The sequence below is a fragment of the Stenotrophomonas sp. HMSC10F06 genome (assembly GCF_001807865.1).
GTDB classification, from domain to species: Bacteria; Pseudomonadota; Gammaproteobacteria; order Xanthomonadales; family Xanthomonadaceae; genus Stenotrophomonas; species Stenotrophomonas bentonitica_A.
The window spans coordinates 1-115,343 of sequence record NZ_KV791255.1 but is presented as its reverse complement, the minus strand read 5'-3'; the positions used below and the strand labels follow the sequence as shown (position 1 = coordinate 115,343).

Genomic DNA, 115,343 nt, shown 5'->3' with positions numbered 1-115,343 from the left:
GGCAGCTTCATCCGCGCTGGGGCGTGGTTCGTCGCAGCGCGCTTGTCGCGTTCCCCGGCGCGGGGCAACGTGGCCCGGTGGGCGACGTTGCCCCGAGTCGAAGGAGACCGACGATGAAGACCCTGTTCGCGCTGGGCATGTGGTGCCTGCTGTTCGTGCTGTGCTGGCCGCTGGCGCTCCTGGCCCTGGTGGCGTGGCCGTTGGTGTGGCTGGTCAGCCTGCCGTTCCGCCTGGTCGGCATCACGTTCTCGGCGCTGTTTGCCTTCCTGCGTGCGCTGTTGATGCTTCCGGCGCGGCTGCTGGGTGGCGGGCGCGTCGCAACGGCCTGAACAGGAACGGGATCGGGTAGTGCCGGCCGCTGGCCGGCGGCTCTTGCTGTCGGGTTGACGAGGAGCGGGCCAGCGGCCGGCACTACCCATGGCGAGGAGCCGGCCAGCGGCCGGCACTACCTCTCGCCCACAAAAAACCCCGCCGAAGCGGGGTTTTTCGTTACGCCACCAACGCTGGCTCAGTTGGCCTTGTGGATCGCGCGCTTGCTCACGGCCATGGCGGCGTCATGCACCACTTCCGACAGCGACGGGTGGGCGTGGCAGATGCGCGCCAGGTCGTCGGCCGAACCGCTGAACTCCATGGTCAGCACGCCTTCGTGCACCAGCTCGGAGACGTTCGCGCCGACCAGGTGCATGCCCAGGATGCGGTCGGTCTCGGCGTGTGCCAGGACCTTCACGAAGCCCGACGGCTCGATCATCGCCACGGCACGGCCGTTGGCGGCGAACGGGAAGCTGCCGGCCTTGTACGGGATGCCTTCGTCCTTGAGCTGCTGCTCGGTCTTGCCGACCCAGGCCAGCTCCGGCTCGGTGTAGATCACCCACGGGATGGTGTCGAAGTTGACGTGGCCCGGCAGGCCCGCGATCAGCTCGGCCACGGCGATGCCTTCCTCGAAGCCCTTGTGCGCCAGCATCGGGCCGCGCACGCAGTCACCGACCGCCCAGACGCCATCGACGCCGGTGTGGCAGTGTGCGTCCACTTCGATCTGGCCACGCTCGTTGATCTTGACGCCGGTGCCTTCGGCCAGCAGGCCCTTGGTGGCGGCGCGACGGCCGACGGCCACCAGCAGCTTGTCCACGACCAGGCTCTTTTCGCCTTCAGCATCGGCGTAGGTCAGGGCGACTTCCTTCTTCTTGCCCTTGCCGGTCACGTCGGCCTTGGAGACCTTGGCGCCCAAGCGGATGTCCAGGCCCTGCTTCTTGAATTCCTTCAAGGCGGTCTTGGCCACTTCGGCATCGGCCGCGGCCAGGAAGTCCGGCAGCGCTTCCAGGATGGTCACTTCCGAACCCAGGCGCTTCCAGACGCTGCCCAGTTCCAGGCCGATCACGCCGGCACCGATCACGGCCAGGCGAGCCGGCACTTCGGTGAAATCCAGGCCGCCGACGTTGTCGACGATGGTTTCGCCATCGAACTTGGCGAACGGCAGTTCGATCGAGTCCGAACCGGCGGCGATGATGACGTTGGTGCCCTTCAGCTCGACTTCCGAACCGTCGTGCTGCTTGACCTTGACGATGTTGCCCGGCTGCAGCTCACCGAAACCGTAGTACGCGGTGACCTTGTTCGCCTTGAACAGCATGGCGATGCCGCCGGTGAACTGCTTGACGATCTTGTCCTTGCGGCCAACCATCGCCTCGACGTCCATCTTGGCATCCTTGAAGCTGATGCCGTGGTCGCCAAAGATGTGGCCCATGTTCCAGAACTGGCGCGAGGAATCGAGCAGCGCCTTGGACGGGATGCAGCCCACGCGCAGGCAGGTGCCACCCAGGGCCGGCTTGCCGTCCTTGCCCAGCGCAGCGTCGATGCAGGCGGTCTTCAGACCCAGCTGCGCGGCGCGGATGGCGGCATGGTAGCCGGCCGGACCGGCACCGATGACGACGACGTCGAATTGTTCAGCCATTGATAGTTCCTTGTTGCATTCCCGAGCTTCGCTTGAAGCCGGTGGCGCGCAGGCGCCGGGGGAGAGAGCAGGGCAGTGCGGTGCAGTGCCGTAAAACCAGAACCCCTCCGCGCGGGCGCGGAGGGGTGGGAGGTCTTACAGGCCGAACAGCATGCGGCCCGGGTTTTCCAGCTGGTTCTTGATGTCCACCAGGAACTGGACCGAGTCCTTGCCGTCGATGATGCGGTGATCGTAGGACAGCGCCAGGTACATCATCGGCGCGATCACGACCTGGCCGTTCTGCGCGATCGGACGCTCCTTGATGGCGTGCATGCCCAGGATGGCGCTCTGCGGCGGGTTGATGATCGGGGTCGACAGCAGCGAACCGAAGGTGCCGCCGTTGGTCACGGTGAAGGTGCCGCCCTGCAGTTCTTCCAGGCTCAGCTTGCCGTCACGGGCCTTCTTGGCGTAGTCGGCGATGGTCTTTTCGATATCGGCGAAGGACATGCGCTCGACGTTGCGCAGCACCGGGGTCACCAGACCCTTCTCGGTCGACACGGCGATCGAGATGTCCGAGTAGCCGTGATAGATGATGTCGTCACCATCGATCGAGGCATTGACCAGCGGGAAGCGCTGCAGTGCGTTGGCGGCGGCCTTCACGAAGAAGCTCATGAAGCCCAGCTTGATGCCGTGCGCCTTGACGAACTCGTCCTGCAGATCCTTGCGCGCGGCCGAGACCTTGGACAGGTCGACCTCGTTGAAGGTGGTCAGCATCGCGGTGCCGTTCTTGGACTGCATCAGGCGCTCGGCGATGCGCTTGCGGATGCGGGTCATCGGCACGCGTTCTTCCGGACGTGCGCCACCGGACTTGCCGGCGCCGCCGTTGCGGGCGAAGTTGACGATGTCTTCCTTGGTCACCGCGCCGCGGCGGCCGGTGCCGTCCACGTCGGCCGGGTTCACGCCTTCGGTGATGGCGGTGAAGCGGGCACCCGGGGGCAGCGAATCGGCAGCGGACTTGGTGGCCGGGGCCGGCGCTGCGGCAGCGGCCGGAGCGGCAGCGGCCGGTGCCGGAGCAGCGGCCGGGGCGTCGGCCTTCTTCTCTTCGGCCGGCGCAGCAGCAGCGGTCGCACCTTCTTCGATGATGGCCACGACCTGGCTGGAGGTCACGGTGGCGCCCACCTCGAACTTGATCTCCTTCAGCACGCCATCGACCGGCGACGGCACTTCCAGGACGACCTTGTCGGTTTCCAGATCAAGCAGGTTTTCATCGCGCTTGACGGCATCGCCGACCTTCTTGTGCCAGGTGGCGATGGTGCCGTCGGCGACGGATTCGGGCAGTACCGGGGCTTTGACTTCGGTGGCCATGCGGGAGCTTCCTGGTTTGTCTTTTCTAGAATGAGGGGGAGAGTTATTCAGCGACCGAGTCGTTGAACGGGTTGACCAGGGCATCGGCGATCAGCTTCTGCTGCTCGATGATGTGGTCAGCCATGTGTCCAGCGGCCGGCGATGCCGAACGGGCGCGACCTGCGTAATGGATGCTCTGGCCATCGGCCAGGCACGCCTGCAGGTGGTGACGGATCTGGTACCAGGCACCCTGGTTCTGCGGTTCTTCCTGACACCACACCACATCGGCCGCCTTGCCGTACTTCTTCAGCTCTGCTGCCAGTGCCACGCGCGGGAACGGATACAGCTGCTCCACGCGGATGATGGCGACATCGTCCTGGCCACGCTTGGTCTGGTCTTCCAGCAGGTCGTAGTAGACCTTGCCCGAGCACAGCACCACGCGCTTGACCTTCCTGGCGTCTGCGTTGGCATCGCCGATCAGGTGCTGGAACTCGCCGTTGGCCAGTTCGTCCAGGGTCGACACGGCCAGCTTGTGGCGCAGCAGCGACTTGGGCGACATCACGATCAGCGGCTTGCGGGTGGTCATGCGCATCTGGCGACGCAGCATGTGGTACGCCTGCGCCGGGGTCGACGGCACGCACACCAGCATGTTCTCCAGCGCGCACAGCTGCAGGAAACGCTCCAGGCGTGCGGAGCTGTGCTCCGGGCCCTGGCCTTCATAACCGTGCGGCAGCAGCAGGGTCAGTCCGGTGATGCGGCCCCACTTGGCTTCGCCGGCGGCGATGAACTGATCGATCACGACCTGGGCGCCGTTGGCGAAGTCGCCGAACTGGCCTTCCCAGATGCACAGGGTGTTCGGATCGGTGGTGGAGAAGCCGTACTCATAGGCCATCACGGCTTCTTCGCTGAGCAGCGAATCGATGATGGTGGCCTGTTCCGGCGACTCGACCAGTTGGCGCAGCGGCAGGTAGTAGTTGTCGGTCTTCTGGTCGTGCAGGATCGCGTGGCGGTGCGTGAACGTACCGCGGCCGACGTCCTGGCCGACCAGGCGCAGGTTGTTGCCTTCGTCGAGGATGGTGGCGTAGGCCAGGTTCTCGGCGAAGCCCCAGTCGCCCGGGATCTCGCCTGCGGCCATCTTGCGGCGGTCGTCATAGACCTTGGCCACGCGCGAGTGCAGTTCCACGCCTTCGGGCACGGTGTTGATCATCTGCGCCAGCTGCTTGACCTTCTCCATGCCCACGGCGGTGGAGACGGCGTCGGACAGCTTGCCGTTGAGCAGCTTGGGCCAGTCCACGTACATCTTGCTGGTGGCCGGCGTCTTCTCGACCTGGGCCAGCTCGGTGGTGACTTCGCCGGCATCGAGCTTGTTGCGGTACGCATCGACCAGGGCCTTGCCGCCACCGGCTTCGATCACGCCGGCGGCTTCCAGCGTCGCGGCGTACAGCTCGCGGGTGGTCTGGTGCTTGCGGATGACCTGGTACATCAGCGGCTGGGTGATCGCCGGTTCATCGGCTTCGTTGTGGCCCCAGCGGCGGTAGCACATCAGGTCGATGACCACGTCCTTGCTGAACTTCTGGCGGAACTCGAAGGCCAGCTTGGCGGCGAACACGACCGCTTCGGGATCGTCGCCGTTCACGTGCAGCACGGGCGCGGCGATCATCTTGGCCACGTCCGTGCAGTACAGCGTGGAGCGCGAATCTTCCGGATTGGAGGTGGTGAAGCCGACCTGGTTGTTGACCACGATGTGCACCGTGCCACCAACGGCGAAGCCGCGGGCCTGGGACATCTGGAACAGCTCCATCACCACGCCCTGACCGGCGAAGGCCGCATCACCGTGGATCAGGATCGGCATCACCTGCTTGCGGGCGGTATCGCCACGGCGTTCCTGGCGCGAACGGACGCTGCCGGCCACGACCGGATCGGCGATTTCCAGGTGCGACGGGTTGAACGCCAGCGCCAGGTGGACCGCGCCGCCGGCGGTGGCGACGTCGGCCGAGAAGCCCATGTGGTACTTCACATCGCCGGCGGAGGCGTGGTCGTCGTGCTCGAACTTGCCTTCGAACTCGTCGAACAGCTTGCGCGGGCTCTTGCCGAGGGTGTTGACCAGCACGTTCAGGCGGCCGCGGTGGGCCATGCCGATCACCACGTCCTTGACGCCATCCTTGCCGGCGTCACGGATGATGGTGTCCATCATCGGGATCAGCGAATCGCCGCCTTCCAGCGAGAAGCGCTTCTGGCCCACGTACTTGGTGTGCAGGTAGCGCTCCAGACCCTCGGCAGCCGTCAGGCGCTCCAGGGTACGGCGCTGGGTGTCTGCGTCCAGGTTGTAGTTGCCACCGGCCATTTCCAGGCGCTGGTACAGCCACTGGCGCTGCTCGACCTCGGAGATGTGCATGAATTCCGCACCGATCGAGCCGGTGTAGGTCTTCTTCAGGCGCTCCAGCAGGTCACGCAGTTTCATGCGCGGCTGGCCGGCGACGCCGCCGGTGCTGAACTCACTGCCCAGGTCGCTTTCCGACAGGCTGTGGAACGGCAGGCCCAGGTCCGGCGGATTGGTCGGCGCGGTCAGGCTCAGCGGATCCAGGCGGGCACCGAGGTGGCCACGCGACCGGTAAGCGGTGATCAGGCGGCCGACATTGCGCTCGCGCTCGTCGCCGGCACCATCGGCGGTGCCGCTCTTGATGGCGTTTTTGGCGGCGTCGGCAATGTGGGCGATGACGGCCGAATGCGGAATATCACCGGCTTCGCGGCCCTGGAAGCCGTCGAAGTAGGTCTTCCATTTGGGATCGACACTGTCCGGAGAAACGAGGTACTGCTCGTACAGATCCTCGATATAGGAGGCGTTGCCGCCGGCGAGCTGCGAAGATTGCGCAAACTGCTTCAGTTGATTGTCCACGATGGAGAGTCGGATTCGCTTGTGGGGTAAGGCTTCGATGATCCGGCAGGGAAAAGTGAATAGCCTGCGCGGGCGGTATCTAACGCCCCAAATTGTACCCCCAACGCGACAGGAAGGGGCACCGTACGGTCCAGTGCGGGAACCGCGGTGTCATTCCCAGACAGGTTCGGGGCCGTGCGGTGGGCTACAGGCCGAGTGCCCGCAGTTCGCTGCAATCACGCGAACGTTCCCATACGCGCTGCAAACCTTCCTGCAACGGTCGTGAACGTGCCGGTTGGGCCAGCCCGGCCTCGCCATCGAAGCGGTGGCCGCTCAGACGAAAGTAGTAGTCGCCCGTATCGTTGAGCAGGCAGGCAGATGGCGTCGCGCGGTCGATCGGATCGCTCACCTCGCGCACCCGGAAGACGCTCGGCAGCCGCTGGAGCAGGCTCAGCACGGGTGAGCCGGCCCGACGGATGGCGGCGCTGTCGTGGACGATCAGCCAGGCCTGTTTGTCGTGGCGGGCGGTGGCGTAGCGGCGCAACGCTTCCAGCACCGGCGGTGCATCGAGCAGGCCGGGGTCGAGCTGGCGGCTGTGGATCCACAGCTGGCGACGGGCGCGGTGGATCAACGCGGTGGTGATCGCCACGGCCTCTTCGGCGCGCTCGATTGCGACTGCACCGGACAGGGCCAGGCGCATGTGCTGGTGGGCGATGCCGGCCTCTTCGAAGATCTCGCCTTCCGGCAGAAAGCCCTGCCGGGTATAGAACACGCGGGCCGGCAGCTGCGCATGCAGCCCGACCTCGCGCCAGCCCCGGGCCCGGGCCTGGTCGACCAGGACCAGCAGCAGGGCTTCGCCGACGCCTTTGCCACGCCAGGCCGCCAGTACCGCCATGCGGCCGATCCGGCCGTCCGGGGTGAGCCGTCCGGCCCCGATCGGGGTGCCGGCGGTGTCGCAGGCCAGGACATGCACGCTCAGGGGGTCGAGCGCGTCGATCTCCAGTTCGGCGGGGACCTGCTGCTCGTCGACGAACACGGTGAACCGGACCCGGTGCAGCGCGGCGTGCTGCGCCGGGTAGTCGACCACATCAACGTGGAAGCCTGGGCCGTTCATGGCGGGCGCGATCAGCCGCGCTGGGGCTCGTCCTTGCCGTCAGTCTCGTCGCTGTCGTCGAAATCGACGATCACCTCGATGCCGTCGTCATGGATGGTGACCTCGTGCACGTCGGCCTCGATGGCCTCGTCATCGATGACCTCGACCGCGTCGGTGCCGTCGACGATGTCGTACTCGGCGACGTAGTCGTCTTCATCCTCCAGGCCGGCATCGTCCACCAGCTGGTAGAAGCCGCCGGCGACCAGCGCCTGCACGGCATCACGGCCCTTGGCCGAGAGCTTCTGGTACAGCGCCGCGCCGATCTGTTCGGTGCCGGCCAGTACCTGGGCATCCTTGACCGGCAGGGCGAAGTCCAGGCCGCTGCAGTACAGGCTGGCGCCACGCTTGGCACGGCGCCAGGCCAGGCGCGCCCACGGGTGGCGCTGCAATTCCACGCCCGCGCCCAGCGCGGCTTCGATCTCCTCGCGCGGCAGCGGTTCGCCGTGCGCCATCACTTCCCCGGCGGCGCGGTAGGTGGTGATGAAGCGGCCGAACCAGTCGCCGAGCTTGTCCGGGTCGTTCATGCGGATCGCATTGAGCGCTTCGACCACGCGGTTCATCGAGACCACGTCGATCTCGTTCGGATCCTCCGGCACCTTCAGGTCCGGATCCTGGTAACGGATGGACTCGTCGGCGCCCTCGATCAGGGTATCGAGGTAGTCGCTGATCAGTTCGGCCGAGGCCGGGGCGCGCATGCCGAAGGAGAACGTCAGGCAGGGGTCTTCGGCAACGCCGTTGTGCGGCACGTTCGGCGGCAGGTAGAGCATGTCGCCCGGGGCCAGCACCCAGTCGTGGGTCGGCTTGAAGCGGCGCAGCAGCTTGAGTTCGACGTCGTCGCGGAAGTCCAGCGGCGGGCGCTTGCCCTTGATGGATTCGCTGGCGTCGATCTGCCAGCGGCGGTGGCCATAAGCCTGCAGCAGGAAGACGTCGTACTGGTCCACATGGGCGCCGACCGAGCCGCCGGTGGCGGCGAAGCTGATCATCACATCGTCCATGCGCCAGCGCGGCAGGAAATCGAAGTGGCTGATCAGGGCGCGCACGTCGGCGTCCCACTTGTCCACGTCCTGGACCAGCAGGGTCCAGTCGTGGTCCGGCATGCCGGGGAATTCTTCTTCCTGGAACGGGCCGGTACGCACGGTCCAGCCATCGGTGGCGCGGTCGTGGGTGATCAGCCGCGACAGCGCGCCTTCTTCACAGGCCAGACCGGCGAGGTCTTCGGGCTGCACCGGGGTCTCGAAATCGGGGAAGGCGCCGCGGATGAGCAGCGGGCGCTTCTGCCAGTAATCGCGCAGGAAGGTAGCGGCGGGCATGCCCAGCGGCAGGCCGGGGCGGGCCTGGATGTCGATGACGGGGGTTTTGATCTTGCGTGCGGCCATGGGGGAGATCCTTGGAGCGTGTAGACGGTAGTTCGGGGGCGCAGCAGGGCGGCGCCCATGCCTTCAGATCGCCTTGGCCAGATCCGCTGCCAGGCCGATGTAGCCGCCCGGGGTCAGGGCGCGCAGGCTCTGCTTGGCGTCGCCGGGCAGGTCCAGCGATTCAACGAAGGCCTGCATCGATTCGGTGGTGATGCCCTGGCCGCGGGTGAGCGCCTTGAGCTGTTCGTAGGGGTTGGGCAGGCCATGGCGGCGCATGACGGTCTGCACCGCTTCGGCCAGCACCTCCCATGCGGCGTCCAGGTCGGCATCCAGGCGTTCCGGATTGACGGTCAGCTTGCCCAGGCCCTTGGCCAGCGAGTCCAGGGCGACCTGGGTATGGCCGAAGGCGGTGCCGACCGCGCGCAGCACGGTGGAGTCGGTCAGGTCGCGCTGCCAGCGGCTGATCGGCAGCTTGGCGCTGAAATGCTCGAACAGGGCGTTGGCGATGCCGAAGTTGCCTTCGGCGTTTTCGAAGTCGATCGGGTTGACTTTGTGCGGCATGGTCGAGGAGCCGACTTCGCCTTCCTTGAGCTTCTGCTTGAAGTAGCCCAGCGAAATGTAGCCCCAGACGTCGCGGGCCAGGTCGATCAGGATGATGTTGGCGCGGCGCGCGGCATCGCCGATCTCGGCGACGTTGTCGTGCGGCTCGATCTGGGTGGTGTACGGGTTGAACACCAGGCCGAGGCTTTCCACGAAGCGCTGGGCGAAGGCCGGCCAGTCCACGTCCGGGTAGGCGATGACGTGCGCGTTGTAGTTGCCCACCGCGCCATTGATCTTGCCGGTCAGTTCGACGGCGGCGATCTGGCGGCGCTGGCGCTCCAGGCGGGCCACGACGTTGGCCACTTCCTTGCCCAGGGTGGTCGGCGAGGCGGTCTGGCCATGGGTGCGCGAGAGCATTGGCTGGGCAGCCTGGGCATGGGCGAGGGCACGCAGCACGCCGGCGATGTTGTCCAGCGAGGGCAGCAGCACTTCGCGGCGGGCCTGCTCGAACATCAGCCCGTAGCTGAGGTTGTTGATGTCTTCACTGGTGCAGGCGAAATGCACGAACTCCAGCGCGGGGCCCAGCTCCGCATCGGCGGTGAGCTGCTCCTTGATGAAGTACTCCACGGCCTTGACGTCGTGGTTGGTGGTGCGCTCGATCTCCTTCACCCGCGCGGCATGGGACGGGGCGAAATCGTCGGCCAGGGCGCGCAGGCGTGCAGTGGCGGCAGCCGAGAACGGCGCCAGTTCGACGATGCCCGGCTCATTGGCCAGTGCCAGCAGCCATTCCACTTCCACCTTCACGCGGGCCTTGATCAGGCCGTATTCGGAGAAGATCGGGCGCAGGGCGTCGACCTTGCCGGCGTAGCGGCCATCGAGCGGGGACAGGGCGAGCAGGGCGAATTCGGACATGGCAGGGCGCAGATCGGTGGCAGCGGGGGCCGCCATTCTACGCTGCCCCGGCGTCCTCGGCCTGTGCCATGCGCACCGTCACGGCCTGGATCCGGTGCCCAGCCATGCGCTTAATCGTGAACTGGTGCCCGTCGATCTCCAGCTGCTCGCCTTCCTCGGGCAGCCGCTGGAGCTGGTGCACGATCAGCCCGCCGACCGAATTGAGGTGGTCCGGCGCGCTCAGGTCGTGTCCCAGCAGCCGCTCCAGCCGGAAGATCGAGGTCGAGCCGGCCACCAGCAGGGTGCCGTCGGCGCCACGGGTGGGGGCATCCTTGACGATATGCGGGTGTTCGTCCTCGATATCCCCGACCACCACTTCCAGCAGGTCTTCCAGGGTGAAGTAGCCCAGGATGCGGCCGTGCTCTTCCACGCACAGCGCCAGGTGGGTGGTGCCGGTGCGGAAGCGCTCCAGCACCAGCGGTACCGGGGTTTCCAGCGCGATCAGGTTGGCCGGGCGCAGCAGCGGGCGCAGGTCGTCGGTGGGATTGCCTCGAGCGATCTCGACCAGCAGGTCCTTCATGTGCAGGATGCCCAGCACTTCCTCGCCATCGCGGTCGAACCACGGGTAGCGGCTGTAGCGGCTTTCGGCGAACTCGGCCATGACGTCGGCCAGGCGCATGCCTTCGCGGAACGAGCGCATGTGGTCGCGGGAGCGCATCAGGTCGCCGGCCACCAGCTCGGGCAGCTCCAGCGCGTGGCTCATCAAGGTGAGGTCCTGGTCCGGCGCACTGCCGAGCGGTTGCTGGCGACCCACGATCAGCTTGAGCTCCTCGCGCGAATAGCGGTGCGAGGTGTGCTCCACATCGCCCCAGCCGGCCAGGCGCAGCAGCGCATTGGCGCTGTTGTTGAGCAGCCAGATGGCCGGGTACATGGCCCAATAGAACAGGTACAGCGGCGCGGCCGTCCACAGCGACATCGCCTCGGGGCGACGGATCGCCATCGATTTCGGCGCCAGTTCGCCCAACACGATGTGCAGGAACGAGATCAGGCTGAAGGCAATGATGAAGGACGTCAGGCGCGAGGCTTCCGGGGTCAGCCCCAAGGTGTCGAACAACGGCTGCAGCAGGTGTGCGAAGGCCGGCTCACCGACCCAGCCCAGGCCCAGCGAGGACAGCGTGATGCCCAGCTGGCAGGCCGACAGGTACGCATCCAGGTGCGAGTGCACGTTGAGCAGCAGCCGTCCCCGCCAGCCATGGTTCTCGGCCAGGCCGACGGCCTGGGTGTGGCGCAGCTTCACCAAGGCGAACTCGGCGGCCACGAAGAAGCCGTTGAGCACCACCAGCAGCAGGGCCAGCAGCAGAAGCAGGAGGTTGCCGATCATCCGGGGCCCCGCAGCGCTGCTGCCTGGAGCGGAACGGCACCCGCGGTCGCCAGGGCGGCGAGGGCGGTCATCGGTGCGTGCGCGCTCGCACGCCCGGTACTACTGTCGGGATCGTCACCCATGGGGGCGGCAGTCTGTCTGAATGAAAACGAATCCCGAGTCTAGCCGATCCACCGCGTGGTTGGGTTTCAACGGTGCTTGGGAGTATCGTGATCAGAGCCGCCAGCCAGGGAATCAGGCCCGTTGCCAGCCGCAGGTTCCCTTTCATCCACGAAAGATGTGCGGAGTTGAAGCAATGAGCAAGGGTTTCAGGATTGAACACGACAGCATGGGCGAGCTGCAGGTGCCCGCCGATGCGTTGTGGGGCGCGCAGACCCAGCGCGCCGTCGATAATTTCCCGGTGTCGGGCCAGCGCATGCCGCGCGGTTTCATCCGCGCGCTCGGCCTGGTCAAGGGGGCTGCGGCCAACGTCAACGTCGAGCTGGGCCATCTGCCGCGCAACATCGGCAAGGCCATCGAAGCGGCCGCTGCCGAAGTCGCCGACGGGCGCCATGACGCGCACTTCCCGATCGACGTGTACCAGACCGGTTCGGGCACCTCCTCGAACATGAATGCCAACGAGGTCATCGCTACGCTGGCCAATCGTGCCGGCAAGGCGGGCAAGACCGCGGTGCATCCCAACGATCACGTCAACCAGGGGCAGAGCTCCAACGACGTGATCCCGACCGCGCTGCGCGTTTCGGCGCTGCTGGGCGTGCATGAGCAGCTGCTGCCTTCGCTGGTGCACCTGCGCAAGACCATCGACAAGCGTGGCCGCGCGCTGCGCAAGGTGGTCAAGACCGGCCGCACCCATCTGATGGATGCGATGCCGCTGACCTTCGAACAGGAATTCGGTGCGTGGTCGGCGCAGTTGTCCTCTGCCCAGGAGCGTATCGAAGACAGCCTCAAGCGCCTGCGCCGGCTGCCACTGGGTGGCACGGCCATCGGCACCGGCATCAATGCCGACCCGCGTTTCGGCGCGCAGGTGGCCAGGCAGCTCAAGCAGCAGACCGGCATCAAGTTCGACAGCGCCGAGAACAAGTTCGAAGGCTTGGCCGCGCAGGACGATGCGGTTGAACTGTCCGGTCAGCTCAACGCGTTGGCGGTGGCACTGATCAAGATCGCCAACGACCTGCGCTGGATGAATGCCGGTCCGCTGGCCGGTCTGGGCGAGATCGAACTGCCGGCGCTGCAGCCGGGCAGCTCGATCATGCCGGGCAAGGTCAACCCGGTGATTCCCGAAGCCACCGTGATGGTGTGCGCCCAGGTGATCGGCCACCACACCGCGATCACCGTGGCCGGCCAGACCGGCAACTTCCAGTTGAACGTGACGCTGCCGTTGATTGCCGCGAACCTGTTGGATGGCATCAATCTGCTGGCCAACATCACCCGCCTGCTGGCCGATACCGCGATCGCCGGGTTGAAGGTGCGCGAGGATCGCGTCCGCGAGGCACTGGATCGCAATCCGATCCTGGTGACCGCGCTGAACCCGATCATCGGCTATGAGAAAGCCGCCGCGATCGCCAAGCGTGCCTACAAGGAACAGCGCCCGGTGCTGGAGGTGGCCAAGGAAGACAGCGGTCTGTCCGAGGCCGAGCTGCGCAAGCTGCTCGATCCGGCCGCGTTGACCGCCGGCGGCATCCACGCCGGCGGCGGCGGGGGCGGTTGAGCGCGCGTACTACCTGAAACGAAAAACGGGCCGAATGGCCCGTTTTTTTCTGCGTGAGCCCCGTAGCGGCCGTCGGCCCCAGGGCAAAATCAAGGAGGAGGTCGTCGCTGCCAGGCGGCGGACGGGGGACATTTGCCCAGGGGCCTGCCGGCCGCTGCGGGGCTCAGTCAGTGGCGGTCGGCCTGCAGATTGCCGAAGGTCTCGGTGTAATCCTTGAATTCGGGAATCTTCGTGGTCAGGTCCGGCGGGATCGGCTGCATGCCATCGGGCACCTGGATCTTCACCGAGCGCTTGGCCGGGTCCGGCGGAGCATCGGTCAAGGTGTTCTGGCGCAGCACCTGCAACTGGCCGAACATGCCCTGCAGCATCGCCTGCTGCTCTTCGTTGAGCGGGATCTCGATCTCGTCGATCTTCATGTGCCCGTTGGGCAGGATGATGATGTTCGGCGCAGGTGCGCGGCGCACGGTGACCATGCCGTCGCTGACGGTGATCTTCGGCTTGCTGCGCTCGGCGCGGTGATTGCGGTACTCCTGGTCGCAACCGGTGGCGACGAGGCAGAACAGGGCGAACAGCAACAGACTCAGCTTCTTCATGAGCAGGCAACAACGCGTGCGGCGGGAACGCAGATTGTAGTCCCCTGGCGCCGGGAAGGGCCTGCCTGCGACGCATCGTCGCAGGCAGGGGCCGCTTACCTGCCGCAGTCGTCGATGTCTTTCTGGTCCATGGTCGCGTAGGGCTGGAAGGCCGGCAGCGCGGCCGCCAGCGCCTGCTGCCTGGCCATCATCCCGGGCAGCAGGCCGCACAGCTTCTGGGCCTGCCCTTCGATCTTCCTGGCCTCCTCGTTCACCCGCGCTTCGATGCCCTGGGTGTCACCGGAGAACATGCCCTTGATCGCCTCACCGGCCGCCTTCACGCCGAGATTGGCGCCGGCCACGCCGATCTCCATGCCCGCACTGGCCAGCGACTCGACCTGCTTGCGGTAGTCCTGCAGCAGCGCACGCTGGTGGGCATCCACCGGCACCGCCTTGCCATCGATCAGCAGGTCGCCCTGGGGGCTGATCTCGGCCTTGGGAGATTTGCCATTGGAGATGGAGATGTTGCCCTGGGCAATTTCCCGGCGGGCCTTGTCGGTGGCCTCCTGCACGGTCTTGCCGATGCTGTCGGTATCCAGCGCGCTGGTGGCCGGGGCGGCGGCGCTCTGGTCGGCGGGGGCTTTGCCTTTTCCGCTGTCCGGGGCGGTACAGGCGGCGATGGGCAGGCACAACAGCAGGGCAGGCAGCAGCAGTCGAGTTGTCATGGTCCGTATCCGTTGAGGGTAAAGAGGCTTACTTGCCGCGCGGCAGTTCAACCCGGCCGCGTACATTGCTGTGGCGGATATCGCCGCTGCCACTGTTGGCCACGCGCAGGTCGCCACCGACATCACGGGCCGTCACATCGCCGGAGCCATGGCGTTCCACGGTGACGCTGCCGCCGATGTCGCGCAGCTCGGTATCGCCGGAGCCGACGGTGCCGATCCGCACGTTGCCCTTGGCCTGGCGCACGTCGGTGTCGCCGGAGCCGACCACGCCGATCTCGACATTGCCGCCGACGGTATCCAGCTCGAAGTCGCCCGAGCCGATGGTACCGACCTTGGCGTCGCCGCGTACGTTGCGGGCCTTGAAATCACCCGAGCCGACCGAGAGCAGGTTCAGTGCACCGGCCCCATCGAGGATGACATCGCCCGAGCCGACTGCCGCGGTCACCAGCCCTTTGATGTTCTCCAGCTTGATATCCCCGGAGCCGACATCGGCGCTGAGCGAATGCGCACCGCTGACGCTGGCATCGCCGGAGCCGACCTTCATCTGGACCAGGAGCGTGTCCGGCACCGTGCCGCGCAGGTCCAGGTAGGCATAGCTGCTGCCGCTCATGGTGAGGCTGCGCCCTTCGCGCTGCAGGCGGACGACGAGCTTGTCGCCGACCTTCTGCTGGGTGACCGTGAGTTGGCGCAGCCAGTCCGCGTTGGAGGCGCAGGCGCGCCCGCCGAGCTGGGCCGCACCGGGGCCGGCCTGCAGCACCAGGTCATGCTGGTTCACTTCGAACACCACGGCCTTGGCACCGGCCAGGTCGAGCTTGAGGTCGCGCGGTTCGTTGAACTTGCACTGCGGTTCATTGGCGAGCGCGGTCAGCGGCAGCAGCAACAGGGAAGCAACAGCGAGCTTGCGGATCATGGGTGGCTCCTCGAAGAAGGGCGGGGGATCAGATTTCGCCAGCGCGGCGGCGCAGGCGGATGGCCAGGAACAGGAACACCACGCCGGCGGCAGCCCCGATCCACAGTTCCGGCATGGCCAGGGCGGCCAGCTGGTGGCTTGGGCCCAGTTCGTTGACCAGGTTGTCCATGTTGCCGTTGCCACTGAACATGGACTCACCGCGGTAGAACTGGTCGCTGGCCGGGACCGCGCTGAGCAGCAGGCGGCCGACGATATGCTTCCAGAACCAGCCGCCGGTCAGGTCGAACAGGGTCATCACCTTGGTGGTGCTGACGATGATGCCGGCGAACAGCGGAAGCATCACCGCCCACAGGAACGGCTTGGTCTTGGCCCAGGCCGAGCACAGCAGCAGCCAGCCAACGGTCGGCAGCGCCCAGAGCAGGTAGACCGGAATCCAGGACAGGTGGCCGGCGATGATGGTCAGCGGGCTGGCAGGGCCCCAGATCAGCATCATCGGATCACCGCCGTGGGCGATCACCACGATCGAGATCATCACCAGGAAGCCGAGCATGGTCAGGGCCGAGGCGATCACCGCGATGATCGGAGCGATCAGCAGCGCACTCACGGCCTTGGACAGCACCGTGGCGGTATCCGACAGCGGCAGCGATTTCCAGAACAGGATGCTGCGGTCGCGGCGGTCGTCGTACAGGGCGCCCAGGCAGTAGAAGAACACCACGAAGGCGAGCACGATCAGCGGCCAGCCCGAGCTCAGGATCAGGGTCAGGTCCAGGCCATTGGCCAGGTCGTGCAGGTCCTTGGCATCGAGCTTGCTGGTCAGCAGGCTCAGGTCCAGGCCGTTGATGTTGACGCTTTCGTTGTCGATGTGGATGCCGCCGCTCTTGACCGCACGGTGCATGGCGACCAGGCCGAACACGATGCCGAGCAGGCTCATCACCAGTGAGATGCCGCCGGCGATCACCGGCGCATACAGGAAGCCGCCGCGGTTTTCCCAGTACTCACGCTTGAGCAGCCACTTGAACGCACTGGCCTTGCTGATGGGATGGTTGACGGTGTTCATGCGTAGGTTCCCTTCATGATGGCCACGAACAGATCCGCCAGCCCCGGGCTGCGGATTTCGCCCAGGGGCGTGAGCTGGGCGCGTGGCACCCCGTCGAACAGCAGCACGGTCTTGCCGAAGGGCAGGGCACGTTCGTCGATCGGCTTGAGCGCGCGTGCGGCCTCCACGGCATCGGCGGACACCAGTACTTCGGTATAGCGTTCGCCGATGTCTTCCATGTCGGTGGTCAACACGATGCGGCCATCGCGGATGAACATCACATCGGTGAGGATGTGCTCGATCTCTTCCACCTGGTGGGTGGTGACGATGATGGTCTTCTGCTCGTCGAAGTAGTCCTCCAGCAGGCGCTGGTAGAACTCCTTGCGGTACAGGATGTCCAGGCCCAGGGTCGGTTCGTCCAGCACCAGGACCTTGGCATCGATGGCCATCACCAGCGCCAGGTGCAGCTGCACGATCATGCCCTTGGACAGTTCGCGCACGCGCTGCTTGGGATGCAGTTTGGTGGAGGCCAGGAAGCGTTCGCAGCGCGCCCGGTCGAAACGCGGGTGGGTGCCGGCGACGAAATCGATGGCCTCGCGCACCTTCATCCAGCGCGGCAGCACCGCCACGTCGGCGACGAAGCACACATCGTTCATCAGGGCGTTGCGCTGTACGGTCGGGTCCAGCCCGAGCACGCGCAGCTCGCCTTCCACCGCAGTCAGGCCCAGCAGCGCCTTGAGCAGGGTGGTCTTGCCGGCGCCGTTGGGGCCGATCAGGCCGGTGATGCGGCCGGGCGCGATCGTGAAACTGGTGTTGTCCAGTGCCACGGTCTGTTTATAGGCCTTGCGCAGGCCTCGAGCGGAAATGACGACATCACTTGCAACGGCATTCATGAGGATTTCCCCTGGGGCAGCAATTCGTCGAGGTTCAGGCCCAGGCGCTGGATGCGTTCCAGGACCAGCGGCCATTCTTCATTGAGGAACCGGTCGCGCTCGCTGCTGCGCAGCTGCGTGGCCGCTTCTTCGGTCATGAACATGCCCAGGCCGCGGCGCTTCTCGACCAGGCCTTCATCAGCCAGTTCCTGGTAGGCGCGCGAAACGGTGATGGGATTGAGCTGGTACTCGGCGGCAACCTGCCGGACCGAAGGCAGGGCGTCGCCCGGCTTGATGATGCCGTCAAGCATCATGGCGATCACGCGCTCTTTCAGCTGGCGGTAGATCGGAGCACCATCGCTCCATTGAATATCGCTCATGGTCAGCTCCGTGGGTTCAGCGACTGCGCGAATGAGAAGTAAGGCATGGACAGGGAGCTGTGCAGCCGGCGGGGGGGCGTGGGGGCGCCGTCGGCGGTCCCTGCCTCGATGACGCCTGCGTCCTGCGGGCCTTCAAACACATTGGCGCTGGCAGGGCTGCCAGCGTCACCGGAGGGGATGCCGAACCAGCCCAGCAGCAGCAACGCCGAGGCGGCGGTGACGGCTTTGGCGGCGTGGTGGTGGCGCATGCGGTTCATGGGCTTCCCCTGTCTAGGTGACTGGTGTTGTATGCAACTATAACACCGGCACGCCGAAGATCAACAGGGCGAGCAACCCAACTGATGGCAGGGGGCGTGTGACAGCCTCCATGGTTTCCCAAGTTATTGAATATAAAGACGTATGTCTGCACGTGGGCTGCCGATGCGGGCAAGCGCACATTCATTGATGTCAATGGTATGGCAAGTGGGTGCCGTATTCAGGTGATCGAATCGGTGAGCTTGGCCTGTCGGTCCACACCGCCAGACGCGGCAAAACGGCGCTGAATGCGGCGGGCAGCATCGACAGGGCCATGACCGGCCACGGCGCATTGCGGCGAGACGTCCTGCCGGCGGACCAACGGCGTCCGGCGGCAAAAACACCGGTGATATAGTGCCCGCCGCCGTCCTTGCCGCCCTCGCCGGGCGCATTCAGGCCTTCGTTCTTCCCCACTCTGGAGTGTCGCGATGCATCACGTGTCTTTGTTGTCGCCCATCCGCTGCGGCCGCATTCCGCGCCGGGCGCGGTGGTCCGTGTTGTTGCTGGCGGCCGGCCTGCTGGTGGGCGCCTCGGCCCAGGCGGCCGATCTGCTGGATGTGAGCTATCGCCCGCTGGCCGGCAAGGGCGAGGTCAATCTGGCCAAGCAGTACGGCGGCAAGGTGCTGCTGGTGGTCAACACCGCCAGCAAGTGCGGATTCACCCCGCAGTACGAAGGCCTGGAAGCGCTGCAGCGAAAGTACGCCGCGCGTGGTTTCTCGGTGCTGGGCTTCCCGTCCAATGACTTCAAGGGCCAGGAGCCGGGTGACGAAGCCCAGATCCAGGAGTTCTGCACGCTGACCTATGGCGTCAAGTTCCCGATGTTCCAGAAGGTGGTCGTCACCGGGCCGGAGGCGACGCCGTTGTATCGCAGCCTGGCCACGGCCACGGGCGTGTCGCCCGGCTGGAACTTCCACAAGTATCTGATCAGCCGGGATGGCCGGGTGGTGGCGCAGTTCCCGAGCAAGGTGACGCCGGACGACCCGAAACTGGTCGCGGCGATCGAACGTGAACTGTCTGTCACGGCCAACAAGCACTGACGATATCGACATCTCGGACGCGCGTGCGACAATGGTTGCTTTCGCGCCGACGTCGGCGTCCAGTCACTTCCAGGAATGCAGCGAATGAAGATGGGAATGCGCGGCGCCGCGGCGTCGGTTCTGATTCTGGCGATGGGTGCCACCGGTACCGCGATGTCGCAACAACCAGCCGCCCGCGCGGCTGTCAAGGAGACTTCCACTTTGAATACCCAACGCGAAAAGCTTGGCTACGCCATCGGTATCGATGTCGCCAATTCGTTCGGTCCGATCTCCAGCGAGATCGACCTGGCCGCCCTGCGCCGCGGCGTGACGAATGCCTTTGAAGGCAAGCAGCCGCTGATCAGCCAGGAAGAGGCGCAGAAGACCGACGCCGCCCTGCGCCAGGCCGTGATGGCCAAGAGCGGCCAGCCGGTTCCGGGCGTTGCCCCGGGCACCGCGCCGCCGAAGGTGGACCGCGAGAAGGTCGGCCTGATGCTGGGCAGCTTCGCCGTGGGCCCGTCGCTGGCGCCGCTGAAGGACGATCTGGACCTGGACGCGCTGTTCGATGCGGTCAGCACCACCTTCAACAACGGCACCCCGAAGATGACCGCCGAGCAGGCCAAGGCCACGCTGGAAGGCTTCATGAAGGGCAAGCAGGCCGAGATGGACGCCAAGTCCGCCGCCCAGGCCGGTACCAACCGCGTGGAAGGCAACAACTTCCTGGCCAAGAACAAGACCGTGCCGGGCGTGGTGACCACCGCCTCGGGCCTGCAGTACCAGGTGCTGCGTCCGGGTTCGGGCGAGCGTCCGATGCCGACCAGCAAGGTGCGCGTGAACTACGAAGGCAAGCTGCTCGACGGCACCGTGTTCGACAGCAGCTACCAGCGCGGCCAGCCGATCGAGTTCGGCCTCGACCAGGTGATCAAGGGCTGGTCCGAAGGCGTGTCGCTGATGCCGACCGGCTCCAAGTACCGCTTCTGGATTCCGGGCGAGCTGGCCTATGGCGAGCAGGGCACCCCGGGTGGTCCGATCGGTCCGAACGCGACGCTGACGTTCGACGTCGAGCTGCTGAACGTTCTGCCGTAACGGATCTGGAGCCCCACCGCCCATGCGCGTTGCGATATTCGGTACCGGCTATGTCGGTCTTGTCACGGGTACCTGCCTGGCCGAGGTTGGCCATCAGGTGATCTGTGTCGACATCGACCAGGCCAAGGTCGACGGGCTCAACAACGGGATCATCCCGATCTATGAGCCCGGCCTGGAGCCGATGGTCAAGGCCAACCACGCTGCGTCGCGGTTGGTCTTCACCTCCGACGCCGCCACCGCGATCGCGCATGGCCAGGTGATCTTCATTGCCGTGGGCACGCCACCGGACGAGGACGGCAGTGCCGACCTGCAGTACGTGCTGGCCGTGGCCCGCACCATCGGCCGGCACATTACCGCGCCGGTGGTGGTGGTGAACAAATCGACCGTGCCGGTAGGCACGGCCGACAACGTCCGTGAGGCCATCGCCCAGGCGCTGGCCGAGCGCGGCGTGGAGATCGCGTTCGACGTGGTCTCCAATCCCGAATTCCTCAAGGAAGGTGACGCGGTCGCCGACTGCATGCGGCCGGACCGCATCGTGGTGGGCGCGTCCAATCCCGACTCGGTCGCGCTGATGCGCCGCCTGTATGCGCCGTTCAACCGCAACCACGACCGCGTGGTGGAGATGGACGTGCGCTCGGCCGAGCTCACCAAGTACGCGGCCAATGCGATGCTGGCGACCAAGATTTCGTTCATGAACGAAATCGCCAACATCGCCGAGAAGGTCGGTGCCGACATCGAGCAGGTCCGACAGGGCATCGGCTCGGATCCGCGCATCGGCTGGCACTTCATCTATCCCGGCGCCGGTTACGGCGGCTCGTGCTTCCCCAAGGATGTGCAGGCCCTGGCCCGGACCGCCCAGCAGTACGGCCATGAGCCCAAGCTGTTGAACGCGGTGGAAGCCGTCAACGAACATCAGAAGGGCCATCTGTACGCGCTGATCCAGCGCCACTACGACCGTGGCGAGGATGAAGGCGTGCGCGGCAAGACCTTCGCGGTGTGGGGCCTGGCCTTCAAGCCGAACACCGATGACATGCGCGAAGCCTCCAGCCGCCGCCTGCTGGCGCAGCTGTGGGAAGCCGGTGCACGGGTGCGCGCTTACGATCCGGAAGCGACCGACGAAGCGCGCCGCATCTTCGGTGAGCGCGATGACCTGGTGTTCTGCGATGATGCCTATGACGCCCTCGACGGCGCCGATGCGCTGGTCGTGGTCACCGAATGGAAGCAGTTCCGCAGCCCGGATTTCATCCGCCTGCGTGAGATGCTCAGCGATGCGGTCGTGTTCGACGGCCGCAATCTGTACGACCCGCAGGAAATCGAAGCCGCGGGCCTGGCTTACTACGGCATTGGCCGGGGACGTTCGTTGAATGCATGAGTCCACACCCTCCGAGCGCGAACAGGCACTGGAAGCACGCCTGATCGAGTTGGAAATGCGCGTCTCCTTCCAGGAGCAGGCGCTGGCCGAACTGAGCGAGGCCCTGGCCGATGCGCGCATGGAAGGCAATCGCAATGCCGACCTGACCCGCATCCTGCTTGAAGACCTCGGCAAGGTCCGCACCGCGCTGTATTCCGATTCGGCCGAAGAGCCGCCGCCTCCGCATTACTGATCTGACGTCATGAGCGATACTCTCCGCGACCAGCTGCTGGGCCTTGGCTTCAAAGCCGCGCCCAAACCCGAACGAACCAACGACCGCAAGCCGGACCGTCGGCCCGATGCGCGCCGCGATGGCCGACCGGCCGGCAAGCCGCAGGGCGCACGCCCGGCCGGCAAGCCCGGCGAGGGCCAGCGGCCCGCGCGTGACGGTGATCGCCGTCCACCGGGCAAGGGCCGTCCTGCCGGCGCCCGCCCGCCGCAGGGCGCGCCTGGCAAGCCGCGCTCGCGCGAGGATATCGATCTCGCCAAGGCGTATGCGATCCGTGCGCAGAAGGAAAAGGACGACCGCATCGAGGCCGAGCGCCTGAAGCAGGAAGAGGCGCGTATCCGCCGCGAGGCCAAGGCCAAGCTGGAGGTCCTGCTGGAAGGCAAGTCCCTCAACGCCGAAGCAGCCGACATCGCGCGCCACTTCCCGTACGGGGGCAAGATCAAGCGTATCTACGTCACCGCCGATCAGCTCAAGGCGCTCAATGCCGGTGAGCTCGGTGTGCTGCAGCAGAACGGCCGGTACGTGCTGGTCACTGCCGCCGTGCTGGCCGAGGCCGAAGCGGTGTTCGCACCGTCGGTGGCGCTGAAGGTCGATCCGGATGCACCGGCTGGCGAAGATCCGTACGCCGATCCGCAGTACCAGGTGCCGGACGACCTGGTCTGGTAAGCCGACGCCACCATTGTTGAATGCACTGGGCGCCGGCAGGCGCCCGTTGCATGTCAGGAGCAGGGCCATGCAGGAACGCAGTCCCGGGTATTTCCCGCACATCGATGGCCTGCGTGCGATCGCAGTGCTGGCGGTCATCCTCTACCACCTCAAGGCCAGCTGGTTGCCCGGCGGCTTCACCGGCGTGGACGTGTTTTTCGTCATCTCCGGCTTCGTGGTCAGTGCCTCGGTGGATCGCCTGCCGGCGGTGGGCGGCTGGGCCGGGCTGGCCCGTTTCTATGCGCGCCGCATGCGCCGCATCGCCCCGGCGCTGGTGGTCTGCCTGCTGTTCACCGCGATGCTCAGTGCGCTGCTGATTCCCGAATCGTGGCTCAGCGAAACCAGCGACAAGACCGGGCGCATGGCCTTCGTCGGGCTGAGCAACTGGGTGCTGGCCAGTACCGGCAACGATTACTTCTCACCGCGCACCGAATTCAACCCGTACACGCACACCTGGTCGTTGGGCGTGGAAGAGCAGTTCTACCTGCTGTTCCCGCTGTTGTTCCTGGCCTGGGCCAAAGGCCCACGCGGGCGCTGGGTATCGCTGGGGCTGTTCGGCGTGGCGGTCGCGGCATCGCTGGGGTATGCGGTGTTCCGTGCGCGCCAGGGCGGCCATGAGATCGATGCGTTCTATCTGACCACCACGCGGTTCTGGCAGCTGGGCGCTGGCGTGCTGCTGTTCCAGGTGTTGTCGCTCAGCGGCCGGTTCACGCCGCTGACGGCATCGCCGCGCGGCATCAGCTGGCGCTCGCCGCTGTTGCTGCTCAGCGTTGGCGCACTGGGGTATGGGCTGTGGTCCGCGCGTCCGGGCCATTCGCCCTGGATCGACGGGCTTTGGCCGGTGCTGGGCACGCTGGGCCTGCTTGGTCTGCTGCAGCGCGCGCCAGGGGGCTGGATCGGCCGCGCGCTGGCGACCACGCCGATGGTGACGATCGGCCGCCTGTCCTATTCGCTGTACCTGTGGCACTGGCCGGTCTTCGTGCTGTTCCGCTGGACGGTGGGCCTTGAGACCGTGGCCACCGGCACGGCCGCGCTGCTGTGCGTGGCGCTGCTGTCCTGGCTGTCCTGGCGCTGGGTGGAACAGCCCCTGCGGCATGGCGGACGCTGGCGCATCAGCAATGCACGCTGGGTCGCGGTCGGGGTGGCCGTGCTGGTGCTTGGCGCCGGGCTGCAGACGGCACTGGTCAAGACCCAGCAGTACACCTCGCTCAGCGTGGTCAGCCGCGCTCCGCTGGACTGGTATCCCTATGCCAAGGGGCTCAAGAAGGAAATCCCGGACTGCCGCGTGCGGGTCAGCAACGTGCCGGTGCAGGGCGGGCAGGCACGCCTGTACGAGCGCGGCCAGTGCCCGGGACGCGCCGCCTCCACGCGCCAGCTGTTCGTGGCCGGTGATTCGCATGCGCTGGCCTACCACGAGATGTTGCAGCGCCTGGCCGTGCTGGATGGCGCAACGATCCGGCTGTACGGCAGCGGTGGCTGCGCGCTGGTCGGGTTGCGTGCCTGGCAGGGCCCCAATCCGGCGTGTGATGCGTATGTGCGCAACGTGCTGGAGGATATCCAGGCCCGTGCGCAGCCGGGCGATGCGGTGTTGCTGGCCGGGCTGAGGCTGCCGCGTCTGTCCGAGCAGTACACCGTGTTCGATATCGCGCAGGTGCGTGCCGAACATCTGAGCGAGGCGGCCGATGCCGGTCGCCGGGCCGAGGTCGCGTCCTGGATTGCTCAGCTCACCCCGCTGGCCGAGCGCGGCGTGTACATCGTGCTGGAAGCGCCCAAGCCGGTACTGCCCGCGCCGCCGTACCGCTGCTCGGATGTGTTCAACCGGCACAACCCGATCTGCGTCAATGGCATGACTTTGCCGCGCAGCGAGATCGAGCAGCTGCGTGCGCCGGTGCTGGCCGGCCTGCAGCAGGTGGCGGATGCGCTGCCGGGGGCGTCGATCTGGGATCCGATGCCGCTGCTGTGCCCCGGCGAGCAGTGCCTGCCGACCCGCGAGGGCAAGCCGCTGTTCTTCGATGGCGATCATCTCAGCGGCTATGGCAATCGTCTGCTGCTGCCTGATTTCCAGGCCCAGCTGAAGCGCCTGGAGGCGACGGCGCCGGCCGCCGCCCCCTGAATCCCATCGCCCGCGATCAGTCGCGGGCAGCCGTGCCTGCTTCGGCCTCGATCGGGCCGGCGACCTGCTGGCCCGCCTGCCAGACCGCATCGATCCGGCGGCTGTTGCGGATGTCCTGAAGCGGGTTGGCCCCCAGAACCAGCAGATCCGCACGGCGACCGACCGCGATCCGACCGCGATCGTCCAGGCCAAGCAGGCGTGCGGCGTCGGCGGTGGCTACCTGCAACGCCTGCGCCGGGGTGAAACCGGCCTGCGTCATCAGCTCCAGCTCGCGATGCTCGGCGACGCCGATCACGCGCTGCGGCATCGCGCCGGCATCGGTACCGAAGCCGATGTTCACGCCGGCCTCGTGCAGCGTTCTCAGGTTACGCAGGTTCATGGCCACCGCTGCGCGTGCCTTGGGGATGCCATCGCCCGCCAGCTGCGCCTTCTGCCACTGTGGTTGCTGCCAGCGCTCACGCACGGCTGCCGGCAGGGCGTTGGCCACGAACGGCTGCTGCAGCCACTGCGGGTTCTCCGCGTACAGATAATTCGCCTCGTCGATGTTGACCGTCGGGATGTACCACACGCCCTTGTCGCGCATCGCGCTGACCAGCGCCGGGGCGACCGGCGTATCGCGGATGCCGTGCGCGATGATGTCCACGCCGGCCTCGACCAGATCCGCTGCCGGCGCCTGGTCGTGGATGTGGGCGGCCACCTTGAGCTGGTGCTGGTGCGCCTCATCGATCGCCGCGCGGTAGATCGGCGGCGCCATCATCGGGAAGCGGCCACCGAGGTCGTCCACCCACAGCTTGATCACGTCCACCCCGGCCTGCTGCTGCGCGCGGACCGCGGCGCGGGCCTGATCGGGCGTGGTCGGGCGTGCCACGGGGTCGTGCTCGAGCCCCATCGTTTTGGCCGGCGGGGCGCCTGCGGCCGCGCCGATGCCGCCACCGGCGCCGTATAGCTGCGCACCGAGCGTGGGTTGGTCACGGACTTCGGCGCGGATCGTGGTGAACGCAGCGCCGTTCATGCCCAGCGCGGTCACCGTGGTGATGCCGTAGCGCTGGAACTGCTGCAGGTCGCGGAGCACGTGATCGCGGGTGTAGAAGCGGTCGCCATGCTCCAGGCCGTCGGTATTGCCGACGTGGATGTGGTTGCTGACCAGGCCGGGCAGGATCACCTTGCCCTGGTAGTCGATGCGCTTGGCACCCTTGGCCAGTGCGGGCGGTGGTGGGCCGATGTGCGCGATGCGCTCATCGCGCAGGGTCAGCGTGGTGATGCCCAGGTCGCGTTCGCCGTCGAACACGCGGGCGTTGTCGAGAATGATCGGGGGGGCTGCGTTCGCGGTGGCACAGGCCGCCACGAGGGCGGTGAACAGGGTCGGCAGGCGAAGGGAACGTCGCATGGGGACTCCGGGGTTGGGGAATCCCGAGCGTACCGGCACCAACGTGACGGCAGGGCCACGCACGGCGTGGCGCTACACGGCCCCGGGCTTCCGGCGGGCGGCCCGCAACAGCGGCAGGCTGATCGCGAAGAAGCACAGCAGGGCGCCGGCCAGCGCGAATCCGCTGGCCGCCAGAAATGCGGTGCGGCCCTGATCGATCGGCCACAGCTGGCCCGCGATCAACGCACCGAGCACACCGCCCACACCCGAGGAGAAGCCGTACAACACGCCCTGGCCGTGCCCATTGAGGCGGCCGGGGAAGTAGGTGGCCAGCATCTGCATCGCAGCGGCGAAGAAGGCCGCAAAGCCCAGTGCATGCGCGGTCTGGGCGACCAGCATCACCGGCAGGTTCTGCGGGAACAGTGCGGTGATCGCCCAGCGCACGGTGGAGCTGAGCAGGGCGATCAGCAGCATCCAGCTGGCGTCATAGCGGCGGAAGAAGCGGCCGATGGTGAAGAACACGCCGACTTCAAACACCACCCCGACCGTCCACAACACGCCCAGCGTGGACGTCGCGTAGCCGTGGTGGTCCATGTAGACCGAGAAGAACGTGTAGTACGGGCCGAACGACAGCTGCTCCATGAAGGCGGCCAGGAAGAACGCCAGTACCTGCGGCTTGCGCACGATCTGCCAGAAACCAGTGGCATCGCCGTCGCTGCGCTGCAGGTTGCGCGCATAGCGGTTGGCGAAGCCCGAGGCCGTAAGCAGGCCGAACAGCGGCAGCATCAGCCACGGCAGCAGGTGTGCATTGCCGGCGCCGCCGTCACCTTCGATGATCCAGCCAAACAGCATCACCACCACGATGAAACCCAGCGAGCCCCACACCCGGATCAGTCCGTAGCGGTGGCTGTCGCTGCCCAGGTGGGTCAGCGTGATCGATTCGAACTGCGGCATCACTGCGTTGTAGAAGAAGCAGAACGCGATCATCGCCGGGTACAGCCAGGGCTGCGGCAACGGCAGCAGGAAGGCGCAGAACGTCAGCAGCGTGAGCACACAGCCCAGCCGCAGCCAGAAGATCGGGCGCGGCGAGGCGGCGGCAATGGAGGTCCACGTGGTCGGCGCGACGATACGGGTGGCATACCACAGCCCCATCATCACGCTGATCGCGGTGACGCTCATGCCGCGCGAGGTCAGGAACAGCGACCAGTAGGGCGTGAACGCGCCGAGGGCGGCGTAGTAGAACAGGTAGAACGACGAGAGGCGGACGGCCGGGACGGCGTCGCGGGGGAGGGCGGTCATGCAGGGTCTCGGAGGGCGCGCACCCGCCAACAGTGGGTGCCTACCCGTGCATTATGCCGGTAGCACCCGACCGTGGGTCGGGTGACGCGGTCATTCCGGATCGTAATCCAGGTTGGAGGCCAGCCAGCGTTCGGCCTGCACGCGGTCCACGCCCTTGCGCTTGGCATAGTCCACCACCTGCTCGCGCGAGACCCGGCCGACCACGAAATACTGGCTCTGCGGGTGGCTGAAGTAGTAGCCCGATACCGCCGCGGTGGGCAGCATCGCAAAGCTCTCGGTCAGCTGCATGTCCGCAGTGCGCTCGGCATCGAGCAAGTGGAACAGCGTGGCCTTCTCGCTGTGCTCCGGGCAGGCCGGATAGCCCGGGGCAGGGCGGATGCCGGTGTACTTCTCGGCGATCAGCGACTCATTGTCCAGCTGCTCATCGGGCTGGTAGCCCCAGTAATCCATGCGTACGTGCTGGTGCAGGCGCTCGGCCAACGCTTCGGCCAGGCGGTCGGCCAGCGCCTTGAGCAGGATCGCGTTGTAATCGTCGTGATCGGCCTCGAAGCGGGCCACGTGCGGGTCGATGCCGATGCCGGCGGTGACCGCGAACGCGCCGATCCAATCCTGCTTGCCGCTGTCGGCCGGGGCGATGAAATCGGCCAGGCAGAAATCCGGGCGTTCGACCGGCTTGTCCACCTGCTGGCGCAGGAAGTGCAGCACCGCCGGGCCGTTGTCCGTGCGCAGGTGCACGTCATCGCCGACGCTGTTGGCTGGCCACAGGCCAAACACGGCCTTGGCGGTCAGCCACTTTTCCTCGACGATGCGGGTGAGCATCGCGCGGGCGTCCTGGTACAGATCGGTGGCCTGCGGGCCGACGATCTCATCGGTCAGGATCGCCGGGAACTTGCCGGCCAGTTCCCAGGCCTGGAAGAACGGGGTCCAGTCGATCACCTCGACCAGGTCGGCCAGTGGGTAATCGTCGAGCACATGCAGGCCCGGCCTGCGCGGCGTCGGCGGCGTGTAGTTCGCCCAGTCGCCCACGAAGCGCTGGGCGCGTGCCTTGGCCAGGGGCACCAGGCGCTTGGCATCGCCACGGTTGCGGTGGCGCTGGCGGATGTCGGCGTAGTCGGCCTCATTGGCGGCCACGAAGGCATCGCGCAGCTCGCGCGAGATCAGCGACTGCGCGACGCCCACCGCGCGCGAGGCATCCTTCACCCACACCGTGGGCGCCTTGTAATGCGGGTCGATCTTCAGCGCCGTGTGCGCACGCGAGGTGGTGGCGCCGCCGATCATCAGCGGCATCGTGAAGCCCTGCCGCTCCATCTCGCGGGCGACGTGGCTCATCTCTTCCAGCGAGGGGGTGATCAGCCCGGACAGGCCGATGATGTCCGCGTTTTCAGCACGCGCGGCGTCGAGGATCTTCTGCGCCGCCACCATCACGCCCAGATCGACCACATCGAAGTTGTTGCAGGCCAGGACCACGCCAACGATGTTCTTGCCGATGTCGTGCACGTCGCCCTTGACCGTGGCCATGATGATCTTGCCGTTGCTCTTGGCGGTGTCGCCACTGCGCGCCTTCTCGGCCTCGATGTAGGGCAGCAGGTAGGCCACCGCCTTTTTCATCACGCGTGCGGACTTGACCACCTGCGGCAGGAACATCTTGCCGGCGCCGAACAGGTCACCGACGATGTTCATGCCGTCCATCAGCGGCCCCTCGATCACATCCAGCGGCCGCGTCGAGCGCGCACGCGCTTCTTCGGTGTCCTGCTCGACCCAGGCGTCCATGCCGTGTACGAGCGCATGCGCAAGGCGGTCGTTGACCGGCTTCTCGCGCCAGGCCAGATCTTCGCCGCGCACTTCGCCTTTCTTGCCCTTGTAGCGCTCGGCGATCTCCAGCAAGCGCTCGGTGCCGTCGCGACGGCGGTTGAGGATCACATCCTCCACGCGCTCGCGCAGTTCCGGGTCCAGGTCATCGTAGATCGGCATCGCGCCGGCATTGACGATGCCCATGTCCATGCCCGCGCCAATGGCATGGAACAGGAACACGGAGTGGATCGCCTGGCGTACGGTTTCATTGCCGCGGAAGGAGAAGGACACATTGGAGACACCGCCGGAGACATGGCAGTGCGGCAGGGTGCGCTTGATGATGCGGGTGGCTTCGATGAAGTCGACCGCGTAGTTGTCGTGTTCCTCGATACCGGTGGCAACGGCGAAGATGTTCGGGTCGAAGATGATGTCCTGCGGCGGGAAGCCGACCTGTTCGGTCAGGATCCGGTAGGCGCGGGTGCAGATCTCGACCTTGCGCGCGCAGGTATCGGCCTGGCCGTCCTCATCGAAGGCCATCACCACCGCGGCCGCGCCGTAGCGCAGTACCTTGCGCGCCTGCTCGATGAACTGCGCTTCGCCTTCCTTGAGCGAGATCGAGTTGACCACGCTCTTGCCCTGCAGGCACTTCAGCCCGGCCTCGATCACGCTCCACTTGGACGAATCGACCATCACCGGAATGCGCGCGATGTCCGGCTCGGACATGATCAGATTCAGATAGCGCGTCATCGCCTTTTCGGAATCGATCAGGCCCTCGTCCATGTTCACATCGAGGATCTGCGCGCCATTGGCGACCTGCTGGCGCGCCACTTCCACCGCCTCCTCGTAACGCTCTTCCTTCACCAGCTTGCGGAACTGCGCACTGCCGGTGACGTTGGTGCGCTCGCCGATGTTGACGAACAGCAGGTCCGGGGTGATGACCAGCGGCTCGAGACCGGACAGGCGGGTGTGGCGGGAAGACGTCATGGGCAGGCTGGCACGGGCTGGCGGAGGAAGGTCAACGACAACGGGAACGGGGAGCAGGTGCGGTCATGCCGCGTCTTCCAGCGGTGGTGCGGGCAGGCGGCGCGGCGGCAGATCGGCTACCGCCTCGGCGATGGCACGGATGTGCGCCGGGGTAGTGCCGCAGCAGCCGCCCACCAGGTTGAGCAGACCGGCGCTGGCGAATTCGCGCAGCGTGGTCGCCATTTCTTCCGGCGTTTCGTCGTACTCGCCGAAGGCATTGGGCAGGCCCGCATTCGGGTGTGCACTGACCAGGCACTCGGCCACGGTGGACAGGGTTTCCACGTGGGGCCGCATGTCGCTGGCACCGAGCGCGCAGTTCAGCCCGATCGACAGCGGCCGGCCGTGCGCGACCGAGGCGTAGAACGCCTCTGCCGTCTGCCCGGACAACGTGCGCCCGGACGCATCGGTGATGGTGCCGGAGATCATCACCGGCAGCCGACCACCGCGGGCGTCGAACACTTCTTCGATGGCGAACAGCGCGGCCTTGGCGTTGAGCGTATCGAAGATGGTTTCCACCATCAGGGTGTCGGCACCGCCGTCGATCAGCCCATCGATGGCCTCGCGGTAGGTCTCGCGCAGCGCATCGAAGCTGGTATTGCGGAAACCCGGATCGTTCACGTCCGGGCTGATCGACGCGGTGCGGCTGGTGGGGCCGAGCACCCCGATCACGAAGCGCGGCTTGCCCGGCGTGGTCGCCGCGACCGCATCGCAGCAGGCGCGCGCTACTGCGGCACCGGCTTTGTTGAGCTCGTAGACCAGGTGTTCAAGGTGATAGTCGGCCTGGCTGACCGAGGTCGCGTTGAACGTATTGGTCTCGACCAGATCGGCGCCGGCTTCCAGGTACGCGGTATGGATGCCGCCGATCACCTCCGGGCGGGTCAACAGCAGCAGGTCGTTGTTGCCCTTGAGGTCATGCCGCTGCGGCGCGTCGCCGGGCGCGGCATGGTCGCAGCCGGGCCCGTGCTGGTGGTCGTAACCGCCGGCGAAACGCGCGCCGCGGTAATCGTCCTCCTCCAGCCCATGCCGCTGGATCATCGTGCCCATGGCGCCATCGATGATCAGGATGCGCTGGGCCAGCGCCGTTTCCAGCGCATGCACGCGGTCGGGGTGGAGCCAGGGCAGGGATGACATGGGCAGACCTCAGGGCTTGCTGGCGATCAGCGAAATGACTTCGAAATGCGGCGGGCGCTTCTCGCGGGTCACGGTTTCTAGGCTGGAGACGACCAGGCCGGCCTTCTCCACGAACTTGCGCAGTTCCTTGTCGCTGAAACCAAGGTTGACGTGGCCATACGCGTCCACGGCCGCACGGTGTTCGTGACGGGCCAGGCTGCACAGCAGCAGGCGACCGCCCGGGCGCAGCACGCGCGCGCCCTCGGCGACGGCCTGGGCCGGCTTGGCCGCGTAGGTCAGTGCGTGCATCAGCACCACCAGATCGAAGCTCTGGTCGGGGAAGGGCAGGGCGTGCATGTCGCCTTCGCGCACTTCCACGTTGGCCAGCCGGCGCAGGCGCTCGCTGGCGGCGGCGACCACGCGCGCGCTGGTGTCGATGCAGACATAGCGCTTGGCATGCGGGGCGACCAGTTCGGCCAATACGCCGTCACCGGAGGCGATATCAAGCACGTCACCGGTTTCCAGCAGCGGCAGCGCGGTGCGCGCCAGCGCCTCCCAGGTGCGGCCGGGGGAGTAATGGCGTTCCATGTCGCCGGCGACGCTGTCGGCCCAGTTCTGGTCGGCGGCGCGGCTGGCCATCACCGCGGCGACGCGTTCAGCATCCTGGCGCAGCAGCGGATCGTCGCTGCCGGTGCTCAGGGCATGCCACAATGCGCGCTGCGCCGGATCCAGCGCGGCGTCATCGAAGCGGTAATACGCCGAGACGCCCGAGCGACGGTCGCGGACCAGGCCGGCTTCCTTGAGCCGGGCCAGATGGGTGGACACCCGCGGCTGGGCCAGCGTGGTGATGGCCGACAGCTCGGCCACGGTGAGTTCTTCCTGTTCCAGCAGCGCCAGCAGGCGCACCCGGGTGGCGTCGGCGAACACTTTCAGCCGGACGGACCAGTCCTCGAGATCCATAAATATCTACCTATCGCGATATAGAGATATTTTCGTCCTTTGGCGGCGGTGCGGTCAAGTCAGGCGTCCTCTCCCCGCCCCCCGGTACAATCGACCGACCGGGCCGCGCGCACTGCGGCCCCTTTCACTCTGTACCCGGGAGGGTGTTGTGGATTTCAGCTTTACCGAAGAGCAGTTGATGCTGCAGGACGTTGCGCGCCGTATCGCGCAGGAAAAAATCGCGCCCAGCGCCGAACACCACGATCGTACCGGCGAGTTCCCGCTGGAGAACATCCGCCTGCTGGGCGAGAACGGTCTGATGGGCATCGAAGTGCCTGAAGAATACGGCGGTGCGGGCATGGACCCGATCGCCTACGTCCTGGCGATGGTGGAGGTCGCCGCCGGAGACGCTGCGCATTCGACGATCATGTCGGTCAACAATTCGCTGTTCTGCAACGGCATCCTGACCCATGGCAGTGAAGCGCAGAAGCAGAAGTACGTGCGCGCCATCGCCGAGGGCGAGGCCATCGGCGCGTTCGCGCTGACCGAGCCGCAGTCCGGGTCGGATGCGACGGCGATGCGCTGCCGGGCGGTCAAGCAGGCCGACGGCACTTACGTGATCAACGGCAAGAAAAGCTGGATCACCTCCGGCCCGGTCGCCAAGTACATCGTGCTGTTTGCGATGACCGATCCGGACCAGGGCGCGCGTGGCATCACCGCGTTCATGATCGACACCGACAAGGCCGGCTTCCACCGCGGCAAGACCGAGCCGAAGCTGGGCATCCGTGCCTCGGCCACCTGCGAAATCGAGTTCCAGGATTACGTGGCGGCCGCCGAGGATGTCGTCGGCAAGGAAGGCGAGGGCTTCAAGATCGCCATGGGCGTGCTCGACGCCGGCCGTATCGGCATCGCCTCGCAGGCGATCGGCATCGCGCGTGCCGCGTATGAGGCGACGATCGAATACGTGAAGGACCGCAAGGCCTTCGGCGCGGCGATCGGCACCTTCCAGATGACCCAGGCCAAGATTGCCGACATGAAATGCAAGCTGGACGCAGCCCTGCTGCTGACGCTGCGTGCGGCATGGGTGAAGGGCCAGGGCAAGCGTTTCAGCAATGAAGCGGCGATCGCCAAGCTGACCGCCTCCGAAGCGGCCATGTGGATCACCCACCAGGCGGTGCAGATCCACGGCGGCATGGGCTACTCCAAGGAAATGCCGCTGGAGCGTTACTTCCGTGATGCCAAGATCACCGAGATCTACGAGGGCACCTCGGAGATCCAGCGGTTGGTGATTGCGCGCAACGAGACGGGATTGCGTTGATGTAGCGCGGCCACGACCCATGGTCGTGGCCCGCTGGCGGCCGCCTTCGCCTCGCGGCCGCCAGCCGGGCAGGTGCCGGCCGTGGGTTGGCACGCGGTAGTGCAGAATGTGCGGTTCCGTTCTGCAGGAGATTCCATGGTGATCTATCGAGGCGCAGGGTTCCTGACGCTGCTCACGCCCATCGCGGCCCTGCTGCTGTTGATGTGGCTGTGGCCGGATCCGAGCGTCGACCACGGCAATACGTCGCTGCGGCAGCTGTTGTTCGGTTTCGCCATCGGGGCGTTCATCAATGTGCTGCTGGGGACATTTCTCAATCACGGTGCGCGTGCGCGCGGCGAGCCTGCCCGTCACCATTTCTTCTACATGCCGATGCAGTGGCCGTCGCTGGCGATCGTGGTCGTCTGCGCGGTATGGGGCGCCATCCGCGTGAATTGATCGCCGGCAGCTGCTCGCCAGGTAGTGCCGGCCGCTGGCCGGCAACCAGGCGGCCCTTCCCGGGCAACCGGAGGAGCCGGCCAGCGGCCGGCACTACCGGGATCGCTTCCGGTCAGCCACACATGGTGTGACCCGTCATGCATCGCACACAAAAAAGCCCCGGCTCGCGCCGGGGCTTTTTCGTTTCAGCGTGACCACCCACGGTGGTCACCTGCGGTGGGGCAACCGTGGCTGCCCCTGTCCCTTAACGATCCGGACGGTGCGCCGTGTTGGCTTCGCCCTGGCGTTCCAGGAACTCCTTGGACGGTTCGTCCAGCTTGTCGCCCAGCATGCGGCGGACCACCACGAAGAACACCGGGATCATCAGCAGACCCAGGAAGGTGGCGAACACCATGCCGCCGATCACGCCGGTACCGATCGCGTGACGTGCGTTGGCGCCGGCACCGGTGGAGATGGCCATCGGCACCACGCCCATGATGAAGGCGAAGGAGGTCATCAGGATCGGGCGGAAACGCAGGCGGGAGGCTTCGATGGTCGCCTCGCGCAGGTTCTTGCCTGCGGCCCGCTGTTCCACCGCGAACTCCACGATCAGGATCGCGTTCTTCGCGGCCAGGCCGATCACGGTGATCAGGCCGATCTTGAAGTACAGATCGTTCGGCAGGCCACGTGCGAGCGAGAAGGCCAGCGCGCCCAGGACACCCAGCGGCACCACCAGCAGCACCGCCACCGGAATCGACCAGCTTTCATACAGCGCGGCCAGGCAGAGGAACACCACCACGATGGACAGCACCAGCAGCAGGGTCGCGGCGTTGCCGGCCAGGATTTCCTGGTAGGACATGCCCGACCAGTCGTAACCGAAGCCGGCCGGCAGGTCGTCGTTGACGATCCGTTCCATCGCCTGCATCGCCTCGCCCGAGCTGCGGCCTTCCGCCTGCGAACCGACGATGTTGACCGCCGAGTAACCGTTGTAGCGGCTCAGCGACGGCGGGGCGGACACCCATTCGGACTTCACCACGGTGCTCAGCGGAATCATCGCCTGCGTACCGTCGGCGTTGGTCTGCAGCGTGCTGGGCGTGTAGAAGCTGTTCAACGACTCCGCACCGGTGCGGTACGGACCATCGGCCTGCAGGGTCACGCGCTTGATGCGGCCTTCATAGAAGAAGTCGTTGACGTACACCGGGGCCAGCATCAGCTGGATGGTGCTGTACACGTCCGACACCGACAGCCCCATGGTCTGCGCCTGCACGCGGTCCACGTGCAACTGCAGCTGCGGGGCGTTTTCCAGGCCGTTCGGGCGCACGCCGGTCAGCAGGTCGCTTTCCTGCGCCGCCTTGCCGAGCAGGATGTTGCGGGCCTGCGTCAACTGCTCATAGCCCACGCCGCCACGGTCCTGCAGCCACATGTCGAAGCCGCCGAACTGGCCCAGGCCCTGCACGGTCGGCAGGTTGACCACGAAGATCTGCGCTTCCTTGATGCCGAAGAACGCGCCGTTCATGTTGTTGATGAACTCGGGCACGGTGATGTCGCGGTCCGCCCAGGGCTTGAGGCGGATGAAGCCCATGCCCACGTTCTCACCGGAACCGACGAAGCTGAAACCGGCCACCTGCAGCATGCCTTCGAAGCCATCCTGCTTTTCCAGGATGCCGCGCATCTGGGCGAAGGCGTGGTTGGTCTGCGACTTGGTCGAGCCCGGCGGCAGCTGCACGATCGCCAGCGCATAGCCCTGGTCTTCTTCGGGCAGGAAGCTGCCCGGCATGCGCGTGAACAGGAAGCCGCACAGCACGGTCAGCACCACGAACAGGATCATCCAGCGCGGGGCATGCTTCACCGCCGAGGTGATGTGGCCCACGTAGGTGTTGCTGACCTTGTCGTAGTACTTGTTGAACGTGCGGTAGACGATGTTCGGGTTGTCGTTGTGCGTCGGCTTGAGGAACGTCGCGCACAGCGCCGGGGTGAAGCCCAGCGCCAGGAACGCCGAGAAGGCCATCGCGATGGCGATCGTCAGCGCGAACTGCTTGTAGATCTCGCCGGCGGCGCCGCCCTGCAGGGCCGACGGAATGAACACCGCCGCCAGCACCACGGTAATGGCGACCACCGCACCGGTGATCTGGGTCATGGCCTTCTGGGTGGCGGCCTTGGGCGGCAGCTTCTCCTCGGTCATGATGCGTTCGACGTTCTCGATCACCACGATCGCGTCATCGACCACGATGCCGATCGCCAACACCATCGCAAACAGCGTCAGCTGGTTGATGGTGAAGCCGATGATGCTCATGCCCAGGAACGTGCCCAGCAGCGCGACCGGGATGACCAGGGTCGGGATCAGCGTGGCGCGGAAGTTCTGCAGGAAGATCAGCATCACCAGGAAGACCAGCGCGACCGCTTCGATCAGGGTCTTGACCACTTCCTCGATCGAGATCTTCACGAAGGTGGTGCTGTCGTACGGCGAGAACCAGCTGACACCGGCCGGGAAGCTCGGGGCCAGTTCGTCCATCTTGGCGGTGACCGCATTGGCCACGTTCAGTGCGTTGGCGCCCGGCAGCAGCTGGATCGCGAAAGCGCCGGTCGGCTTGCCGTTGTACTGGGTATCAAAGCCGTAGTTGTTCGCACCGAAGGCGATCCGGGCGATGTCCTTGAGCAGCACGCGCGAGCCATCGGTGTTGGCGCGCAGGATGATGTTCTCGAACTCTTCCGGCGAGCTGAAGCGGCCTTCGGCCGAGACCGTCGCGGTGAAGTAGTGGCCTTCAGGCGAGGGATCCGAGCCCAGCGAACCGGCTGCGAACTGTACGTTCTGGTCCTTGATCGCGGCCAGCACCTGGGTGGCCGACAGGCCGTAACCCTGCATCTTTTCCGGGTTGAGCCAGATGTTCATGGCGTACTCGGAACCGAACTGCTGGGTGCTGCCCACGCCCGGGATACGCGAGATCTGGTCGAGCACGCGCGAACCGACGATGTCGTTCAAGGCATCGCGGTCGATCGAGGCGCTGTCGGACTGCAGGGCCACCACCATCAGGAAGCCGGCGTTGGCCTTGGCCACCACCACGCCCTGCTGGGTCACCTCGGTCGGCAGGCGAGGGGTCGCCAGCGAGACCTTGTTCTGCACCTGGACCTGGGCGATGTCGGCATCGGTGCCGGTTTCGAAGGTCAAGGTGATGGTGACGCGGCCGTTGGAGGCCGAGGAGGAGCTGAAGTACAGCAGGTGATCGATGCCGGTCAGCTGCTGCTCGATCACCTGGGTGACCGACTTTTCGGCGGTGTCGGCGCTGGCGCCGGGGTAGGTGGCGCTCACCGTCACCTGGGGCGGTGCGATGCTCGGGTAGGACTCCACGCCCAGACCCAGGATCGAGATCACGCCCGCAAGCGAGATCAGGATCGCGACCACCCAGGCGAATACCGGGTGTTCAATGAAAAATTTAGGCATGACGGAGGATTCCCGTTATTGCTTGTTCGGTTCGGCAGCCGGAGCGGCGTCGGACTTCGTGGCGGCGGCATCGGCCGGAGCGGCACCCGCCGGAGCAGCACCCGCCGGAGCCTGGCCATTGCCGTTGCCGGCGGCCGGGTTCCACGGGGCGGCCTTGGCCGGGGCGCCTTCCTTGACCTTCTGCACGCCGGCCACGATCACCTGGTCGCCGGCATCCAGGCCACCGCTGACCAACCAGTTGCTGCCCTGCTGGCCTTCGCTCTTCACGTTCTTGCGGATGACCTTGCCATCCTTGCCGACCACCAGCACGTAGCCGCCGGTGGTGTCGCGCTGCAGCGCCTGCAGCGGCACCAGGTAGGCGTTGTTGCGCTCACCCAGGGTCGCCTGGAAGCTGACGAAGGCGCCCGGCAGCAGGATCTGCTGCGGGTTGGGCAGCACCGCGCGCAGCGAGACCGCGCCGGTGGCCGGGTCGACCGTGGTCGAGGAGAAGTCCAGCGTGCCCGGCTGGTCGTAGACGGTGCCGTCGGCCAGCTTCACCTGCACGGTGGACTTGCCGTCCCCGCTCAGGGCCAGTGCGCCCTTGGCCTGGGCCGCGCGCATCTGGGTCAGCTCATCCACGCTCATGGAGAAGTTCACGTACAGCGGGTCGAGCTGGTCCACGGTGGTCAGCAGGGTGACATCGCCCTGACCGACCAGTGCGCCTTCGGTGACCTGCTGCTTGCCGGCGCGGCCGCTGATCGGCGAACGCACTTCGGCATAGCCGAGGTTGATCTTCGCGCTGGCCAGCGAGGCCTGGGCCTGCTGCACCGCCGCGGCGGCGGTACGCTCGGTCGCTTCGGCCGCGTCCAGATCGGACTTGGAGACATAGGCCTGCGGGGCCAGCGAGCGGGCGCGGTTGGCCGCGGCCTTGGCGTTCGCGGCGGTGGCCTGGGCCGAGGTCAGCTCGGCCTGCGCGGCGTTGAGCGCGGCGCGCAGCGGTGCCGGATCGATCAGGAACAGCACCTGGCCTTCCTTCACATCCGAGCCTTCCTGGTAGACGCGCTTGAGCAGCACGCCCGGCACACGGGCCCGGACATCGGCACTGCGGTACGGCGACAGACGGCCGACCAGCTCACGCTGCAGGGGCAGGGTCTGGGGCTTGGCCTCGATCACGCCCACTTCCGGCGGCGGCGGGGCCTGCTGCTCTTCCTTCTTGCAGGCGGTCAACGCAAGGGCGACTGCGCACGTCAGGGCAAGGGTGCGGAGTGGGGCGATCATCAGGAGAAGCTCCGGTGTTGGTTTGAATGCGAAGCCGTGGCGGCTTCGGGCGCAGCGAACGCGCGCAGGAAGCTGTCGACGGAGAATTCTGCCCAGCGGCGCCGCACGGTGGCGTCAGCGCGATGGGGGATGTGGAAGCGCTGTTTTTCGAAATCCAAGCCGGCGATCATGCTCAATAGCAGTTCAGCCATGAAGTGCGGGTCGTCATGCCTCAATTGGCCTTGCTCGGACCGGGTTGCCATCCATTCAGAAACATGAAGCGCCAGTGCCCCGGCGCCGTCCTGGTAAAGGGTGCGGGCTTCCTGGGGGAACTGGCTGGATTCTGTCGCGATCAGCCTCCGGGCCTGGACCACGTGGGGCTGATTGAAGTGATCCAGGTAATCGTTGGCGAACTGCAGCAGGCTGCCACGCAGGTCATCACCGTCCAGTGAGCGCAGCCCGGCGGTCGCGCGGCAGACATGCCGCTGCATCACCCGGCGCAGGAGTTCCTGCTTGCTTCCATAGCGGCTGTAGAGGGTCTGCTTGGAGCAGCCGGCGTGCTGGGCCACCGCGTCCATGCTCAGCTGCATTCCCTGGCTGGCCAGCAACTCGCGCACAGCATCGAACACGCGATGATCGCGCGCGTCCATCGTGCTGGCGGCGGGGTGTGGGGGAGTCACGCGGTGGACTATACCGTCCAGTTCAGAATTGTAGAAGCCTTGTTTTTCGGTGCGTTTTGATGACCAACGTCAAGTTGCAACCGAAGCGGCCGATGCTGCGACGGAGGAAGCGCCGATGCGCTGATCCGTACGTCGCCGAATTGACATCGCCGATGTAAACGGGACCCAACCCGAATCACCTTATTCCGTCCTGCAGCAAGGTATTTCTGTGCGGTAGGCCTACAATTTCATTTTCCCAACTGAGCAACACGCACCGCTCCGTCATGAAACCGCAAAAACCAGCAGCCAAGACCGTGAAAAACAAATCCAAACCAGCCGATACGCAGACTGTTTCGCCAGTGGGCTTCTCGCTGGAGCCGGTGTACACGGCCTTGCGCAAGCGCTACCCGTCGGCCGGGCAGGCCGAGGCAGTGGCTTTTGCCGCCGACTTCTACAAGCGCATGGAGGCGGACGAGTTCCCGCACCACAGCGCCGAGGAGTGGGCCGCACTGGCAGCGGACACGCTGGAATTCGCGCGTGTGCGCAAGCCCGGCAAGGCCAACGTCCGCGTGTTCAACCCGACGCTGAAGGGCAACGGGTGGGAGTCGCCGCATACGGTGCTGCAGATCGTCAATGACGACATGCCGTTCCTGGTCGACACCGTCACGATGTCGCTGGCCGAACACGGCGTTGGCGTGCACGTGCTGGGTCACCCGGTGATCCGCTTCGCGCGTGACAAGGCCGGCAAGCTGACCACGGTCAGCGACGGCACCGCCGAATCGGTGATGCTGCTGGAAATCGACCGTCAGCCGGCCGAGGCCATGGCCGACGTCGAGAAGGCGATCATCAAGGCGCTGGACGAGGTGCGTGCCATCGTCCGCGATTGGGACGCGATGCGTGCCAAGGCGCAGAGCCTGGCCGACGATCTCGGCAGCCGCCAGTTGCCGGTCGATGCCGCCTCGCGCGCCGAAGCACAGGAATTCCTGCGCTGGGCCGCCGACAATCACTTCACCTTCTTCGGTTACCGCGAGTACCGCGTCGAGAAGCAGGGCAAGGAAGATGTGCTGGCGCCGTTGAACGACACCGGCCTGGGCCTGATGCGCGGGCAGGACAAGTCCGCCGCGCGCCCGGTCAAGACCCTCGCCGCGCAGGGGCTCAATGCCACCTCCGGTCTGAAGGACGCACTGATCCTGACCAAGACCAATGCCCGTTCGCGCGTGCATCGCTCCGGTTACATGGATTACATCGGCGTGCTGGAGTTCGACGCCAAGGGCAAGATCATCGGCGAACAGCGCTTCCTGGGCCTGTTCACCTCCAGCGCCTACAACCGCCGCCCGTGGGAAATCCCGCTGGTGCGCCAGCGCCACGAATACGTGATGAGCAAGTCCGGCCTGGCGCCGAGCAGCCACAGCGGCAAGGCCCTGCGCCACATCCTGGAAACCCTGCCGCGCGAAGAACTGTTCCAGTCCAGCGAGGACGAACTGTTCCGCACCGCCATGGGCGTGCTGGGCCTGCAGGAGCGCGTGCGCAGCCGCCTGTTCCTGCGCCGTGACAAGTACAGCCGTTTCATCTCCGCGCTGGTGTACCTGCCGCGCGAACGCTTCAACACCGATGTGCGCCTGCGCATCGAAGCCATGCTCAAGGACGCCCTGCAGGGTGAGTACGTGGACAGCTCCGTGGTGCTCGGCGAATCGCCGCTGGCCCAGGTGCATCTGATCGTGCGCCCGAAGGCTGGCCAGACCCTGGAAGTGGACACCAGCGAACTGGAGCAGAAGCTTGCCCAGGTGCTGCGCAACTGGCAGGACGATCTGCGCGAAGCGCTGGTCGCCCGTCATGGTGAAAGCGAAGGCCTGCGCATCGCCGCGCGTATCGGCAAGGCGCTGCCGGCCGGTTACATCGAAGACTCCAGCACCGAGATCGCCGCCAACGACGTCAGCCAGCTGGATGCGCTGACCGGACCGGACGATCTGCGCCTGAGCCTGCAGGCCGTGCAGCGCGAAGGCGGTGAAGGCCTGCGCCTGAAGCTGTATCGCCAGCTGGATGACATCCCGCTGTCCGACGCGCTGCCGATGATGGAAAACATGGGCCTGCGCGTGATTGCCGAGCGTCCGTACCGCCTGACGGTCGACAACGCGCCGGTGTACGTGCAGGACTTCGAAGTCGAATCGGTGGCCGGTGCGATCGATGCACCGAGCGTCGATGAAGCCTTCGGCGAGACCTTCGCCCGCGTGTGGCATGGCGATGCCGAGAACGACGGCTTCAACCGCCTCGTGCTCGCTGCCGGCCTGCACTGGCGCCAGGTGGCGATGCTGCGCGGCTACTGCAAGTACCTGCTGCAGACCGGCGTGCCGTTCTCGCAGGCCTACGTGGAAGGCACCTTCACCCGTTACCCGCTGCTGGCCCGCCTGCTGGTGGAGCTGTTCGAAGCCCGCTTCGACCCGGCCACCGGCAACGAGAGCAAGGATGCGATCGCCGAGGGCCAGGCCCAGCTGCGCGCACACCTGACCGTGCTTGCCGGTGGTGACGAAGCCACCCTGAAAGTGCTCAAGACCGTGGTCGATGCACGCAAGGGCGACCGCACCGTGCAGATGGATGCCGCGCGCGATGCGCTGCTGAAGCTGATGGACCGTGTCTCCAGCCTGGATGAAGACCGCATCCTGCGCAGCTTCATGGGCGTGATCGATGCGACCCTGCGCACCAGCTACTACCAGACCGATGCCGAGGGCCGCCCGGGCCACGTCATCAGCTTCAAGTTCGATTCGGCGCTGGTGCCGGACCTGCCCAAGCCGCGCCCGTACCGCGAAATCTTCGTGTACGGCCCGCGCGTGGAAGGTACCCACCTGCGCTTCGGTGCGGTGGCCCGTGGTGGCCTGCGCTGGTCGGACCGTCGCGAAGACTTCCGTACCGAGGTGCTGGGCCTGGTCAAGGCGCAGATGGTCAAGAACACCGTGATCGTGCCGGTCGGTGCGAAGGGTGGCTTCTTCGCCAAGACCCCGCCTGTGAACGGCGACCGCGATGCGATCTTCGCCAACGGCGTGGCCTGCTACAAGCTGTTCATCCAGGGCCTGCTGGACATCACCGACAACATCGTCAACAACAAGATCGTGCCGCCGGTGGATGTCGTGCGCCATGACATGGACGACCCGTACCTGGTGGTGGCCGCCGACAAGGGCACCGCGACCTTCTCCGACATCGCCAACGGCCTGGCCGTGGCGCACGGCTTCTGGATGGGCGATGCCTTCGCCTCCGGTGGCTCGGTCGGTTACGACCACAAGGGCATGGGCATCACCGCGCGCGGTGCGTGGGAGTCGGTCAAGCGCCACTTCCGTGCGCTGGGCCGTGACAGCCAGAGCCAGGATTTCACCGCGGTCGGCGTGGGCGACATGTCCGGCGACGTGTTCGGCAACGGCATGCTGCTGTCGCGCCACATCCGCCTGGTCGCCGCGTTCGATCACCGCCACATTTTCCTGGACCCGAACCCGGATGCGGCCACGACCTTCGTCGAGCGCGAGCGTCTGTTCACCGTGCCGCGTTCCAGCTGGGCCGATTACGATGCCAAGCTGATCAGCAAGGGCGGCGGCGTGTATCCGCGTACGCTGAAGTCGATCGAGATCACCCCGCAGGTCCGTGACGTGCTGGGCCTGGACGAGGGCATCAAGTCGATGCCCCCGAACGATCTGATGAGCGCGATCCTGAAGGCACCGGTCGATCTGCTGTGGAACGGCGGCATCGGTACCTACGTCAAGGCGGCCAGCGAGCAGCACAGCGATGTCGGCGACCGCGCCAACAACGCGCTGCGCGTCAATGGCGGCGAGCTGCGCTGCAAGGTGGTGGGCGAGGGCGGCAACCTGGGCATGACCCAGCTGGGCCGCATCGAAGCTGCGCAGGCCGGCGTGCTGCTCAACACCGACTTCATCGACAACTCGGCCGGTGTGGACACCTCCGACCACGAAGTCAACATCAAGATCCTGCTCAATGATGTGGTGCGGGCCAAGAAGTTGACCGTCGAGCAGCGCAACAAGCTGCTGGCCTCGATGACCGACGAAGTAGGCGCGCTGGTGCTGATGGACAACTACCGTCAGAACCAGGCGCTGAGCCTGATGGAACGCATGGCGGTCAAGCGCCTGGGCTCCAAGCAGCACTTCATCCGCACACTGGAACAGCAGGGCCTGCTGGATCGCCAGATCGAGTACCTGCCCTCGGATGCGGAACTGTCCGCACGCAAGGCGCGTGGCCAGGGCCTGACCCGTCCGGAGCTGTCGGTGCTGTTGTCCTACTCCAAGCTGGTGGCCTTCCAGCAGCTGCTCGAGTCGGACATCCCGGAAGATCCGTACCTGTCCAAGGAACTGCAGCGTTACTTCCCCACGCCCCTGCAGAAGAAGTACGCCGACGCGATGGAGCGTCACCGCCTGAAGCGCGAAATCATCGCCACGGCCGTGACCAACCAGACCATCAACCGCATGGGCGCCACCTTCCTGATGCGCATGCAGGAAGACACCGGCCGCACCGTGGCCGAGGTCGCCAAGGCGTACACGATCAGCCGTGAAACGCTGGACGCACGCGCCCTGTGGGCACAGATCGACGCCCTCGACGGCACGCTGCCGGAGTCGGTGCAGATCGACGCACTGGAAGTGATCTGGAAGCTGCAGCGCTCGTTCGTGCGTTGGCTGCTGTCGCGTCCGGGCGCCATGCCGGGCATCACCGAAGCCGTCAACCGCTACCAGGCCGCGTTCAACGACATCCGCGACGCCTCGGGCGTGCTGCCGGATTCGCAGCGCCCGGCCTACGAGGCGAGCGTGCAGGAGTGGAAGGACAAGGGTCTGCCGCCGGCGTTGTCGCAGCAGCTCTCGGAACTGCAGTTCCTGGAGCCGGCGTTCGACATCATCGAGCTGGCCCGCACCCGCAAGCTCAAGCCGGTGGACGTCTCCAAGGTCCACTTCCGCCTGGGCGATGCCCTGCAGCTGCCGTGGCTGTTCGAGCAGATCGACGCGCTGGAGGTCAATGGCCGCTGGCACGCCGTGGCCCGTGGCGTGCTGCGCGACGAGCTGGCCGCCCACCATCGCAACCTGGCTGCCCAGGTCCTGTCGATGAAGGGCAGCAGCGCCGAAGCCAAGGTCGCCGCCTGGATGGGCCGCGATGACAGCAGCCTGCGCTTCACCCTGGCGATGCTGGCCGAACTGGCCGAGCAGAAGACCCTGGATTACCCGACCGTTTCGGTCGCGGTGCAGCGCCTGGGCCAGCTGGCTTCGCATGGTGCGTAAGCATGGTGCGTTGGCGCATTCGCGCTGACGCCCCACGGTTTGCCTTGCAAACCGTGGGGCCCATGCAAACGATGCTTCCAGACCCCCGCGCCTTCGGCGCGCCCCCCTGACTCAGGGGGGCTCTGCTCCAGAGGGATGGGCGGGGGCCGGTAACGGCATTGCATGGGAAACACACGGCTCCGCTTCGGCGGGGCCGTTTTCGTTTCCGTCCGTGCCGGCCCGCGACCGGCACGAACGGTTATGCTCTTGCCGGCATACCCCACCCGGATTCACCGATGAGCGACACCCCCCGTATCGCCTTCATGGCCAGCTCCACCGAAGCGGCGCAGCTCGCCCTGGCACAGATGCGGGCCCGCTATGGCGACTACACGCCCGAGCAGGCCGAGGTGCTGTGCCCGTTGGGGGGGGATGGCTTCCTGCTGCAGACGCTGCATCGCTATGGTGCGCTGGAAAAGCCGGTGTTCGGCATGAAGCTGGGCACGGTGGGCTTCCTGATGAACCAGTTCCGTGATGATGATCTGCCCGCGCGCCTGGCGGCCGCGGAGCCGGCCAACCTGCGGCCGCTGGAGATGCTGGCGTTGACCGAGTCCGGCACCACCACCGGCTCGCTGGCCTACAACGACGTCTCGCTGCTGCGGCAGACCCGCCAGGCCGCGCATATCGGCATCGACCTCAATGGCCAGGAGCGCGTGGCCGAGCTGATCGGCGACGGGGTGCTGGTCGCCACCCCGGCCGGCAGCACCGCCTACAACTATTCCGCGCATGGCCCGATCCTGCCGCTGGGCTCGCACACGATCGCGCTGACGCCGTTGGCGCCGTACCGTCCGCGCCGCTGGCGGGGTGCGATCCTCAAGGCGGACACCGAAGTGCGCTTCCGGGTGCTCGACCCGTACAAGCGCCCGGTCAGCGTCACCGCCGATTCGCACGAAACCCGCGATGTGGTGGAAGTGACCATCCGCGAATCGCGCGAACGCCGCGTCACCATGCTGTTCGACCCGGAGCACAATCTGGAAGACCGGATCCTGAGCGAGCAGTTCATGTTCTGACGGCGCTTGGCCGTGGCGGCCATGCTCTGTGGGAGAATGGATGGCCGGCCGCTGCGGCCGCATTGGATTGCTGATTGCCATGGGCGACAACACCCCCCGTTTGCTGACCGTTGCCGTGACCTCGCGCGCCCTGTTCGATCTGGAAGAGGGCCATGCGCTGTTCGAGGCCGAAGGCGTCGATGCCTATGCCGAGTACCAGCGCAAGCACGAAGACGACGTGCTGCGCCCCGGCGTGGCCTTCCCGGTGGTGCGCAAGCTGCTGGCGCTCAACCAGGGCCAGTCGCCGGAACAGCCGCGGGTGGAAGTGATCCTGCTCTCGCGCAACTCCGCCGACCCCGGCCTGCGCATCTTCAATTCGATCCAGCACTACGACCTGGGCATCATCCGCGCGACCTTCACCGCAGGTGAGCCGACCTGGCCGTACGTGAAGCCGTTCGGCACCGATCTGTTCCTGTCGGCCAACCCGGAATCGGTGCGCCGCGCATTGCTGCACGGGATCGCCGCGGCCACCATCCTGCCCAAGCCGCCGGGCGAGACGATTGCCGCGGCCGAGCAGGACGATCTGGGCCGTCCGCTGGGCCAGCTGCGCATCGCCTTCGATGGCGATGCGGTGATCTTCGGCGATGAAAGCGAGCGCATTTCGCGCGAGCAGGGCGTAGAAGCGTTCGGTCGCCATGAGCGGGAAAACGCCCGCGAGCCGCTCAGTGGTGGCCCGTTCCGCAATTTCCTCTCGGCCCTGCATACGCTGCAGGCCGTGTTCCCCTCGGGCGAGGATGCCCCGATCCGCACCGCCCTGGTGACGGCGCGCTCGGCGCCGGCGCACGAGCGCGTGATCCGCACCCTGCGCGAGTGGGGCGTGCGTCTGGACGAAGCGCTGTTCCTTGGCGGCCGCCACAAGGGGCCGTTCCTGGAAGCGTTCGGCGCGGACATCTTCTTCGATGATTCCCAGCACAACATCGACAGCGCGCTGCAGCACCAGAGCGTGGCGGCCGGGCATGTGCCGCACGGGGTCGCCAACGGCGGTTGATGCACGGCCCGGATGCACGTGGGGCCCAGGTATCCGCCAACGGTGGTGCCGATGTACCCACCAACGGTGGCGCCAATGTACCCACCAACGGTGGGTACCTACCGGATCGGCAGGACCGACGGCGCGGTGGTGTCGGGATTGAGTGGCAGGCGGATGTCCACCAGCCGCCAGCGCAGACCCGAACGCTGCAGGATGAACACCACCGGTGCGCCCTGCGGCGTGTAGGTGGTGGCGGTAAAGCGCGACAGCGAGTCGAAATGGTGGGTCGCCCCCTTCAGCGGGCGCGCCGGCCGTGGCGCCGCGTAGGCATCGTTGCTCGGGCTGTCCAGGTCATTGCTGGCCCGCTTCCACAGGGTATGGCCCTCCAGCAGCGCGCCGATGCCGGTCGGCGTCACCAGCGCATCCACGGCGGTCGCGCTGAGCCGGTCGCCGGCCGAGAGCAGCAACGCGCCGAACAGGCTGGACTGCATGTCCGGACCGGCGCGACGGACCACGTAGTCGCTGAGCTGGGCGCGCAGGTTGGCGCGCAGCATCGGGAAATCCACGTAACGGTCGAGCCTGGCGGTATCACGCTGTTCGATCGCGCGGCTGAGGCCGTGCACGGTCACGTAGGGCCCGCTGAACACAATGCCGGCCAGCACCAGCAGCACGGTGACCAGCAACCAGAGCAGTTTCTTCATCGGGTCTGCCTTGTCGTCATGGTGCCCAGCTTGCCGCAGCGGACGTCAGCGCACGTGAAGCTCAGAATTCCAGGTCCAGCGCCGCGCACAGGTAGTCCACGAATGGCGCCAGCGTGACCAGGTCGGCCGCGATGGTCTGGCGCAGCCGCGGGCCGGTCATCGTGGCATCGTCCAGCGAACGCCAGAACACCCAGTTGCGGTGCTTGAGATCGTCGATGAACTCGAAATCCGGCTCGAAACCCCGCGGGGCACGGACCAGCTTCTCGCTTTCCTCGAAATCGAACTTTTTGCGCAGCACCGGGGAATGCGCGGCCGCCTTCCAGCTGCCGGGATTGTCGACGATGAAGTGGCACACCTTGCGCTGGGTGGCCGGCTCGGGATGCCACAGCCCCGCGCCGACGAAGCTCTCGCCTGGCTGCAGGTGGATGTAGAACGACGGGGCCGGCACCTGCTTGCGCCGCTCATGGAACAGGCGCGCGCCCTGCCAGCTCTTGTAGGGCGATTTATCGTTGGAGAAGCGCGCATCGCGGTAGATGCGGAACAACGACCCACCCACGGTGCGCGGGTCGGCGCGGAAGTGCTCGCTGACCGCGGCCAGGTCCGGCTGCAGATCGGTGATCAGGCGCAGGAACGGCTGGCGGACATGTTCTTCGTACTTGGGCTTGTGTTCGTTGAACCAGGTCTTGTCGTTGTTGCGGGCCAGGCCACGCAGGAACGTGAACGTGGCCGGGCTGAAATACGTGCTCATAGGCTGCTCTGCAGGTGGGTGCCCCAGTCGCGCAGCTGCTGCAGCAGGGCGAGCTTGCCGGCATCGTCGGCATGCTCTGCGGCCAGTGCATCCAGCTGCGCGGTGAACTGCGGCAGGGTCTGTTCGCCCAGCGACGCGTCGCCGAGCAGGCGCTGGCGACGATAATCGTTCCAGCGTGAGCGCTCGGTGGTGTCCAGGGTGTCCAGATGGTTGCGGGCGCGGTACCGGAACAGCAGTTCGGGCATGCGCGGGTCACGCAGGCGCTCGGCGAAGCTGGCCAGCTCGGCCGGCGGGCTGGTACGGATCCGCGACATCAGGGATTTGTCGCCGTCGGCCAGGAAGCCGTCGTACAGCGAGGCATCGACATCGCTGGGCGCCAGGCTACGCTCGCCCGAATACACCTGGCGGACCTTCTCGGCCAGCGCCGGTCCGATCTGGCGCAGGCGCTCGGCCTTGGCCTCGATCGCGGCCGGGTCGATCCCCAGGCGTGCATGGTCGGCCGGGCGCAGATGGTTCCATGCGACCAGCGCCGGCACCTTGTTGAGGTGCACTTCCTTGAGCGGCACGCGCTGCTCGCCCTCCGCCATGTCGGCCGCGCGGGTGTACAGGCGCGCGGCGATGGTTTCCGGCGGCAGCTCGAGCAACGGTTCGATATCACCCTCCAGATCGAGCGCGATGATGCGGTTGTTGATGAAGGGATGGCGCGCCAGTGGCAGCACCGGCGCGGCGCACATGCGCTGGGCCGGATAGCGCATCGAGATGTGCAGCACCGGCTGCATCGCGTCCACATCCAGCAGGCCGCCGACGAAACGCTTGTCACGCAGCTTCAGCGCGTAGTCCCACAGCCGCGGCTGCGCCTGCTTGAACAGCTTCGCCAGCCCGATCGTCGCGTACACATCGGACAATGCTTCGTGCGCATCGCCCTGGCGGACGTTGTTGGCCACGGCCAGATGTTCCAGCTTGAAGGAGGTCGCGCCACCCTCGCGTTGCGGCCAGACAATGCCGTCCGGGCGCAGCGCGTGCAGCAGCCGCATCATGTCCAACAGGTCCCAGCGCGAGTTGCCGTTGCGCCATTCGCGCTCGTAGGGGTCGTAGAAGTTGCGGAACAGACCGTGGCGGACGAACTCATCGTCGAAGCGCAGGGTGTTGTAGCCCAGCGTGCAGGTCCCAGGCCGCGACATCAGGTCGTTGATGCGCGCGAACGCCTCGGCCTCGGTGACGCCGGCGCTGAGGGCATGCTGCGGGGTGATGCCGGTGATCAGCGTGGCGACCGGCGAGGGCAACAGGTCGTCGGCCGGTTTGACGTAGAAGCTGACCGGCTCGTCGATGATGTTCAGATCGGCATCGGTGCGGATGCCGGCGAACTGCGCGATGCGCGTGCGGCGCGGGTCCTGGCCGAAGGTTTCCAGGTCATAGAACAGGAAGCTGTCGGACATCAGTGCGCGCCCTCCAGGACTGGCAGTTGTTCGTGGACCAGGCGCTCCAGGGCGGCCCAGTCGATATGTGCCAGGCTGTCGTGCCCGGCGGTGGCGTCCTCCAGCATGCGCCGCTGCAGCTCGGTGCGGGCCAGCGCTACGGCATACGGGGTGCGCAGGAAGGTGACCATCGTGTAATGCGGCACGAAGCGGGTCGGCCACCGCGCCTGCAGCGCCTGTTCCAGTTCGCGCTGCAACAGGAACTGCGGATCGGCCACGCGGTCGCGCATCTCCAGGTAGTTTTCCAGCGCCATCTGCTGGATCGCCTCGGCGTTCGGCTTGCGGTCGGTTTCGAAGGCGGCGAAGGCCTCGGCCAGCGAATCCTGCTCCAGCAGGTGCGCGGCCAGTGCGATGCAGTCTTCGAAGGCGCAGTTCATGCCCTGGCCGTGGAACGGGACCATCGCGTGCGCGGCATCGCCGATCAGCACCGCGCGGCCCTTCATGTGCCAATGCTTGAGGTGCAGCGTGCCGAGCAGGCCCGGCGGGTGCTGCTCCCAATCGCGGCGCAGGTTCGGGATCAGCGCCAGTGCATCGGGGAAGTCGCGCGCGAACAGCGCCTCGGCCTCGGCCCCGCTGTTGGTGGTGGCAAAGCTCGGGTCGCCCTCGTTGGGCAGGAACAGCGTGACGGTGAACGTGCCTTCGTCGTTGGGCAGCGCAATGCACATGTAGTGCCCGCGCGGCCAGATGTGCAGCGCATTGGCCTCGATCCGGAAACCACCGTCAGCGGTCGGCGGGATCTCCAGTTCCTTGTAGGAGTGATCCAGGAAGTCGATGCGCTCGTCCAGCGGCTGCTTGCGGTTCATCGCCGCGCGCAAAGCCGAACCGGCACCGTCGGCACCGATCAGGGTATCGAAGCGGATATCGTGCGGCTGGTCGTCGCGGTCATCGATGAAGCGCGCGTAGCCGGCATCGAAATCCACGGTGTGCAGGCGGCGGTGGAAATGCACGGTGGCGCCCGCATCCTCGGCCAGCTGCAGCAGCGTGGTGTTGAGGTCCTTGCGGTGGATCGACCAGATCACTTCGCTGTCATCGCGGCCGTAGCGCTGCAGCTGCGGTTCGCCCTCGCGCGGGTGGATCATGCGCCCGCGCATCATCACTGCCTTGGCCATGACCGCGTCTTCGACACCGGCCTGGCGCAGCGCATGGCGGCCACGCTCGGCGAGCGCCAGGTTGATCGAGCGACCGGACTCGTAATCGCTCACGCGCGGATCGCCGCGGCGCTCATACAAGGTGATCTGCCAGCCCTGGCGGGACAGCAGGATGGCAAGCAGCGAACCGGCTAGACCTGCGCCGATGATGCTCAGCGAGCGGGAGGGGGTAGCGATCAAGTCAATGTCCGTGGGGGCGGGGAGGGCGGCTTAGAGGCCAGCCCAGGCTTCCACTTCCTCGACGAAGTGGTGCAGGTCGAGGTAGCGGTTGTAGAGCGGGGTCGGCGAAATGCGGATCACATCGGGCTCGCGCCAGTCGCCGAGCACGCCCACGGTCTGCAGGTACTCGAACAGGCTGCGGCCGCGCTCGCGGCCACCGGCCACGCGCAGCGAGAGCTGGCAGCCGCGGCGTTCCGGTTCGGACGGGGTCAGCACCTCGAGCACCCCGGACAGGCGCGCGCGAACGAGCGCATCCAGCATGCCGGTCAGGCGCAACGATTTGACCCGCAGCGCGTCGATGCCGCCGGCCTTGTCGACCACCTCCAGCGCAGCGCGCAGCGGGGCCAGGCCCAGCACGGGCGGGTTGCTGAGCTGCCAGCCTTCAGCGCCCACGGCGGGCACGAAACGCGGGGCCATCTTGAAGCGCGTGGCCTCTTCATGGCCCCACCAGCCCGCGAAACGCGGCAGGGTGGCGTCGCGGTGGTGGCGCTCGTGCACGAAGCAGCCGGCGACGGCGCCCGGGCCCGCGTTGAGGTACTTGTAATGGCACCACACGGCGAAATCCGGTGCGATGTCGTGCAGCTGCAACGGCACGTTGCCGACCGAGTGGGCCAGATCGAAGCCGACCCGAGCGCCCTGCAGGCGCGCCATGCGGGTAATGGCCTCCAGATCGAAGACCTGGCCGCTGCGGTACTGCACGCCGGGCCACAGCACCAGCGCCAGGCGTGGGCCGTGTTCGGTGATGGCGCGCTCGATCGCCTGCAGCGAAATGGTGCCGTTCGGCTCGTCGGGCTGCACTTCCACCAGATCGGTTTCCGGGTTGAAGCCATGGAAGCGGAGCTGCGATTCCACCGCATGCCGGTCGGTCGGGAAGGCGCCGGCCTCCATGAGGATGACGGGGCGCTCGGCGGTGGGCCGGTAGAAGCTGACCATCATCAGGTGCAGGTTGACGCTGAGGGTGTTCATCGCCACGACTTCGCTGGGCAGGGCGCCCACGACGCGGGCAAGCTGTTGGCTGACCAGGCGGTGGTAGTGCAGCCACTGGGTGTCGCCGGTGAAGTGGCCTTCGACGGCCAGCGAGGCCCATTTGTCCATGACTTCCTGGACGGCGGCACGTGCCCCGCGCGGCTGCAGGCCCAGCGAGTTGCCGACGAAGTAGGTCTGGTCGCGGTGGTTGTGCTGGGGAAAGACGAATTCGTTGCGCAGGCTGCGCAGCGGATCGGCGGCGTCCAGGGCAACGGCATGGGTGCGGCTGAGGATCTCGGACATGGTGCAACCGGCGGTGTCAGTGAGCCGACAGTTTATCCGGGTGGTGGGGGCGTGGGCTGAATCAGGCTTGCTGTGCTGATCTGGCGTGCGCTGGTGGCTGGCAGCTGGCGCTCAAGGTGGAAGGCGGACTACACGCCAAAGCGGAGCCAAAGCCAAAGCCAAAGCGTCCGGAGTGACGTTTCGGTGTGCGGGCCGCTGTGGGTGGGTCCAGGAAACCCACCCCCGCCGGCCCACTCGCAGGCACCTCAACCGCCGGCTCTAAAGCCCTAAAGCCCTCAGCCTCTCAAGCCCTCAAGTGCTGACGCCGTAAAGCGAGCGAACCATCACCCCTCAACAGCCACCTTCTCAGGCAACGGATCCACATGCCCGCACGCATCGCACGTGCGCAACTCCAGCGAGGAGTGATAGCGATCAAACACCTTCGGCAGATCCGTCTCGATGTTCTCCAGCGCGAAAAACTCCTCGTACAACTTGTGATTGCACTGCTCGCAGAACCACATCAATCCATCGCGCTCATGCGCCAACCGCTTGCGCTCCACCACCAGACCCACACCACCCGGCGGGCGGCGCGGCGAATGCGGCACGCCGCCCGGCAACAGGAAAATCTCGCCCGCGCGGATCGGAATGTCGCGTACCGCGCCATCCTCCTGCACCTTCAGCGTCATCTCGCCCTCGAGCTGATAGAACCACTCCGGGCCTTCGTCGTAATGGAAATCCGTGCGGCTGTTCGGGCCGCCGACCACCATCACGATGAAGTCGCCGTTCTCGATCATCTTGTTGCCGACCGGCGGCTTCAGCAGATGCCGGTGCTCTTCGATCCAGGCAAGCAGATTGATGGGGGAGGCAAGCATGGGCGCTGTCCGAAAGAGGAAGAATCAGTCGCGCCGACCGTGGCGCGGAACGTAGGACAGGGCCTTTTCGTATGCGCCCTGCAGCTCTTCCGGTGCGCCCACGTCGATGCCCATCTCGCGCACCCGGCCGTCCTTCAGGCTGTACACCCAGCCGTGCACCATCAGCTTCTGGCCACGCGCCCAGGCGTCCTGCACGATCGTCGAGCGGCAGGCGTTGACCACCTGCTCGATCACGTTCAACTCGCACAGGCGCGCATGCTTCAGTTCGGGCTCTTCGATCGCATCCATGATCGCCGCATGCTTCTGCGCCACATCGCCCACGTGCCGCAGCCAGTTGTCGGCCAGGCCCACGCGTGTGTTGTTCAAGCTGGCGTGCACGCCGCCGCAGCCGTAATGGCCCACGATCAGGATGTGCTTCACCTTCAGCTGATCCACGGCGTACTGGATCACGCTCAGGCAGTTCAGATCGGTATGCACCACCACGTTGGCCACGTTGCGATGCACGAACACTTCGCCCGGCGCCATGCCGATGATCTGGTTGGCGGGCACGCGCGAATCGGAACAGCCGATCCACAGGTATTCCGGGTGCTGCTGCTTGGCCAGTTGATGGAAGAACTCCGGATCCTCTTTCTCGATCCGGTCCGCCCATTCGCGGTTGTTCTGCAGCAGCTTGTGGATGTCTTTCATCGTGCGGGGTCCCTGACGTCGGGTGGGGGCAAGGCGCGGCCAGGGTGGCCGCGTCGTCGCAGGAGTGGGGAGGGTCAGTCGGCGGCGGGGCCGCCCTCGCGGCGCCAGCGCATCCACTGCGCCAGCTCGCGTGATGCCGGGGCGTCCAGTGTCGACAGCGCGTCGATCACGCTGGTCTGGTTGGCCTCGGGATGGTTCTGGCTGAGCTTGAGTTTGATCTGCACCTGCGCCGGGCGGAAACGGAAGCCAACGATGCCGCCAAGCATGCGCTGTTGGCGCGGCTCGATCGGCAGCAGGTCCCAGTTGCCGCCGACGCCGGCCTCATAGTGCGCGCTGAGGCCGTCCAGCATCGCGATCAGTGCCTCATCATCGGTGACCGGTTCCAGTACGCCACGCAGTTCGGCGGCGGCGTAATTCCAGGTCGGCACGCGTGCCTGCGCGTCCTTGTCCGGATACCAGCCCGGCGACACATACGCATGCGGGCCGTGCACCAGCATCAACGCGGGGCCGGCATGGCCCGCCTGCGGGTTGGGCTTGGCCCAGTGCCCTTCGATCAGGATGCCGCCAGCATCACGCGTGTACACCACCGGCAGGCGCGTGGCCTGCGGGTAACCGTCGGCGCCGTTGGTCACCAGGGTGACGAACGCATCGCGCGCCAGCAGCCGGTCCAGCCAGATCAGGTCGGTCTCGACGAAGGCGGACGGGATGAACATCGTCGGTTACGCGCGGGCGCCCAGGCTCTGGATCATGCGGCCGTGCAGGGCATCGTCGCTGTCGGCCTGCGGCGGCTGCACTTCATGCAGCGAGAAGCCGCGCACCAGCGCGTCCTCTTCATCCAGGCCGTCGTAGGCGACGAACTCGGCGTCGAACAGCTGCGAGCGTGCCGTGTCTTCGCTGTCGTAGCTCAGCGTGTTGCCGTCGCTGTCCAGCACCTCGGCGGTACCGGCCGGGCGCACGCGCAGGCGCGCCCAGATCAGGGTGTTGCCCAGGCTGGCCAGGAACCACTCGTCGTGGTGGGAGGTGTCGTCGTTCATGTCAGTACCATCGAAAGCAGCCAGAGCAGGGCAGCCATGCCCAGTCCGGCAAGAAGGGTGAGCAGCGAGAGCCAGGCCGGCGTGGCCAGGCCGGTCAGCGAGCAGTCGCTGCTCTGCCGATAGTCGCGGCCGAGCAGCCAGCGCAGCGCGTCCGGGCGCAGGAAGGCACCCGCGCCGAAGCGATTGGCCAGCGCCGGGTGGCGGTCGCGGATGTGGACCAGGGTCAGCGGCCAGAAGATCACGAAGGCACTGAACCCGGCGATCGCCACGCCGACGAAACACAGCGCGAAGAACAGGGTCATGGTTCAGTGCCTCCGTAGGTCGATCAGAATTCGGCGCTGCCCGGTGCGCGCGGGTAGGGGATCGCGTCGCGGATGTTGCTCAGGCCGCAGACGTATACCACCAGGCGCTCGAAGCCGAGGCCGAAGCCGGCGTGCGGCACCGAACCGTAGCGGCGGAAGTCGCGGTACCAGCCGTAGTGCGCCGGGTCCAGGCCGAACTGCGCCATGCGTGCATCGAGCACATCCAGGCGCTCTTCGCGCTGGCTGCCGCCGATGATCTCGCCGATGCCCGGGGCCAGCACATCCATGGCCGCGACGGTCTTGCCGTCGTCGTTCAGGCGCATGTAGAAGGCCTTGATGTGCTCGGGGTAGTTGGTCACCACCACCGGGCGGCCGATATGTTCTTCGGTCAGCCAGCGCTCGTGCTCGGTCTGCAGGTCCAGGCCCCATTCGACCGGGAAGTCGAACTTCTTGCCCGAGCTCTGCAGCAGCTTCACCGCTTCGGTGTAGTCGATCTGCTCGAACGGGGCGTTGATGAAGCCTTCCAGCTTGGTGATCGCGTTCTTGTCCACGCGCTCGGCCAGGAAGGCCAGGTCGTCGCCACGCTCATCGAGCACCGCGCGGAACAGGTACTTCAGGAACTGCTCGGCCAGGCGCGCATCTTCGGCCAGATCGGCGAAGGCGATTTCCGGCTCGATCATCCAGAACTCCGCCAGATGGCGGGTGGTGTTGGAGTTCTCGGCGCGGAAGGTCGGGCCGAACGTGTAGACCTTGCTCAGCGCCAGGCAGTACGCCTCGACGTTCAGCTGGCCGGACACGGTCAGGAAGGTTTCCTTGCCGAAGAAATCGCGGCTGAAATCCACCTCGCCCTTTTCGTTGCGCGGCAGGTTGGCCATGTCCAGCGTCGAGACCCGGAACATCTGGCCGGCGCCCTCGGCATCGGACGTGGTCACGATCGGGGTGCTGATCCAGTTGAAGCCGTTCTGGTGGAAGAACCGGTGCACGGCCTGGGCCAGACAGTTGCGGATGCGGGTAACCGCACCGAACAGGTTCGTGCGTGGGCGCAGGTGCGCCACTTCGCGCAGGAACTCCGGGCTCATCGGCTTGGGCTGGATCGGGTAGGTCAGCGGGTCTTCGACCAGGCCGACGATCTCGATGTGGCTGGCCTGGATCTCGAAGGACTGGCCCTTGCCCTGGGATTTGACCAGGGTGCCGCGGGCGATCACCGAGCAGCCCGGGGTCAGGCTCTTGATGTCATCGAAATTGGCCAGGGTGTCATTGGCCACCACCTGGATGGGGGCGAAGCAGGAGCCATCGGTGACATTGACGAAGGCAAGCGCCGCAGAGCCGCGCACCGTGCGGACCCATCCGCGTACTGTTGCCTCGCCGCCTTCCGGGATCTTCCCGGCAAGCGCATGTTCAACGCTGACCACCGTCATGACTTGAATCCTCTGTTGATCGACTCGATCTCTGAACACGGAGTTTAACGGGTGCGGTGTTCGGCTTGCGAGGCATTTCTTGCGGTCCGGGGCGCCTATAATGATCACGATCCGCTGGAGTTGCCTGTCATGGCCGTAAGCCTTACCCCTGTTGCCTTTGCCCGTGTGCAGAAGTTCGTCGAGCAGACGCCCGGCGCGCTGGGCCTGCGTTTCGGCGTGACCCGCACCGGTTGTTCCGGCTGGGGCCACATCACCGATCTGGCCCGCGATGAGCGCGAGGGCGACACCGTCTTCGAGCAGGATGGGGTCCGCATCTATGTGGATGCCACCAGCCTCGAGCTGGTGGACGGCACCGAAATCGACTTCGGCAAGCACGGGCTGAGCGAGACCTTCACGTTCAGGAACCCGAACGCCACCGCTGAATGCGGCTGCGGCGAGAGCTTCACGACCGAGGCCGACAAGGCCTGATCGCCCGCGTGCCGGGCCTGTTCAGCCCGCCCGGCTTGCCTTGTGACCCCTTCTGCTGCCACAATGCGCGGCTTCCTGCCTGATTCCGGGCAGGACCCTTGCCCCACCGCGTTCACCTGCGGGGGGCTGTCCGGCCCTCAAAGGGCCACATCCGAAAGGTAAAAACACATGAGTCGTCATTACGAAGTCGTGTTCCTGGTCCATCCGGACCAGAGCGAACAGGTCCCGGCCATGATCGAGCGCTACAAGGCGCTGGTCGAGAACGGCAACGGCACCATCCACCGTCTGGAAGATTGGGGCCGTCGTCAGCTGGCTTACCCGATCCAGAACCTGGTGAAGGCCCACTACGTCATGCTCAACATCGAGTGCGACCAGGCCGTGCTGAGCGAGCTGGTGGAAAGCTTCCGCTTCAACGACGCCGTGCTGCGCAACCTCGTCATCAAGCGTGACGAAGCTGACACCGAGCAGTCGCTGATCATGAAGAGCAAGGACGAGAAGGGTGACAAGCCCGAGCGTGGCGAGCGTCGTCGTCGTGATGACGAAGAAGGTGAAGCCACCCCCGCCGCCGCTGACACCGATGCCGGCGAAGACGCCGCTTCGGCCGCTTAAGGAGCACTGACATGTCCAAGTTCTTCCGTCGTCGCAAGTTCTGCAAGTTCACGGCCGAAGGTGTGAAGGAGATCGATTACAAGGATCTCAACACCCTGCGCCAGTACCTCACCGAGAACGGCAAGATCGTGCCGAGCCGCGTGACCGGTACCAAGTCGAAGTACCAGCGCCAGCTGGCAACGGCCGTCAAGCGCGCCCGTTTCCTGGCCCTGATTCCGTACACCGACAACCACGACGTCTGATGAAGGCGGGCGGCCTGTTGGTCGCCGCTTTCGCGGATCCCGCCGCCCGCGCTGTGAAGCGTCGGGCGGTGTGAAGGATCTGCCGTTCGGATATTCGGACAGCCATCGCTGCGGGGCCTGGGCCTCGCTAACGAATACATATTTGGAGCTACACCATGAAGCTGATTCTTCTTCAGAAGGTCACCAACCTCGGCGGTCTGGGCGATCTGGTCGACGTGAAGCCGGGCTACGGCCGCAACTTCCTCGTCCCGACCGGCAAGGCCGTTCCGGCCACCGCGACCAACGTGGCCGAGTTCGAAGCCAAGCGCGCTGATTACGAAGCCAAGGCCCAGTCGATCCACGCTGATGCCGAAGCCCGCAAGGCGCAGCTGGAAGGCAAGAGCGTGACCATCGCTGCCAACGCTTCGACGGAAGGCAAGCTGTACGGTTCGGTCGGCCCGCGCGATATCGCCGAAGCCTTCACCGCTGCCGGCCTGCCGCTGGAAAAGAGCGAAGTGATCCTGGGCGAAGGCGCCTTCCGCAACGTGGGCGAGTACGAGGTGACTGTCCACCTGCACGCCGACGTGGAAACCACCGTCAAGGTGGTTGTGGAAGCCGAAAAGGCCTGATTCCTGCCGAAAGGCGGGCGTCACTGAAACGGGTACCCGCGAGGGTGCCCGTTTTTTGTTTGTGGCAACGGCAACCGCAACGGCTTGGCCGTGACGATACAGGCGGGAGGGCGCCGGGCAGCCCGGACCGGGACGCGCCCTGAACCCCCGCCCGTGCCGTCCCGCCTTGCCCCACGCTGGAAATGCGGGCTGGAGCCGCCCCCGCAGCGCGCTGAACACCGGCCCCGTTATACTCAGGCTATCGCGTCGCCCCCGGGGTCATTGAAGTCCTGCAATATCAATGGCTTGAGGGGTAAATACGCTCCGTAATCCACCATGGTGGGGGTCGCTTCAGGCCTTCGCCCGGAACCCAATCACGCCATGCGTCTGTCCACGATCAAGCTGTCCGGATTCAAATCCTTCGTCGATCCGACCACGCTGCACCTGCCGACCAACATGACCGGCGTGGTGGGCCCCAATGGCTGTGGCAAATCGAACATCATCGATGCCGTGCGCTGGGTGATGGGCGAAAGCTCCGCCAGCCGCCTGCGTGGCGACTCGCTGACCGACGTCATCTTCTCCGGCTCCTCCGCCCGCAAGCCCGTCTCGCAGGCCGCCGTCGAGCTGATCTTCGACAACACCGACCACACCATCACCGGCGAGTACGCCTCATTCAACGAGATCTCGGTCAAGCGCACCGTCAGCCGTGACGGCAGCAGCAACTACTACCTCAACGGCACCAAGTGCCGCCGCCGCGACATCACCGACCTGTTCCTCGGCACCGGCCTGGGGCCGCGCAGCTACTCGATCATCGAGCAGGGCATGATCAGCAAGATCATCGAGGCGCGGCCTGAAGATCTGCGGGTCTACCTGGAAGAAGCTGCCGGCATCTCCAAGTACAAGGAGCGCCGCAAGGAAACCGAGACCCGCATCCGGCATACCCGCGAGAACCTTGACCGCCTCAACGACCTGCGCGAGGAGATCGGCAAACAGCTCGAGCACCTCAAGCGCCAGGCGCGCCAGGCCGAGCAGTACCAGGCGCTGCAGGAAGAGCGCAAGGTCAAGGACGCCGAGTGGAAGGCGCTGGAATACCGTGGGCTGGATGGCCGCCTGGGCGGCCTGCGCGAAGCACTTTCGCGCGAGGAGACCCGCCTGCAGCAGCTGATCGCCGAGCAGCGCGATGCCGAAGCCCGCATCGAAACCAGCCGCCTGCGCCGCGAAGAGGCCTCCGATGCGCTCAACACCGCGCAGGCCGAGGTCTACCAGGTCGGCAGCACGCTGGCCCGCCTGGAGCAGCAGATCCAGCATCAGCGCGAGATGTCGCAGCGACTGAACAAGGCGCGCGATGAAGCGCAGCAGGCACTGGCCGATCTGGGCCAGCACATCAGTGGCGATGAGGCCAAGCTGATGGTGCTGCGCGAGGCAGTGGACGATGCCGAGCCGCGCCTGGAGCAGTTGCAGGAAGAGAATGAGATCAAGCAGGAAGCCCTGCGTGATGCCGAGGCCCGGCTGGCCGATTGGCAGCAGCGCTGGGAGAGCCATACCCGCAGCACCTCCGAAGCCTCGCGCGCCGGCGAAGTCGAGCGCACCCGCGTGGATTATCTGGACCGCCAGGTGCTGGAAGCCGATCGCCGCCGCGAGTCGCTGCAGGCCGAGCGCGCCGGGCTGGATCTGGACGCCCTGGCCGAGGTGTTCGAAGAACTGCACCTCCAGCACGAGACCCAGAAGGCCTCGCTGGACACGCTCAACGAGCAGGTGGAAGAACGCAAGCATGCCGTGGCCGGGCTGCAGGACCGCCAGCGCGCCGGGCAGACCGAGCTGGCCGAGATCCGCAAGCAGGCCCAGGCCGCCCGCGGCCGGTTGTCGTCACTGGAGACCCTGCAGCAGGCCGCACTAGGCCAGGAGCAGGGCGCCGCGGTGGCCTGGCTGAAGGCACGCGGGCTGGATTCGGGCGCGCGTGTCGGCGAACGCCTGACCGTGGAGAGCGGCTGGGAAAACGCCGTGGAAAGCGCGCTCGGCCAGCTGATCGAGGGCGTGCTGGTCGATTCCCCGGCATCGCTGGTGGATGCGCTGGGCGAACTCGGCGAAGGCCGTATCGCGCTGGTCTCGGCCGAGCAGGACGCGCTGGATGTCGCGCCGACCTCGCTGGCCGCGAAAGTGCAGGGCCCCACTGCGATCCGTCGGCTGCTGGCACGCCTGCATGCCGCCGAGGATCTCGCGTCCGCCCGTTCGCTGCAGGCGACACTGGGCGAGGGCGACTCGGTCATTACCCGCGGTGGCGAGCGGCTGGGCGAGGGCTGGGTGCGCGTGTCGCGCTCCGGCGCGGCCAAGCAGGGCGCGCTGCTGCGCGAACGCGAGATTGTTACCCTGCGCGAGCAGATTGAAACACTGCAGGACCGCGAAGCGGCCCTGGAAGAGCAGCTGGCCGGCTTCCGTGACCAGTTGCTGGCCGGTGAGCAGCAACGCGAAGACGCGCAGCGCCAGCTGTACCTGGCCCATCGCAGCGTTTCCGAGCTCGGTGGCCAGCTGCAGAGCCAGCAGGGCAAGGTGGAGGCCGCACGCACCCGCATCGACCGCATCGAAGGCGAGCTGGTGCAATTGCTGGAGACGCTGGATGCCGGTCGCGAGCAGGTGCGCGAAGCACGTTCGCGGCTGGACGATGCGGTCACCAGCATGGGCGACCTGGAATCGGTCCGCGCCGCGCTGGAAGGCGAGCGTCGCCAGCTTACCGATGCCCGCGACCAGGCCCGCGACCAGGCCCGCAACGTGCGCGAGGCGGCGCATTCGCTCGCCTTGACGCTGGAATCGCAGCGCGCGCAGATCGCCTCGCTGAGCCAGGCGCTGGAGCGCATGAGTACCCAGCGTGGGCAGCTGGATACGCGATTGGGTGAACTGCATTCGCAGCTGGACGAAGGTGATTCGCCGGTCAAGGCGCTCGAAGCCGAACATCAGAACGCCTTGGGCGAGCGCGTGCGTGCCGACCGCGTGCTGGGCGAAGCCCGTACGTTGCTCGATGGCATCGATGCCGAACTGCGCACGTTCGAGCAGACCCGCCACCAGCGCGACGAACAGGCGCTGGCGCAGCGCGAGCGCATTTCCCAGCGCAAGCTCGACCAGCAGGCACTGGTGCTCAGTGCTGACCAGCTGTCGGCCTCGGTGGAGAAGGCCGGCTTCGTGCTGCAGGATGTGATCAACAGCCTGCCCGAGGATGCGCGGGCCACCGACTGGGAGCAGGCCGTGCACCAGATCGATGGCCGCATGCGCCGGCTGGAGCCGGTCAACCTGGCCGCCATCCAGGAATACGGCGAGGCGTCGCAGCGTTCGGAGTACCTGGATGCGCAGAACACCGACCTCACCACCGCGCTGGAAACCCTGGAGGATGCGATCCGCAAGATCGACCGCGAGACCCGCGGCCGCTTCAAGGACACCTTCGACCGCGTCAACGCCGGTGTGCAGCAGCTGTATCCGCGCCTGTTCGGTGGTGGCCACGCCTACCTCGAGCTGACAGGTGAAGACCTGCTCGACACCGGTGTTGCGATCATGGCGCGGCCGCCGGGCAAGCGGGTGTCGAGCATCTCGCTGCTGTCCGGTGGCGAGAAGGCGATGACCGCGGTGGCGCTGGTGTTTGCGATCTTCCAGCTCAACCCGGCACCGTTCTGCCTGCTGGACGAGGTGGACGCGCCGTTGGACGAAGCCAACGTCGGTCGCCTGGCCAACATGGTCAAGGAAATGAGCGAGAAGGTTCAGTTCCTGTTTGTGAGCCACAACAAGGCCACGATGGAAGCTGCCCACCAGCTCTCCGGCGTGACCATGCGCGAGCCGGGCGTCAGCCGACTGGTCAGTGTCGACCTGGAGGAAGCCGCACGATTGGCGGGCGCGGCTTGACGTGCCATCCTTAAGTACCTGAATGATTTAGCCGGAGACCCCCCCGAATGTCCGACATGGCACTGCTCCGCATCGGCATCCTGGCCGCCGGCCTGCTGTTGATCGCTGCGATCTTCCTGTTTGGCCGTCCGAAAAAGAAAGCGCAGGGCCGTCGCGTCGAAGGCGCGGAGAGCACCAGCGGCCAGCGCCGTGAGCCCGTGCTGGGCGAGGGCGAGAGCCCGGCCGAGGGCGCTGCCCCCGTTGTCGGCGAAGACGGCGTCACCCAGCCCGAGCTGGGGCTGCCGGACGTGGACGCCGCGCCGGCCAGTGACCTGGGCAAGCGTGCGACGCAGGATTTCGACAAGATCGTCTCGCTGTTCGTCGCTGCGCGCGCGGGCGAGCAGCTGCGTGGCGAGGACATCGTCGTTGCTGCGGAAAAGACCGGCCTGGTGTTCGGCCACATGAATGTCTTCCACCGCCTGGTCGAAGGCCACCCCGAGCGCGGCCCGATCTTCTCGATGGCCAGCATCATGAAGCCGGGCAGTTTCGATATGGCCAACATCCGCGAGATGGAAACCCCGGCGATCGCCTTCTTCCTGACCCTGCCGGCGCCGCTGACCGCGCTGGACGCCTGGGAAAAGATGCTGCCGACCGTGCAGCGCATGGGCGAGCTGCTCGATGGCGTCGTGCTCGATGACAGCCGCAATGCCCTGGGTCGCCAGCGCATCGCGCACATCCGTGATGAGCTGCGCGCCTACGACCGCCAGCACCAGGCCCCGCCGCTGACCAAGGCCCCGCGCTGGTGATTGCCGTAGAGCCGACCAACGGTCGGCTCTACCTGTTCTGGCTGACCACCGTGTCGAAGGCCGCACGGAACCGCGCCATTTCGGCCGCGGTGCCCACCGTCACGCGCACCCGCTGCGGCCAGATCAGCCAGCTGCGCCCGATGACCACGCCCTGTTCGGCCATCGCCGCAGAGAACGCCGCGCCGTCGCGCTGCACATCGACCACGAAACAGTTTGCTTCCGACGGCACGCAGCTAAAGCCGCGCTTACCGAGCCAGCCGATGGTCTCCTGCCGTACCTGGGCATTCTCCGCCTTGCGCTGTGCGATCAATCCCGGATCACGCAGGCTGGCCAGTCCCGCCGCCATCGCGGTGACCGGCAGCGGGTTGTCGCCCAGGCTGGCCAGTTGCTTCAGGCGGTCCGGATGCGCGGCCGCCACCCCCAGGCGCAGGCCGGCCATGCCGTAGAGCTTGGAGAAGGTGCGCAGCACGATCACATCGTCGCGCTGCATCACCTGGCCGATCACCGAGCGCTGCTCGCTGTACTGCAGGTAGGCCTCGTCCACCAGCACGCGGGTCTGGGCCGGCTTGTTGGCCAGCAGCCAGGCAATGTCGGCCGCCGGGGTGATCGAACCTGTGGGATTGTTGGGGTTGCACAGATACAGCAGGCCGGCATTGACCGTCGCGGCAGCCGCCGCCATCGCACGCACGTCGTGTGCCCCGTCTGCGCGCAGCGGCACCCTGGCCACCGTGGCCCCACGCGCCTCGGCAAGATCGCCCAGCGCCTCGAAGGTGGGATCGGCGACCACCAGCCCCGCACTAGGCGAGGTCCACAGCACGGCCGCGCGGTTCAGTGGCTCGCTGGAGCCCGGATACAGCCGCACGTGATCCTTGCCGATGCCTTCCTGCTGGGCGAACAGATCGCGCAGCTCGCCGGCCAGAGCAAACAGATACCGCCCGCTGCTGGCGATGATGTCGCGTGCCGCCGCCTGCGCAGCCGGTGATGGCCCATACGGGCATTCGTTGAAGTTCAGCAGCACCGGTCCTGTGCTGGCGGGGAGTGCACGCGACGGCGCGGCCGATGCAGGCAGCACGCCCAGGCCGGACAATGCCAGGCCGGCGCCGGCCAGCTGCAGGAACGAGCGACGGGAAGCGACGAGGGCAGGGGTCACGGGGCACCGAAAACAAGGGGTTCGGCGCACGCTAGCGCCACGGCGGATCGGCGGCAAGCGTTCTTCACTGCGCGCAGGAGCGGGGGGAGGGGTAAAATTGAATGCCCCACCAGGATCGCCTCCCGCATGACCCCCAGCCCCGCCGCACGTGCCGACGTCCTGCGCCGCCAGATCGAGGAGGCCGGCAAGGCATACCACGAGCGCGACGAGCAGATGATCCCCGACGTCGAGTACGACCTGCTGGTGCGCGAGCTGGAGGCGATCGAGCAGGCACACCCGGAGCTGGCCGCGGCCGATTCGCCGACCCGGCAGGTCGGTGGCAAGGCGTCCTCCCGTTTCGCCGAGGTCCGCCACGCGGTGCCGATGCTGTCGCTGGGCAATGCCTTCAGTGATGAGGAAGTCCAGGATTTCGTGCGCCGCATCAGCGAGCGCCTGCGTCGCAGCACGCTGTATTTTTCCGCCGAACCGAAGCTTGACGGCCTGGCGATCAGCCTGCGCTACGAGGAGGGCCGTTTCGTGCAGGGGGCGACCCGTGGCGATGGCGCCACCGGCGAGGATGTCAGCGCGAACCTCCGCCAGATCAGTGTGATCCCGCAGGTGCTCAAGGGTGAGGGCTGGCCAGCGGTGCTGGAAGTGCGCGGCGAGGTCTACATGGCCCGTGCCGACTTCGAGGCCTACAACGCCGATGCGCGCCTGCATGACGGCAAAGTGCTGGCCAATCCGCGCAACGCCGCCGCTGGTTCGCTGCGCCAGCTCGATCCGAAGATGAGCGCCAGGCGCAAGCTGAGCTTCTACGCTTACGGCACCGGCCAGGTTGAAGGCGGCGAGCTGCCGCCCACGCATTCGGCCACGCTGGCGCAGCTGCGCGCGTGGGGGCTGCCGGTGAGTGACCTGTGCCAGGTGGTGGAGGGGGCCGACGGGCTGCTCGCCTATTACCGCGACATCGGCGAACGCCGCGACGGTCTGGCTTTCGATATCGACGGTGTGGTGTACAAGCTCGACGATCGCGCCGGCCAGGAACAGATGGGCTTCGTCGCGCGCGCACCGCGCTGGGCGATCGCGCACAAATTCCCGGCGCAGGAACAGACCACCACGGTGGAGGCGATCGAGATCCAGATCGGCCGCACGGGTGCCGCGACCCCGGTCGCGCGTCTGGCGCCGGTCGCCGTGGCCGGCGTGATCGTGTCCAACGCGACGCTGCACAATGCCGACCAGATCGCGCGCCTGGATGTGCGCGTGGGCGATACGGTGATCGTGCGCCGCGCCGGTGATGTGATCCCGGAAGTGGTCAGCGTGATCGCCGACCGCCGCCCCGCCGGCACCACGCCGTGGCAGATGCCTTCGCAGTGCCCGGTGTGCGGCTCGGAGATCGTCCGCGAAGAGGGCGAGGCCGCGTGGCGCTGCTCGGGTGAGCTGAGCTGCCCGGCGCAGCGCAAGGAAGCCATCGCGCACTTCGCCTCGCGTCGTGCCATGGATATCGACGGCCTGGGCGGCAAGTACATCGAGACCCTGGTCGACGCCGGTATCGTGCGCGGCGTGGCCGATCTGTACCGCCTGCAGCGTGATCAACTGCTGCAGCTCAAGCTGGTGCTGGATGCCGAATCGCCCGAGGCGCTGGCCAGCCAGATCGGCCTGCACCTGCCGCCGGAAGGCAGCGGCGAGTACCTGAGGGCCATCCTCAAGCTCGATGGCAGCGACGAGGCATGGCGCGCGCAGGCGCTGGCGATGCCGGCCACGTTCGCCTGGAACACGAAGAAGATCGCGACCAAGTGGGCCGACAACCTGATCGCCGCGATCGACGCCAGCCGCACCACCACGCTGGAGCGGCTGTTGTTCGCGCTGGGCATCGAGCATGTCGGCGAGAGCACCGCCAAGGCCCTGGCGACCTGGTTCGGCGATCTCGAACTGATCCGTCATCTGCCTTGGCCGCTGTTCAAGCGCGTGCCCGACATCGGCGGCGAAGTGGCGCGTTCGCTCGGCCACTTCTTCGAACAGGCTGGCAACCAGGAGGCGATCGATGCGCTGCTGCAGGTCGGCCAAGTGCGCATCAGCGATGTGCACCCGCCGATCGCCAAGCTGCGGGACGGTCTGGATTTCGCGCAGCTGTTGGTCGAAGCGGAGATTCCGGGCATCACCCGGCTGCGCGCGGAGAAGCTGGTGGCCATGTTGCCGGATGCGGCCTCGGTGCTGGACGCCGAGCCGGTGCGGTTCGTGGTCGCCGGCCTGCCGAACGAGGTAGCCCTCGGGCTGGCCGACTGGCTCGACAGCGAAGGCCACGGCCCGATGCTGCTCAAGGCCGAGGAATACCGCCAGAAGCTGCTGACACTGGCGCCGGAGCAGGCCGACCAGGTCGCCGGCCCGTTGGACGGCCAGACCACCGTGCTGACCGGAACGCTGACGCAGATGAACCGCGACGAGGCCAAAGCCCGGCTGGAAGCGCTCGGCGCCAAGGTGGCTGGCAGTGTGTCGAAAAAAACCTCCTTCGTGGTCGCCGGTGCCGAGGCCGGTTCCAAGCTGACCAAGGCGCAGGAGCTGGGCGTGCCGGTCTGGGACGAAGACCAGCTGATCGCCTTCCTCGCGCAGCACTGAACAAGAGAAACCGCATGCAGACCGTTCCCCTCGATTTCCGCCTGGCCACCGTCGCCGACACCGAGTTGCTGATCGGGCTGATGCGTGATTTCTACGCCGAAGACAAACTCGACTTCGAAGACACCCGTGTGCGGAACGCGCTGGCCGCGTTGCTGGAAGATCCGCGCAACGGTGAAGTGCTGCTGTGGCTGGACGAGGCCGGCGCGGTGGTGGGCTATGGAGCACTGGCGATGGGCTTCAGCCTGGAGCAGGGCGGCCACTTTGCGTTGCTCGATGAGCTGTACCTGAGCCATGCCGCGCGTGGGCGGGGCCGCGGCAAGCAGGCGCTGGCCATCCTCGAACAGCGCGCCAACGCACGTGGCGTGGAGCGCATGCGCCTGGAAGTGAACCATCACAACGAACTGGCGCGACGCCTGTACCTGGCCACCGGCTACGTCGATGACACCCGCGATCTGCTGACCCTGCCGCTGGCCCAGCGGCTGAAGGACGCGCGCGCGTGATCGCCGCGCTGCGCCAGCGTGCCGCGCTCAATGCGCTGATCCGCCGCTTCTTCGCCGCACGCGACGTGCTCGAGGTCGAAACGCCGATCCTGTCCGCAGCAGGCAATACCGAGCCGAACATCGACAGCTTCCATACCCGCTTCAGCGGGCACGTGGATGCGGGCACCGCGCAACGCTGGCTGCGCACCTCGCCGGAGTTCCCGTTGAAGCGATTGCTCGCGGCAGGGGTGGGGGACTGCTACGAACTGGGTCGTGTGTTCCGCAACGGCGAAGCCGGCGGCCGCCACAATCCCGAGTTCACCATGCTGGAGTGGTACCGGATCGGCTGGGACCACCGTCGCCTGATCGACGAGACCGCCGCCCTCGTGCGCGATGCGCTGCAGCTGGTTCAGCGCGAGGCGACGCTGGAGGTCATCGATTACCGCGGTCTTTACCAGCAGCACGTCGGGCTGGACCCGTTCCAGGCCAGCCTGGAAGACCTGCAGGCACCGCTGGCCGAGGTCCGCATCGATGCGGACGGATTGACCCGGGATGACTGGCTCGATCTGCTGATGACCCACTGCATCCAACCGTACTTCCGTGACGACACCATGACGGTGGTGCATGACTGGCCTGCCACCCAGGCGGCATTGGCGAAAATTCGGCCGGGCACGCCCCCGCTGGCCGAACGGTTCGAGCTGTACCTGGGCAGCGTGGAGCTGGCCAACGGCTATCACGAGCTGAACGACGCGGCTGAACAGCGCGCGCGTTTCGAGCGCGACCATGCCATCCGTACCGCGCGCGGCGACGTGCTGCCCCCGCTGGATGAACACCTCTTGGCGGCCTTGCCGGCGCTGCCCGATTGCGCGGGGGTGGCGGTGGGCGTGGACCGGCTGCTGATGGCGATGAACCGCACCGACCGCATCGCCGATGTGCTGGCCTTCGATTTCGCCCACGCCTGAGGCGTTTTGACGCATCCGCGTCTTGCACGGGCTGCATGATGATGCTCTGATCACACCGGATGTCCGAAGGTGGGTCATGTGATTGTTCAGGCGTGGCGGGGATCGTGTTGATGAAGCTGTTGGTAGGCGCGGGCATGCCCTTGTGGCCGGTGTTGCTGTGGACTGCGCTGATGCCTGAAACGGCGCTCGCGCAGGCCGGCGGCTATGCCGGCCAGGTGGTGCGTTGCGAATCGCGCGACATGGGGTGGGTGCATTGCGATGTCCCCACCGAAGGCGGTGTCGATCTGATCCGCCAGCTCTCCGATAACAGCTGCGTGCGAGGCTCGGAATGGGGCACCGACCGTTCCGGCGTCTGGGTGACCCTGGGCTGTCGCGCCGAGTTCCGCGCGCGTACCGCGGCTGCCGCGCCGCGTGCCGACGGTGAACGCCGCACGCGCCGGGTGGTGCGCTGCGAATCCAACGGGCGCCCGCAGAGCTGCCCGGTCGTGCTGCAGGGCGCGCCGGTGCGTCTGCTGCGCCAGCTCACCTCGCTGCCGTGCCGCGAAGGCCACAGCTGGGGCTATCGCCGCAATGAGATCTGGGTGACCCGCGGTTGCCAGGGCGAGTTCGAGGTCGGTGCCGCCGATGGCAGCGGGTTCCTCAACGTGCCACGCATCCTGGTCTGCGAATCCAAGTCGCGCCAGCGCCGCTTCTGTGGTGCCGGGATCACCCACGGTGTCACGCTCAACAAGCAGCTCTCCGGCACCCCCTGCGAGCAGGGCAGCAGCTGGGGCTGGGACAGCCGTGGGGTCTGGGTCGACAAGGGCTGCCGCGCCGAGTTCGCGGTCAACTGAGCGCGCGATTCCGCCTGCATCGGCACGCCGCTACAATGGCCCGATGAACGCATCCACCGACATCGACTACGCCCGTTACGACCATATCCGCCCGATCCTGTGGACCGGCGAGAGCCTGCAACTGCTCGACCAGCGCAAACTGCCGTTCATCGTCGAGCACGTGGAGTGCCGCGACAGCGACGCGGTTGCCGAGGCCATCCATGCGCTGACCGTGCGCGGCGCACCGGCGATCGGCATTGCCGCCGCCTGGGGCGTGGTACTGGCGGCCAATGAGGTCCAGGCCGACGATGGCGCCCAAGCGCTGTTGAAGCTGGAGCCGGCCCTGCAACGCCTCAACGCCTCGCGCCCGACCGCCGTGAACCTGGCCTGGGCGCTGGCCCGCATGCGCCGCGCGCTGGCCCCGGCCGGTGCCGACTGGCAGCAGGTGCTGGCCGCCGAAGCCCAGGCAATCGCCGAGGAGGATCTGGCCGCCAACCGCCACATGGGCGCGCTGGGCGCCGGGCTGATCGAGGCCGGCAGCGGCGTGCTCACCCACTGCAATACCGGCTCGCTGGCCACCGCCGGCTTCGGCACCGCGCTGGGCGTGATCCGCGCCGGCATGGCCCAGCACCGCATCGCCCGCGTGTTCGCCGGCGAGACCCGGCCGTGGCTGCAGGGCGCGCGCCTGACCGTGTGGGAGCTGCAGCAGGATGGCATCGATGCCACCCTGATCGCCGATTCGGCCGCCTCGCACCTGATGAAGACCGGTGCGGTCCAGTGGGTGGTCGTGGGCGCGGATCGCATCTGCGCCAACGGTGACACCGCCAACAAGATCGGCACCTACCAGCTGGCCATCGCCGCCCGCCACCACGGCGTGAAGTTCATGGTGGTGGCGCCGTCCTCCACGGTGGACATGGACACTGCCGACGGCGAGCAGATCGAGATCGAACAGCGCGATCCTGGCGAGCTCTACGGCGTGGGCGGCACCCGTACCGTGGCCGAGGGCATCGCCGCCTGGAACCCGGTCTTCGACGTCACCCCGGGCAGCTTGATCGACGCCATCGTGACCGAGCGTGGGGTGATCCTGAACCCGACGGTGGCCAACATGCAGTCCGCGTTCGGCTGAGGCCGGCTGCGGCGCGTGCCACGACCGACGGTCGTGGCCTGCCCAAGCGCCCGCCAACGCCCCCGTAAGTTCCTGATTCTTGCCGGTAAAACCCCCGTAAAAGCGGGCGGAAAATGGCCCGCTGTGGTAGAATCCAACGGTTAATCGAGATTCCGGCGCAACCGCCCCGAAAGGGCGGTCGTGACGGACTGGACCGCTACCAGACAACGGAACCCGAATGGCAGAAACCGCCAAGGAAATCATCCAGGTCAACCTGGAAGACGAGATGCGCAAGAGTTACCTCGATTACGCGATGAGCGTGATCGTGGGGCGCGCACTCCCGGATGCGCGCGATGGCCTCAAGCCGGTGCATCGCCGCGTGCTGTTCGCGATGAGTGAACTCAACGCGCACGCCAACAAGCCTTACTTCAAGTCGGCGCGTATCGTCGGTGACGTCATCGGTAAGTACCACCCGCATGGCGATCAGTCGGTGTACGACACGCTGGTGCGTCTGGCACAGCCGTTCTCGCTGCGCTACATGCTGGTCGATGGCCAGGGTAACTTCGGTTCGGTCGACGGCGACTCCGCCGCGGCGATGCGATACACCGAAGCCCGCATGTCCAGGCTCACCCATGAGCTGATGGCCGACATCGACAAGGAAACGGTCGATTTCCAGCCCAACTACGACGAAAAGGAACTGGAGCCGACGGTCATGCCGACCCGGTTCCCGAACCTGCTGGTCAACGGTTCGGCCGGTATCGCGGTGGGCATGGCGACCAACATCCCGCCGCACAACCTGACCGAATCGATCAACGCCTGCATCGCGCTGATCGACAACCCCGAGATCGACGTCGACGGCCTGATGGAGTTCATCCCGGGCCCGGACTTCCCGACCGCGGGCATCATCAACGGCACCGCCGGCATCGTCGCCGGGTACCGGACCGGTCGTGGCCGTGTGCGCATCCGCGCCAAGGCCGAGGTCGAAGTGGCTGACAACGGCCGCGAATCGATCATCGTCACCGAGATCCCGTACCAGGTGAACAAGGCCCGGTTGATCGAGAAGATCGCCGAGCTGGTCAAGGAAAAGAAGCTCGAAGGCATCAGCGAACTGCGCGATGAGTCCGACAAGGACGGCATGCGCATCTTCATCGAGATCAAGCGCGGCGAGTCGGCGGAAGTTGTGTTGAACAACCTCTACCAGCAGACCCAGATGGAGTCGGTGTTCGGCATCAACATGGTGGCGCTGGTCGATGGCCGCCCGCAGTTGATGAACCTCAAGCAGATGCTCGAGGCCTTCGTGCGCCACCGCCGCGAAGTGGTCACCCGCCGCACCGTGTTCGAACTGCGCAAGGCGCGTGCGCGTGCGCACGTGCTGGAAGGCCTGACCGTCGCGCTGGCCAACATCGACGAGATGATCGAACTGATCAAGACCTCGCCGAACCCCACCGAGGCGCGCGAACGCATGCTCGCCCGCCTGTGGGAGCCGGGCCTGGTCGGCTCGATGCTGGGCGCCGCCGGTGCCGAAGCCTCGCGTCCGGATGATCTGCCCAAGGGTGTGGGCCTGCTCGCGGGCGGCTACCAGCTGACCGAGATCCAGGCGACCCAGATCCTGGAAATGCGCCTGCATCGCCTGACCGGGCTGGAGCAGGACCGCCTGACCGACGAGTACAAGCTGCTGCTGGAAACGATCGCCGGGCTGATCCATATCCTGGAAGATCCGGACCGTCTGCTGCAGGTCATCCGCGAAGAGCTGATCAACGTGCGTACGGAGTTCGGCGACGAGCGCCGCACCGAGATCCGCCACAGCGAAGAAGACCTGGACATCCTCGACCTGATCGCCCCGGAAGACGTGGTGGTCACCCTGTCGCACGCCGGCTATGCCAAGCGCCAGCCGGTCAGTGCCTACCGGGCCCAGCGCCGCGGTGGCCGTGGCCGCAGTGCCGCCTCGACCAAGGAAGAGGATTTCATCGAACAGCTGTGGCTGGTCAACACGCATGACACGCTGCTGACCTTCACCAGTGCGGGCAAGGTGTTCTGGCTGCCGGTCCACCAGTTGCCGGAGGCCGGCTCCAACGCCCGTGGCCGCCCGATCATCAACTGGATTCCGCTGGAAGCCGGTGAGCGGGTCCAGGCCGTGCTGCCGGTGCGCGAGTACGCCGAAGGCCAGTTCGTGTTCTTCGCCACCCGCAACGGCACGGTCAAGAAGACCCCGCTCAGCGAGTTCGCCTTCCGCCTGGCGCGCGGCAAGATCGCGATCAACCTCGATGAGGGCGATGCGCTGGTCGGCGTCGGCCTGACCGATGGCGAGCGCGACATCCTGCTGTTCGCCTCCAACGGCAAGACCGTGCGCTTCGGTGAGGACAAGGTCCGCTCGATGGGCCGTACCGCCACCGGCGTGCGCGGCATCAAGATGCCCAAGGGTGAGGAAGTGGTCAGCCTGATCGTGGCCGAGAGTGCCGGCGGCAGCGAAGACGAGAACGAGGATGAGAGCCAGGTCGACGAGACCGTGATCGACAGCGGCGATGCCGTGATCGAGAACGGCGCCGACGATGACAACGCGCTCTACATCCTGACCGCGACCGAGAACGGCTACGGCAAGCGCACCCCGCTGCCGGATTACCCGCGCAAGGGCCGTGGCACGCAGGGTGTGATCGGCATCCAGACCACCGAGCGCAACGGCAAGCTGGTGCGTGCGGTGCTGATGGGCCCGCGCGACGAAGTGCTGCTGATCTCCGATGGTGGCACCCTGGTGCGTACCCGCGGTTCGGAAATCTCGCGCGTCGGCCGCAACACCCAGGGCGTGACCCTGATCCGTCTGTCCAAGGAAGAGAAGCTCCAGGCGGTTGAACGCATGGATGCCTCGCTGGATGAGGGTGTGGAAGAAGATGCACCGGCGGCCGTCGACGCCAGCCCGGTGGTGGCACCGCCGGAGGCGTAAGCCCCTGCGGCAGTGACACGGAAAACGCCGGCACATGCCGGCGTTTTTCGTTGTGGGCAGGGAGATTGCACGCTTTCATCGTCGGCTGTGCCGACGCTGGCGGCTGCAGCAAAGAACGCGCAACGTTCACGACCCCGGTGGGATAAGAGCCGCGGGGCCGGCGGCAACGTCGGCGATCTTCGCGCTTCAGGAGAAACCGATGTCCACCACGACGCAGACCCGCCGCCCCCGCCATTGGCTGGTGGCTGTGCTGGCAATTGTCATTCTGTTGCTGGGCGTTGTATTCACCGCGGGCGGCGCCTGGCTCGCCAGCCTCGGTGGTTCCTGGTACTACGTCCTGGCCGGCGTCGGCCTGCTGATCTCCGGCGTGCAGCTGTGGCGGGGCCGCTACAGCGGCGCGCTGTGGTTCGCGCTGGTGTTCGTCGGCACGCTGCTGTGGACGTGGTGGGAGTCGGGCAGCAACTATTGGCGCTGGGTGCCGCGCCTGGGCCTGATCGTGGCGATCGGCTTCGTGCTGTCGCTGCTGCTGCCGACGTTGGATCGCCCGGTGTCGCGCAAGGTCTCGCGCGGCATCGCCGGCGTGCTGGCGCTGGTGTTCGTGGCGGCCTTCACCCTGGCCTTCGTGCCACATGGTGTTACCGAGGCACAGGGCGCCTTCCCCGAGCCGATGACCAGCACCGGCCTGGCACCCACGGCCGACGCGCCCCTGCAACCGGCCGACCGCCCGGTGGACGGCGACTGGGCCGCCTATGGTCGCAACAACGCGGCAACGCGTTTCTCGCCGCTGCAGCAGATCACCCCGGACAACGTGGCCAAGCTTGAGCAGGCCTGGCTGTTCCGCACTGGCGACCTGCCGGAGAAGCGCTGGGGTGCGGAAACCACGCCGCTGAAAATCGGCGACAGCCTCTACCTGTGCACCGCGCGCAATCAGCTGGTCGCGCTCAACGCCGCCGATGGCACCGAGCGCTGGCGCTACGACCCGAAGATCAAGGACAAGTCGATCCCGTACACCGCCGCCTGCCGCGGGGTCTCCTACTACGAAGTGCCCGCCGCCGCGCAGGACACCGCGTTGAACGATGTGGCCGCGGACCTGGCCGTTCCCAGCGGCGTGCCCGTGCTGACCCAGGTGCCGCGTGGCGCCTGTGCGGCGCGCATCATCGAAGGCACCCTGGATGGCCGCCTGATCGCGGTCGATGCCGCCACCGGCAAGCCGTGCGCCGGTTTCGGCAACAACGGCCAGGTCGACATCACCGTGGGCATGGGCGACAGCCCGGCCGGCTATGTCTCCATCACCTCGCCGCCGGCGATCGTGCAGGGCGTGATCGTGACCGGCCACCAGGTGCTGGACGGTCAGCGCCGCGACGCGCCATCCGGCGTGATCCAGGCCTACGATGCCGTCACCGGCAAACTGCGCTGGGCGTGGGACATGGTCCGCCCGGAGCGCAACGGCGCACCGCCGCCGGGTGAGACCTATACCCGCGGCACCCCCAACATGTGGACCACTGCGACCGGCGACGACGAACTTGGGCTGGTCTACCTGCCGATGGGCAACTCGGCCGGCGATTACTGGAGTGGCTCGCGCACCGAAAACGAAAACCGTTACGCCACCTCGCTGGTGGCGATCGACGTCAACACCGGCAAGCCGGCCTGGCACTTCCAGGCGGTGCGCAAGGACGTCTGGGATTACGACATGGGCTCGCAGGCGACCCTGATCGATTATCCGACCGCCGCCGGCAAAGTCCCGGCCCTGCTGCTGCCGACCAAGCAGGGCGACATGTACATCCTCGACCGTCGCACCGGCAAGCTGCTGACCCCAGCCGAAGAGCGCAAGGTGCCCACGGGCGGCGTCGAGCCGGAACAGCGCTCGCCCACCCAGCTGTTCTCGCTGTATCACACGCTGCGCAAACCGGACCTCACCGAGCGCGACATGTGGGGCATGACCCCGATCGACCAGCTGGTCTGCCGCATCCAGTTCCGCGAGGCCAGTTACGAAGGCTTTTACACCCCGCCGACCGCGGACCGTCATTCCATCGAGTATCCCGGCTACAACGGGGGCTCGGACTGGGGCAGCGTGGCCGTGGATCCGCGCCGTGGCGTGATCGTTGCCAACTACAACGACATGCCCAATTACAACCGCCTGGTGCCGCGCGAGAAGGCGGACAAACTGGGGTGGCTGCCGCGCGAGGATGTGACCGCCGACAAGGGCGGCGCCGAAGGCGCGGGCGATCCGCAGGTGGGCACGCCGTATGCCATCGACGTCAACGCCGGCTGGCGCCTGCCGTTCACCAAGCTGCTGTGCAAGCAGCCGCCGTACGGTGGCATCCGCGCGGTCGACCTGCGTACCGGCAAGACCCTGTGGGACCGCCCGTTCGGCAGTGCCCGCGGCAATGGGCCGTTCGGCATCCGCTCCGGCCTGCCGATCGAGATCGGTACGCCCAACAACGGTGGTTCGGTGGTCACGGCCAGCGGCCTGATCTTCATTGCCGCGGCGACCGATGATCTGCTGCGCGCGATCGACCTGAAAACCGGCAAGGAACTCTGGCATGCCAAGCTGCCGGCCGGCGGCCAGGCCAACCCGATGATCTACGAGTTCGGTGGGCGCCAGTACGTGGTCATCATGGCCGGTGGTCATCACTTCATGGAAACCCCGGCCGGCGATTACGTGATCGCCTACGCGTTGCCGAAGGGGTGAGGGACGCCGCGTCGGATGTGGCCGGCGTTCCATTGACGCAAGGGCGGGCAGCGCCCGGCCGCTCGTTGCGAGACTACAGCGCTTCGCGCGGAAGTCTGACAACTGGCCGCGTTCTCTCCTGGTGAGCCTGGACGGCACGCGCTGCCATGCTGGCCGGATGCCGAGTTCCTCCGTTCGATCTGCGCGATGTCCGCTGTCAAATGCCTGCTACGTCGTCACCACTGTCACCACCCATCAGTTCCCGTTGTTCCATCATCACGGCAATGCGCAGGATGTCGCGCGCTGGCTGCGTGCTTCCGATGCGGAAAGACGCACGGAATCTTTCGCCTGGGCCATCATGCCCGACCGCGTGCATTGGCTGTCCCTCCCGATGCGGGCGGGGCTGGCCAGCGGTCTGCATGGCTATCCGTTTTCGTGGTGCCGCTGGCCGGTCTGAATGGTGACGGGGCCGCCGCGCCGACGGTGCTACGCCGGGACCCGCACCATCTTCCGCATCAGATGCTCGACCACGCCTGTCGGCTCTGCGGTACGGCCCACGTGCGTGCTCGACATCTGCACCACCGAGCTGCGCTTGGCGGTGAGGAAATGGAAACGTGCACGCGCAGGCAGCTGCGCGATCGGCCCGGCGTTCGCGTCACCGCGGCAGATCGCCACGATCGCATCCAGCCACGGCTGCAGGCCCTCGATATCCAGCGTCGGCGCGAAGGCACGCAGCCGCTCCACATCCAGCTCGATCGCCGCTTCCAGGTGCTTTGCGCCCGGGCAGGACACGATCACCCCGACGTTGATGAATTCCTCGCGCTCCACGCGGGGCACTACGCGGATCACCGCATAGTCATAGGTGTGCAGTGTGGGCACGGACGGCCTCCTGTACAAAAGCCGCGCGTACGCGAAGGCGGTGTTGCAGATAATCGATATACGCCTGGCGGTAAGCCGCCGGGCTGTCGAAGGCGGGTTCGTCCACCAGCCAGCTGTCCGGCACCAGGCCGACGATCCGCTCGATTTCGGCATCGGGCAGCATCACCGCGAGCGCAGAATCCACTTCGGCAATCTGCGTGGCGAAGGGCAGCAGTACATGATCGCGGATCAGCACGAACGGCTTACTGCAGGCCTCCCCGGCACCGGCCCAGTCGTGATGGAAGTACATTGCCGCACCATGGTCGATCAGGTACAGCCTGCGATGCCAGACCATCAGGTTGGGATTGCGCGCGGTGCGGTCCACGTTGCTGGTGAATGCATCGAACCACACGATCTTCGAGGCCAGCTCGGCATCGGGCTGCATGGCCGCCGGGTCGTAGTTGATCGCCCCGGGCAGGTAATCACTGCCCAGGTTCAGGCCCTCGCTGGCACGGATCAGATCCTGGATTTCCGGGTCCGGTTCGGTCCGGGCGAACTCGCGGTCGAGCTCCACGAACACGATCTCCGGGATCGGCAGGCCGAGCGTGCGGGCGATCTCGCCAGCGATCAGTTCGGCGATCAGCGCCTTCGGTCCTTGGCCGGCGCCACGGAATTTAAGCACCACCATGCCGTCGTCGTCGGTCTCGACCACGGCGGGCAGGGAGCCGCCTTCGCGCAGCGGGGTGACATATCGGAGGGCGTGCACGGTTCGCATGGGGCATTCTAGCCGGGCCGAGGCCGGGCGTGACGCGTAAGGGGGCGCTACCCGGCACGGTGGAACGCCTCGCTTTGCAGTGTCGGGCGGTTGGCCCTTCCGGCCCATTCACACCGGTCCCGGCGGTGCTAGATTCGGGTCATGCCCCTGTTGCGGGCACTCGTTGACACTGCAAGGGGATAAGGATGCTGATCCGTCGTACTTCGCTGGCTGCGGCCGTTGCCGTTGCCACCTTCGGGCTGCTGCTCGCTGCACCGGCCTTTGCCGGTTACGCCACGCCGCCGGAGAGCCTGCTCAAGGTGCTCAAGGCACCGCCGCCGCCGACGCCCAGCGTCGACCCGACCGGCCAGCGCCTGCTGCTGACCACCACGCAGACCTATCCGTCGATCACCCGCGTCGCCCAGCCGTATCTGAAGCTGGCCGGCGTGCGCCTGGAGCCGAAGAACCGCAGCCGCCACGACACCCCGGGTGGTTATGGCATTCCACCGTGCGTGGGCGACTTCACCGTGGTCGATACCGCCAGTGGCCGCTCCACCAAGGTCGCCTTGCCCGGCGGGTGCGCCGGCATGGCGCAGTGGTCGGCCGACGGCCAACGCTTCGCGTTCCAGAACGTGGTCGATGACAGCGTGCAGCTGTGGATCGGTGATGCAGCGACCGGCCAGGTCCGCCAGGTGCCCAACGTCGCGCTGAACCCGATCTTCGGCAGCACCGTGCAGTGGCTCGGCGGCAGCCAGCAGCTGCTGGTCAAGCTGGTGCCGGCCAAGCAGGGACCGGCGCCGAGCGCCGAAGGTGCGATCGGCCCGGACACCCAGGAGTCGCTGGGAACGGCTGGCGAAAGCAGCACCTACGAAGCCCGCGATACGCTGACCAGTGCCTACGATGAAGCGCTGTTCGCCTATTACGGCCAGTCGCAGCTGGCAGTGGTGGATACCGCCTCCAACACCGTGCGCACCGTCGGTGCCCCGGCGCTGCTGGACAGCATCGGGGCCGCCCCGGATGGCGTGCATGTGCTGACGAGAACACTCAAGGCACCGTTCTCGCATGCGGTGACCTACCAGCGTTTCGCCAATGACGTGGCCGTGCTGGATATCGCCAGCGGCCGCAGCACGCCGATCGCCAGCCTGCCGCTGGCCGACCGCGTGCCGGTGCACGGCGTGCCGGAAGGCCCGCGCGATTTCGATTGGCGCGCCACCGATCCGGCCACGCTGGTCTATGCCGAAGCCCTGGACAAGGGCGACTGGAAAGTCACGGTTCCGCATCGTGATCGCGTGCTGATGCTCAAAGCCCCGTTCACCGCCAAGCCCACCGAGATCGCCCGCACCGCGCAGCGTTTCGAAGGCCTGGCCTGGACCGCGCAGCCGGACGTTGCCTTCCTCGACGAGAACGACGAGAACCGCCACTGGCGCCAGACCCGCATCGTCAACGTCGACAACCCCAGGCAGGAAGGCCGGCTGTTGTGGGATCTCTCCAGCGATGAGCTGTACGAGGACCCGGGCAATTTCGTGTACCAGCGCCTGCCCAACGGCGCCTACGTGGTGCGTCAGGAAGGCAACACGGTCTTCCTGCGCGGGCAGGGCGCTTCGCCGCAGGGGGATCGGCCCTTCCTGGATGCGCTCAGCCTCCGCAGCCTGAAGACGGAGCGTCTTTTCCGCAGCGATGCCGATGCCTACGAGCAGTTCATCGGCTTCAGCGCCATCCCGGGCCACCTGCTCACGTGGCACCAGTCGGTGACCGATGCGCCGAATGCGTTCGTGCGCCTGCTTGGCGAGGACGTCGCCGACGCCAAGCCGGGCGAAGCGCAGGTCGTGTCCAAGCCGGCCGCGTTGACCCACCTGGTGGATCCGACGCCGGAAGTGCGCCAGATCAAGAAGCGCCTGGTCACCTACAAGCGTGCCGACGGCGTGGATCTGTCGTTCACCCTGTACACGCCGCCGGGGTACAAGGAGGGCCAGCGCGTGCCGGCGATCCTGTATGCCTACCCGGCCGATTTCGCTAACGCGGCACAGGCGGGGCAGGTGTCCGGTTCGCAGCAGACTTTCACCCGCCTGGCGCCGTACCGGCTGATGCTGCTGGCCGGCTACGCGATCATCGACAACGCCTCGTTCCCCATCGTCGGCGACCCCAAAACCGCCTACAACACGTATCTGGAACAGCTGGAGGCCGATGCCAAAGCCGCGGTGGACAAGGCGGTGGACCTGGGCGTGGTCGACCGCAACCGGATCGGCGTCACCGGCCACAGCCATGGCGGCCTGATGACCGCCAACCTGATCGCGCATACCGATCTGTTCAAGGCAGGCGTCGCCACCAGTGGTTCGTACAACAAGACCTTCACCCCGTTCGGCTTCCAGAACGAACGCCGCTCGGTGTGGCAGGCGCAGGACGTGTACCTGAAGGCCTCACCGTTCTTCTACGCCGACAAGATCAAGCTGCCGCTGCTGCTGGTCCACGGCGAGGACGATGCGAACCCGGGCACCGAGCCGTTCCAGTCGCGCAAGCTGTTCCAGGCGATCCGCGGCAATGGCGGCACCACGCGCCTGGTGATGCTGCCGCACGAACCGCACTGGTATACCGCGCTCGAATCCAACGAGCAGCTGGTATCGGAAATGCTGAACTGGTTCGATACCTATGTGAAGAATGCGCCGCCGGCCAAACGCTGAGCCGAGGCATCGGTAACGCCTGGCATCAGAGTAACGGCCGCCCGTGATGGGCGGCCGTTTTTACATACAAGGCCGGCCGCAGCCTTACACTGCCGAAAAACGCACAAGGACGTGAGCATGGACATCCACGCTTGGGGATCGACGGTCAGCGGTGTCGCTGGCGGCCTGATCGCAACGTGGCTGGTGGCGTACTGGGCGAGGGGGTTGCAGACGCACTACCGTGGCTGGTCCCGGGCCGCGCTGCGGCGCCGTCACCGGACCACGATCTGGACCGCCAACATCCTGCTCTTCGTGGGACTGCTGGGGGGTCTGGCCTTGTACCCGCTGGGTGGATTCGCCAGCAACGATCACCGCCCGGCATTCCTGGCGTTCGGGCTCGCCTCGTTGTTGCCCCTCTCTGCGCTGGTCATCATGCCGTTTCTGACCGGCCGAAGCGTGCGGGAGTCGCTCGTCGCGTTCGCGCTCGGCCAGGGCGCGCCGGTATGGGCAACGTATCTGCCGCTGGCAGGCGGCCTGGTCTGCCTCGGTGTGGCGATGGTGGGGTTTGTTCCTGGTGGGCGATGAGGCGTGACTTATGAGACCGGCCATCCCACTGCCAGCACGGGGGCGCTCGCGCGTTCTATGCTGTGCAGCCCCGCCTTCGATGTAATGCCGATGAAATCCGTGTTCCTGGCGTTGTTGCTGCTGTTGTCTGCTGGCCACGTCCACGCGGCGGAAACGTCCGAATTGCCACCATCGTGGACCGCGATCGGCGTCACCGTCGGCATGCCATACGCGCAGGCCAAAGCGCTGTTGCTCAAGGCAGGGTGGGTCGCCGAAGCGCCCGACAACGACGGCGATCCCGTCTTCGCCGCGCATCCGGAGGTGGATTGCGGGCAGGGCTGGGACGCGATCTGCTCGGCAGGATTCAGCCGCAGGAACGAGGCTTATGGGCTGGTACTGACGCCCACCGATGATGGCAACCTGCGCGTGCAGGGCGTCTTCTGAACGGAGTGACACGGATGTCCGAACGTACCGTAGTGGTCTTCGATTTCGATCTGACGCTGACCCGCTGGGAGACCGCCAGCCGTTTCTTCAAAACGCTGCTGCGGCGCCAGCCATGGCGGATCGCCGGGGTGCTGCTGGCACTGCCGGTGCTGGTTCCGCTCTGGGCACTGCCGCGCACGCGCCGGCGGCCGGTGCGCTTTGCGGTCTGGATGGCCACCTTCGGACGCAGCCGTGAGGCGCTGGTGGCGCTGGCGGTCGCGCATGCCGACGAGGTGTTCGCAGGACCGGAGCCGGTGTTCCTGGCGCAGGGCGTGGAACGACTGCGTCAGCATCTGGCGCAGGGCGACGAGGTCGTCATCGCCACCGGCTGCTGGGAGCCGCTCGCACGTGCGCTGCTTGAGCGCGAAGGTCTGCAGGACGTGCCGCTGGTCGCCTCGACATTGCGGCCGTTCCTGGGCGGGTGGATCAGCGAGTACCATTGTCTTGGCGAGAACAAGATTCCGATGCTGACCGAACGCGGTTATCCGCCCCCGTGGCGCATGGCCTATACCGATCATCGCGCCGATCTGCCGCTGCTGCGCAACAGCGAGCAATGGTGCCTGGTGAGCCCGGGTGAGACGTGCCTGCGGCGGATCGAACAGACGATGATGACCAAGGCGCAGATCGTTTCCTGGCGCAACGCCTGAGCGCTGCCGTCATCGCGTGATGGGGGCGGGGCTCAATCCTCTTTCATCGCCACTTCGGCTGCGAGCAGCGCCTGGGCCGCCTTGCTCAGTTCCGGCGACGGCACGCTGGGGGCACCGATGGCCTCCATCATCTCGTCGGTCGACACGAAGCGGCGGTGGCGACGGTCGTAGATGCCGGTGATCAGCAGGGCACGGGTGGCGACTTTTTCCTCGTCGCCAACCAGCACCCGCTGCTCCATGATGATGCGCGTACCGACCCAGCCGGCCAAGCGGGTCTCAAGCACGAAGCGCTGGAACGGCTTGAGTTCGCGCCGGAACTGGATGCTGCCTCCACTGACGATGGGGGCCCACTTCGAGCGCCACGCGACCCGGCCCAGGCCCATCCGGAACACCAGGTCCAGCCGGCCCAGATCGAAGATCGTCCAGTAGCGACCGTTGGTCATGTGCAGGTTGCTGTCGATGTCGTTGGGCAGCACCCGGAAGTTCAGTCGCGACACCGCCAGCGGGGCGGTCAGCCTGGAACGGAACGGCGAGGACAGCAGCAGGATCAGCAGGCGAAACCAGAGATTCATGGGCGGGGGCGCTCATCTATAACAGTTGTCATAATTCAAATACGCTAATCTATGACACCCGTCTTAGCAAGGAGTCCGGCCATGAGTGCACGCCCTTCCGATGCCCCGCAACGCGTGGTCGCTGCGGCAGCGGAGATGCTGGCCACCTATGGCCTCAATGCCTCCAGCGTGCGCGAAGTAGCCAAACGCGCGCAGGCGCCGTTCGGTTCCACCTACCATCACTTTCCGGGGGGCAAGCAGCAGGTGTTGGCGCTGGCCACCACGCTGGCGGGCGCGAAGGTCGATGCGCTGCTCGATACCTGCCTGCAGGGAGCAGCGCCAGACGGGCTGGCCTTGTTCCTGGCGGCGTGGCGCGAGCGCCTGATCCGCTCGGATTTCCACGTCGGATGCCCGGTACTCGCCGCGGCAGTGGAAGAGCCGATCGATGATGCGCCCGATGACGCGCAGCGGGCGGCCGCCGAGGTGTTCGCGCGCTGGGAGGCGCGGCTGACCGAGGCGTTGCACCGCGGCGGCCGTCCACCCGACCAGGCCAAGGGCATTGCCACCATGATCATCGCCAGCATCGAGGGCGCCGTGGCGATGAGTCGGGCCACGCGTGACATCGGACCCTTCGATCGCGTCGCAGCGCAGCTTGAATCCCTGGTCGCCGATCGATGAGACTGTCCGCTTGCCCTCAGCGGAGCGCCATGCCGTGCCAGCCTTGATCCGTTCCACCCTCGTCGCGACGCTCGCGTTGTGTGCCATGCAACCGTTGGCACAGGCGCAGGATCGCCCGGCGATCAATCCGCTGTACCTCGTGCCTGCAGACCAGGCGACGCCCGCGCAGATCACGGAGATGCAGCAGCGCCTGCTGGATTGGCCGCAACTGCAGCGCTATCGCGACGAGAACGCGGCGTTGCCGCCGGTCGCCCCGGGTGCCAAGCGCGTGGTGTTCTACGGCGACTCGATCACCGAAGGCTGGGGCCCAACCGGCAGCGAGCGCTTCTTCCCGGGCAAGCCGTACGTCAACCGCGGCATCTCCGGGCAGACCACCGCGCAGATGCTGGTGCGCTTCCAGCAGGATGTCATCGCGCTGAAGCCGGCCGCGGTGGTGATCCTGGCCGGCACCAACGATATCGCCGGCAACACCGGGCCGGCGACGCAGGCGATGATCGAAGACAACCTGCATGCGATGGTGGAACTGGCGCAGGCGCACAACATCCGCGTGGTGCTGGCCTCGGTACTGCCGGTCAGCGACTACCCGTGGCAACCCGGCGTGCAGCCCGCCGGCAAGGTCACCGCGCTCAACCGGGCATTGCGCGCCTATGCGGAGCAGCAGGGGCTGGTCTATCTGGATTACCACACGGCCATGACCAACAAGGATGGCGGCCTGGACCCGGACCTGGCCACCGATGGCGTGCATCCCACGCCGGCCGGCTATGCGCGGATGGTGCCGTTGGCTGATGCGGCCGTCACCAAGGCACTGGCGCGCTGATACCCGGTGGCAGCCAGCTGGCCGAAAGGTGGCGCCATAACGTCAATCGAATCGCCAGCGCACCCCGGCATACACACCGCGCCCCTCACCGGGCGTGGAACGGGCGACATCCTTGCCGGCATCGTCGTAGCCCGGCGTGACCGTGGCCGCGTAGTGGCGATCGGCCAAGTTGCGCAGCTCCGCCCAGGCCTGCCAGCGCCCACCGGGGGCGTCGTAGCCGATGCGGGTGCCGAAGATCGCGTGGCTGTCGGCGGCCATGCTGTTGGCGTAGTCGACGAACATCTTCGACGCATACTCGGTGTTCAGCCCGGCATAGAAGCCGGCCGGGTGGTCGTAACGCAGTTCGGCCTGGTAGTAGTGGCGCGGCAGGCCGGGCAGGCGGTTGCTACCGAAGCGTGCATCATCGCGGTAGCGGAAGTCGCTGAAGGTGTAGGCCTGGCGCAATGACAGCCGCCCGCCGACGCCCTGCCACAGCGCACTGTCCAGGCCGGCTTCGATGCCACGGTGTACGGTCGGGCTGGCGTTGGATTCGGCGATGAACAGGTTCGGCACCGGCTGCACTTCCACAGTGAGCAGCTCGTGGTTGAGGCGGGCGTAGTAGCCGGTCAGCTCCCAGCGGCCGAGCGCGCTGTCGCCACGTGCACCCAGTTCCAGCGTGGTCGCGGTCTGGTTGTCCAGTTCCACTGGCGCGCGCTGGCGGCCGGTGGAGGCGCCATTGCCGGCGGCGAAATACTGGTTCGAGCCCCAGATCATCGACCACGGGTGCGCAGGTTCTACCGAGCGGCTCAGGTTGCCGAACCACTGTGTCTGCGGCGTCTGCTGCCAGGTGAAGCCGAGCCGCGGCGCGTAATCCCATTGCCGTTCGGAGAGCCGTTCCGGCGTGGCCGGCCAGGTGACCTGCACATCGCGGCGGGTGTGGATGAAGGCCAGGCCGGTCTGCAGGCGCAGCGTCTCGCTCAGCGCCAGATCGTTGCCGAGGTGCAGCACGCTGTCGGTTCCGTAATGCTGGAAGTCGCGGGTGTGCGTGCCGGCGGCGTAACCGTTGCTGGCAAAGCGCAGCGTCTCGCGCACGTTCGCGTCCAGATCATGGGTCACGCGCAGGCCGATCGTGGTCACGCTGTCATGCCCGAACAGCGCGTGCCCGCGGCGGTAGTCCAGCGTGCCGTTGAGGTTGGCGTAGTCCAGCTGCTGGCGGTACAGGCTTTCGTTCAAGTCCATCGGGTACTTGTGGTACACGAGGCCGGCCTGCAGCGACGAATCTGCATCGATGGTGTAGGTGGTGGTGTTGCCGATCCAGGTGCTGCCCGGCTGCGGGCGGCGCGCATCGATGGCCAGGTTGGCCGGGTTGGCGGCACGTGGGTCGTTGCGGATCTGCGCGCGGGTCAGGCGCCCCGGGGTTTCGTGATCGGTCTCGCGATAGCGCAGGAAGAAGCGCGTCTCCAGATCCGGCGTGAGCTGCCAGCCGATGTTGGCCACGGCGCCCTTGCCCTTGCCGGCGGCGTGCTGCTGATAGCCGTCGTACTCGGTATCGGTGTAGGCCAGGAAGTAATCAACCGCGTCCCGCACGCCGCCCAGGCTGATCCCGCGCTTCTGGTAACCGCGTGCGCCCGCTTCGTAGTGCAGCTCCAGCCCGGGCGTGTCGCGGCCGCTGCGGGTGATGTAGTTGACCGCACCGCCCAGCGCCAGCGCGCCGCGCTCGAACCCGTTGGCACCGCGCAGCACCTCCACGCGGCTCAGCCACAGCGGCTCCAGCAGCTCGTACGGCGTGCCGCCCGGACCGGTGAGCGGCAGGCCATCCAGCGAGACCGACAGGCCGGAGGCATGCGCACCGGGCGCCCGGTTGAGGCCCGAACCGCGGATGGAGACCTTGACGCCTTCATTGCCGGCGCTCTGCGCGCTGATGCCGGGCTGGTAGGCCAGTACATCGGCAGTGCCGGCGACGCGGCCCTGGCCGATCTGCGTCATATCGACGACGTTGCCTGCCCCGGGCACCCGGTCGAGCGCGCGGCGCGCAGCCTCGGTGGCATCGGCGGCGGTAACGTTGACCGCGTCCAGCGTGACGGCCTGGCCAGCAGGCGCGGCGTGGGCGGTGCCGTTGGTGGCAAGGCTGGCCAGCAGGGCGGCGGCGAGCAGCGACAGGGCAGGGGCGGTGGAGCGATTCGAGAGGGCAGTCATTCGTGCGCGATATCAGTGCGGACACGGCCCGCGTCGCCGCGGCACCCTGTCAACTTCATGTGGGGCGCGCAAGTTAACAGGATGTGGCGTGTTCGTCACCCTTGTCGGGCGTATGGGGGACGTGTTGCCGACGACCGGACTCGGTAGTGCCGGCCGCTGGCCGGCTCCTCAGGCTCCATGCAACCGCGCCGCATGGCGCCCTGATCGGGTTGCCGGCCAGCGGCCGGCACTAGGCCCTTAGGTGGGTTGCCGGCCAGCGGCCGGCACTACCTTGAGCTGCGGCCCCGACCGTCGGCCGGGGCCGCCCCGCATCAGCCCAGAATCCCAGGCAGATCCAGCCCCTTCTCCTTCGCGCACTCCACCGCGATCTCATAGCCTGCATCGGCATGCCGCATCACGCCGGTGGCCGGGTCGTTCCACAGCACGCGCGCGATGCGCTTGGCCGCCGCGTCGGTGCCATCGCAGACGATGACCATGCCCGCATGCTGCGAGAAGCCCATGCCGACGCCGCCACCGTGGTGCAGCGACACCCAGGTCGCGCCACTGGCGGTGTTGAGCAGGGCGTTAAGCAGCGGCCAGTCGGAGACGGCATCGGAGCCGTCGGCCATCGCTTCGGTTTCGCGGTTCGGCGAGGCGACGCTGCCCGAATCCAGGTGATCGCGGCCGATCACCACCGGTGCCTTCAGCTCGCCATTGGCGACCATCTCGTTGAACGCCAGGCCGAGTCGATCACGATCGCCCAGGCCGACCCAGCAGATGCGCGCGGGCAGGCCCTGGAACTTGATCTTCTCGGCGGCCATGTCCAGCCAGCGGTGCAGGTGCGGGTTGTCCGGGATCAGTTCCTTGACCTTCGCGTCGGTCTTGGCGATGTCCTCCGGATCGCCGCTCAGCGCGGCCCAGCGGAACGGGCCGATGCCGCGGCAGAACAGTGGGCGGATGTAGGCGGGTACGAAGCCTGGGAAGTCGAACGCATCCTCCACGCCTTCTTCCAGTGCCATCTGGCGCAGGTTGTTGCCGTAATCCACGGTCGGCACGCCGAGTGCGTGGAAGGCGAGCATGGCGCGGATGTGGTTGGCCATGGAGGCGCGCGCGCCCGCTTCGACGTCCTTCGGCGCGGAGACGCGTTTTTCATCCCATTCTTCCACGGTCCAGTCCTGCGGCAGGTAGCCGTTGACCGGGTCGTGCGCGGAGGTCTGGTCGGTCAGCAGGTCCGGCTTGACGCCGCGCACCAGCAGCTCGTCCAGCACGTCGGCGACGTTGCCGAGCAGGCCGACCGAGAGCGGCTTCTTCGTCGTGCAGGATTCTTCGATCAGGCGCAGCGCTTCGTCGAGGTTGTCGGTCCAGGTGTCCAGATAGCCGGTACGCAGGCGCATTTCGATGCTGCTCCTGCGGCACTCCACTGCCAGGCACGAGGCGCCGGCCATCACCGCAGCCAGCGGCTGCGCGCCGCCCATGCCCCCCAGCCCACCGGTGAACAGCCACTTGCCGGCCAGGTTGCCGTTGTAGTGCTGGCGACCCATCTCGACGAAAGTTTCGTAGGTACCCTGCACGATGCCCTGCGCGCCGATGTAGATCCAGCTGCCGGCGGTCATCTGGCCGTACATGGCCAGGCCCTTCTTATCGAGCTCGTTGAAGTGGTCCCAATTGGCCCAGCGCGGCACCAGGTTGGAGTTGGCGATCAGCACCCGCGGGGCGTCCACGTGGGTACGGAACACACCGACCGGCTTGCCGGACTGCACCAGCAGGGTCTGGTCATCCTCCAGCCGCTGCAGCGTCTCGACGATCTTGTCGTAGCTTTCCCAGTCGCGCGCGGCGCGGCCGATGCCGCCATAGACCACCAGCTCCTGCGGGCGCTCGGCCACGTCGGGGTGCAGGTTGTTCATCAGCATGCGCAGCGGGGCTTCGGTCAGCCAGCTCTTGCAGGTGAGCGTGGTACCGGTCGGGGCGAGGATGGTGCGGGTGGAATCGAGACGGGTCATGCAGCACTCCGGGACGTAGCGAAGTCGAGACAGGCATCGAGCACCTGCTGCAGCGTGGCGCGCAGCGGGGCGGCGTGATCGGGATCCAGCGGCGTGGGCCAGCTGTGCTCATCCACGGCCTCGGGCTCGTGCATGTAGCCGCGGCAGGCCAGCTCCATCTGCAGCGTGTGCACGCCGCCAGGGATGTCGCTGTAGTGACGGGTGATGTAGCCGCCCTTGAAGCGGCCGTTGCGCACATGGCTCATGCCGCTCATCGCACACAGGTTGTCGACGACATCGGTGAGCGCGTTGTCGCAGGTGGTGTCCCCATTGGTGCCGAGGTTGAACTGCGGCAGCTGGCCACCGAACAGGTGCGGAATGCGCGAGCGGATCGAGTGCGCGTCGTACACCACCACGGTGCCGTGCTGCGCACGCAGGCGCGCGATCTCCGCGGCGAGGGCGTCGTGGTAGGGCACGAACCAGGTATCGCGGCGGCGCGCGATCTCGGCCTCGTCCGGGCCGTGGCCATCGCGGTACAGCGGCTGGTTGTCGAAGGTGGTCAGCGGGCACAGGCCGGTGGTGTTCTGGCCCGGGTACAGCGAGCTGCCGCTGGGGTCGCGATTGAGATCGATGACCGAGCGCGACACCGCCGAGCGGATCGTGGTCGCGCCCATCTGCTGCGCGAAGGCATACAGATCGTGCACCCACCAGTCGGCATCGCGGCGGGCCAGCCACGGCGAGATGAACTGCGCGGCCAGTGCATCGGGCAGCTCGGTGCCGGTATGCGGGAAGCTGACGATCAACGGTGCATCGCCGCGGTGGATCTGCAGCCAGTCCGGGTGCGCGGTCATGACAGGGGCTCCAGCGGCGGGAGGATGTCGCCCAGGCCGTCGGCCAGCACGCCGCTGCGGACCAGATCGGTCGCGGCCAGCATGTCCGGATGGAAATAGCGGTCGTCTTCCAGCGTGGGCACCTGCGCGCGCAGGCGCTGGCGCACCGCTTCCAGCGCATCGCTGGAGCGCAGCGGGGCGTGGAAATCGCAGCCCTGCGCGGCAGCGAGCAGCTCGATGCCGATCACATTGGCCGCGTTCTCGGCCATCGCCATCAGGCGGCGCGCACCGTGGGCGGCCATCGAGACGTGGTCTTCCTGGTTGGCCGAGGTCGGGATCGAGTCGACGCTGGCCGGATAGGCGCGCTGCTTGTTTTCCGAGACCAGCGCAGCGGCGGTGACCTGCGGAATCATGAAGCCGGAGTTCAAGCCCGGCTTCGGGGTGAGGAAGGCCGGCAGGCCGGACAGCGCCGGGTCGACCAGCATCGCGGTGCGGCGCTCGCTGATCGAGCCGATCTCGCACACCGCCATGGCCAGCATGTCGGCCGCGAAGGCGACCGGCTCGGCATGGAAGTTGCCGCCGCTCAGCGCCTCGTTGGTATCGGTGAACACCAGCGGATTGTCGGACACGCCGTTGGCTTCGATCGCCAGCGTGGTCGCGGCCTGGCGCATCACGTCGAAGGCCGCGCCCATCACCTGTGGCTGGCAGCGCAGGCAGTACGGGTCCTGCACGCGCACGTCGTTGTCGCGGTGCGATTCGCGGATCGCCGAGCCCTGCATCAGGGTGCGCAGCGCGGCGGCGGTGGCGATCTGCCCGCGCTGGCCGCGGATGCTGTGGATGCGCGGGTCGAACGGGGTGTCCGAGCCCTTGGCCGCTTCCACCGAGAGCGCGCCAGTGACCAGCGCCGCACGGAACACGGTATCGATCGCGAACAGGCCGGCCAGTGCGTAGGCCGTGGAGTACTGGGTGCCGTTGAGCAGGGCCAGGCCTTCCTTCGCACCCAGCACCAGCGGGGCCAGGCCGACGTTGGCCAGTGCCTCGGCAGCGGGCAGGCGCTGACCATCGACGAAGGCCTCGCCGACACCGATCATCACGCTGGCCAGGTGCGAAAGCGGGGCCAGGTCGCCCGACGCGCCAACCGAGCCCTGGCACGGAATCACCGGAATGAAATCGTGCTGCAGGAACGCTTCCAGCAGGGCCAGCGTCTGCGGGCGGATGCCCGAGGCGCCCTGGGTGAGGCTGGCCAGCTTCAGCGCCATCATCAGCCGCACGACCGGCGCCGGCATTGGCTCACCCACGCCGGCCGCGTGCGAGAGCACGATATTGCGCTGCAGGGTTTCCAGATCCTCGCGCTCGATGCGCACGCTGGCCAGCTTGCCGAAGCCGGTGTTGATGCCATACACCGGCGCGCCCTTGGCGACGATGTCGGCCACGGTCTGCGCACTGCGCAGCACGGCGGCGGCCGAAGCCGGGTCCAGCCGCACCCGCGCGCCGTCATGGATCGCGCGCCATTGCGCCAGCGTGACGGCGCCGGGGTGCAGGGTCAGGGTAGTGCTCATGAAATCTCCAGACATCACTAGGTTCAGACGGGTTGGCCGCGCATCACGCGGGCGTGCAGGGGGTTGAAGCCCATGCGGTAGACGAGGTCGGCAGGCGCCTCGATGTCCCACACGGCCAGATTGCAGTCCAGGCCGACGGCGAGCCGGCCGATCCGGTCCTGCCGGCCAAGGGCGCGCGCCGCTTCACGGGTGAAGCCGGCGATGCACTCCGCCACGGTCATGCGGAACAGGGTGGCGGCCATGTTCATCGCCAGCAGCGGGCTGGTCAGCGGCGAGGTGCCGGGGTTGGAATCGGTGGCCAGTGCCAGCGGCACGCCCGCCGCGCGCAGTTCGGCGATCGGGGGCAGGGTGGTATCACGGGTGAAATAGAACGCGCCCGGCAGCAGCACCGCCACGGTGCCGGCGCGGCGCATCGCGGCGATGCCGTCGGCGTCGAGGTGTTCGATATGGTCGGCCGACAGCGCACCATGGCGCGCCGCCAGGGCGGCACCATGCTGGTTGCTCAGCTGCTCGGCGTGGATCTTGATCGCCAGCCCGTGCTGCCGCGCGGCGACGAACACCTGTTCGGCCTGCGCAGCGCTGAAGGCGATGTTCTCGCAGAACACGTCCACCGCTTCGGCCAGCCCAGCGGCGGCAACGGCCGGAATCATGACGTTGCAGACCTCGTCGATGTACTCCTGTGCCTCGCGGCCCGGCGGGATCGCATGCGCGCCGAGGAAGGTCGGCACGATCTCGACCGCGCGCTGGCGGCCCAGTTCGCGCGCGACCTGCAGCTGTTTGGTCTCGTCGGCCAGGGTCAGCCCGTACCCGGATTTGATCTCCAGCGTGGTGATGCCTTCGGCCAGCATGGCGTCCAGGCGGGGCAGGCTGGCGGCGAGCAGGTCGGCTTCGCTGGCGGCGCGGGTGGCGCGCACGGTGGAGACGATGCCGCCGCCGGCACGGGCGATGTCGGCATAGCTCACGCCCTGCAGGCGCTGCTCGAACTCACCGGCGCGGTTGCCGGCATAGACCAGGTGGGTGTGGCAGTCGATCAGGCCGGGGCTGATCCAGCGCCCGCCACCGTCGATGCGCTGGGCCGGCTGCAGATGATCGGCCGAGCCGGCCGCGCCGACATGCACGATGCGCCCATCGGTCGCGGCGATGACGCCATCCTCGATCACGCCCAGCCCCGGGCCATCGACGGTGATCAGGTTGGCGTGGTACCAGAGGGTGTCACAGTGCATGGCAGCAACCACATCGGTGTATATGTCTATACAATATAGGCGCCTCTTCCGGGATGTCCAGTGATGCCAGCCAACCCCGCACCGATCCTTCGTTTCCACGCCGCCCATGCGCTGCTGCCGCAGGGCTGGGCGCGCGATGTGCGCATCGCCAGCCAGGGCGGCATGCTGGTCGAGGTGACCCCGGGGGTGCCGGCCGAGGCGGGTGATACCGCGTTGGCCATCGCCCTGCCGGGCCTGGGCAACCTGCACAGCCACGCCTTCCAGCGCGGCATGGCCGGGCTGACCGAGATCGGTGGCAACAGCGGGGACAGCTTCTGGAGCTGGCGCGAGCTGATGTACCGTTTCCTGGCGCATCTGCAGCCCGAGGCCATGCAAGCGATCGCCGAGCAGGCCTATGTGGAGATGCTGGAATCCGGGTTCACCCGGGTCGGCGAGTTCCACTATCTGCATCACGGGTCGGACGGCGCGCCTTACGCCAACCGTGCCGAAATGGCCGAGCGCATCGCCGCTGCCGCCCGTTCCAGCGGGATCGGCCTGACCCTGCTGCCGGTGTTCTATGCGCATGCCGATTTCGGTGGCGCCGCGCCGAACCCGGCCCAGCGCCGGCTGATCCACGATGTGGATGGTTTTGCCGAGCTGCTGCAGGGCTGCACGCGCGCGCTGCAGGGCCAGGACGATGCGGTGCTCGGTTTCGCCCCGCACAGCCTGCGCGCGGTGACCGGCGAGGAATTGTCGGCGTTGCTGCCACTCAACACCGGCCCGGTCCACATCCACATCGCCGAACAGACCCGCGAGGTCGATGCCTGCGTGGCCTGGAGCGGGATGCGCCCCGTGCAGTGGCTGTACGAACACGCGCCGGTGGACGCACGCTGGTGCCTGGTGCACGCCACCCACATCACCGGGGCGGAGCTGCAGCAGATCGTGGCCAGCCACGCGGTGGCCGGGCTGTGCCCGATCACCGAGGCGAACCTGGGCGACGGCCTGTTCCCGATGCAGGCGTTCGCGCGCGCCGGTGGCCGGTTCGGTGTCGGTTCCGACTCCAACGTCCTGATCGACGCGGCCGAAGAACTGCGCCTGCTCGAGTACGGCCAGCGCCTGCACCTGCGTGGGCGCAACGTGCTGGCCCCGGGCGATGGCCAGTCCACTGGCCGCTGGCTGTACGAACAGTCGTTGAACGGTGCTGCGCAGGCGCTGGGCGTGGCCAGCGGGCTGCAGGTCGGCGCACCTGCCGACCTGGTCGAGCTCGATCCCGATCACCCGGCGCTGATCGCCCGCGACGGCGATGCCTTGCTTGACAGCTGGGTGTTCGCCGCACGTAATGGCGCCGTGCGATCGGTATGGCGCCAAGGGCGCCAGTTGGTCCGTGACGGTCGCCACCCGCAACGCGAGGCGGTGGCCGCACGGTTCGCCGCGGCACTTCGACCGTTGTTGAGGGTCTGATCCGACCCTCCCATGCAGGAATCCAGAGTGACGGGCAAGAAAGCAGCAACCCTCAATCAGCGCATCCGCGCCGATCTGGAAAGCCGCATCCTCAGTGGACAGTGGGAGCCTGGCTTCCGCATCCCCTACGAACACGAGCTGATGGAGCAGTACGGCTGCTCGCGGATGACCGTGAACAAGGTGCTGACCGCGCTGGCCGAGAGCGGCATGATCGAGCGCCGCCGCCGTGCGGGCTCGTTCGTCGCCCGGCAGCCGCCGCACCTGGAACAGGTGGCGCTGGAGATCCCCGATATCGCGATGGCGGTGGAAGCGCGCGGGCATGTGTATGGCTACCAGCTGCTGGAGCGCGCCTACCGCCGCCCGCGCGAGCAGGTCGCGGAGGAAACCGCCCTGGCCGGCGGCGAAAAACTGCTGGCGATCCGCTGCCTGCACCTGGCCGATGGCCGGCCGCTGGCACTGGAGCATCGCCTGATCAGTCCGGTCGGCGTGCCGGAGGTGCTGGAGGTGGATTTCGAGACGACGGCGCCAGGCAGCTGGCTGCTGCAGAACGTGTCGTGGACGCGCGCCCAGCACCGGATCAGCGCGTGGGGCGCCGATGACGCGGCCGCTACGCTGCTGCAGGTCAAACCCGGCACGGCATGCCTGGTCATCGACCGCCTCACCTGGCGCGGCGAGCAGCCGATCACCTGCGTGCGGCAGATGTTCCTGGGCGATGCCTACGACCTGGTCGCCCGGTTTTCGCCGGGCGCGCGCTGACCGTTACAGCGTGGTGCATTGCCGCCAGCGGACCGGCTCATCCACGCCGGGGCGCGGGTTGAGTTGGATGCGCACGGTGCGCAGCGCCGGGTAGCGGGTCACTTCCTCGCAGATCAGCGGCCAGATGGCATCAATCTCGCCGGTGCGGTTGATCGCCAGCGTCTGCCGCGTCAGCCAGATGCCGCTGGCCACGCCGGGGCGGGTGGCCACGTTGCGTGACAGTTCGTGCTGATAGCGGTCCAGCGTGGCGTTGTCGGGGTTGGCGTCCATCGCAGCCGCGGGAGCATCGGTCGCCGGTCCTGGACGACCCTCGTGCGCTGCCGCGGGTGGTGCCGGTGCGGCGGTGGGGGCGGTGGGGGCGGTATCGGCCGGCGCCGGGACCGCTGTGGCGGGCGTCATGGCGGCAGGCGCGGTCGTTGCGGATTCGTCCTCGGCCCATTGTCTTTCCAGTCCCGCGGTCAGCGAGCCCAGCCCGACCATCAAGCCCAGTGTCGCCGCGCCCAGCGCCGCGATCGAAATACGGCGGATCGCCTCGCGACGGGCACCGGCCTGTACGCGGGACTCCATGTCGCCGGGCAGATACGGCTGCAGCAGCGGCCACAGCAGCGGGCCGTCCAGAACCTCGACATTCTGCTTTTCAGCGGCGATGCGGCCATCGCGCTCGACCTTGCCTTCGGTGATCAGGATCCCGCCGCGGGCACCGGCCAGGCGCGCGGCGGCGCCCAGCTCATTCACCGCCGCCGTGCCGATCCGGTAAGCGCGCCCGTGCTTGCAGGAGAGCAGCCAGCGCTGCGGACCGTCGTGCATGAGGAAATCGCTGCGGGGTTGGCGGCTGTCCATGGCCTCATCGGGCACGTCCTGCAGGCCACGCTGCTCGTGCATCGCACGCCGGACGATCAGCGAAAATTCCCGCCAGTGCATGCCGGCCAGGGCATTGAGGCCAAGCTGGGTCTCCTTGCGCTTCCGTTTGATCAGCCAGAAGTAGGCCGTGGCCAGGAACCAGGCGATGAGGGCCAACAGCAGGGCCAGAATCCAGGAGAGCATGCAGGGGGATATGAACAGGGAAGTGCGATAGACAGTTTATATGCGCCTTTGCACGTCAGCGGCGCGTCGTTGTCGCACGCATGGGCATCCGGCGATCACGTCGGTGACGGCCGTCTCACTTTGTGGTGGTGCGGCCGATCGAGCGCCCACAAAAAACCCGCCAATCCAAAGCCGTGAGGGGAGGGAACAAACGGCGGTGGAAGCGATTGGCGGGTCGATTTCGATTGTCAACAAAGTCGTGCTGCTTTGCAACAAACGAGGTCGGATCAGTTCAGTCAGGCGTCGGAGGTCGGCGACTGGTGCGTCCCCGGCGACGGATCGGCCGACGGGGAGGCATTGCGGGCCTCGGCGCGGTTGACCCGGGTAGTGAGGGCGTCGATCCGGGCATTGAGGGCGGCCACGTCCTCGGCGGTCGGGATGTGCAGGCGCTTGAGCACGCCCTGGACCCGGTCATCGAAGGCCTTCTCGACCTTGTCCCAGGTGCCGCTGGCCTTTTCACGGGCCTCGCTGAGGTGTTCCTCGACATTGTCGCGCCAGCGCGGCGTATCGCCGGCCTGCTCACGGTTGCGGGCCTCGATGTTCTCGCCTTCCTTGACCAGGTTGTCGAAGACCCGGCTGCCTTCGGCCTGTGCGCGCCCGAAGGCGCCAAGCCCCGCCAGCCAGATCTGCTGGGCCGAATCGGTCAGCTTGCGCGAGAAGCGCTCGGCCTGATCCTGCAGCGAGGGCTTCTCGCCGGGGATGCGATCGTCGAAGTCGTTGGGTGAATTCATGGGGCGATCCCTGTGGGTGGACACCCTTGGATCGTATGCATCGCCGGCTTCAAGCGATGTGATGGCCGGCGCCTGTGCAGCGCCGGGCCGGGTGTCGGTTCAGCCGAGCTTTTCCTGCAGCACGCGCTGGATCTCGCTTTCCACCATGCTTTTCATGGCCGAGAGCAGGAAGCCGAGCTTGGCGGTGACCTGCACCTGGCCGGGCTGCAGCGCGATCGCACCATCCACGCCGGAGCCGCTGAAGTTCAGCACGTCGCCCACCCAGCTGGACTGCAGGCCGAAACGCTCGGACAGTTTGGCGGCGACTTCTTCGATGGCCTTGCGCGCGTTTTCGGCGGGCAGGGAGTGGGCGTGACGGATATCGATGGTGGACATACAGTCTCCTGGCGGACAACGGCGCGGATTCGGGCGTGCATTGTGCGCATCCTCAGGCACAACTCCAAGGTCTGCGTCACACTTCTTCTTCCCTGACATTCAACCTGCTAGGCTGCGCCGCGTGCAGAACCTGCTAGTCCACTTTACTCAACGCCAACACCCTGACCAGCCGCTGCGGCCCGGGGTGCAGCGCATCGTGCGTCATGCTTCGGGCACTGTCCGGCTTGGCGATGACACTCCCGGCACCTTGTTGCTGGCCCAGTTCTGCCTGGACGACCGCGGCTTGTGGCTGCAGGTCGCCAGCGGCATCCGCGGCATCCACGTCAATGGCCGCCCGGTGCGGCGGATGGCGCTGCTGCGCGCGGGCGACGCCGTCTACGCCGATGGCGTGGAGATGGTGGTGCAGGGCGACTGCGAGGCCGTTGCGCACGCACCGCCGCGCAGCGATGACGGTGGCGATGACCAGCGTTTGTTGCGTGGCGTCGGCGGCCAGCACCACGGGCGCAGCTTCACCCTGGATCGCCCGCGCGTGATCGGGCGCGGGCCGGAGGCGGACATCGTCATCGACGACCCGGCCTTCGCCGAGCAGCACGCCCGCCTTGAGCAGCACGGCGAGCGCCTGCTGCTGCGCGACCTGGGCGCCGGCGAGTCAACCCGGGTCAATGGCGTCACCGTTCGCCACTGCTGGCTGCAGCCCGGTGACCAGCTGGTCTTCGATGCCCAGCACCGCTTCGTGCTCGAGGTGCCGCATGACGGCCGCAAGCGCATCGTGGTCGAGGAAGAAGATGACGGCTTCGAAGCGCGCCAGCGCCCGGAACCGGTGGCCGTGCCCAAGCGGGTGAGCCGCTGGCCGTGGCTGCTGGTCAGTGCGCTGCTGCTCGCGGCAGCGATCAGCGGCCTGCTCTGGTTCGGGGCGAGGTAGTGCCGGCCGCTGGCCGGCAACCAGGCATACCTGGCGTGGGCCATTAGATTCGTTTGCAACCAAATTCGCCTTGTCCTGCAAGGCCTAAAGGCTGGTGCGCTGCGGCATACTAGGGGTCTTGCCCCATAGGTGTGACATGACGCGCGCGTTCAATTTCAGTGCCGGCCCTGCAACCCTGCCGGAATCGGTCCTGCGCCAGGCGCAGGAAGAGATGTTGGAGTGGAACGGCGCGGGCGCCTCCATTGTCGAAATGAGTCACCGCGGCCCGGAGTTCATGGCCGTCGCCGCCCAGGCCGAGGCCGATCTGCGCCGCCTGATCGGCATTCCGGGCGACTACGCGGTGATGTTCCTGGCCGGCGGCGCGACCACCCAGCAGGCCCTGCTCGCGCTCAACTTCGCCCAGCCCGGCCAGACCGTGGATTACGTGCTCACCGGGCACTGGGGCAAGACCGCGATCAAGCAGGTCAGCCCGTATGTTTCGGTCAACGTGGCTGCCAGCAGCGAGGCCAACGGCTTCCACGACATCCCGGCACGCGCCAGCTGGCAGCTCTCCGACGATGCCGCGTACGTGCATATCACCGCCAACGAAACCATCCACGGCGTCGAGTTCCGTGACACCCCCGACGTGGGCACGGTGCCGCTGTTCGCCGATTTCAGCTCGTCGATCGCCAGCGAACCGCTGGATGTCAGCCGGTACGGCCTGATCTACGCCGGGGCGCAGAAGAACCTCGGCCCGGTCGGCGTATCGGTCGTGATCGTGCGCCGCGACCTGCTCGAGCGCAGCGGCCAGCCGCGAGCGGACATCTTCGATTACCGCTCGCACGTCGCGCGCGATTCCATGCTCAACACCCCGCCGACCTGGAACTGGTACCTGGCCGGGCTGGTGTTCCAGTGGATGCTGGCCGAAGGCGGCGTGGAAGAATTCGCCCGCCGCAACGCGGTCAAGTCGGGCCTGATCTACGGGGCGATCGACCAGTCCGGCGGCTTCTACCGCAATGAAGTCGTACCGGCCGCACGCTCGCGCATGAACATCCCGTTCTTCCTGCCGGATGACACGCTCAACGCGCGTTTCGTCAGTGAATCCAAAGCGGCCGGCCTGCTGGCGCTGAAGGGCCACAAGGCGGTCGGCGGCATCCGCGCCTCGCTGTACAACGCCATGCCGGTGGAGGGCGCGCAGGCGCTGGCCGCCTTCATGCGCGATTTCCAGCAGCGCAACGGCTGACGCATTCGTTTTTCCCGGGGCGCTCGCCGCCCCACCGCAATTGGAACCCAGATGGCCACCAAACCCGCCAAGCCCAAGGCTGCCAAGCCAGCGCCGACCCCGCCCAAGGCGGCTGCCCCCGCGAAGAAGGCCAAGGCCGCCAAGCGCGATGCCGCGCCGGCCGTTGCCGCGCCCGTGCTCTCGGACGTGCGCGCCAAGATCGACCATATCGACCGCAGCATCCAGGCGCTGATCGCCGAGCGCGCCAACTTCGCCCACCAGGTCGGCAAGGCCAAGGGCAAGCTCGCCGCCGCCGTGGATTACTACCGCCCCGAGCGCGAAGCCCAGGTGCTGCGCATGGTGGTGGACCGCAACGAGGGCCCGCTCAGCGATGAAGTGCTGGTCCACGTTTACCGCGAAATCATGTCGGCCTGCCTGGCCCAGCAGGAGCCGCTGAAGATCGGCTACCTCGGTCCGGAAGGCACCTTCAGCCAGCAGGCGGTGCTCAAGCATTTCGGCCGCTCGGCGCTGGGCCTGCCGCTGGCCAGCATCGAAGAGGTCTTCCAGGAAGTGGAAGCAGGCAACGCCGATTTCGGCGTGGTGCCGGTGGAAAACTCGGGGCAGGGCACCATCCAGATCACCCTGGACATGTTCCTGACCTCCAACCTGAAGATCTGTGGCGAAGTGGAACTGCGCGTGCAGCAGTACCTGATGTCGCGCAGCGGCCGGCTGGAAGATGTCGAGCGCGTCTACGGCCACCCGCAGTCGTTCATGCAGACCTCCTCGTGGCTGCGCGCCAACCTGCCCAAGGCCGAGAAGATCACGGTATCCAGCAATGCCGAAGGTGCGCGCCGCGCCCGCAATGCCGATGACGCCGCGGCGATCGGCGGCGAGAGTGCCGGGCATGTGTACGGCCTGAAGAAGGTGGTGACCAAGCCGATCCAGAACGATGCGGACAACACCACGCGCTTCCTGGTGATCGGCCGCAACATCTTCCCCACCTCCGGCCACGACCGCACCTCGGTGCTGGTGTTCATTCACGACAAGCCCGGCGCGCTGTTCGATGTGCTCAGCCCGTTCGCGCGGCATGGCATCAGCATGAACCGGATCGAGTCGCGTCCCTCGCACAACGCCAAGTGGGAGTACGGCTTCTTCATCGACCTGGCTGGCCACGTTGACGACGAGGCGATGCAGGCGGCCCTGGCCGAACTGAAAACCCACTCGGCGCAGATAAAGATCCTCGGCTCCTATCCGGTCGCCGTGCCCTGATCCGAACGGCGTAGCCGCACTGCGCGCTACGCCCGGCCCGGTGCCCGCATGGGCACTGCGGCCCTTCCGCACACCGTTGCATCGCCGCTGCGGCGGCCCCGCCCCATAGGATTTCCGATGACTGCATCTCCGTACTGGATCGCCCACAAGGGCCAGCCCCTGCAGGGCAGCCTGACCATCCCCGGCGACAAGTCCGTCTCGCACCGTTCGGTGATGTTCGCCGCGCTGGCTGATGGCGTGTCGCGCATCGATGGCTTCCTTGAAGGCGAAGACACCCGCGCCACCGCCGCGATCTTTTCGCAGATGGGCGTGCGCATCGACACCCCGTCGCCGTCGCAGCGCATCGTGCATGGCGTGGGGGTGGATGGCCTGCAGGCGCCGAGCGCACCGCTGGATTGCGGCAACGCCGGCACCGGCATGCGTCTGCTGGCCGGGCTGCTGGCCGCGCAGTCGTTCGATTCGGTGATGGTCGGCGATGAATCGCTGTCGCGCCGCCCGATGCGCCGCGTGACCGGCCCGCTGGGCGAGATGGGCGCGAAGATCGAGACCGAGGCCGATGGCACGCCGCCACTGCGCGTGCAGGGCGGGCAGACGCTGCGCGGCATCGCGTTCGCCTCGCCGGTCGCCAGTGCGCAGGTCAAATCCGCCGTGCTGCTGGCCGGGCTGTATGCCGAGGGCGAAACCTCGGTCATCGAGCCGCACCCGACCCGCGACTACAGCGAGCGCATGCTGCGCGCGTTCGGCGTGGATATCGACTTCTCGCCCGGCAAGGCCCGCCTGCGCGGTGGCCAGCGCCTGCGCCCGACCGATATCGTGGTGCCGGCCGATTTCTCCTCGGCGGCGTTCTTCCTCGTGGCCGCCAGCGTCATCCCGGGCTCCGAACTGCGCCTGCGCGCGGTCGGCCTCAACCCCCGCCGCACCGGTCTGCTGGCCGCGCTGCGCCTGATGGGCGCGGACATCACCGAAGAGAACCATGCCGAGCAGGGTGGGGAAGCGGTGGCCGATCTGGTGGTGCGTTACGCGCCCCTGCACGGCGCCGAGATTCCCGAAGCGCTGGTGCCGGACATGATCGATGAGTTCCCGGCGTTGTTCGTCGCCGCCGCCGCCGCGCAGGGCAACACCGTGGTGCGTGGCGCGGCCGAGCTGCGGGTCAAGGAATCGGACCGCCTGGCCGCGATGGCGACCGGCCTGCGCACGCTGGGCGTGCAGGTGGACGAGACCGAGGACGGCGCGACGATCCATGGCGGCGCGGCGCTGGGCAGCGGCACCATCGAAAGCCATGGCGATCACCGCATCGCGATGGCCTTCGCCATTGCCGGCCAGCTCAGCACGGGCGAGGTGCGGGTCAATGACATCGCCAACGTAGCGACCTCGTTCCCGGATTTCGATGGTCTGGCGACCGGCGCAGGTTTCGGGCTTCGCGCCGGCTGAGATAATGCCGGGTTCTGCCGCTGCTGCGTCCAGATGCCCGGTATGCGTGGTTGCCGAGCAGCGCCCGGCACTGCCTTGACCTGGCGTCGTCGCGGTACTTCACGGAACAAAAAAAAGGGAGGCCACTGGCCTCCCTTTTCGTTCCCGCCTCAGCGCAGCTGCTTAACGCTCAGTACGGAAATCCACCGGCACGCGAACCACGCTGGCGACGGCGCGGCCGTTATGCATGGCCGGCTCGAACTTCCAGTCGCGCACGGTGGTCAGCACCGCACGGTCCAGATCGCGATCACGCGTACCGCTGCGCTGCACGATGTTGGCATCGGTCACCTGGCCGCGGGTATCCACGTTGAGGCTCGCGACCACGCTGCCCTGCACGCCGCTGCGCAGCGCCGTACGCGGGTAGGCCGGCTTGGCATTGCTCGCCAGCGGGCGGGCCTCACGATTGCGCACGGCCGGGGTCGCCTTGCGCTGCTCGGTAGCCGGAGCCGCTTGGCGCGCCGCCGGGGCCGGCGTCGTCGCTACCGGCGCGGTCTCGGTGGCGGGCAACATGCGCTGGCCGACCGGCGCGTCGTTGGTATCGCCCGGGGTGGCATAACGCAGCCACACCAGCGCAGCGGCGAACATCGCCACGATCAACGCCACCCACAACCAGGGTGACGTACGGCGATTGTGGGGCTCATCGATCACGTCGCGCTGATGCTGCGGCGAGCGGGGCATGTCCGGGGCATGGGTAACACTCATGGCTGACTCCTGGTGTCGATGTGACACCCGCAGTCTTGCGCGTACCCGGTTGCGGATGTGTCAGCGCACCGTCAACGCGGCGACTGCATTGCCATCAAGGTTCAGTTTGCTGAGCCGTTGCAAAATCACCGCGTGATGCGGTGATGAATCACTGCGGAGTGAAGTCGAACGGTACTTCCAGGCTGCCAGGCACCGGCACACCATTGCTCTGCGCCGGCTGGAAGCGCCAGCGGCGCACTGCATCGGACGCGGCACGATCAAGGTCGCGTGAACCGCTGCGCTGGATCAACGTCACGGCCGAGGGATAGCCGGTGGCATCCACATCCACGCGGACCACGACCGTGCCGCGATCCCCCCGGCGCAGTGCGGCTGGCGGGTAGCTGGGCGGCGGCGACTGGTCGGCAATCGGCTGCGGGCGGTCGCTCGGTGCCATCGCCACAGGCGCAGCAGGCGCGGCCGGTGCAGCGGGCGCAGCCGGCGGCGGCGGTGGGGCGGTCTCCACCAGCTGCGGCTTTTCTTCATTGGCCGGCGGCGCCTTGGCGTCGGGCATGTCGCTGGAGCCGGCCGCAGCGGCCAGCGGCTCGGGCAGGGGCTCGACCTCGGCCACCTGGGCAGGGGTCTGCGCGGCGGGGTCGGCCTTGTAGAAGCCGTCCTTGCGGCTGCTCAGCCACACCACCAGGAACAGCAGCACGCCCGCACCGAAGGCGATCGCGGCGATCTTGAGGCTGCGGCGGGGCAGCTGGGAAGTGATGTTCTTGCCAGAAGTCGAGCGGGAAGCAGACATGGGGCATACCGTATGGATCACCGCGATTCTGCCACGCCCGGGATGAACCGGCGGCAGAAAAACGCATAACAGGCGATAATCCCCCTCCGAATCCGTAGACCCCTCTGCCGCCATGCTCGATCCAGCCCTGCTCCGCCAACAGCCCGCCGACCTTGCCGAACGCCTGCGCTCCTCGCGCGGTTTCGAGCTGGATGTCTCCGGGCTGGAGTCGCTGGAAGCCGATCGCAAGCGGATCCAGGTGCGTACCCAGGAGCTGCAGAGCCTGCGCAACAGCCGTTCCAAGGCCATCGGCCAGGCCAAGGCCAAGGGCGAAGACGTCTCGGCGATCATGGCCGAGGTGGCCGCGTTCGCCGATGAACTGAAAGCCTCGGAACTGGCCCTGGATGTGCTGCGCGAGAAGATCGAAGCGATCGCGCTGGGCATCCCGAACCTGCCGGCCGAGGATGTGCCGGCGGGCAAGGATGAATCGGAGAATGTCGAGCAGAAGCGCTGGGGTACCCCGCGCGCGTTCGATTTCCCGGTGCTTGATCATGTCGAGCTGGGCGCCCGCAACCGCTGGCTGGATGGCGAGACCGCGGCCAAGTTGTCCGGCTCGCGCTTCACCGTGCTGCGTGGCCCGATCGCGCGCCTGCACCGCGCCCTGGCGCAGTTCATGCTCGACCTGCATACCGGTGAGCACGGCTATGAAGAGACCAACGTCCCGACCCTGGTCAATGCCGAGTCGCTGCGTGGGACCAGCCAGCTGCCGAAGTTCGAGGACGACCTGTTCAAGACTGCCGTGGGCGAGTCCACCCGCTATCTGATCCCGACCTCGGAAGTGCCGCTGACCAACATCGTGCGCGATGAAATCATCGACGCCGAGCAGCTGCCGCTGCGCATGACCGCCCATTCGCTGTGCTTCCGCGCCGAAGCCGGCAGCGGCGGCCGCGACGTGCGCGGCATGATCCGCCAGCACCAGTTCGAGAAGGTGGAACTGGTCGCCGCCTGTACCCCGGCGCAGAGCGATGAAGAGCACCAGCGCATGACCCGCTGTGCCGAAGTCGTGCTGGAAAAGCTGGGCCTGCCTTACCGCAAGGTGCTGCTGTGCACCGGCGACATGGGCTTTGCCGCCATCAAGACCTACGACCTGGAAGTGTGGCTGCCCTCGCAGGACACCTACCGCGAAATCTCTTCGTGCTCCAACTGTGGTGATTTCCAGGCGCGCCGCATGCAGGCCCGCTGGCGCAACCCGGAAACCAGCAAGCCCGAACTGCTGCACACGCTCAACGGTTCGGGCGTGGCGGTCGGCCGCGCGATGATCGCGGTGATGGAGAACTACCAGAACGCCGACGGCAGCATCACCGTGCCGGACGTGCTCAAGCCCTACATGGGCGGGCTGGATGTCATCGGCTGATCCGGTGCTGTGACGCGTGTAAAAAACCCGCCGGAAGGCGGGTTTTTTGTTGGTGCTTCGGTAGCCACCCCATGGGTGGCTTCCGTACCGGTCATGCATCACCTGCTGCCACCCATGGGGTGGCTCTACCCGTCCGTCATCGGCGCCAACACGCCCAGCGGCACCCAGCCGGACGTGGTGCCGCCAACCAGCTCGCACCAGACCCAGCTGTTGAGCTCGCGCTCACCGCGCACGTGTTGACCCACATCCACGTCCAGTTCGCGCGCGCAGTAAGCCTCGGCCGCCATCGCATCGCCCTGCGCGTTGCGGCCGATCACCTGCGCCGGTACCCAGCCGGCGGCCTGGCCCGGCGTCTGGCACAGATACCAGTTGTCCCAGCCTTCGGGCCCCTGGTAGCGCTCGCCGACCTGCAGCGGATCGCCGGGCTGCAGGGTGATCGGGTGGGGGAACTCGCTGCGGTGGGTCTGGATGACGCGGTAATCCATGCGGAATCAGCCATGTGTAAAGAGCCCCCAGCTTAGCGGCCATCGCCGCGACGCGGCAGCGTTGATTGCGTCAGCGATGCGGCTTCCAATGAGGAAGAGAGGCAGCTCAGAAAACGCCGTGATGAAATGTAGGAGAGGTTGATAGCCGAGTGGGCGGCACTCGGCGTGGAAGGCCGCAGAGACGGCAGGCACGGGGCTTCGCGGATGAGCATCCGGTAGGCGACCCATACGGCCCGCACGTGGTGGTGTGATCGATGCCCATTTCCTGCGGCACACAGCGGACAGGCTGGGCACTGACATCTACTTCCACAGGACGCACGGTGACTACAGCGGCTGCACCCCTCCCATCCTCCAATCCCGCCGGCATCGCCGCATGGCTGATGCTGGGCATCGCCTGGCTGTGCTTCCTGATCCCGTTTCCGGGGCTCGGGCTCTTCCTCGGCTGGCCGCTCAATCTGGTGGCCTTCATCCTGGCTGTCGTGGCGATGGCCAAGGGCGGCGCCGGCAAAGGCATCGCCCAGCTCCTGCTGTCCCTCGTCGCCTCCCCGCTGGTCTACCTCGTGGGCGTCGTGGTGTTCGCCGGCACCGTCAGCGCGATCGGTCAGCCGGCCCTCGATGCCCAGGCCAATGCGGGCAAGGGCCGCCAGCAGGACATCACCATCGCGCCTGTCGTGCCTGTCGAAATCAGCGCGCGCCAGCTCCATCGGGACTACGAGGCCAATGAGGTCGCCGCCGACGTCCTCTACAAAGGCAAGCGGCTGCTGATCACCGGCGAAGTTGCCAGCATCCAGACGGATCTGATGGATAAGCCGCAGGTGCAGCTGAAGGCCGGAAGCGTCGACCAGGTGATGATCTCCGGCCTCTCCAGGGAAGAGGCCGGCGCGCTCGGCAAAGGCGACACTGTGCTCGCGGCCTGCACGGGCAACGGCATGATCCTGGGATCACCGATGACGCGCGACTGCGAACTGCAGTAAGGCCGAGCCGCGTCCAAAAAAGATGGCCCCTGGAGGGGCCATCTCTGCCACACCCACACCGTCACGACGAGGGGGAGGGAACGGTGTGGGTCCTGCGCGGCTCAGGCTGCGGCGAGTTCTTCCGGCTGCGGCAGCGCGGCCAGGGCCTGGGCAATCGCATCGGTGCGGTGCTGAGGCGAATAGGCGATGCCCTCGGCCCGCACGAACTCGACGTTGTCGATGCCGAAGAAGGCGAAGACCTGGCGCAGGTAGGGGTCCTGGAAGTCGGTCGGGGCGCCGGTGTGCAGGCCGCCGCGGCTGCTGGCCACGATCACGCGCTTGCCGCCGGCCAGGCCCACCGGGCCATTCTCGGTGTACTTGAAGGTGCGCCCAGCCACGGCCAGGCGGTCGATCCACGCCTTGAGGGTGGAGGCGACGCTGAAGTTGTACATTGGGGAGCCGATGACCACCACGTCGGCGGCCAGGAACTGCGCCAGCACCTGCTCGGCGTCAGCCACTTCGGCCGGATCGGACTGGGCCAGGGACGAGCTGCGCAGGTGCGGGACCGGCTGGGCATCGAGGTCGCGGTAGCTCACTTCCAGACCCGGCACCTGGTCGCGCCACTGCTGGACCACGGCGGCGGAGAGCTGGCGGGAAACCGAGTTGTCGCCAAGCACGCTGGCGTCGATGTGAAGAAGCTTCATGGCAATCACCTGTTATCTGGGGAGTGGCGGGGCAAGGCGCCGCCGACGGAGATCAGGTTAGGTTGTTGCCTGTTTGGAATAAAGGTGTTTGAATACCACGTATTGTTCTATATCTGGAACTTCGGTATGCAAGACCTCAACGACCTCTACTACTTCGCCATGGTGGTGGATCATGGTGGCTTCGCCGCAGCAGAACGCGCGCTGGGCATCCCCAAATCCCGCCTGAGCCGCCGTATCAGCCAGCTGGAAACCGACTTGGGCGTCCGCCTGCTGCAGCGCTCCACGCGCCGCTTCGCGGTGACCGACGTCGGCACCAGCGTGCATCGCCACGCGCAGACCATGCTCGCCGAGGCCCAGGCCGCGCGAGAGGTGGTGGATCGCCTCAGCGCCGAGCCGCGCGGTCTGGTGCGCGCCAGCGTGCCGGTCTCGCTCGCGCAGATGCAGCTGCCCAAGCTGCTGCCGATCTTCCTGGCGCAGTACCCCAAGGTGCGGCTGCAGCTGAACATCAGCAACCGCCGCGTGGACATCATCAACGAAGGCTACGACGTCGCCCTGCGCGTGCGCTCGCGCCTGGATGACGATGGCAGCCTGGTGATGCGCAGCTTTGGCCAGGTGCAGGAACTGCTGGTGGCCAGCCCCAAGTACCTGGATCGCGCCGGCCGCCCGAAAGACCCGGACGAACTGACCAACCACGTCACCCTGAGCATCAGCGAAGACGAAGCCCGTCAGCGCTGGGAACTGCACGGCCCGGAAGGCGCGGTCCGCCGCGTGGACCTGCAGCCGCGCGTGGCGGGTTTCGATTTCCCGCTGCTGCAGAGCATGGTCAAGGACGGGTTCGGCATCACCATGCTGCCGGAAACCGTCTGCGCCGACGCCGTGCGCAACGGCGAACTGGAAGTGGTGCTGCCGGACTGGTCGCTGCCGCAGGGTATCTGCCATGCCGTCTTCGCCTCCCGCCGCGGCCTGCTGCCGGCGGTACGCGTGTTCATCGACTTCCTGGCCGAACACCTGCCGCCGCAGCTGGAGGCCTCGCGCCTGGATTGCGGTGGCGCGTGCGAGCGGGCCAAGGAGAAGATCAAGGCGAGTGCGCTGGGTGCCTTGGCGGTGGATGCGGGCTGAGCCCGACAGCCGGCGGGTGGGCAAATCCCACCTGAAATGCGAGAATGCGACCCCCGGCCCAAGCCGGGGAGCCATGCCGGACGGGGCGATCCCGAACCGGTTGCCCGGGTTGCAATGACCGGGGCACGCGGGGCGCGGAAGCGCTGCCGATACGGAGAGATGGCCGAGCGGTTTAAGGCACCGGTCTTGAAAACCGGCGAAGGGTCATTCCTTCCGTGGGTTCGAATCCCACTCTCTCCGCCAATCATGCATAAGTCGCTGATTCTAAAGATGAATTTGTGGTGCTTTTTGATGGGCCGGCGGAAGGTATGCAGAGGCAACGCGCCCATACGCAGCCACGCCATTTGAGTCGGTCCGAGACCGGTCGCTGGTCCTTCGCCCAGCGTGTCCCCGTTGAACTTCAAGTCGTGCTCGGCCGCCGGCTGATGAAACAAGCGCTTCGAACGAGAGAACCGTCGACGGCTTCCGTGTGTGCGGTCGTGCTGGGGCGCAGGCCATGTTCGGCTCTTCGCACTATTGAAGGATCAACGCGTGGCCAGGCTCAGCAAAGCGGATGCTGACCTGCGCATTGATTTGACGAGCGCTGAGAACGTGACGTCGCCCCCGGCCTGGGTGGCGGGCGGGTTTATAAGCCGGCACGGTCGAAGCGATTGGAAGGCGGCGTAGCATCGCCTGGGAGCTGCTACGTGGGCGTCCTGACGGCGTCGAACTCGTGCGTCTTGAAGGCCGACCGGCTGCAGGCGCGCTACCTCAGCAGAGCGCCGTATTCACGGAAAAACTGCCAAAGGCGGTCCTGGTTGCGCTTGATTTTTGAGCGGCATGGGCCCGCTTGTTAGGAAGCCAGTAAACATACTGACGAGCAACCGGCAGTTGTGCGGATGCGCACGGCATAACGCAAAAATAGACTCGATGCTCCCAAGTGGAGCTCGACATGTCATCTAAGCCGATGGGTATGGCAAAGGGGACGGGGGATGTCTGCACCGCCGCACAGCCGGGTCAGTGTGGAACCTGTGGATGCTCCAGATTGTGGCGCTCTCGATGGGGCTCGCGGCTGAGCGCGTTGGCGTCCGCCTGCTTTATGAGCTATGCCACTTTTGCGGCCCCGCCGGACGACGGGGTGGAGCCCTTGCCAACCCTGTCCGGAACGACGCTGCTGACCGCACCGTCGGAGGGGGCTGGGTGCCAAGGCATCCAGACCAGCCCTCGCGTGGTATCGCTGTGCGACGGCGCCACCCACGCGCTTCCTGACGCGACGATTCCCGGGACGACCTGGGACGTGGTCCGGGTGGGGTATGGCACCACGGCTACGTTCAACGGTTACAACATTGTGGCAGAGATACCGACCGGCGGTGCCGGCTTCTTCAGCCCAATCACCGTGTTCAGTGGGCCGGACGGTGCTTATGCGGTCGCAACCGGCACATTCACCAACACCACGATCTACATGGCACCCCAGTCCCTGGCCAACGCCATCGCGACCACGGGGGGCGTGCTCAACCTGGAGGCGGGGACGGTAGTGGGCCTCAATCCCGCCAACACCTACTCGCCGACCATGACGCTCGCAGCACTGACGGCGTTCGGAGGCGGTGTGGTCAATGCGAACGGAACGGTGGTCAACTTGCCCACCACCTTGGCCACCGCGTTCCAGATCACCAACACGGGCCCCGGTGGTGGGTTGCCTGGTCAAAGCGCGCTTGGCCAGATCAACGCGTCGAACATGACCGTCACGTTGGGCGATGGAATCGCTGGCACCGGCCGGACCCGTGGAGCGTTGGTCGGGGGCGAGGCCGAGTTGAACCTGACCGACAGCACGATTACCGCAGGCAACTACTCGCTCGGCATCTACAACTACTTCGCCGGGTCCTATACAGGCGCCATCGCAGGCTCCCGATCAAATGTCCTCCGCAGCTCGATCACGCTCGGCAATGACAGCGTTGGGTGGTGGGGCAATGGCGCACTCGCACCGGCCCGCCTCACCGCCACCGACAGCCAGTTCAACGTCGGCACCGGAAGCTGGGGCCTCTTCATGGCCACGGGCGCTGTCGGGCGCCTTACGAACACGACGGTTTCAGCAGGTGCGAACAGCTTCGGTGCCCTGATGCATGACGGCACCAGCCTGACCATCGATGGAACCAGCGCTATCACCGCGACCGGAGCAGGGTCTGTCGGCATTCGGAACGACTCTGGAGCCGTCGTGTTTGGCCCGGGCACTCCGGGCATCACTGGAGGTGATCTCGGCTTGAATGGCCTCGCCGCAAGCACCTCCGAGCTTCAGTCCGGCAGTTCGCTGCGGGTAGGTGTAGGACAAGAGGCAGCGACGGCCATCCAATTGGACGCAAGCACGTTCACTGGCGCCGCGGGTTCGTCATTGGCCGTCTCGGCAAGTGGCTCAACGGGCACCGGCATCTCCCTCACCAATGCTGCTGTCTTCAACCATGCGGGCACCATTGCCGTCTCCGGCCCCGGCACCGCTCTCTCGGCGAACGGCAGCGGCACGAGCGCAGTGCTGTCGGGTGGAGGAACTGCCAGCGGTGGTGGGGCGGGCGCCCCGGTAATCCAGGTCAGCGACGCAGCAACCTTGGACGCGACCAACGTGGTGGTGAACTCTGCGGCTACTGGCGCGGCCGTGCCTGCCCTGTTGCTCACGGGAGCAGATGCCTCAGTCCGGTTCGCCGGCGGGCGCCTGAGCAATGCCCAAGGCGGCACGGTAACCATCGAAGGAACCGGGGCGTCGGTTGATCTGAGCGATACCCAGGTTGGTGGCAGTGGGCAATGGTTGGACGTAGGCCCCACTGCCAGCGGCCCCGCGGCGGCCGATGGCACCCTGACCATCGCCCGCTCCACGCTGACAGGCTCCGCTCAGACGGCCCTAGGCAGCACGTCCTCAGTCACGCTCATCGACAGCACGTGGTTCCTAACCGGCTCGTCGGTGCTGACGAACCTGGTCAACGACCCCAGCGTGATCGATTTCGCTCCCCCTGTCGGCCCACCCACACTGGCCAGCAGCTACAAGACGCTTACCGTGAACAGCTATGCCGGCGATGGGAGGCTGGCGATGAATGCTTGGCTTGCGGCCGATGACTCGCCCTCTGATCGCTTGGTCATCCTCGATGGCACAGGGACGGGGCCGGGCGCCATCCAAGTGCGGAACACTGGCGGGGCAGGGGCGCTCACCGCCGCAGACGGCATCTTGTTAGTGCAGGCGGTCAACTCGACCACAGCCGCTGATACGTTCGCACTTTCGGCCCCCGTCGTGGCCGGGCCGTATGAGTATTTCCTTTACCGCGGAGGTGCCAGTGGCGTCGGCTCCGCCGACAACCAGAACAGCTGGTTCCTGCGGTCGACGATCGACTGCGCCGCCCCCGGTGCTCCGGTCCCGCCATGCCCAGCACCGCCGACCCCTCCGCCCGTTCCGCCGCCGACACCCCCTGTTCCACCGGTGCCTCCGACGCCTGCATATCGGCAAGAGGTGTCGCTTGCCGCCGCCTTGCCGGTCATGTCCGCGCTGTATGGCCGGGCGCTGGTGGACACCCTGCACGAGCGCGTCGGCGACCAACACCTGCTAAGGCAGCGCACCGATCTGGACGAAGACCGGACCGGATTGAACGGGGCATGGGTGAGAGTGCTGGCCCACGACGGCGAGCGGGTCGGCGGTAACCAAGGAATTTACGGAAACCGTGGCCCGGGCTTCGATTACCGATTCCAAGCGCTTCAAATCGGGTTGGACTTCTACCGCTCCATCGACTCGGAGGGCAACCGTCAGCACGCAGGCGGCTACTTGGCCTACGGCAAGGGCAAGGGAGACGTCCGCCACAACCTGCTGGATCATGACTTCCACGCCGGCAGCGACGAGTTCGATGCCCGCACGATCGGCGCCTACTGGACCGGGTTCAACGCCCGCGGCGGCTACCTGGATGCCGTGGCCCAATACACGTCATATGACCTGCGCGCGCGATCGACACGGTTGCCCGACACCTTCACCAACGGCAATGGCACGGTTCTTTCGCTTGAGGGTGGGTGGCCCTTTGCCTTGGGATCGGGGGACACTGCGGAAGAACTGACGGGCTGGAGAATCGAACCCCAAGCGCAAGTGATCTGGCAGCGCGTGGAGATCGACGACTTGGTCGATGACATCGCGCGCGTGCGTTACAGCGATGGCGATTCAACGGTGGGCAGGTTGGGCGTCCGGCTCAACCGCATCGGCAGTAGCCAGGGCCGCAACGGCCGCGCCCGCGCCAGCGATGCGTGGCTTCGCCTGAACGCGTGGCATGAGTTCAACGGCTCGCCCAGGACAGAGTTCTCCAGCGCGACGGGGTATGTGCCTTTTACGGCCGACCTCGGCGACAGCTGGGGCGAAGTTGGTCTGGGAGGCACGTGGCAGGTGAGCGATACCGGCTATCTGTTCGCCGACGTGGATTACACGTGGAGCTTCAACGGCGATGAGACATCTTGGAACAGCAAGGTGGGCATGCGTTGGAACTGGTGACGAAGACGAACAGGGCAGGGCGGGAGTTTGCAGCGGCGCTGCCAAGCCCCCGTCGTGTTTGCCGTGGACATCGATCGGCTGTGGAATTACAGCCATGATCGCCTGAGGATGGCCTACACGGAGTAAGCCCCCACAGCATGGCGCCTCAATGAAAAAACTGGCTTTGATCGCACTTTTCCTCTCCATCTGCTTCACCCTTACCGGATGCATCGCCCCCTTTCGCGTAAAAGCGCGTGCTTATGCGACTGCCGAGATGACGCCGCCGCACGTCCTGGCCCTCCGCCGGCGCCCCCGCGGTAACGAAGGGATGAGCGGTTGCAGGGCTGTAATCGCGCGGCCAGCTCGATCACCACGGGTACTGACCGGCTACCTATGAGATGCCGGGCTTGAGCGCGTGATCAACAGAAAGGCCCCCTACTTGGGGGCCCTCTTGCTGAAGCGGGAGCATTGATGGCGGATATTCCAGTTCGCTACGACGGCGATACTGTCGTGCTGAGTCACTTCGCTCAGGATCTTTTGGTTTCCGTAGCAACAACCACCGCTGTCCATCACGACAATGCGAAGACTCGCTCAGTGTCCACCCCAAGGCCTTGCTTCGAGTTCGACGCGAAGATTCCTGGAAAGATGAGCGGGGCCCCCATCCTTGGAGGCGATGGGGCAGTCATCCGCGGGAAGCGAGTGTTCTCCTGGTTCCACGACGTTCTTGACCCGAACTTAAGAGACGCAGCAATCGGACCGAGGGGATGGCCGTCCTGCTACTGCTTTTCCCCCGTAGACGTTTTGACCACGGCGGGGGTGGTCCAACGGCCATCCAGCAACGCCGGCTTGGGACGGTAGTAGCGCATGAACATCACGAACGGCCCGTCGGGTGCCGGCAGCCAATTGGCCTGCTTCTCTTTTCCTGGCGATTCGGCCTGGATGTAAATCGTCAGTCCGCCATCTGCGTCTTTCTTCAATCCCGGCAACATCGGCGAGTTGATGAGATAGCGGTTGAGTGGATTCTTGACCAGCAACTGCTGCGGCAAGCCATACATCGTGACCGACCAGAAGGCGTCCACGGGCGGCAGCTGGTCCTTGGCAAAGCGCAGTGTGTATGCACCTTTGCTGCCGTCCAAGGGCTGCCCATCGGAATCCTTGTCCAGGATCGGATACATCGCCTCTTCGCGGGAGTTCGCGCCGATGCCTACCTGGGTGCCGGTGGCACGGGCGACGTAGTCGTTCTTCAGGAAGTCCCGGTTGCCGAACAGGGCATCGGTCTTTCCCCCCAGCGACGCGCGCTTGTCATCGATCTGTTTCTGCCCCTCGGCCATGCCCTCCTTGAGCGCGGCCTGCATCGGCGGCGGCAGGCGGTTGGCATCGAATGGTTTGCCAGGCTCGACGCCCAACGTGGCAAAGCGTGCACGCAGGGCAGACTCGCTCGGATGCGGCGGCTGCGCGAACTGCAGGAGGAAGGCCAGCTGGTTGAAGAACTCCAGCGACGTGCGGTCCTGCGCGGGCGGTGTTGGTTTGATCCATGCGATGGCTGGCGCGGGCGGCGGCGCCGGCGTACCCGCGAACGCTGACAACGGCTGCACCTTGTAACCGGCCTGGATCTTCTTCACGTTCTCCAAGTCTGCGGCGTTAAAAAGCTGCGTCCGTCCAACCACGCTGACCAGGTCGGTCTCAGACCGGATCACCTTGCTGACGCCATTGGGGGCCTCGCCCTTCCAGCCCGGCCCTGCAATCAGGAAGCTGCCGCCGTCATTGCCGGTAGTGCGACTGCCGATGTAGTCGAAATTGAAGGTGTAGAGATCCATCAACTGGAAAACGAAGTAGCGGTCTTTCTCCATCTTCGGCACGGTAATGACGACCGGCTCCGCCCGCAGATCCAGCATGGCGAAGGAATAGGGCGTATCCGAATTGGGCGTGACGAAAGCGGTGTCGTCCGGGGTGAACACCCGGGCGATGTTCAGGATGGAATTGAACGGCCCCTTGTACTGCGGGTTGGCGGTGTCGACGTTGAACGCGTAGACGGTCTTGTAGGTGTCCACCATCGGGACACCGTAGACATACGCGTCCCTGGCGGTCGTCCTGGCTTCGTCCAACGCTGACGCGTCTGCCGGCGCTTGCGCGGACGGAGTCGGTTGGCTCGCGCTGGCGGCCGGGTCCGTCTCCTTGCCGGACGATGCCCGTTCGTTACAAGCACTGAGCGTCATGCAGCCAGTGAGGACAAGGAGCAACCCGATCCCCGGAGCAGACGGAATTCGATGATCGTGCATGCGGTATCTCCTGGGTGGTCTAGTTCGCCGACATAGGTCCTGCGCGAATCAAGGCGTGTGTGTCTGAACCGGCTGCAAAGGAGGCAGGTTCCACTTGCCTTCGATGGCGGCTTGGCTCGGGCCGTAAACCCGCCCCACAGCGCTGTAGGGACCGGCCGGCGCGGGCAGCCAGTTGCTCTCCTTTTCCTTCCCGGGCGAGACGTGGCCGATATACAGGGTCAGCCCGCCATCGGGGTCATACTTGAGCCCGTGGGTCCGGTCGCCAATCGAATAGCGCTTCAGTTCATTGGCGTAGAGGAACCGGTCCGGCAAGGTATACAGCGTGACCGACCAGAAGAACTTCGCAGGCGGGATGGCATCCTTGCTGAAGTGGATCATCGAAGGCGTATTGCCGTCGCCCACATAGCCGCCATACCACGCTTCCTCGATGGAGTTTCCATACAGCCCCTTCTCGGCGGCAATGGAACGGGTGAGGTAGTCGTCCTTCAGAACCGCGCGAGAGCCAAACAGTCCGTTGGACGATAGCGTTGCTTTGGCCTTCTCGGCCATTGCGGCCTTTGCATCGGCTACGCCCGCATCGATCGCCGCCAGGCGAGCCTGACTCAGGGACGTGGCGTCAAACGGTCGTCCTGGGCCGATCCCGATCTTCGCGAAACGCTCCATCAGACCGGCTTCGCTCGGATTCGTCGGTTGGGTGAACTGCAGCAGGAAATTCAGATAGCCGATGAAATCGTGGGAATGGACCTTATCGGCGTCATAAGCGGGGAACTGAATCTCCGGGGCCGCCGGAGGGGCCTGCGTCTTCAGGTAGCTGCTCAAGGGCTGAAGCTTCATCCCTTCCTGGATCTTCTTGACGTTGCCGATGTCGTCGGGTCCGTTCAAGGCGGTGCGTGTCAGCGTCAAGACCAGCGAGGTCTCTGAAGGAAACACCTGCTTGATGCCAGCGGGCGTATCGCCCTTCCAGCCGGGACCGGCGATCAGGTAGCTGGCTGCGCCGTTGCCGGTGGCGCGCGAGCCGATGTAGGCAAAGTTGTAGGTGAAGAGGTCTACCCACTGCTGAACGTAGTAGCGTCCCTCGGGCACCTTGGGGACGGTAACGACCCAGGGTTCAGCGCGCAGATCCAGCCAGGCCCAAGAATAGGGCGTGTCGTTGTTGGGGGTCACGACATCGTGGTTGTCCGGCGTGTAGAGCTGCGCGTAGTGCCTGAACTTGCCGAAGCCGCCGACGTATTCGGGCGCATCAGGCGAGGCCACTTGCTTGTAGAGCGTGTTGTAGTTCTCGAGCATTGCAAACGCATAGATGTAGGCATCTTTCGCGATCGCGCGCGCCTCTGCGTCGTCTTGTTCGTTTGCCGAGGCCGATCGTGTATCTGGAGCCGTGGATGGTTCCGCTCGATTGGGCTGGCTCTCAGGCCGCTGGCATGCTGGAAGAAGCAGGACTGACATCAGCAAGAGCGACGAACCACAAGGCATTGGGCGCATGGAAATGGGCTCGATTGGGCGGGGTAAAATGAGGCCCTGGGTGATGGCCGCTCGCAGGCTTAGCTGGCTCCGCTGGTCGATAGCCATGCGGTTCCAGTCCCGCGAGCAGGGGCATGAAAAGGCCTGTCTCCACTGTGTTCTCCCGGCCACAGGACTGGCAAGAGCGTATTCACTGTGTTGCGCTCAGTATTTCTACTGGCAGTGCGGGTGAACCTCGTGGCCTGGCTGATTCGATCTTTTCCTCGTCTACCTGAACCGGGGCTTCTACCGTGCGGTTCTTCTGTCGATTCGAGGAGAGATCACCCCAAGCGCCTCAGCCTTACGCACGAGTTCAACAGTCCCGTGGACACCCAATTCCTGCATCATCGCGTATTTGTGTGATTCAACCGGTAATCCCCCCGCTTTTAACCGTCAGCAA

Annotated in this window: 95 protein-coding genes, 1 tRNA gene and 1 pseudogene; 45 read left to right on the top strand and 52 right to left on the bottom strand. The window is 66.6% G+C overall.

The window, feature by feature from the left end; genetic code table 11:
* The first annotated feature begins 113 nt into the window (after positions 1–113).
* Positions 114–329, top strand: coding sequence for a hypothetical protein (locus HMPREF3113_RS02230; protein WP_070470555.1), 216 nt, complete (start codon positions 114–116; stop codon positions 327–329).
* A 179-nt stretch (positions 330–508) separates the two neighbouring features.
* On the opposite strand, the gene lpdA is transcribed toward HMPREF3113_RS02230, so the two are convergent.
* From lpdA to HMPREF3113_RS02195, 7 genes are all read right to left on the bottom strand, one after another.
* The gene (gene lpdA, locus HMPREF3113_RS02225; RefSeq protein ID WP_070470553.1) at positions 509–1,945 is read right to left on the bottom strand and encodes a dihydrolipoyl dehydrogenase; all 1,437 of its coding nucleotides are present in this window, start codon (positions 1,943–1,945) and stop codon (positions 509–511) included.
* A gap of 135 nt (positions 1,946–2,080) precedes the next feature.
* Positions 2,081–3,289: a dihydrolipoyllysine-residue succinyltransferase gene (gene sucB / locus HMPREF3113_RS02220; protein ID WP_070425485.1), complete on the bottom strand. Its 1,209-nt coding sequence runs from the start codon at positions 3,287–3,289 to the stop codon at positions 2,081–2,083.
* Between the two features lie 43 nt (positions 3,290–3,332).
* Positions 3,333–6,164: a 2-oxoglutarate dehydrogenase E1 component gene (locus tag HMPREF3113_RS02215; RefSeq protein WP_070425484.1), complete on the bottom strand. Its 2,832-nt coding sequence runs from the start codon at positions 6,162–6,164 to the stop codon at positions 3,333–3,335.
* A 184-nt stretch (positions 6,165–6,348) separates the two neighbouring features.
* A complete protein-coding gene (locus HMPREF3113_RS02210; RefSeq protein ID WP_070470551.1) occupies positions 6,349–7,257 on the bottom strand; it encodes a GNAT family N-acetyltransferase in 909 nt (302 codons plus the stop codon).
* A gap of 11 nt (positions 7,258–7,268) precedes the next feature.
* Entirely contained in the window at positions 7,269–8,672 is a 1,404-nt protein-coding gene (locus HMPREF3113_RS02205) for a ribosomal protein uL16 3-hydroxylase (RefSeq protein WP_070470549.1), read from the bottom strand.
* Positions 8,673–8,735: 63 nt separating this feature from the next.
* Positions 8,736–10,103 carry an adenylosuccinate lyase gene (gene purB, locus HMPREF3113_RS02200; RefSeq protein WP_070470564.1) on the bottom strand — a complete coding sequence of 456 codons (1,368 nt, stop codon included), beginning with the start codon at positions 10,101–10,103 and terminating at the stop codon, positions 8,736–8,738.
* 37 nt (positions 10,104–10,140) lie between these two features.
* Positions 10,141–11,463 carry a hemolysin family protein gene (locus tag HMPREF3113_RS02195; protein ID WP_070470548.1) on the bottom strand — a complete coding sequence of 441 codons (1,323 nt, stop codon included), beginning with the start codon at positions 11,461–11,463 and terminating at the stop codon, positions 10,141–10,143.
* A 295-nt stretch (positions 11,464–11,758) separates the two neighbouring features.
* On the opposite strand from HMPREF3113_RS02195, the gene HMPREF3113_RS02190 reads away from it, so the two are divergent.
* Positions 11,759–13,171: a class II fumarate hydratase gene (locus HMPREF3113_RS02190; RefSeq protein ID WP_046273902.1), complete on the top strand. Its 1,413-nt coding sequence runs from the start codon at positions 11,759–11,761 to the stop codon at positions 13,169–13,171.
* Between the two features lie 167 nt (positions 13,172–13,338).
* Here HMPREF3113_RS02190 and HMPREF3113_RS02185 read toward each other — a convergent pair whose 3' ends face one another.
* The 8 genes from HMPREF3113_RS02185 to HMPREF3113_RS18535 all read right to left on the bottom strand — a co-directional run bounded on the left by HMPREF3113_RS02185 (position 13,339) and on the right by HMPREF3113_RS18535 (position 18,374).
* Complete coding sequence (locus HMPREF3113_RS02185; protein WP_046273903.1) at positions 13,339–13,764, bottom strand: hypothetical protein; 426 nt, start codon at positions 13,762–13,764, stop codon at positions 13,339–13,341.
* A gap of 95 nt (positions 13,765–13,859) precedes the next feature.
* The gene (locus tag HMPREF3113_RS02180) at positions 13,860–14,468 is read right to left on the bottom strand and encodes a DUF2884 family protein (RefSeq protein WP_070470546.1); all 609 of its coding nucleotides are present in this window, start codon (positions 14,466–14,468) and stop codon (positions 13,860–13,862) included.
* A gap of 28 nt (positions 14,469–14,496) precedes the next feature.
* A complete protein-coding gene (locus HMPREF3113_RS02175) occupies positions 14,497–15,378 on the bottom strand; it encodes a DUF4097 family beta strand repeat-containing protein (protein WP_070470545.1) in 882 nt (293 codons plus the stop codon).
* Positions 15,379–15,406: 28 nt separating this feature from the next.
* On the bottom strand, positions 15,407–16,435 hold the full coding sequence (locus HMPREF3113_RS02170) for a hypothetical protein (protein WP_019185941.1): 1,029 nt from the start codon (positions 16,433–16,435) through the stop codon (positions 15,407–15,409).
* Entirely contained in the window at positions 16,432–17,307 is an 876-nt protein-coding gene (locus tag HMPREF3113_RS02165) for an ABC transporter ATP-binding protein (RefSeq protein WP_070470544.1), read from the bottom strand. Before HMPREF3113_RS02165 ends, HMPREF3113_RS02170 begins: the two co-directional genes overlap by 4 nt.
* Positions 17,304–17,666 carry a GntR family transcriptional regulator gene (locus HMPREF3113_RS02160; RefSeq protein ID WP_019185943.1) on the bottom strand — a complete coding sequence of 121 codons (363 nt, stop codon included), beginning with the start codon at positions 17,664–17,666 and terminating at the stop codon, positions 17,304–17,306. The genes HMPREF3113_RS02165 and HMPREF3113_RS02160 overlap by 4 nt, the downstream gene beginning before the upstream one ends.
* A 2-nt stretch (positions 17,667–17,668) precedes the next feature.
* The gene (locus HMPREF3113_RS02155) at positions 17,669–17,923 is read right to left on the bottom strand and encodes a hypothetical protein (RefSeq protein ID WP_026070209.1); all 255 of its coding nucleotides are present in this window, start codon (positions 17,921–17,923) and stop codon (positions 17,669–17,671) included.
* A gap of 190 nt (positions 17,924–18,113) precedes the next feature.
* The gene (locus HMPREF3113_RS18535) at positions 18,114–18,374 is read right to left on the bottom strand and encodes a hypothetical protein (RefSeq protein WP_139146279.1); all 261 of its coding nucleotides are present in this window, start codon (positions 18,372–18,374) and stop codon (positions 18,114–18,116) included.
* 14 nt (positions 18,375–18,388) lie between these two features.
* Here HMPREF3113_RS18535 and HMPREF3113_RS02150 point away from each other — a divergent pair, with 14 nt between their 5' ends.
* The 6 genes from HMPREF3113_RS02150 to HMPREF3113_RS02125 all read left to right on the top strand — a co-directional run bounded on the left by HMPREF3113_RS02150 (position 18,389) and on the right by HMPREF3113_RS02125 (position 24,520).
* Entirely contained in the window at positions 18,389–18,997 is a 609-nt protein-coding gene (locus HMPREF3113_RS02150) for a glutathione peroxidase (protein ID WP_070425478.1), read from the top strand.
* An 84-nt stretch (positions 18,998–19,081) separates the two neighbouring features.
* The gene (locus HMPREF3113_RS02145; protein WP_019185946.1) at positions 19,082–20,062 is read left to right on the top strand and encodes an FKBP-type peptidyl-prolyl cis-trans isomerase N-terminal domain-containing protein; all 981 of its coding nucleotides are present in this window, start codon (positions 19,082–19,084) and stop codon (positions 20,060–20,062) included.
* Positions 20,063–20,084: 22 nt separating this feature from the next.
* Positions 20,085–21,434 carry a UDP-glucose dehydrogenase family protein gene (locus HMPREF3113_RS02140; protein WP_070425477.1) on the top strand — a complete coding sequence of 450 codons (1,350 nt, stop codon included), beginning with the start codon at positions 20,085–20,087 and terminating at the stop codon, positions 21,432–21,434.
* Positions 21,427–21,666 (top strand): SlyX family protein, encoded by a 240-nt coding sequence (locus tag HMPREF3113_RS02135; RefSeq protein ID WP_019185948.1) that lies wholly within the window; start codon positions 21,427–21,429, stop codon positions 21,664–21,666. Before HMPREF3113_RS02140 ends, HMPREF3113_RS02135 begins: the two co-directional genes overlap by 8 nt.
* A gap of 9 nt (positions 21,667–21,675) precedes the next feature.
* Complete coding sequence (locus tag HMPREF3113_RS02130; protein WP_019185949.1) at positions 21,676–22,368, top strand: DUF2058 domain-containing protein; 693 nt, start codon at positions 21,676–21,678, stop codon at positions 22,366–22,368.
* 67 nt (positions 22,369–22,435) lie between these two features.
* Positions 22,436–24,520: an acyltransferase family protein gene (locus tag HMPREF3113_RS02125; RefSeq protein ID WP_070470543.1), complete on the top strand. Its 2,085-nt coding sequence runs from the start codon at positions 22,436–22,438 to the stop codon at positions 24,518–24,520.
* A gap of 16 nt (positions 24,521–24,536) precedes the next feature.
* Here the strand turns inward: HMPREF3113_RS02125 and HMPREF3113_RS02120 are convergent, their stop codons facing one another.
* The 5 genes from HMPREF3113_RS02120 to HMPREF3113_RS02100 all read right to left on the bottom strand — a co-directional run bounded on the left by HMPREF3113_RS02120 (position 24,537) and on the right by HMPREF3113_RS02100 (position 32,069).
* Positions 24,537–25,907, bottom strand: coding sequence for an amidohydrolase family protein (locus HMPREF3113_RS02120; RefSeq protein WP_070470541.1), 1,371 nt, complete (start codon positions 25,905–25,907; stop codon positions 24,537–24,539).
* A 72-nt stretch (positions 25,908–25,979) separates the two neighbouring features.
* Positions 25,980–27,185, bottom strand: coding sequence for an MFS transporter (locus HMPREF3113_RS02115; protein ID WP_019185952.1), 1,206 nt, complete (start codon positions 27,183–27,185; stop codon positions 25,980–25,982).
* A 90-nt stretch (positions 27,186–27,275) separates the two neighbouring features.
* The gene (gene metH, locus HMPREF3113_RS02110) at positions 27,276–30,017 is read right to left on the bottom strand and encodes a methionine synthase (RefSeq protein WP_261798211.1); all 2,742 of its coding nucleotides are present in this window, start codon (positions 30,015–30,017) and stop codon (positions 27,276–27,278) included.
* A gap of 6 nt (positions 30,018–30,023) precedes the next feature.
* A complete protein-coding gene (locus HMPREF3113_RS02105; protein WP_070470537.1) occupies positions 30,024–31,130 on the bottom strand; it encodes a homocysteine S-methyltransferase family protein in 1,107 nt (368 codons plus the stop codon).
* A 9-nt stretch (positions 31,131–31,139) separates the two neighbouring features.
* Complete coding sequence (locus tag HMPREF3113_RS02100; RefSeq protein ID WP_046274305.1) at positions 31,140–32,069, bottom strand: ArsR/SmtB family transcription factor; 930 nt, start codon at positions 32,067–32,069, stop codon at positions 31,140–31,142.
* 148 nt (positions 32,070–32,217) lie between these two features.
* Here HMPREF3113_RS02100 and HMPREF3113_RS02095 point away from each other — a divergent pair, with 148 nt between their 5' ends.
* Together HMPREF3113_RS02095 and HMPREF3113_RS02090 are read left to right on the top strand one after the other, a co-directional pair.
* Positions 32,218–33,366 (top strand): acyl-CoA dehydrogenase family protein, encoded by a 1,149-nt coding sequence (locus tag HMPREF3113_RS02095; RefSeq protein ID WP_070425471.1) that lies wholly within the window; start codon positions 32,218–32,220, stop codon positions 33,364–33,366.
* Positions 33,367–33,501: 135 nt separating this feature from the next.
* Positions 33,502–33,801: a hypothetical protein gene (locus tag HMPREF3113_RS02090; protein ID WP_070470536.1), complete on the top strand. Its 300-nt coding sequence runs from the start codon at positions 33,502–33,504 to the stop codon at positions 33,799–33,801.
* 244 nt (positions 33,802–34,045) lie between these two features.
* Here the strand turns inward: HMPREF3113_RS02090 and HMPREF3113_RS02085 are convergent, their stop codons facing one another.
* Genes HMPREF3113_RS02085 through HMPREF3113_RS02075 form a run of 3 tightly spaced genes read right to left on the bottom strand, consistent with a single transcriptional unit; the run spans position 34,046 to position 39,105 of the window.
* Positions 34,046–37,219: a multidrug efflux RND transporter permease subunit gene (locus tag HMPREF3113_RS02085; RefSeq protein ID WP_046274306.1), complete on the bottom strand. Its 3,174-nt coding sequence runs from the start codon at positions 37,217–37,219 to the stop codon at positions 34,046–34,048.
* 15 nt (positions 37,220–37,234) lie between these two features.
* Positions 37,235–38,476 (bottom strand): efflux RND transporter periplasmic adaptor subunit, encoded by a 1,242-nt coding sequence (locus HMPREF3113_RS02080; RefSeq protein ID WP_070470534.1) that lies wholly within the window; start codon positions 38,474–38,476, stop codon positions 37,235–37,237.
* A complete protein-coding gene (locus tag HMPREF3113_RS02075) occupies positions 38,476–39,105 on the bottom strand; it encodes a TetR/AcrR family transcriptional regulator (protein WP_102787986.1) in 630 nt (209 codons plus the stop codon). The genes HMPREF3113_RS02080 and HMPREF3113_RS02075 overlap by 1 nt, the downstream gene beginning before the upstream one ends.
* 377 nt (positions 39,106–39,482) lie before the next feature.
* Between HMPREF3113_RS02075 and HMPREF3113_RS02070 the strand changes: the two are divergent.
* The 3 genes and pseudogenes from HMPREF3113_RS02070 to HMPREF3113_RS02060 all read left to right on the top strand — a co-directional run.
* Positions 39,483–44,375, top strand: a pseudogene (locus HMPREF3113_RS02070) (NAD-glutamate dehydrogenase domain-containing protein); the annotation flags it as partial.
* A 275-nt stretch (positions 44,376–44,650) separates the two neighbouring features.
* Positions 44,651–45,421, top strand: a complete 771-nt coding sequence (locus tag HMPREF3113_RS02065) for an NAD kinase (protein ID WP_070470529.1) — start codon at positions 44,651–44,653, stop codon at positions 45,419–45,421.
* Between the two features lie 79 nt (positions 45,422–45,500).
* Positions 45,501–46,448 carry a 5'-nucleotidase gene (locus HMPREF3113_RS02060; protein WP_070470562.1) on the top strand — a complete coding sequence of 316 codons (948 nt, stop codon included), beginning with the start codon at positions 45,501–45,503 and terminating at the stop codon, positions 46,446–46,448.
* 98 nt (positions 46,449–46,546) lie between these two features.
* Here HMPREF3113_RS02060 and HMPREF3113_RS02055 read toward each other — a convergent pair whose 3' ends face one another.
* The 11 genes from HMPREF3113_RS02055 to asnS form a co-directional block, all read right to left on the bottom strand.
* Positions 46,547–47,128: a DUF2939 domain-containing protein gene (locus HMPREF3113_RS02055; RefSeq protein WP_019184360.1), complete on the bottom strand. Its 582-nt coding sequence runs from the start codon at positions 47,126–47,128 to the stop codon at positions 46,547–46,549.
* 61 nt (positions 47,129–47,189) lie between these two features.
* Positions 47,190–47,876 (bottom strand): DUF2461 domain-containing protein, encoded by a 687-nt coding sequence (locus HMPREF3113_RS02050; RefSeq protein ID WP_070470527.1) that lies wholly within the window; start codon positions 47,874–47,876, stop codon positions 47,190–47,192.
* Positions 47,873–49,312 (bottom strand): exodeoxyribonuclease I, encoded by a 1,440-nt coding sequence (sbcB, locus tag HMPREF3113_RS02045; RefSeq protein WP_070470525.1) that lies wholly within the window; start codon positions 49,310–49,312, stop codon positions 47,873–47,875. Before sbcB ends, HMPREF3113_RS02050 begins: the two co-directional genes overlap by 4 nt.
* Positions 49,312–50,679: an FAD-dependent oxidoreductase gene (locus HMPREF3113_RS02040; RefSeq protein WP_070470522.1), complete on the bottom strand. Its 1,368-nt coding sequence runs from the start codon at positions 50,677–50,679 to the stop codon at positions 49,312–49,314. The genes sbcB and HMPREF3113_RS02040 overlap by 1 nt, the downstream gene beginning before the upstream one ends.
* Before the next feature lie 30 nt (positions 50,680–50,709).
* On the bottom strand, positions 50,710–51,987 hold the full coding sequence (kynU, locus tag HMPREF3113_RS02035; protein ID WP_070470520.1) for a kynureninase: 1,278 nt from the start codon (positions 51,985–51,987) through the stop codon (positions 50,710–50,712).
* Between the two features lie 323 nt (positions 51,988–52,310).
* Complete coding sequence (locus HMPREF3113_RS02030; RefSeq protein ID WP_046273329.1) at positions 52,311–52,838, bottom strand: 3-hydroxyanthranilate 3,4-dioxygenase; 528 nt, start codon at positions 52,836–52,838, stop codon at positions 52,311–52,313.
* 24 nt (positions 52,839–52,862) lie between these two features.
* Positions 52,863–53,525, bottom strand: coding sequence for a carbonate dehydratase (can, locus tag HMPREF3113_RS02025; protein WP_070470518.1), 663 nt, complete (start codon positions 53,523–53,525; stop codon positions 52,863–52,865).
* 74 nt (positions 53,526–53,599) lie between these two features.
* Entirely contained in the window at positions 53,600–54,238 is a 639-nt protein-coding gene (locus HMPREF3113_RS02020) for an FMN-binding negative transcriptional regulator (protein WP_070470517.1), read from the bottom strand.
* 6 nt (positions 54,239–54,244) lie between these two features.
* Positions 54,245–54,559, bottom strand: coding sequence for a hypothetical protein (locus tag HMPREF3113_RS02015; protein ID WP_046273331.1), 315 nt, complete (start codon positions 54,557–54,559; stop codon positions 54,245–54,247).
* Positions 54,556–54,861 carry a hypothetical protein gene (locus HMPREF3113_RS02010; RefSeq protein WP_070470515.1) on the bottom strand — a complete coding sequence of 102 codons (306 nt, stop codon included), beginning with the start codon at positions 54,859–54,861 and terminating at the stop codon, positions 54,556–54,558. The genes HMPREF3113_RS02015 and HMPREF3113_RS02010 overlap by 4 nt, the downstream gene beginning before the upstream one ends.
* 23 nt (positions 54,862–54,884) lie before the next feature.
* Positions 54,885–56,279: an asparagine--tRNA ligase gene (gene asnS, locus HMPREF3113_RS02005; RefSeq protein ID WP_070470514.1), complete on the bottom strand. Its 1,395-nt coding sequence runs from the start codon at positions 56,277–56,279 to the stop codon at positions 54,885–54,887.
* Between the two features lie 129 nt (positions 56,280–56,408).
* On the opposite strand from asnS, the gene HMPREF3113_RS02000 reads away from it, so the two are divergent.
* From HMPREF3113_RS02000 to zipA, 6 genes are all read left to right on the top strand, one after another.
* Positions 56,409–56,747, top strand: a complete 339-nt coding sequence (locus tag HMPREF3113_RS02000; RefSeq protein ID WP_019184349.1) for a HesB/IscA family protein — start codon at positions 56,409–56,411, stop codon at positions 56,745–56,747.
* Between the two features lie 168 nt (positions 56,748–56,915).
* Positions 56,916–57,356, top strand: a complete 441-nt coding sequence (rpsF, locus tag HMPREF3113_RS01995; protein ID WP_070470512.1) for a 30S ribosomal protein S6 — start codon at positions 56,916–56,918, stop codon at positions 57,354–57,356.
* An 11-nt stretch (positions 57,357–57,367) separates the two neighbouring features.
* Positions 57,368–57,598, top strand: a complete 231-nt coding sequence (rpsR, locus tag HMPREF3113_RS01990; RefSeq protein ID WP_002804494.1) for a 30S ribosomal protein S18 — start codon at positions 57,368–57,370, stop codon at positions 57,596–57,598.
* Between the two features lie 155 nt (positions 57,599–57,753).
* Complete coding sequence (gene rplI / locus HMPREF3113_RS01985; RefSeq protein ID WP_019184347.1) at positions 57,754–58,206, top strand: 50S ribosomal protein L9; 453 nt, start codon at positions 57,754–57,756, stop codon at positions 58,204–58,206.
* A gap of 360 nt (positions 58,207–58,566) precedes the next feature.
* A complete protein-coding gene (smc, locus tag HMPREF3113_RS01980) occupies positions 58,567–62,070 on the top strand; it encodes a chromosome segregation protein SMC (protein ID WP_070470510.1) in 3,504 nt (1,167 codons plus the stop codon).
* Positions 62,071–62,117: 47 nt separating this feature from the next.
* Entirely contained in the window at positions 62,118–62,855 is a 738-nt protein-coding gene (gene zipA, locus HMPREF3113_RS01975) for a cell division protein ZipA (protein WP_070470508.1), read from the top strand.
* Positions 62,856–62,883: 28 nt separating this feature from the next.
* On the opposite strand, the gene HMPREF3113_RS01970 is transcribed toward zipA, so the two are convergent.
* Positions 62,884–64,005: a pyridoxal phosphate-dependent aminotransferase gene (locus HMPREF3113_RS01970; protein WP_070470506.1), complete on the bottom strand. Its 1,122-nt coding sequence runs from the start codon at positions 64,003–64,005 to the stop codon at positions 62,884–62,886.
* A gap of 126 nt (positions 64,006–64,131) precedes the next feature.
* On the opposite strand from HMPREF3113_RS01970, the gene ligA reads away from it, so the two are divergent.
* The 8 genes from ligA (at position 64,132) to HMPREF3113_RS18530 (ending at position 76,018) form a co-directional block, all read left to right on the top strand.
* The gene (gene ligA / locus HMPREF3113_RS01965) at positions 64,132–66,594 is read left to right on the top strand and encodes an NAD-dependent DNA ligase LigA (RefSeq protein ID WP_070470504.1); all 2,463 of its coding nucleotides are present in this window, start codon (positions 64,132–64,134) and stop codon (positions 66,592–66,594) included.
* Between the two features lie 14 nt (positions 66,595–66,608).
* Positions 66,609–67,094, top strand: a complete 486-nt coding sequence (locus HMPREF3113_RS01960; protein ID WP_070425456.1) for a GNAT family N-acetyltransferase — start codon at positions 66,609–66,611, stop codon at positions 67,092–67,094.
* Positions 67,091–68,035: an EF-P lysine aminoacylase EpmA gene (gene epmA, locus HMPREF3113_RS01955; protein ID WP_070470502.1), complete on the top strand. Its 945-nt coding sequence runs from the start codon at positions 67,091–67,093 to the stop codon at positions 68,033–68,035. The genes HMPREF3113_RS01960 and epmA overlap by 4 nt, the downstream gene beginning before the upstream one ends.
* Positions 68,036–68,145: 110 nt before the next feature.
* On the top strand, positions 68,146–68,868 hold the full coding sequence (locus tag HMPREF3113_RS01950; RefSeq protein WP_019184339.1) for a DUF3011 domain-containing protein: 723 nt from the start codon (positions 68,146–68,148) through the stop codon (positions 68,866–68,868).
* 43 nt (positions 68,869–68,911) lie between these two features.
* Complete coding sequence (mtnA, locus tag HMPREF3113_RS01945) at positions 68,912–69,973, top strand: S-methyl-5-thioribose-1-phosphate isomerase (protein ID WP_070470499.1); 1,062 nt, start codon at positions 68,912–68,914, stop codon at positions 69,971–69,973.
* A 217-nt stretch (positions 69,974–70,190) separates the two neighbouring features.
* Positions 70,191–72,890, top strand: a complete 2,700-nt coding sequence (gyrA, locus tag HMPREF3113_RS01940) for a DNA gyrase subunit A (protein ID WP_070470497.1) — start codon at positions 70,191–70,193, stop codon at positions 72,888–72,890.
* A 199-nt stretch (positions 72,891–73,089) separates the two neighbouring features.
* The gene (locus HMPREF3113_RS01935) at positions 73,090–75,582 is read left to right on the top strand and encodes a membrane-bound PQQ-dependent dehydrogenase, glucose/quinate/shikimate family (RefSeq protein WP_070470495.1); all 2,493 of its coding nucleotides are present in this window, start codon (positions 73,090–73,092) and stop codon (positions 75,580–75,582) included.
* A gap of 121 nt (positions 75,583–75,703) precedes the next feature.
* Positions 75,704–76,018, top strand: a complete 315-nt coding sequence (locus HMPREF3113_RS18530) for a hypothetical protein (protein WP_139146278.1) — start codon at positions 75,704–75,706, stop codon at positions 76,016–76,018.
* 29 nt (positions 76,019–76,047) lie between these two features.
* Here the strand turns inward: HMPREF3113_RS18530 and HMPREF3113_RS01925 are convergent, their stop codons facing one another.
* Positions 76,048–76,440, bottom strand: coding sequence for a DUF3037 domain-containing protein (locus HMPREF3113_RS01925; RefSeq protein WP_019184334.1), 393 nt, complete (start codon positions 76,438–76,440; stop codon positions 76,048–76,050).
* On the bottom strand, positions 76,418–77,194 hold the full coding sequence (locus HMPREF3113_RS01920) for a HipA family kinase (protein ID WP_070470490.1): 777 nt from the start codon (positions 77,192–77,194) through the stop codon (positions 76,418–76,420). The genes HMPREF3113_RS01925 and HMPREF3113_RS01920 overlap by 23 nt, the downstream gene beginning before the upstream one ends.
* A 185-nt stretch (positions 77,195–77,379) precedes the next feature.
* Between HMPREF3113_RS01920 and HMPREF3113_RS01915 the strand changes: the two genes are divergently transcribed.
* The 4 genes from HMPREF3113_RS01915 (at position 77,380) to HMPREF3113_RS01900 (ending at position 81,524) form a co-directional block, all read left to right on the top strand.
* A complete protein-coding gene (locus tag HMPREF3113_RS01915; protein WP_070470489.1) occupies positions 77,380–79,851 on the top strand; it encodes a S9 family peptidase in 2,472 nt (823 codons plus the stop codon).
* A gap of 117 nt (positions 79,852–79,968) precedes the next feature.
* On the top strand, positions 79,969–80,415 hold the full coding sequence (locus HMPREF3113_RS01910) for a hypothetical protein (protein ID WP_070470487.1): 447 nt from the start codon (positions 79,969–79,971) through the stop codon (positions 80,413–80,415).
* Between the two features lie 99 nt (positions 80,416–80,514).
* Entirely contained in the window at positions 80,515–80,838 is a 324-nt protein-coding gene (locus HMPREF3113_RS01905) for a hypothetical protein (RefSeq protein ID WP_139146277.1), read from the top strand.
* Positions 80,839–80,852: 14 nt separating this feature from the next.
* Entirely contained in the window at positions 80,853–81,524 is a 672-nt protein-coding gene (locus HMPREF3113_RS01900; protein WP_070470483.1) for an HAD family hydrolase, read from the top strand.
* 32 nt (positions 81,525–81,556) lie between these two features.
* Here HMPREF3113_RS01900 and HMPREF3113_RS01895 read toward each other — a convergent pair whose 3' ends face one another.
* Positions 81,557–82,096, bottom strand: a complete 540-nt coding sequence (locus HMPREF3113_RS01895; RefSeq protein ID WP_070470481.1) for an acyl-CoA thioesterase — start codon at positions 82,094–82,096, stop codon at positions 81,557–81,559.
* An 81-nt stretch (positions 82,097–82,177) separates the two neighbouring features.
* Here HMPREF3113_RS01895 and HMPREF3113_RS01890 point away from each other — a divergent pair, with 81 nt between their 5' ends.
* Both HMPREF3113_RS01890 and HMPREF3113_RS01885 read left to right on the top strand, forming a co-directional pair.
* Complete coding sequence (locus HMPREF3113_RS01890; RefSeq protein WP_070470479.1) at positions 82,178–82,753, top strand: TetR/AcrR family transcriptional regulator; 576 nt, start codon at positions 82,178–82,180, stop codon at positions 82,751–82,753.
* 85 nt (positions 82,754–82,838) lie between these two features.
* Entirely contained in the window at positions 82,839–83,570 is a 732-nt protein-coding gene (locus tag HMPREF3113_RS01885) for an SGNH/GDSL hydrolase family protein (RefSeq protein WP_070470477.1), read from the top strand.
* Positions 83,571–83,612: 42 nt separating this feature from the next.
* Here the strand turns inward: HMPREF3113_RS01885 and HMPREF3113_RS01880 are convergent, their stop codons facing one another.
* The 5 genes from HMPREF3113_RS01880 to hutI all read right to left on the bottom strand — a co-directional run bounded on the left by HMPREF3113_RS01880 (position 83,613) and on the right by hutI (position 91,315).
* Positions 83,613–85,745 carry a TonB-dependent receptor family protein gene (locus HMPREF3113_RS01880; RefSeq protein ID WP_070470475.1) on the bottom strand — a complete coding sequence of 711 codons (2,133 nt, stop codon included), beginning with the start codon at positions 85,743–85,745 and terminating at the stop codon, positions 83,613–83,615.
* Between the two features lie 311 nt (positions 85,746–86,056).
* Positions 86,057–87,724, bottom strand: a complete 1,668-nt coding sequence (gene hutU / locus HMPREF3113_RS01875) for a urocanate hydratase (protein WP_070470473.1) — start codon at positions 87,722–87,724, stop codon at positions 86,057–86,059.
* Complete coding sequence (gene hutG, locus HMPREF3113_RS01870; RefSeq protein ID WP_070470471.1) at positions 87,721–88,554, bottom strand: N-formylglutamate deformylase; 834 nt, start codon at positions 88,552–88,554, stop codon at positions 87,721–87,723. The genes hutU and hutG overlap by 4 nt, the downstream gene beginning before the upstream one ends.
* Positions 88,551–90,092 (bottom strand): histidine ammonia-lyase, encoded by a 1,542-nt coding sequence (hutH, locus tag HMPREF3113_RS01865; protein WP_070470469.1) that lies wholly within the window; start codon positions 90,090–90,092, stop codon positions 88,551–88,553. Before hutH ends, hutG begins: the two co-directional genes overlap by 4 nt.
* A gap of 23 nt (positions 90,093–90,115) precedes the next feature.
* Positions 90,116–91,315: an imidazolonepropionase gene (gene hutI / locus HMPREF3113_RS01860; protein WP_070470468.1), complete on the bottom strand. Its 1,200-nt coding sequence runs from the start codon at positions 91,313–91,315 to the stop codon at positions 90,116–90,118.
* Between the two features lie 63 nt (positions 91,316–91,378).
* Between hutI and HMPREF3113_RS01855 the strand changes: the two genes are divergently transcribed.
* Positions 91,379–92,755, top strand: a complete 1,377-nt coding sequence (locus HMPREF3113_RS01855) for a formimidoylglutamate deiminase (RefSeq protein ID WP_070470466.1) — start codon at positions 91,379–91,381, stop codon at positions 92,753–92,755.
* A 27-nt stretch (positions 92,756–92,782) separates the two neighbouring features.
* On the top strand, positions 92,783–93,511 hold the full coding sequence (gene hutC, locus HMPREF3113_RS01850; RefSeq protein WP_019184312.1) for a histidine utilization repressor: 729 nt from the start codon (positions 92,783–92,785) through the stop codon (positions 93,509–93,511).
* 3 nt (positions 93,512–93,514) lie between these two features.
* On the opposite strand, the gene HMPREF3113_RS01845 is transcribed toward hutC, so the two are convergent.
* The 3 genes from HMPREF3113_RS01845 to HMPREF3113_RS01835 form a co-directional block, all read right to left on the bottom strand.
* Positions 93,515–94,555 carry a restriction endonuclease gene (locus tag HMPREF3113_RS01845; protein ID WP_070470464.1) on the bottom strand — a complete coding sequence of 347 codons (1,041 nt, stop codon included), beginning with the start codon at positions 94,553–94,555 and terminating at the stop codon, positions 93,515–93,517.
* 275 nt (positions 94,556–94,830) lie between these two features.
* On the bottom strand, positions 94,831–95,325 hold the full coding sequence (locus HMPREF3113_RS01840) for a phasin family protein (protein WP_070470462.1): 495 nt from the start codon (positions 95,323–95,325) through the stop codon (positions 94,831–94,833).
* Positions 95,326–95,424: 99 nt separating this feature from the next.
* A complete protein-coding gene (locus HMPREF3113_RS01835; RefSeq protein WP_019184309.1) occupies positions 95,425–95,700 on the bottom strand; it encodes a polyhydroxyalkanoic acid system family protein in 276 nt (91 codons plus the stop codon).
* 121 nt (positions 95,701–95,821) lie between these two features.
* Between HMPREF3113_RS01835 and HMPREF3113_RS01830 the strand changes: the two genes are divergently transcribed.
* The 4 genes from HMPREF3113_RS01830 to aroA all read left to right on the top strand — a co-directional run bounded on the left by HMPREF3113_RS01830 (position 95,822) and on the right by aroA (position 100,523).
* Positions 95,822–96,622 (top strand): FHA domain-containing protein, encoded by an 801-nt coding sequence (locus HMPREF3113_RS01830; protein ID WP_070425432.1) that lies wholly within the window; start codon positions 95,822–95,824, stop codon positions 96,620–96,622.
* Between the two features lie 136 nt (positions 96,623–96,758).
* The gene (gene serC, locus HMPREF3113_RS01825) at positions 96,759–97,844 is read left to right on the top strand and encodes a 3-phosphoserine/phosphohydroxythreonine transaminase (RefSeq protein WP_070470460.1); all 1,086 of its coding nucleotides are present in this window, start codon (positions 96,759–96,761) and stop codon (positions 97,842–97,844) included.
* Between the two features lie 51 nt (positions 97,845–97,895).
* Positions 97,896–99,092 carry a prephenate dehydratase gene (pheA, locus tag HMPREF3113_RS01820; RefSeq protein WP_070470459.1) on the top strand — a complete coding sequence of 399 codons (1,197 nt, stop codon included), beginning with the start codon at positions 97,896–97,898 and terminating at the stop codon, positions 99,090–99,092.
* A gap of 117 nt (positions 99,093–99,209) precedes the next feature.
* On the top strand, positions 99,210–100,523 hold the full coding sequence (gene aroA / locus HMPREF3113_RS01815) for a 3-phosphoshikimate 1-carboxyvinyltransferase (RefSeq protein WP_070470457.1): 1,314 nt from the start codon (positions 99,210–99,212) through the stop codon (positions 100,521–100,523).
* A 162-nt stretch (positions 100,524–100,685) separates the two neighbouring features.
* Here the strand turns inward: aroA and HMPREF3113_RS01810 are convergent, their stop codons facing one another.
* Together HMPREF3113_RS01810 and HMPREF3113_RS01805 are read right to left on the bottom strand one after the other, a co-directional pair.
* The gene (locus HMPREF3113_RS01810; protein ID WP_070470455.1) at positions 100,686–101,264 is read right to left on the bottom strand and encodes an energy transducer TonB; all 579 of its coding nucleotides are present in this window, start codon (positions 101,262–101,264) and stop codon (positions 100,686–100,688) included.
* A 148-nt stretch (positions 101,265–101,412) separates the two neighbouring features.
* Positions 101,413–102,048, bottom strand: coding sequence for an energy transducer TonB (locus HMPREF3113_RS01805; RefSeq protein WP_070470453.1), 636 nt, complete (start codon positions 102,046–102,048; stop codon positions 101,413–101,415).
* 112 nt (positions 102,049–102,160) lie between these two features.
* On the opposite strand from HMPREF3113_RS01805, the gene serS reads away from it, so the two are divergent.
* The gene (gene serS / locus HMPREF3113_RS01800; protein WP_046273366.1) at positions 102,161–103,441 is read left to right on the top strand and encodes a serine--tRNA ligase; all 1,281 of its coding nucleotides are present in this window, start codon (positions 102,161–102,163) and stop codon (positions 103,439–103,441) included.
* A 125-nt stretch (positions 103,442–103,566) separates the two neighbouring features.
* Here the strand turns inward: serS and HMPREF3113_RS01795 are convergent, their stop codons facing one another.
* Positions 103,567–103,926, bottom strand: a complete 360-nt coding sequence (locus HMPREF3113_RS01795; RefSeq protein WP_070470452.1) for an SH3 domain-containing protein — start codon at positions 103,924–103,926, stop codon at positions 103,567–103,569.
* 380 nt (positions 103,927–104,306) lie between these two features.
* On the opposite strand from HMPREF3113_RS01795, the gene HMPREF3113_RS18280 reads away from it, so the two are divergent.
* Positions 104,307–104,900 carry an OB-fold protein gene (locus tag HMPREF3113_RS18280; protein WP_175440324.1) on the top strand — a complete coding sequence of 198 codons (594 nt, stop codon included), beginning with the start codon at positions 104,307–104,309 and terminating at the stop codon, positions 104,898–104,900.
* Positions 104,901–105,001: 101 nt separating this feature from the next.
* Here the strand turns inward: HMPREF3113_RS18280 and HMPREF3113_RS01785 are convergent, their stop codons facing one another.
* Positions 105,002–105,583 (bottom strand): FMN-dependent NADH-azoreductase, encoded by a 582-nt coding sequence (locus tag HMPREF3113_RS01785; protein ID WP_070425427.1) that lies wholly within the window; start codon positions 105,581–105,583, stop codon positions 105,002–105,004.
* 126 nt (positions 105,584–105,709) lie between these two features.
* On the opposite strand from HMPREF3113_RS01785, the gene HMPREF3113_RS01780 reads away from it, so the two are divergent.
* The 4 genes from HMPREF3113_RS01780 to HMPREF3113_RS01770 all read left to right on the top strand — a co-directional run bounded on the left by HMPREF3113_RS01780 (position 105,710) and on the right by HMPREF3113_RS01770 (position 111,185).
* Positions 105,710–106,702: a LysR substrate-binding domain-containing protein gene (locus HMPREF3113_RS01780; protein ID WP_019184298.1), complete on the top strand. Its 993-nt coding sequence runs from the start codon at positions 105,710–105,712 to the stop codon at positions 106,700–106,702.
* A gap of 153 nt (positions 106,703–106,855) precedes the next feature.
* A tRNA-Ser gene (locus HMPREF3113_RS01775) sits at positions 106,856–106,945 on the top strand.
* 65 nt (positions 106,946–107,010) lie between these two features.
* Entirely contained in the window at positions 107,011–107,262 is a 252-nt protein-coding gene (locus HMPREF3113_RS19120) for a DUF6538 domain-containing protein (RefSeq protein ID WP_343124042.1), read from the top strand.
* Positions 107,263–107,780: 518 nt separating this feature from the next.
* Positions 107,781–111,185, top strand: a complete 3,405-nt coding sequence (locus HMPREF3113_RS01770; protein ID WP_070470450.1) for an autotransporter outer membrane beta-barrel domain-containing protein — start codon at positions 107,781–107,783, stop codon at positions 111,183–111,185.
* 755 nt (positions 111,186–111,940) lie between these two features.
* Here HMPREF3113_RS01770 and HMPREF3113_RS01765 read toward each other — a convergent pair.
* Complete coding sequence (locus HMPREF3113_RS01765) at positions 111,941–113,443, bottom strand: DUF1254 domain-containing protein (RefSeq protein WP_083298682.1); 1,503 nt, start codon at positions 113,441–113,443, stop codon at positions 111,941–111,943.
* A 48-nt stretch (positions 113,444–113,491) separates the two neighbouring features.
* On the bottom strand, positions 113,492–115,012 hold the full coding sequence (locus HMPREF3113_RS01760; RefSeq protein WP_217628695.1) for a DUF1254 domain-containing protein: 1,521 nt from the start codon (positions 115,010–115,012) through the stop codon (positions 113,492–113,494).
* Positions 115,013–115,343 lie beyond the last annotated feature (331 nt).

Coding starts and splice junctions, on each gene's coding strand:
- sbcB (WP_070470525.1), bottom strand. CDS start 49,312: ATGTCCGACAGCTTCCTGTTCTATGACCTGGAAACCTTCGGCCAGGAC.
- HMPREF3113_RS01935 (WP_070470495.1), top strand. CDS start 73,090: ATGTCCACCACGACGCAGACCCGCCGCCCCCGCCATTGGCTGGTGGCT.
- hutI (WP_070470468.1), bottom strand. CDS start 91,315: ATGCACTGTGACACCCTCTGGTACCACGCCAACCTGATCACCGTCGAT.
- HMPREF3113_RS01960 (WP_070425456.1), top strand. CDS start 66,609: ATGCAGACCGTTCCCCTCGATTTCCGCCTGGCCACCGTCGCCGACACC.
- aroA (WP_070470457.1), top strand. CDS start 99,210: ATGACTGCATCTCCGTACTGGATCGCCCACAAGGGCCAGCCCCTGCAG.
- HMPREF3113_RS02180 (WP_070470546.1), bottom strand. CDS start 14,468: ATGACAACTCGACTGCTGCTGCCTGCCCTGCTGTTGTGCCTGCCCATC.
- HMPREF3113_RS02165 (WP_070470544.1), bottom strand. CDS start 17,307: ATGAATGCCGTTGCAAGTGATGTCGTCATTTCCGCTCGAGGCCTGCGC.
- HMPREF3113_RS02150 (WP_070425478.1), top strand. CDS start 18,389: ATGCATCACGTGTCTTTGTTGTCGCCCATCCGCTGCGGCCGCATTCCG.
- HMPREF3113_RS02015 (WP_046273331.1), bottom strand. CDS start 54,559: ATGAACGACGACACCTCCCACCACGACGAGTGGTTCCTGGCCAGCCTG.
- HMPREF3113_RS01840 (WP_070470462.1), bottom strand. CDS start 95,325: ATGAATTCACCCAACGACTTCGACGATCGCATCCCCGGCGAGAAGCCC.
- HMPREF3113_RS02155 (WP_026070209.1), bottom strand. CDS start 17,923: ATGAACCGCATGCGCCACCACCACGCCGCCAAAGCCGTCACCGCCGCC.
- HMPREF3113_RS01805 (WP_070470453.1), bottom strand. CDS start 102,048: ATGTCTGCTTCCCGCTCGACTTCTGGCAAGAACATCACTTCCCAGCTG.
- asnS (WP_070470514.1), bottom strand. CDS start 56,279: ATGACGGTGGTCAGCGTTGAACATGCGCTTGCCGGGAAGATCCCGGAA.
- can (WP_070470518.1), bottom strand. CDS start 53,525: ATGAAAGACATCCACAAGCTGCTGCAGAACAACCGCGAATGGGCGGAC.
- HMPREF3113_RS02090 (WP_070470536.1), top strand. CDS start 33,502: ATGGTGATCTATCGAGGCGCAGGGTTCCTGACGCTGCTCACGCCCATC.
- lpdA (WP_070470553.1), bottom strand. CDS start 1,945: ATGGCTGAACAATTCGACGTCGTCGTCATCGGTGCCGGTCCGGCCGGC.
- HMPREF3113_RS01810 (WP_070470455.1), bottom strand. CDS start 101,264: ATGAGTGTTACCCATGCCCCGGACATGCCCCGCTCGCCGCAGCATCAG.
- HMPREF3113_RS02100 (WP_046274305.1), bottom strand. CDS start 32,069: ATGGATCTCGAGGACTGGTCCGTCCGGCTGAAAGTGTTCGCCGACGCC.
- HMPREF3113_RS19120 (WP_343124042.1), top strand. CDS start 107,011: ATGCAGAGGCAACGCGCCCATACGCAGCCACGCCATTTGAGTCGGTCC.
- HMPREF3113_RS02185 (WP_046273903.1), bottom strand. CDS start 13,764: ATGAAGAAGCTGAGTCTGTTGCTGTTCGCCCTGTTCTGCCTCGTCGCC.
- kynU (WP_070470520.1), bottom strand. CDS start 51,987: ATGTCCGAGATCCTCAGCCGCACCCATGCCGTTGCCCTGGACGCCGCC.
- hutH (WP_070470469.1), bottom strand. CDS start 90,092: ATGAGCACTACCCTGACCCTGCACCCCGGCGCCGTCACGCTGGCGCAA.
- HMPREF3113_RS02020 (WP_070470517.1), bottom strand. CDS start 54,238: ATGTTCATCCCGTCCGCCTTCGTCGAGACCGACCTGATCTGGCTGGAC.
- gyrA (WP_070470497.1), top strand. CDS start 70,191: ATGGCAGAAACCGCCAAGGAAATCATCCAGGTCAACCTGGAAGACGAG.
- HMPREF3113_RS01795 (WP_070470452.1), bottom strand. CDS start 103,926: ATGGATTACCGCGTCATCCAGACCCACCGCAGCGAGTTCCCCCACCCG.
- HMPREF3113_RS02170 (WP_019185941.1), bottom strand. CDS start 16,435: ATGAACACCGTCAACCATCCCATCAGCAAGGCCAGTGCGTTCAAGTGG.
- HMPREF3113_RS02050 (WP_070470527.1), bottom strand. CDS start 47,876: ATGAGCACGTATTTCAGCCCGGCCACGTTCACGTTCCTGCGTGGCCTG.
- HMPREF3113_RS02210 (WP_070470551.1), bottom strand. CDS start 7,257: ATGAACGGCCCAGGCTTCCACGTTGATGTGGTCGACTACCCGGCGCAG.
- HMPREF3113_RS02010 (WP_070470515.1), bottom strand. CDS start 54,861: ATGACCCTGTTCTTCGCGCTGTGTTTCGTCGGCGTGGCGATCGCCGGG.
- hutG (WP_070470471.1), bottom strand. CDS start 88,554: ATGACCGCGCACCCGGACTGGCTGCAGATCCACCGCGGCGATGCACCG.
- HMPREF3113_RS01770 (WP_070470450.1), top strand. CDS start 107,781: ATGAGCTATGCCACTTTTGCGGCCCCGCCGGACGACGGGGTGGAGCCC.
- HMPREF3113_RS01895 (WP_070470481.1), bottom strand. CDS start 82,096: ATGAATCTCTGGTTTCGCCTGCTGATCCTGCTGCTGTCCTCGCCGTTC.
- HMPREF3113_RS02190 (WP_046273902.1), top strand. CDS start 11,759: ATGAGCAAGGGTTTCAGGATTGAACACGACAGCATGGGCGAGCTGCAG.
- HMPREF3113_RS01785 (WP_070425427.1), bottom strand. CDS start 105,583: ATGAAGCTTCTTCACATCGACGCCAGCGTGCTTGGCGACAACTCGGTT.
- HMPREF3113_RS02140 (WP_070425477.1), top strand. CDS start 20,085: ATGCGCGTTGCGATATTCGGTACCGGCTATGTCGGTCTTGTCACGGGT.
- HMPREF3113_RS02125 (WP_070470543.1), top strand. CDS start 22,436: ATGCAGGAACGCAGTCCCGGGTATTTCCCGCACATCGATGGCCTGCGT.
- HMPREF3113_RS01915 (WP_070470489.1), top strand. CDS start 77,380: ATGCTGATCCGTCGTACTTCGCTGGCTGCGGCCGTTGCCGTTGCCACC.
- HMPREF3113_RS02055 (WP_019184360.1), bottom strand. CDS start 47,128: ATGAAGAAACTGCTCTGGTTGCTGGTCACCGTGCTGCTGGTGCTGGCC.
- HMPREF3113_RS01835 (WP_019184309.1), bottom strand. CDS start 95,700: ATGTCCACCATCGATATCCGTCACGCCCACTCCCTGCCCGCCGAAAAC.
- serC (WP_070470460.1), top strand. CDS start 96,759: ATGACGCGCGCGTTCAATTTCAGTGCCGGCCCTGCAACCCTGCCGGAA.
- HMPREF3113_RS02195 (WP_070470548.1), bottom strand. CDS start 11,463: ATGATCGGCAACCTCCTGCTTCTGCTGCTGGCCCTGCTGCTGGTGGTG.
- HMPREF3113_RS02130 (WP_019185949.1), top strand. CDS start 21,676: ATGAGCGATACTCTCCGCGACCAGCTGCTGGGCCTTGGCTTCAAAGCC.
- HMPREF3113_RS02060 (WP_070470562.1), top strand. CDS start 45,501: ATGGGCGACAACACCCCCCGTTTGCTGACCGTTGCCGTGACCTCGCGC.
- HMPREF3113_RS02030 (WP_046273329.1), bottom strand. CDS start 52,838: ATGCTTGCCTCCCCCATCAATCTGCTTGCCTGGATCGAAGAGCACCGG.
- HMPREF3113_RS01900 (WP_070470483.1), top strand. CDS start 80,853: ATGTCCGAACGTACCGTAGTGGTCTTCGATTTCGATCTGACGCTGACC.
- smc (WP_070470510.1), top strand. CDS start 58,567: ATGCGTCTGTCCACGATCAAGCTGTCCGGATTCAAATCCTTCGTCGAT.
- HMPREF3113_RS01855 (WP_070470466.1), top strand. CDS start 91,379: ATGCCAGCCAACCCCGCACCGATCCTTCGTTTCCACGCCGCCCATGCG.
- HMPREF3113_RS02120 (WP_070470541.1), bottom strand. CDS start 25,907: ATGCGACGTTCCCTTCGCCTGCCGACCCTGTTCACCGCCCTCGTGGCG.
- HMPREF3113_RS01765 (WP_083298682.1), bottom strand. CDS start 113,443: ATGCACGATCATCGAATTCCGTCTGCTCCGGGGATCGGGTTGCTCCTT.
- zipA (WP_070470508.1), top strand. CDS start 62,118: ATGTCCGACATGGCACTGCTCCGCATCGGCATCCTGGCCGCCGGCCTG.
- HMPREF3113_RS02075 (WP_102787986.1), bottom strand. CDS start 39,105: ATGGACGCGCGCGATCATCGCGTGTTCGATGCTGTGCGCGAGTTGCTG.
- purB (WP_070470564.1), bottom strand. CDS start 10,103: ATGTCCGAATTCGCCCTGCTCGCCCTGTCCCCGCTCGATGGCCGCTAC.
- HMPREF3113_RS01885 (WP_070470477.1), top strand. CDS start 82,839: ATGCAACCGTTGGCACAGGCGCAGGATCGCCCGGCGATCAATCCGCTG.
- ligA (WP_070470504.1), top strand. CDS start 64,132: ATGACCCCCAGCCCCGCCGCACGTGCCGACGTCCTGCGCCGCCAGATC.
- HMPREF3113_RS01920 (WP_070470490.1), bottom strand. CDS start 77,194: ATGCGAACCGTGCACGCCCTCCGATATGTCACCCCGCTGCGCGAAGGC.
- HMPREF3113_RS01880 (WP_070470475.1), bottom strand. CDS start 85,745: ATGACTGCCCTCTCGAATCGCTCCACCGCCCCTGCCCTGTCGCTGCTC.
- HMPREF3113_RS18280 (WP_175440324.1), top strand. CDS start 104,307: ATGCTGGGCATCGCCTGGCTGTGCTTCCTGATCCCGTTTCCGGGGCTC.
- rpsR (WP_002804494.1), top strand. CDS start 57,368: ATGTCCAAGTTCTTCCGTCGTCGCAAGTTCTGCAAGTTCACGGCCGAA.
- pheA (WP_070470459.1), top strand. CDS start 97,896: ATGGCCACCAAACCCGCCAAGCCCAAGGCTGCCAAGCCAGCGCCGACC.
- rpsF (WP_070470512.1), top strand. CDS start 56,916: ATGAGTCGTCATTACGAAGTCGTGTTCCTGGTCCATCCGGACCAGAGC.
- mtnA (WP_070470499.1), top strand. CDS start 68,912: ATGAACGCATCCACCGACATCGACTACGCCCGTTACGACCATATCCGC.
- HMPREF3113_RS02135 (WP_019185948.1), top strand. CDS start 21,427: ATGCATGAGTCCACACCCTCCGAGCGCGAACAGGCACTGGAAGCACGC.
- HMPREF3113_RS02105 (WP_070470537.1), bottom strand. CDS start 31,130: ATGTCATCCCTGCCCTGGCTCCACCCCGACCGCGTGCATGCGCTGGAA.
- HMPREF3113_RS02175 (WP_070470545.1), bottom strand. CDS start 15,378: ATGATCCGCAAGCTCGCTGTTGCTTCCCTGTTGCTGCTGCCGCTGACC.
- HMPREF3113_RS02080 (WP_070470534.1), bottom strand. CDS start 38,476: ATGATCGCCCCACTCCGCACCCTTGCCCTGACGTGCGCAGTCGCCCTT.
- serS (WP_046273366.1), top strand. CDS start 102,161: ATGCTCGATCCAGCCCTGCTCCGCCAACAGCCCGCCGACCTTGCCGAA.
- sucB (WP_070425485.1), bottom strand. CDS start 3,289: ATGGCCACCGAAGTCAAAGCCCCGGTACTGCCCGAATCCGTCGCCGAC.
- HMPREF3113_RS02085 (WP_046274306.1), bottom strand. CDS start 37,219: ATGCCTAAATTTTTCATTGAACACCCGGTATTCGCCTGGGTGGTCGCG.
- HMPREF3113_RS02115 (WP_019185952.1), bottom strand. CDS start 27,185: ATGACCGCCCTCCCCCGCGACGCCGTCCCGGCCGTCCGCCTCTCGTCG.
- HMPREF3113_RS01910 (WP_070470487.1), top strand. CDS start 79,969: ATGGACATCCACGCTTGGGGATCGACGGTCAGCGGTGTCGCTGGCGGC.
- HMPREF3113_RS01950 (WP_019184339.1), top strand. CDS start 68,146: ATGAAGCTGTTGGTAGGCGCGGGCATGCCCTTGTGGCCGGTGTTGCTG.
- rplI (WP_019184347.1), top strand. CDS start 57,754: ATGAAGCTGATTCTTCTTCAGAAGGTCACCAACCTCGGCGGTCTGGGC.
- HMPREF3113_RS02000 (WP_019184349.1), top strand. CDS start 56,409: ATGGCCGTAAGCCTTACCCCTGTTGCCTTTGCCCGTGTGCAGAAGTTC.
- HMPREF3113_RS01780 (WP_019184298.1), top strand. CDS start 105,710: ATGCAAGACCTCAACGACCTCTACTACTTCGCCATGGTGGTGGATCAT.
- HMPREF3113_RS01760 (WP_217628695.1), bottom strand. CDS start 115,012: ATGGCTATCGACCAGCGGAGCCAGCTAAGCCTGCGAGCGGCCATCACC.
- HMPREF3113_RS02160 (WP_019185943.1), bottom strand. CDS start 17,666: ATGAGCGATATTCAATGGAGCGATGGTGCTCCGATCTACCGCCAGCTG.
- HMPREF3113_RS02205 (WP_070470549.1), bottom strand. CDS start 8,672: ATGGCCGCACGCAAGATCAAAACCCCCGTCATCGACATCCAGGCCCGC.
- hutU (WP_070470473.1), bottom strand. CDS start 87,724: ATGACCCGTCTCGATTCCACCCGCACCATCCTCGCCCCGACCGGTACC.
- HMPREF3113_RS02230 (WP_070470555.1), top strand. CDS start 114: ATGAAGACCCTGTTCGCGCTGGGCATGTGGTGCCTGCTGTTCGTGCTG.
- HMPREF3113_RS02145 (WP_019185946.1), top strand. CDS start 19,082: ATGAAGATGGGAATGCGCGGCGCCGCGGCGTCGGTTCTGATTCTGGCG.
- HMPREF3113_RS01845 (WP_070470464.1), bottom strand. CDS start 94,555: ATGCTCTCCTGGATTCTGGCCCTGCTGTTGGCCCTCATCGCCTGGTTC.
- HMPREF3113_RS01890 (WP_070470479.1), top strand. CDS start 82,178: ATGAGTGCACGCCCTTCCGATGCCCCGCAACGCGTGGTCGCTGCGGCA.
- HMPREF3113_RS02065 (WP_070470529.1), top strand. CDS start 44,651: ATGAGCGACACCCCCCGTATCGCCTTCATGGCCAGCTCCACCGAAGCG.